Below are 113,470 nucleotides of genomic sequence, written 5' to 3'. Positions count from 1 at the left end.
GAGGACCTTGCTGACGAGCTGCGTGACGATCTGCGAGCCGTAGACCGGGTCGACGACGAGGGGGCGCTTGGGAGCGGGACCCTTGCGAGGCATTACTTCTCCTTCTTCGCGCCGTAGCGGCTGCGGGCCTGCTTGCGGTTCTTGACACCCTGGGTGTCGAGCGAGCCGCGGATGATCTTGTAGCGGACACCGGGGAGGTCCTTCACACGGCCGCCGCGGACGAGCACGATCGAGTGCTCCTGCAGGTTGTGGCCGACACCCGGGATGTACGCCGTGACCTCGACGCCGCTGCTCAGGCGCACGCGGGCGACCTTGCGGAGGGCGGAGTTCGGCTTCTTGGGGGTGGTCGTGTAGACGCGGGTGCAGACGCCGCGGCGCTGCGGGGATCCCTTCAGGGCAGGCGTCTTGTTCTTGGACACCTTGTCCTGGCGGCCCTTGCGGACCAGCTGCTGAATGGTGGGCACCGAGTGGTTCCCTTTCTTGGTCTCTCTCTCGCAACGGCAACCTGCCGGAGCGGTGAAGGTCGGGAACTGCCGCGTGATGCGGTGGTGCCCGGGCGCACGACGTGCTGTGCGCTGTCGTGGATGGCTACCCCGCGCGTCCGGAGATGGAGGCGCATGAGGGCAGGACAAACACGAGGAGTCAATCTACCGGCCGCCCCGAGGCGGGTCAAAACGCCAGCAGGCCACCTCAGTCGGCCGCGCGACCGGCCGTCGCGGGAGCACGCTGCGGCACCACGGAGATGCCCCGGGCCCGGGCGAAGAGGAGGGTCGCGAGCGCCACCCCGGCGATGGTCAGCAGCCCCCCGAGGACCAGCGTCCAGCGGGCGCCGAACGTCTCGCCGATCCAGCCGATCACCGGCGCGCCGGCGGGCGTGCCCCCCATGAAGATCATCATGTAGAGCGCCATCACCCGGCCCCGCATGCCCGGCTCGGTGTGCAGCTGCATGTAGGCGTTGGCACTGGTGATGAGGGTGAGCGCACTCAGTCCGATCAGGGGCGTCACCAGGGCGTAGGTGAGGTAGGACGGCATGAGGCCGGCGATGGTCACCACGGTGCCGAAGACCAGGCCCGCCCCGATCACGAGCCGGTGCCGCACGCGGGTGCGCCCGGCGGCGACCAGCGCCCCGGTCAGCGAGCCGACCGCCAGGAAGGTGCCGAGCAGCCCGTACTCGGTCGGCCCCTTGCCGAAGACCTCGGTGGCCATCAGCGCCGACGTCATCTGGAAGTTGAGGCCGAACGTCCCGGCGCTGAACACGATGGCCAGGATCAGCAGCAGGTCGGGCCGGGCCCGGACGTAGGCGACGCCCTCGCGGATCGCTCCGGGGCCGCGGTTGGTCGGCACCGGCGAGTCGAGGGCACTGGCGTCCATGCCGCGCAGGGCCAGGACCGGGGCGACGTACGACACGGCGTTGATGAGGATGACCCAGCCGGTGGCCACCGCTCCCCCGCCGAAGGCCGCGATGAGCACGCCGGCGACGGCCGGGCCCACGAGGCGGGCGGCGTTGAAGCTCGCGGAGTTGAGGCCGACGGCGTTGGTGAGGTCGTCGGGGTCGACGATCTCGGAGACGAAGGACTGGCGTGCGGGCGCGTCGAAGGCCGACGCGGTGCCGAGCACGAAGGCCAGCACGTAGACGTGCCAGATCTGCGCGGTGCCGGTGACGGCGAGCAGGCCGAGGACGGCGGCGGGCAGGGCCATGCCGAGGTTGGTCAGCTGGAGCAGCCGCTGCTTGGGCATCCGGTCGGCGACGAGCCCGGCGAAGGGCGCGATGAGCAGGAACGGCAGGAACTGCAGCCCGGTGGTGATGCCGAGCGCGGCGCCGCTGTTGGCGGTGAGCTGGAGGACCAGCCAGTCCTGCGCGACGCGCTGCATCCAGGTGCCGGTGTTGGACACGACACCGCCGGCGGCGTACAGGCGGTAGTTGGGGTTGGCGAGGGAGCGGAATCGGGGACTCGTGGTGACTCCTGGGTGTCAGTCGGCCTGCGAGAGGCGGTCGAGGAGGGGGGCGGCGCGGCGCAGGACGTCACGCTCGTCGGGGGTCAGGTGGGTGAGCCGGACGGCCAGCCAGGCGTCGCGACGCCTGCGGTCGGCGAGGACGACGCGGCGGCCCTGCTCGGTCAGGGAGACGATGACGACGCGGCCGTCGGTCTCGTGCGGGCGGCGTACGACGAGGCCCTCGCCCTCCAGGCAGGTCACCGTGCGCGTCATGGACGGCGGCTGCACGTGCTCGAGGCGGGCGAGCTCGCCGACCGTCTGGTCGCCGTGCCGGAACAGCAGGCCGAGCACCGCCATCTGGCCGAGGCTCAGGTCGTTGTCGGGGTGTCGCTCGCTGGCGAGCCGTCGCCGCAGGCGCATCACTCCGACACGGAGCTCGGCGGCGAGCCCCGCGTCCGTGCGGGCAACGGCTGCGGTCGTAGGCATGTCGTTAGCCTAACTCATTACCCGTGCTAACTATTCCGGCAAGGCAAGCCCCTCCCCGCTCGAGGCAGGGAGGGGCGCCAGGGATCAGGAGAGCCAGCCGTTGATGGGCGTGTAGGCGAAGTAGACGACGAACAGGGCGGCCACGACCCACATCAGCGGGTGCACGTCACGGACCTTGCCCATGACCAGCTTGATGAGGACGAAGGTCACGAAGCCCGCGCCGATGCCGACGCTGATCGAGTAGGTGAACGGCATGAGCACGACGGTGAGGAAGGCCGGGATGGCCAGCTCGGTGTCGCGCCAGTCGATCTCGGTGACCTGCTGCATCATCAGGAAGCCGACGAGGACCAGGGCGGGCACCGCCGCCTCGGACGGGATCGCCGCGACGAGCGGGGTGAAGAACGTGGCGAGCAGGAACAGCACGCCGGTGACGACGGAGGCCAGGCCCGTGCGGGCGCCCTCCCCCACCCCGGAGGCGGACTCGATGTAGGACGTGTTGGAGGAGACGCCGCCGGCGCCGCCGGCGATCGCGGCGACCGAGTCGACGACCAGGATGCGCTGCGCGTGCGGCGGCGTGCCCTCCTCGTCGTTGAGCCGGGCCTCGGCGCCGATGGCCGTCATCGTGCCCATGGTGTCGAAGAAGTCCGCCAGCAGCAGCGAGAAGACGAGCAGCAGGGCGGCGAGCACGCCGCCCTCGATCGTGGTGAAGGCGCCGAAGAGGTCGAACTCGCCGAGCGTGTCGAAGGTCGGCAGTCCCACGACGTCGCCGCTCAGGGTGGGCACGCTCAGCGACCAGCCGCCCGGGTTGTCGGCGGATGCGGGGCCGAGGTTGCCGACCGCCTCCACGATGACCGCGACGATCGTGGTGACCACGATGGAGATCAGGATCGCGCCGCGGACCCTGCGCACCCACAGCGCGACCATCAGCGCGAGGCCCAGGCAGAAGACCAGCACCGGCCAGCCCACGAGGTGGCCGTCCGCGCCGAGCTGCACGGGCACGGTGGTCTGGAAGGCGTCGGGGATGCGGGTGATGAACCGGGCGTCGACGAAGCCGATGAGGGCGATGAACAACCCGATCCCGACCGAGATCGCGACCTTCAGCTGCTGCGGCACCGCGTGGAAGACCGCCTTGCGGAAGCCGGTCAGCACCAGGACGAGGATCACGATGCCCTCGAGGACCACCAGGCCCATCGCGTCGCCCCACGTGGACTGCCGGGCGATGGAGTTGGCGACGAAGGCGTTGAGGCCGAGCCCGGTCGCCAGCGCCAGCGGGAAGTTGGCCACCCCGCCCATCAGGATCGTCAGCAGGCCCGCGATGAGCGCCGTGCCCGCGGCGATGGCAGGGATCCCGCTGCCCGGCTCGGTGCCGCCACCGAGGAACGCGCCGGTCGAGTCGGGGACGAAACCGAGGATCAGCGGGTTGAGCACGATGATGTAGGCCATGGTCAGGAACGTGACGATGCCGCCGCGCACCTCCCGGCCGACCGTCGAGCCGCGCTGGCTGATCTGGAAGTAGCCGTCGAGGCCCGACTTGGGGGACCGCTGCGCGGCCTGGGTCTTCTCACTCACGGCGGCAGTGTGGCAGAAGTGCGCCCCGGCGGTGTTCCGACGCCCGGGGACGAGCGGCTAGCGTGGCGACGTGGAGTTCAGGGACGAGCAGCCGACGCAGCACGAGATCGGCAACCGCACCTACATCGTGGCCGACGTCGAACCCCTCGACGTGGACGGCGTGCGGACCGTCGAGGTCGGCGTCGGGCTCTGGCTCCTGGCCTTCCTCGGGCTGCTGCCCTTCTACGGCACCCTGGCCGACACGGGCCGCACGTGGTGGCTCTGGACCTGCCTGGCCGGCTTCGGCCTGGGCCTGTGCGGACTGGAGTACGTACGCCGGCGCCGCAAGGCCCGCGCCATGCAGGACGAGGCGTGACCCGACCGACCCGATGGGAGCTCGCTGGGCCCGGCAACCGCGGCTACGGCGAGAAGTTCGGCCGGCTGGTCGCCGACGGCGAGGACGTCGACGGCGAGGCGCGGCTGGCCGACAGCCTGCTGGGCCGCGGCGCGCGGGTCCTGGACGTCGGGTCCGGCATGGGCCGCGTGGCCGCCGCCCTCGTGGCCCGGGGCCACGACGTCGTCGCGGTGGAGCCCGATGCCGCGCTCGTGGCACAGGCTCGCGCCACCTACCCCGACCTCGAGGTCCAGCACGCCGATGTCCTCGACGCCACGCTGGAGGGCGAGTTCGACCTGGTCGTGCTGGTCGGCAACGTGATGGTCTTCCTGGCCGAGGACACCGAGCGCGCGGTGCTGGCGCGGGTGCGGTCGATGCTGGCAGCGGGAGGACGGGTGCTGGTCGGCTTCCACCCGCTCGACGGGCCTGCCGCGGCCCGCGACTACCCGCCCGAGGAGTTCGTCGCCGACGTCGTCGCGAGCGGACTGCGCGTGGACGCCCGCTTCGGCTCCTACGAGCTGCACCCGCCGTCGCCGGCGTACGCCGTGTGGCTGCTCGCCCGGGACGACGTCTCGACCGCTGGGACGTCGTCCGGCCACCCGATGGGGCCGGGCTGAGCGAGCGCCCTCAGAGGGTCTCGAGCTCGTCGTCGGTCAGCGTGTCGAAGACGTGGTCGGGGACCGGGATCGGCTGCTGCTTGCGGGCCAGCTTGACCTCCGAGTGCGCGCCGCACCCGTGGTCGACGGACACCACGCGGCCGTCGTCATTGGCGTTGCCGTTGGCGCAGACGCCGAAGGTGCCGGCGAGGTGTCCCGACAGGCGCACCAGGAACCCGCACGACCAGCACGACTCCGGCGCGCTCTTCGCGAGGGGCGCCTCGGGGCCACCGTCACCGGCGTACCAGCGCTCGGCGGCCATGTCGATGCCCTCGGGCGAGAGGGTGCGGACCCGGCCGAGCCCGAGGTCCTGGGCGACCTGGCGCACCTGCGCCTTGGCGTCGGCGTCGAGCGGGTCGTCGCCGAAGGAGTAGGTCGGCACCAGCCGGGGGTCCTCGTCCTCGACGGGGAGCAGGTCGCCCGGAGACAGGTCGCCCGGCTGCAGCCGCTCCTTGTAGGGGACCCAGGGCGGCGCGACGATCGCCTCGGCGCCGGGGATCAGGACGACCTCGTTGACGGTGGGCTCGCTGCTGCCCTCGGCGCGGGACAGGGTGACCGACCAGCGCCAGCCGACGTACCCGGCCCGCGTGCACTCGAAGAGGTGGGTGAGGACGGGCTCTCCCTCGCTCTCGGCGCCCAGGTGCTGGCCGACGTCGCCCGGGTCGGCGAGGTCGAGGACCACGGTGCGCGCGAGGTCGCTGGCCGCGGCCAGGGTGGCGTCGGGCGAGGACTCGGCGAGGGCGATCACCGGCGCATCATGACAAACCCCCGTGGCTCCTGTCAGGTCGACCGGCCCATCGGGGTCCGTCGGGGTCCTGCTGCGCACCCGTGGAGCACCTGCAGGGCAGGATTGGCCCATGCCACACGGCAGGATGGGGACATGACCGCCGACCACGACCAGCGCAGCGACAGGACCGGTCGGGCGCGCCTGGGCAGCGCCGGTCGCGGGGTGCGCGCGGCGGGCGGCGGCGTGGGCCGAGGGATGGCCGGCGCGGGCCGGGCCACGGGCCGGGCGAGCCGCTGGACGGTGGAGCAGGCGCGGCGCGCGGCGCGCGCGGAGGGCGCGGGCGACTCCGGCCTCTCCCGCCTCATCGGGCTCCACGCCTTCAACGCCGCGGGCGACGCCGCCGTCGCGATCTCGCTGGCCGGCACGCTGTTCTTCCAGGTCCCAACGGGCGAGGCGCGCAGCCAGGTCGCGCTCTTCCTCGGCCTCACGATGCTGCCCTTCGCCATCGTCGCGCCCCTGATCGGCCCGTTCCTCGACCGGTTCAGCCACGGGCGCCGCTGGGCCATCGGCTCGACGATGGCGACCCGCGCGTTCTTGTGCTGGGTGCTGGCGACGGCGGTCGTCACGGACTCCCAGTGGCTGTTCCCCGCCGCGCTCGGCGTGCTGATCGCGTCCAAGGCGTACGGCGTGACGCGGGCCGCCGCGGTCCCCCGCCTGCTGCCGCCCGCCCTCACCCTGGTCAAGGCCAACGCCCGCGTCTCGCTCGCGGGGGTGGTCGGCGCGACCGTCTCGGCGCCGGTCGCGGTGCTGGCCTCCACGGCCGGGTCGGAGTGGTCGCTGCGCTACGCGTTCGTGCTCTTCGTGGTCGCCACGGTCCTGGCGATCCGGCTCCCCGAACGGGTCGACTCCAGCATCGGCGAGGAACAGCTCGCGCTCATGCCGGGGCCGAGCGCCGGCCCCCGGACGACGCCGGCCCGACGCCGGGTGCCTGCCGCCGTGGCGTTCGCCCTCAAGGCCAACTGCGGGCCGCGCTGGCTGAGTGGGTTCCTCATCATGTTCATGGCGTTCCTGCTCCGCGACAACCCGATCAGCGACTGGCGGCCCGAGGCGCTGCTGGGCCTGGTCATCGGGGCGGCCGGCCTCGGCAACACGCTCGGGATCGCGCTCGGCTCCCTGCTGCGACGCCTCGACCCGGCCCTCACCGTGGTGCTGGCCCTGGTGGCCGACGTCGTCGCCGTCCTGGTGGCCGCGCTGTTCTACGGCCTGCTCCCCCTGGCGGTCCTCGGCCTCACCGCGGGGCTGGCCCAGTCGCTGGCCAAGCTGTCGCTGGACTCCACCATCCAGCGCGACGTCCCCGAGCGGATCCAGGCCAGCGCCTTCGCGCGCTCCGACACCACCCTGCAGCTGGCGTGGGTGATCGGCGGCTTCGTCGGGATCGCGATGCCGCTGATGCCGCACCTCGGCCTCGGGATCGCCTGCGGCGTCCTGGTGGCGTGGGGCGTCTACGTGCTCGTCACCCGCCCGGCCCGGGAGGCCCCGGCGACCATGGCACGGGGGCGCGCTGACCGGGCGCCGGACTAGAGCTCGAGCTCGTCGGCCAGCGCCCGCAGCAGCTTGGCGGTGGGACGCGCGGTCTTGGCCTCGGGGTGGCGGCCGTGGCGGTAGGTCTCGCCGACGCCGTCGAGCAGCCGGATCAGGTCCTCGACGATGCCGACCATGACCTCGGGGTCCTTGCGCTGGGCGCTGCGCTGGTTGCGGCTGACCGAGGCCGGCGCGTCGAGCACGCGGACCTGGAGGGCCTGCTCGCCGCGGCGCCCCTGGGCGATGCCGAACTCGACGCGCGTGCCGGCCTTGAGGGTCGAGACGCCCTGCGGCAGCGCGTCGGCGTGCACGTAGACGTCCGGTCCCCCGTCCTGGGAGAGGAACCCGAAGCCCTTGTCGGCGTCGAACCACTTCACCTTGCCACTGGGCACGGTCTCGACCTCTTCATTCGTGCGGTGTCTTCGTGGGAGCAGGCCGTCGACCTGCCGCAGGGGCAGGGGGCCCGAGCGCGCAAAGACTATGTGTGCGCACGGACAACCCGCCAACGGATACCCCTATTCCGCGGCCAGCGCCTCGTTGAGCGACCCGGACCGGAACCCCCGCGGGTCCACGTCCACGTGGGCGAAGCCGGCGCCCCGCACCGCGTCCACCACCGCGGCCCGCGCCGGCGAGTCGTCGGACAGGTGGTCCCGGACGAGCGCGGCATCGAGCTCGATGCTCGCCCGCTCCCCCAGGTCGCGCACCCGCAGGTCACGGCTCTCCAGGCCGGCGGTGGCCAGCGCCGAGCGCACCGCGGCCTCCGCTCGCTCCACCCGCGCCAGCCGGTGGGGGGTCACCTCGACGCCGTAGGCCACGCGGGAGGAGAGGCAGGCGGCGGCCGGCTTGTCCCACGTGGGCAGGCCCCAACGACGCGAGGCACGGCGTACGTCGTCCTTGCTGAGGCCGGCGTCGAGCAGCGGCGTCACCGCGCCCCGCTCGGCGGCGGCCCGGATGCCGGGCCGGAAGCCCGCCACCGCGTCGTCGGCGTTGGTGCCGGTGGCGACGTGCGCGATGCCGTGCTCGTCGGCCAGGGGGCGGAGCGTCTCGACCAGCTCCGCCTTGCAGAAGTAGCAGCGCTCGCCGGAGTTGGCGCGGTAGCCCTCGCGCTCCATCTCGTGGGTCCGCGGGGTGAGCAGCCGGACGCCCAGCGACTCGACGAAGGCCCGGCCGGGGTCGCGCTCGACCGCCGGCAGCGAGTCGGAGTAGCCCGTGGCGGCCAGGACCCGCTCGGTCCCCAGCGTCCGCACCGCCGCGGCGAGGAGCAGCGCGCTGTCGGCGCCGCCGCTGAAGGCGACGACCACGGAGCCGAGCTCGCGCAGCCTCGCCTCGAGCGCCGCCAGCCGCAGGTCGAGCACGTGGTCGTCGAGCCACGCCGGGAAGTCCTCGAGCGAGTCCAGCACCACGTGGGTGCCGGCCTCGACGAGCTCCTCGCGCGTGCAGCCACCGGTGAGCACCGAGACGCTCGTCGCGCCCGCCGCCAGTGCGCCCTCGACGTCGTGCACGTGGTCGCCGACGTAGACCGAGGCACCCTGTTCGCGCAGCACGGCGGCCTTGCCCACGCCCCACACCTCGCCGGCGACGAGGTCGACGTCGAGCGCGAGGTGGTCGACGTGGCGGTGGGCGTTGGCGGTGAACTTGCCGGTGACCAGCAGGGTCCGGCCGCGGTGGCGGCGTACGGCGGCGAGGGACTCGTGCGCGCCGGCGAACGCGGGGACGGGCAGGATCGAGTGGTCGACGTACAGCTCGCGGAAGCGGGCGATCGCCGGGGCGACCGCCTCCTCCGCCAGGTGGGGGGACAGCAGGTGGTCGAGCGGAGGACCTAGGCGCTCGGTCATCTCCTCGATCGGCAGGTCGACGCCGAGCTCGCCCGCCAGGGCCGACAGGGTCGCCGCGAAGCCCGGGACGGTGTCGATGAGGGTCATGTCGAGGTCGAAGCCCACCACGAGCTCGGGGGGCGAGGACGTCATGTCGCCAGCGTACGGCGCCGTTCCCCGTCCACAGCGCGACGGTCTCCGCATTGAAACGTCCCGAACTGCCTGACACGATGGGCCGCTCGCGTCACCATGGGGCACTGCTGCTCCACCGACCACGACCATGATCCGGACCCCGCCGTGCTCCTCCACCCTCGCACCCGAGCGCCTCGCACCCGAGCGCCCCGCGGACGCCCGCGCCGCACCGCGGTCCTCGCCGTGCTCGCGAGCGTGGCCGCCGGCCTCGCCTCGACCGCCCTCGGCGGCGCCGCGAGCGCGGAGGGTGGGGGCGTCCCGGCCCTGCAGCTCATCACGCTGACCGGTCCGGGCACGTCGGGCGGTGACACCGGTCCGGGCGAGCTCCTCGCCCGCCAGGACGCCGTGCTGGCCAAGGTGGGCAACCCGACGACGACCTACCGCTGGACCACCGCCCTCAACGGCTTCGCCGTCGAGCTCACGCCCGAGCAGGTGGCGGTCGTGGAGTCCGACCCCGAGGTGGCGTCGGTCGAGGCCAACTCGGTGCGGCCCATGTCCGCCCGGCGCACGCCGGTGCCGTCGTCCGCGCAGGTCCGGCAGCCTCGGGCCACCGGAGGTGCCGGGGTGGTGATCGGGCTCGTCGACTCCGGGCTCGCGCCCGAGTCGCCCCTCTTCGCCGGTGTCCCCGGTCTCGGTCGCGGCCCGAAGGACTTCGCCGGGTCGTGCGAGGTCGGGGAGGACTGGCCGGCCACGACCTGCAACCGCAAGGTCGTCGCCTCCGGCTGGTGGGTCGCCGGTTTCGGTCCCGAGCGGATCCGCTCCTCGGAGCACCTCTCCCCCCGCGACGCGGTCGGCCACGGCACGCAGGTGGCCTCCGTCGCCGCCGGCAACGCCGGGGTGAGCGTGCGCATGCGGGGCCGCACCATCGGCGAGTTCGGTGGCATCGCACCGCAGGCCCGGATCGCCCCCTACAAGGCCTGCTGGGGCGCCCCCGACCCCCGCGACGACGGCTGCGCCACCGCCGACCTGGTCAGCGCCATCGACCGGGCGACCGCCGACGGCGTCGACGTGCTCGACCTCGCCGTCGCCGGTCCGCCCGGCACCGACACCGTCGAGCGCGCCCTGCTGGGCGCCGCGGAGGCCGACATCGTGGTCGTGGCGGCCGCCGGCAACGACGGTCGCGAGGAGTACGCCGCCCACGGCAGCCCGTGGGTCACCACCGTCGGCGCCTCGCTGGGCAGCGTCTGGCAGGGCCGGGTCTCCGTGGTCGGCGGCCCGACACTGACCGGCGCGAGCCGCTCGCGCCGCACGTCACCGCCCACGCGCCTGGTCCTGGGCGCCGACGCGGCCGCCCCTGGCGCCACCCGCCGCCACGCCGCGCAGTGCCGTCCCGGGTCCTTGGACGCCGCCGCCACCGCGGGCCGCGCCGTCTACTGCGAGCGCGGCGGCATCGGCCGCATCGACAAGTCCGAGGCCGTGGCCCTGGCCGACGGCGTGGCCATGGTGCTCGGCAACGTGCGACCGGGCCCGGTCGTCGACGACTTCCACGCCGTCCCCACGGTCCAGCTCAGCGCGCCGGACGCGCAGCGCCTCACGCGGTGGGTGCGCAGCCACGACCGCACCTCGATCCGGATGTCGGGCGTCGCCCCCTCACCCGTCGCCGGGCGCACCGCGGCCTGGTCCCCCTCGGGCGACCCGCGGTCCAGCGTGATCAAGCCCGACGTCGTCGCGGTGGGCGACGGCGTCCTCGGGGCCGTCCCCGACCAGCGGGGCTGGGCGATGTTCGGTGGCACCTCGGCGGCCGCGGCCCGGGTGGCCGGTGCCGCCGCGCTGCTGCGCTCGCGCCACGACTGGCGGGCGCCCGTGGTGCGCTCGGTGCTCGCGACCACCGCGGTCCCCCTCGGCACGGAGTCGGTGCTGCGCCAGGGCGGCGGCCGCGCCGGCGCCGACGTGCGCGGTGCGCGGCTCGCGCTGGTGGTGCGTACGCCGCGCTACCGCGAGGTCCTCGAGTCCGGCTCCTGGGGCGACCTCAACCAGTCCTCGGTCCTGGTGCGCGCCACCGGGTCGGTCACCCGCCGCGTGACCAACCTCGGCTCGCGAGCGGAGTACTTCTCCGCGCAGGCGATCGGCTTCACCCGCCACCGGGTGCGGGTCACCCCGCTGGCGGCGCGCCTGAGCCCGGGCGAGACGGCGACGTTCCGCATCACCGTCACCGGTCCCTCCACCCCGGGCCACGTGGACGACGGCTGGATCCGGTGGCGGGGCGCACGCGGGTCGGTGACCCGGGTGCCGGTGGCCATCACCCGCTGAGCCCGACCCCGGGCTAAGCCGGGTCACGCCTCCCGGCGCACCTCCATCGACCGGTCCCCGAAGGTGACCGTGTCGCCGTCGACCAGCGTGGCGGGCTTCCCCGGCGAGAGCTGCCGGGCGACGCCCTGACGGGTGAGCGTGGAGCCGTTGGTCGAGCCGCGGTCCATCACCACGAGCGCCCCGTCGGGGGCCGGGGCGAACTGGGCGTGCGTCTTGGACACCGACATGTCGGCCGAGGTGAGCGGGACCAGGTGCCACACCGCCTCGCCGGCGCGCGGCTCGGGTCGCCGACCGACGAGCACCATGCCCTCGACGACGAAGGTCTGGCCGTCGTCGAACCGCACCCGCCATCGCGGCCCGGTGTGCGTGCTCGGTCCCGGTCCGGCCGCCGCTCCGGGCCGGGGACGGACGACGGTCCGCCCCGGGTCGTCGACCGGCGGGCGGTGGATGACCGGCTGCTGGGGTGCGGGGGCCGAGGGGGGCTGCTGCTGGTGGTGCGCCACTGCCGGGGTGGCCGGGAGCTGTGGGGTCGCGGGCCGGGGCGTCGCGGGGGCCTCGGCCGTGCCGCCCGGCGCCGGGTGCGCCCGGCGGGCCGCCGGGGCGGGTGCCGGGGCGGGTGTCGGAGCCGGCGCGTGGGTCGGGGCGGGGCGGGACTCGGGTGCCGGCCGCGTCATGGGCGGCGGCGCCTGGAAGACCGGGGTCTCGACAGCGGGAGCGGGGACCAGCCGCATGGCGGTCAGGTTGACGACGTGCCGCGGGCTCTCGTCGACGGACTCGGCGACCACCTCGACCGGCCGGACGTCCACGACGACCGACGAGGCAAGGTGGTCGTGCCAGCCGCGGCGCTGCCGGCCGCGGTCCTCCACGGCGGTCCACGCGAGCGTCGCCAGGCCGATCCCGAACGTGGGCAGTGAGGCGGCCGCGACCACCAGGGAGCGGACCAGCGCGGGTCCTACGCCGATCGGCGTACCGGTGCCGTGGTGCACGACCCGCAGGCCGACGGCGGACTTGCCCGGCGTGCTGCCCGACACCCCGGTCATCACGGCCAGGACCAGCCAGCCCAGGACCATCGCGCCCGCGACGATGCCGACGACGGCCCAGGGTCGGTCACCCAGCACCAGCCAGGAGCCGACGCCCACCAGGACGTAGACACCCCAGGTGAGGAGGCGGTCTGTCGCGAAGGCGTAGAACCGTCGCTCCAGCCCGGCGATCGGGTAGGTGGTGGCCGGGGCCTCGGTCTGCTGCTGCGTCACGTGCGGTCCTGCGTCAGGGGTTGGTGGTCTGGATGGTGACGCCGTCGCCGAGGTCGAGGATCGCGCCGGGGATCAGCGACACGGCGATGCCGGCCTGGAGGTCCTCGGGCGGGAGCCCCGGCTGGACGAGCACCGTGCCGTTGGTCGACCCCAGGTCGGTGACGACGGCGCTGCCGTGGTCGGCCCCGGCCCCCGGGCGGATCTCCAGGTGGGTCGAGGAGATCTCGTGCTGGGGGCTCGCGACGGTGACCAGGCGCGGCTGGTCGCTCGACGCGAAGCGGCGGGCCTCGGGAGCCCGGCCCACGACGATCGTGCGGTCGACCTCCACGACCTCGCCGGTGGACAGCACGAGCTTGGCGACCGGCCGGGAGACCACCGGCGGGGCCAGCTCCTGGCCGGGGATGCCCGGGCGGACGAACGAGTCCGCGGGCGGGCCGACCGTGGTGTGGCCGTCGTGGTCGTCCCTGCCGTCATGGACGTCGAGGACGGCGTGGCCGTCGGCGAGCGGTTCCGCGATCGCCGGCTGCTCGCCGGTCGGGGTCGGGTCCTCGTCGGTGGGGGCGCCGAAGGTGAGGGGCTCGCCCGTCTCGGGCGCTCCCGTCGTGGGCTCCGAGGTCGCCGCCTCGATGGGTACGACGTCCGCGACCGGCTCGTACGGCGCGACCGGCTCGCTCGGCTCGGCCTGCTCGGGCTCGGGCGCCTGTGCCACCGGCTCGGCGACGGGCCGGGACTCCTCCGCCCGGTCCGGCTCCTCCTGAGGAGCGTGGGAATCGGCAGGCGGGGTCACCGCGCCGGCACCGTCGACGCCGGCCGAGTCCCCGAAGGACAGGGAGCCGACCCGCGCGATGCCGGAGACCAGCACCTGGTCGGCGGGACCGCCGCCCTCGAGGACGACCGCGCCGCCGGTGACGCCGTGGAGGGTCCGGTCGGCCCACATGCCCTCGCCGTCGCCGGAGACGACCGCGTCGCCGTCGGCGGTGGCCAGGGTGAGCGTCACGCCTCCCCGGACGAGTGCGCGGGTGCCCTCGCCGTGGCCGACGAGCACGAACCCGCCGAGCGCGCGGATCCCGCCGGCGAGCAGTCCGTCGAGCACCTCGTCGAAGTCGGCGCCGCCGTCGACGAGCTCCCAGAGGCCGGCCACGCGCGCCCGCTCCTCGCCGGGGAGCAGCAGGGTGACCCGGTGGCCGAGGACGGCGTACCAGCTCCCGGTCGACAGCTGCCGAGGATGACCAGTGGACTCACTCACGGACGGGCCCCCAACTTGTCTTCGAGACTCGCGAGCTGGCGCTCGGAGTCGTACGAGTCGTCGTGCACCAATCCCACCACATCGATGACGACGGCGGTGGCGTTGTCGCGGCCGCCGGCGTCGAGGGCCGCGCGCACGAGTGCGTCCGCCGCGTCGCGCGGGTCGTGGACCGCGTCGAGGATCGCGGCGATCTCGGAGTCGGGGATCATCCCGGAGATGCCGTCGCTGCACAGCAGCAGCCGCTCGGCCGCGGACAGCGGCAGCAGGAAGAAGTCGGGCCGGACGCCCTCGGGGCTGCCGAGGGCCCGGGTGATCACGTGCCGCTCGGGGTGGACCGCGGCCTCCTCGGCGGTGATGCTGCCCGCGTCGACGAGCTCCTGGACCACCGAGTGGTCGACGCTCACCTGGTCGAGGCGGCCGTCGTCGAAGCGGTAGATGCGGGAGTCGCCGAGGTTGGCCAGCAGCCACTTGGTGGTGCCCGCGTCGTCGACGAGGACGGCCACCACCGCGGTGGTGCCTGCGTGCCAGCGCGGGTGCTCGGCGCGCTGGCCCTCGCCGTACTCGACGATCCGGGCCTGCGCGCGGGCGATGGTGTCCGAGACGTGCTCGGCGCCGCGCCGCGGGTCGTAGCCGCGCTCGACGAGCCGGGCGAACTCCTCGACGACGATGCGGCTGGCGACGTCGCCGCCGGCGTGGCCGCCCATCCCGTCGGCGACGACGAAGACCGGCGGCGCGACCAGGAACGAGTCCTCGTTGACGGTCCGGACGTGCCCGACGTCGGTGGCGGCTCCGTGGTGCAGGTCGACCGGCTTCATGCCCTGTCCTCGCGCTCGTGGACGATGAGCCCCGGGGTGGGCTCGGCGAGTAGCGTAGAAGGGATGTCGAGCACAGAGCAGGCGGCGCCCCCACGCACGCTCGCCGACCAGCTGCGTGGCTGGCCGGACGAGCGGCTCGCCCGGCTGCTCGCGGAACGTCCCGACCTTGCCACTCCTGCACCTCACGATTCCGCACAGCTGGCCTCGCGGGCAGCCACTCGCAGCTCTGTCATCCGGGCGCTCGACAGCCTCACCCGCCTCGAGCTCTCGGTCCTTGATGCCCTCGTGGTTGCAGGTCAAACCACCTCGGACCGACTTGTCTCGATGGTCAACGCCGAGGAGGCCGCGGCCGGCGCGGCGCTCGACCGCCTCCTCGACCTCGCGCTCGTCTGGGAGTCCCCGGGCGGGCTGCGGCCCCTGAGCGGCGTGGCCGACGCGCTGCGCGGTGGCGAGAGCGCCGGGGTCAGCGGCCTGCGCCCGATGTCGCCCGAGCCGGCCGACCCGGCCACCCTGGCCGAACGGATCGAGGCCCTGTCGCCGGCGGCGCGCGCGCTGCTGGCCCACGTGGACGACCACGGCGGCGAGGGCACCACCGGGAGCGCGCGTCGTACGGTCTCGGCGGCGGACGCCGCCACCCCGGCCGAGGAGCTCATCGCCCACCGCCTGCTGCTCCCCCGCGACGGCACGACCGTGGTGCTGCCCGGCGAGGTCGGCCTGGCGCTCCGCGGCGGTCGCACGACGCGCACGCCCCGCGACGAGGTGCCCGAGGTCGCCACCACCGAGCGCGACGTCGCGCTGGTCGAGCGCAGTGCGGCCGGCGCCGCCTTCGAGGCCGTACGACGCGTGGAGCTGGTGCTGGACCACTGGGGGCTCGAGCCGCCGGGCGTCCTGCGCGGCGGCGGGCTCGCCGTGCGCGACCTCAAGGCCACCGCCCGCGACCTGCAGGTCACCGAGCCCGAGGCCGGGCTGCTCGTCGAGCTGGCCGCGATCGCCGGCCTGCTGACCGAGGGCACCGACGAGGACGGCGACGCCGTGTGGCTGCCGACGGACGCCTTCGACGCCTGGTCGGCCGGCTCCGTCGCCGAGCGGTGGACCGCACTGGTCTCGGCCTGGCTGGAGACGACCCGCATCGCGTCGCTGATCGGCACGCGCGACTCCGGCGGCCGCACGTGGAACGCCCTGGCCCCCGACCTGGCCAGCGTCCTGGCCCCCGAGGCACGCCGGCTGGCGCTGGAGGAGCTGGCGGCGCTGCCGGCCGGGGCCGCGCTCGCCACCGGCACCGGGGTGCCGTCCGTGGTGCAGCGCGTGGCGTGGCGGCGACCGCGGCGCCCGCCGGTGCACCGCGAGCTGGTGGCCGCGGCGGTCGACGAGGCGGCGGCCCTCGGCCTCACCGGCGCCGGGGCGCTGTCGGAGGCGGGACGGGCGGTGCTGACCGGCGACCACGACGCGGCCGTCGCCGCGATCACCCCACACCTGCCGCACCCCGTCGACCACGTGCTCGTCCAGGCCGACCTCACCGCCGTGGCCCCCGGGCCGCTCGAGGCCGACCTGGCCCGCACCCTGCACCTCGTCGCCGACGTGGAGTCCCGCGGCGGTGCCACGGTCTACCGCTTCACCCCCGGCTCGGTGCGTCGTGCCTTCGACGCGGGCTGGACGGCCGTCGAGGTGCACGAGTTCGTCGCGTCGGTGTCGCGCACCCCGGTCCCCCAGCCGCTCACCTACCTGGTCGACGACGTGTCGCGGACCTTCGGCACGGTGCGCGTCGGGCAGGCCGAGTCTTTCCTGCGGGCGGACGACGAGGGCGCGCTGACCGAGCTGCTGCACCACCCGCAGGCCGCCTCCCTGGGGCTGCGCAGGATCGCGCCGACCGTGCTGGTCAGCACGACGCCGGTCGACGTGCTCCTCCCCCGCCTCCGCGACCTGGGGGCCGCGCCCGTCGTGGAGGCCCCCGACGGCACGGTGCGCGTCGCCCGGCGCGACCTGCTGCGGGCCCGCCGGCCGCGAGCGGGCCGCAGCCGCGGCGCCGCGATGGCCCGCGCGCAGGCCGGCGTCGCCGCGGTCGTGTCCGCGATCCGCAGCGGCGACCGCGCCACCGCCTCCCGTCCCGCGACTCCGACCGCCGGCACGACGCCGTCGAGCGCCCTCGCCGCGCTGCGCGAGGCCATCGAGGCCGGCAGCACCGTGGTCATCGGCTACGTGGACAACCACGGCACCCGCTCGGACCGCGTCGTGGACCCGGTCCGCCTCGAGGGCGGGAGCCTCACCGCGCACGACCACCGGGCCGACGACCTCCGGGCCTTCGCCGTGCACCGCATCACGTCCGTCGCTCCGCTCCCGGCCCGTCCGTAGGCTGGCGACGTGGACTTCATCAGGTACGCCGAGGCGTCGGCCGCGCTGCTCAACGCGGACCTCGCCGACCGGGCCGGCCTGGTCGACCACCTCGCCGACCGCAGCTGGTTGCACGCCTCCGTGACGCCGGGCGACGCGGCCGAGCTGCGGGAGTTCCAGGTCGCGCTGCGCCCGGTCTTCGAGGCCTCGGAGGCGGGCGAGGTGTCCGCGGTCGTCTCGCGGCTCAACGACCTGCTGGCCCGGCACCCGATCACCCCGATGATCAGCGAGCACGACCCGGCCCACCTGCACATGCACGTGGCCAACCGGGCGGCCACCGTGGCGGAGCTGCTCATCGGCGAGTCCCTGATGGGCCTGGCCACGCTGGTCTGCGACCTCGGGGCCACGCGCCTCGGGGTGTGCCACGCCAGCCCCTGCACCCACGTCTTCGTCGACACCTCGCCCAACCAGTCGCGACGCTACTGCTCGGACCGGTGCTCCTCGCGCGCCAACGTCAAGGCCTACCGGGCCCGCCAGCGGGCCGCGGCGAGCTGACGTCGTACGCCGTCCGGGCCCCGTTGCGGGCGCTCCGTAGGCTGGGCCGGTGAACGACGGCCCCCTCATCGTGCAGAGCGACAAGACCCTGCTGCTCGAGATCGACCACGAACGAGCCGCCGACTGCCGCAAGGCGATCGCCCCGTTCGCCGAGCTCGAGCGGTCCCCCGAGCATGTGCACACCTACCGGCTCACGCCGCTCGGGCTGTGGAACGCCCGCGCGGCCGGCCACGACGCCGAGCAGGTCGTCGACGCGCTGCTGTCCTACAGCCGGTACGCCGTCCCGCACGCGCTGCTCGTCGACGTCGCCGAGACGATGGCGCGCTACGGCCGGCTGCGCCTGGAGAAGCACCCGGTGCACGGGCTCGTGCTCAGCAGCACCGACCGCCCCGTGCTCGAGGAGGTGCTGCGCGCCAAGAAGGTATCCGGGATGCTCGGCACACGACTCGACGACGACTCGGTCGCCGTGCACCCCAGCGAGCGCGGCAACCTCAAGCAGGCGCTGCTCAAGCTGGGCTGGCCGGCCGAGGACTTCGCCGGGTACGTCGACGGCGAGGCCCACGCGATCGACCTCGACGAGGACGGCTGGGAGCTGCGCGCCTACCAGCGCGAGGCGGCCGAGTCGTTCTGGCACGGCGGGTCGGGCGTCGTGGTGCTGCCCTGCGGCGCCGGCAAGACGATCGTCGGTGCCGCCGCGATGGCCCAGGCGCAGGCGACCACGCTGATCCTGGTGACCAACACGGTCAGCGCCCGGCAGTGGAAGGACGAGCTCGTCAGGCGCACGTCCCTGACCGCCGACGAGATCGGCGAGTACAGCGGGTCGGTCAAGGAGGTGCGGCCGGTCACCATCGCGACGTACCAGGTCCTCACCACCCGCCGGAAGGGCGTCTACACCCACCTCGAGCTGCTCGACGCCCGCGACTGGGGGCTCATCGTCTACGACGAGGTGCACCTGCTGCCGGCGCCGATCTTCCGGATGACCGCCGACCTCCAGGCGCGCCGCCGGATCGGCCTGACCGCCACCCTGGTCCGCGAGGACGGGCGCGAGGGCGAGGTGTTCTCGCTGATCGGCCCGAAGCGGTACGACGCCCCGTGGAAGGACATCGAGGCGCAGGGCTGGATCGCGCCCGCGGACTGCGTGGAGGTGCGCGTCACCCTGCCCGAGGGGCAGCGGCTGGCGTACGCGACCGCGGACCCCGAGGAGCGCTACCGGCTGGCGTCCTGCACGCACAAGAAGGTCGACGTCGTGCGGCAGCTGGTCGACCAGCACTCCTCGCAGCCGACGCTGGTGATCGGGCAGTACATCGACCAGCTCGACGAGCTCGGCGAGATGCTGGACGCGCCGGTGATCAAGGGCGAGACGCCGGTCAAGGAGCGGCAGCGTCTCTTCGACGCGTTCCGGTCGGGAGAGATCTCGCTGCTGGTGGTCAGCAAGGTCGCCAACTTCTCCATCGACCTGCCGTCGGCGGAGGTGGCGATCCAGGTGAGCGGGTCGTTCGGGTCGCGTCAGGAGGAGGCGCAGCGCCTCGGCCGGCTGCTGCGGCCCAAGGCCGAGGGCAAGACCGCGCACTTCTACACGATCGTCTCCCGGGACACGGTGGACGCCGACTTCGCGCAGAACCGGCAGCGGTTCCTCGCCGAGCAGGGCTACGCCTACCGGATCATCGACAGCGACGACCTCGAGGCCGACCCGGCGAGCTGACACCTCACAGGGCCGCCAGGAAGTCGGTGATGTCGGTGACGACGCCTCCCGGCTGCGCCATGTGCACCCCGTGGCCGACGCCCTCGTGGACGACGAGGCGGGCGTCGGGGATGGCGTCGAGCAGGACGCGCTGGTCGGCGCGGACGAACGGGTCCTCGTCGCCGACGACGAGGAGGGTCGGGGCCGCGATGTCGGCCAGGTGGGGGCGGACGTCGGTGTCGACCAGGCCGCGCAGCACATCCCGCCACACCCGCGCCGGCACCTGGAGGCTCTCGTCGACCCAAGCGGCGACGAGCTCATCAGGCACGGTCGCGGGCGAGGTGCTCCGGACGAACTCCTCCACGAACCCGCGGTCGATCGGGTCCTCGAGCGTCGAGACGTCGGCCAACATCGCACGGACTGCCTCCTTGTCGCCGAGGTGGGCGGGGCTGCTGACCAGGACGAGGGCCGACACCCGCTCGGGGTGGGTGCTCGCCACCAGCTGGGAGACGAGCCCACCGCTCGACGTACCGACGAGGACGGCGCGGTCGATGGCCAGCGCGTCCAGGAATGCGACGAGGTCGTCGGCGAAGTCGCCCGGGAGGTAGCCGTGCTCGGGTCGACCGGCGCCACCGTGGCCGCGCTGGGTGGGCGCGATGCCGTGGAGGTGCTGGGGCAGGTGGGCGAGCACCTCGGCGAAGTACCGCCAGGACTCGACGTAGGCGTGCACGAGGACGACGGGCTCACCCGCTGGATCGCCGGTCTCGGCGTAGGGCAGCCTCAGCCCGTTCGCCAGGACAGCGGTCCTCGTCGCGACGGGGCCCATGTCATCGCCTCGGTCCTCCTCGACACGGCACGGCGCCGGGTGGTGCGGCGGGGTCGGGTGGTCGAAGAAATGCTACGCCTCGCGCGTTGGGCGCGCCCGGGCGAAGAACTCGGCGCCCAAGAGGATCCGGCGCTGCGCCGACGTCCTCCCCGCCACCTGAACGAGGAGCCACGACCCGGCCCAGCCGGTCGCCCCGACTCCATCAGACGACCGGTCTCGTCGCAGACGAGACCTCCGGGCCGTGCCCGCCAAGTTCTCACCGCGGTACCCGAGCAGCTCGGAGGTCGATGGCCGGCTCCGTTGCCTTGCGTCGACGTGGCTGGTCCGGACGTGGCGGTTGCCCCGCCGGTGGGTGCTGGTGGCGGGGTGTGGGGCGTGGGGGCTACTGGTCGGGCGGGTGCAGGTCCGGCACGCCGGGCTGATCGTCCCCGAGAGCGTGGCCGGGGTCGGGCCAGGCGCGTCCGGTGCACCGGCTGCCGGTGTGGTCGCGTCGGTATGTCCAGCCCAGCGGGCTGGTCCAGTCGAACACACCCGGCTCGGTCATCCGGTAGCGCCAGCGGCCCTTGGTCTTGAGTCGATGGTGCCGCCTGCAGAGGGCGGCGAGGTTGTCCGTGGACGTGGGTCCGCCGCGGTCGGGATGGTCGTGGTCGTAGGGAACGATGTGGTCGATGTCGCCGTGCCGGGCGTTGCGTCCGCACCACGGGAACACGCACGTCCCATCGCGGACGACCACGAACTCGCGCATCGCCGCGGTCGGGGCGTAGCCCTTCGTCTCCAGCCGTTCGCGGAGGTCGATGACCGGCTTGACCACGACCGCGGCGTCGGGGCGGCCGCACCACGCGCGGATCTGCTCCACCGACAGCAGGCGCTGGCCGGCCTGCTCGACCCGAGCACACAGCGCCTCGCCGGTGCCGGACCCGTTCCCGAGCGGGCTGGTGATCGCGTCGGCGGACAAGTGGGCGTAGATGACGATCTGCGTCACGGGAGCGGCTGGTTTCGAGGCTCGCTGCGCGAGCTCCTCGACCGCCGATGGATCGCGGTGATCTTCGTCGGTGTCGAAGCCGATGGTCAGCTGCCGGCGGGCGAGGTCACCCAGCGCCGTGGCGCGACGCCCGTCGACGGTGTCGGTCGACCCCAACTTCGCCAAGTGCTCCGCGCCCGACGCGACGGCCTCACGCAGGGCGAGGGCGTCGGGGATCTCCAGGTCAGCCTCGAGGTGCATGGTCCCGTCGAACGAGACCTGTTGGGTGTCGAAGGTGACGTTCCGCTTGTCCGCCGACTTCTCCAACGCCTTCTCGAGCGCGTCGGGCATGTGCCGCACCCGCGCCTCGTCCACCACCCGGCCCAGCGCGGAGGGGGTGAGCCGGTTGGCGCACCAGAACACCTGCGAGTCGACGTACGTCGCGGCCTCGAGAGTGAGGTCGAGGGTGGTCTGCGCGATCACCCGGGCCCGCCACCCCGCCACCAGGCCGGCCTGGACGGCACCCCACAGCTGCGGGAGCCGGTAGGCCACCTCCACGCACTCGGTCAGGAACCGCCCCGCGCTGTCGCACGTGCGACCCAGCATGGTCGCGAACTCCGGGACGCAGAACTCATCGATCGACGGGGACCCCTCGCCTGCGAAGGTCTTCGGGGAGGTGAAGCACGCCTCCGCGTGCTCAGGGTCGGCCAGGTGCAGGTCGGCCCAGTGCACCCCGAGCCGCATCATCTCCACGTCGTTGCGATCGGCCGCCTGCTTGCGCTCACGCACCGCGCGCAGCAGCTCGGCCGGGGTGTCCGGCAGAGCGGGAGCGGTGGTGTCGGGCATGCACCCATCCCAGCAGGGACCACCGACAACGGAGCCCTGGAAACCGGCCTACCGACCACACTGTGGACACGACTTTCCGAGAGGTTTCGAGGCACGCAGCGCTCGCTCCTCAACGACCCACCGATCCAGTCCCATTAGGGTCGGAGGCGTGAGCTCGTTGGCGCAGCGGTGGCCGGTCCCGGCGCTGCACGACGTACGGGACGCGCTGCTGGCGGCGTGGGACCGCGACGGGTACCACGACCTGCGGCACCTCGAGGAGGTGCTGGACCGCATCGACGAGCTCGACCGGGCCGGCCAGCAGTTCGACCGGGTGCCGGTGGTGCTCGCGGCGTGGTTCCACGACGCGGTGTACGACGCCCTCCCGGACGCCGAGGAGCGCTCGGCGATGTGGGCCGAGCAGGCCCTCCCCGACCCGCCGGCCACCGAGGTGGCGCGCCTGGTGCGGATGACCGAGCACCACCGGCCCTTCCCCGACGACCGCAACGCGTGCGTGCTCAGCGACGCCGACCTGGCGATCCTCGCGGCCGACCACGACCGCTACGCCGACTACACCGCCGGCGTCCGCCGGGAGTACGCGAGCGTCGCGGACGCCGACTTCGCCGCGGGACGGGCGGCCGTGCTCCGGGACCTGCTCGACGGCCCGCGACTCTTCGCGACCGCTGCGGGGGCGCGGCTGTGGGAGGAGGCGGCACGTGCCAACGTGGCCGCCGAGATCGCCCGGCTCGAGGCGTGAGGGCCTAGGAGTCCCCGCCGAGCTGGACGTAGACGGTGTGCCGGTCGTGCCGGTAGACGGTGCGCGACACCTCGACGGGCTTGTCGTCGAGCAGTCCGCGGCGGGAGTGCCGCAGCACGGGCGAGCCCACCGGCACCTCGAGCAGCTGGGCCTCCTCCGCCTCGGCGGCGTCGGCGCAGATGGAGTCCTCGGCCCAGTTGGGTCGCAGCCCGCGCGCCGAGAGGGCGTCGTACAGGCTCGTCGGCATCCCGCTCTGCAGGAAGCCGGGCAGCAGCACCTCGTTGAGGTAGGCGTCCTCGATGCAGACCACCTGCTGGTCGGCGCGACGCAGCCGCTTCCAGTGGATGACGGCGTCGCCGGGCGTGATGGAGAGGGCGCGCGCGACGCCCGGGCCGGCCTGCTCGCGACGCGCGAGCAGGGTCTGCGACTCCGGCAGCATGCCGCGGCGCCGGACGTCCTCGGTGAAGGAGGTCAGCTGGCCGGTGCGGTGCCGGGGCTGGGCGACGAACGTGCCGCGACCGGGGACCCGCTCGAGCAGCCCCTCACCCACCAGCGCGTCGAGCGCCTGGCGCACGGTCATCCGGGCGACACCGAACTGGGCGACCAGCTCGCGCTCCGACGGCGCGGCCGTACCCGGCTCGGCAGCGGCGAGGAGGTCCCGGACGTACTCGCGCACTTGCACGTGCTTGAGGCTGCGCTCGGCTCGCCTCACGTCCACGGTGTCCACGACAGGAGGGTAAGTCCGTCCGGAGGGTCGTGAGGAGGTTTTCGGGAAGGGAATGGTAAAGGCTCACTCGGTGCTGATGGCCCCCAGCACGTCGAGACGGGCGGCCCGACGGGCCGGGAGCAGGGCCGCGAGGACCCCGATCACCAGCGAGACGACCAGGAACATCACCAGCTGCCCGACGGGCACGTCGATGACCTCCAGCCCCTCGTCGCGCAGCGAGTGCATGAGCGCGACGCCGAACCCGATGCCCATCACGACGCCCAGCACGGCCCCCAGCACGGCGATGACCACCGACTCCAGGGTGACCATCCGGCGCAGCTGGGGACGGCTCACGCCGATGGCGCGCAGCAGGCCCACCTCGCGGGTGCGCTCGATGATCGAGAGCGCCAGGGTGTTGACGATGCCGAGGACGGCGATCAGCAGCGCGAGCCCGAGCAGGGCGAAGATCATCAGCACGAGCTGGTCGATCGGCCCCCGCTGCTCCTCGGCGAACTCCTGCTGGTCCTTGACCGTGACGATCGGCAGCTCGGCGACCAGCGCCTCCAGGTCGGCCTGCACGGCGCTGGACCCGGTGGTGTCGACGATGAGGAAGTTGTCGGCGTCGCGGTAGCCCGCGTCGATGAGCGTCTGCGGGGTGGTCACCGCCGGGAAGATCAGGATCGGGTTCTCGGCGTAGACACCGACCACCTCGAGCCCGCGCGGCCCGTCGGCCAGGTCCACGTCGTAGGTGTCCCCGACCGACAGCCCCTCCTCGTCGGCGTACTCCTCGTCGAGGATGACCGTCCCGTCGCGCAGGTCGGCGGAGTCGCCGGCGACCATGTCGAGGTCGAGCCCCTGCTCGAACGCCGCCGGGTCCAGGGCGGCCACGCCCTGGCCGTCCGGGCCCGAGCCGGTGATGGCGAAGCGCTGCGCCCACACGTGGTCGACGCCGTCGACCTTCGCCATGTCGCGAGCGATCTGGGGCGAGAAGGGCTGGCCGAAGAGCGAGCTGACGACGTAGTCGCCGACGAAGTTCTTCTCGATCGTCTCGTCGACGCTGGCCTTGGCCGAGGCGCCGACGATGGCCATCGTGCAGGCCAGCGAGAGGCCGATCATCAGCGCCGAGGACGTGGCCGTCGTACGACGGGGGTTGCGCAGGCTGTTCTGTCCCGCCAGCCGTCCCACGGTGCCGAACATGCGGGCGTAGACCCACGCCGCCCCGGCCAGGAAGGGGTGGCTGATCACCGGGCTCGCGGCCGCGACGCCGAGCAGGATGAAGAGGATGCCGCCCCCGACGAACCACCCGGGCCGCGGCACGGCGTCCATCAGGCCGGCAGCCAGCGCACCCCCGCCCGCCAGGATCATCGCCACGCCGATCACCAGACGGCGGTGCAGGGAGGCCTCGGGCATCGCGACGTCGTCGCGCATCGCCTGGATCGGCGCGATCCGCCCGGTCCGGTGGGCGGGCAGCCAGGCGGCGGCCATGGTCACGATGATGCCGACGGCGTACGCCGCCAGGACCGTGCGCGGCCCGATGATGAGCGACTGTCCCGACAGGTCCAGGCCGAACTGGCCGAACAGGGTGCGGATGCCCATCGCGAGCAGGATCCCGAGCCCGAGGCCGATCGTGGACCCGATGGCGCCGAGCACGAAGGCCTCGACCAGCACCGAGCGGGTCACCTGCCGCTTGCTCGCCCCCAGCGCCCGGAGCAGGGCCAGCTCGCGGCTGCGCTGGGCGACCAGGATCGAGAAGGTGTTGACGATGAGGAAGCCGCCGACGACCAGGGAGATGCCGGCGAAGATCAGCAGGAAGGTGGTGAGGAAGCCGACGGCCTCCTGGATGGCGCTGGCCGCCTCGTCGGCCGCCTCGTCGCCGGTCACCGCCTCGACGCCGTCGGGCAGCCGCTGGGCCACCGCGTCGGCCAGCTCGCCCTGGCTGGTGCCGGGCTCGGCGGTCACCCAGATGTCGGTGAAGGCGTCCTTGCCGTCGAGCAGCAGCCGCTGGGCGGTGCGGGTGTCGAAGGCCGCGAAGGTGGCGCCGTTGAGCGACCCGCCCTCGGGGAAGCCGGCGATGCCCACCAGGGTCGGCCGCAGCACGGCCTGGTCGCCGCTGCTGACGAGGTGCACCTCCTCGCCGATGGTGTAGCCCGCCTCGCCGGCGGTGCTGGAGTCGAGCAGCACCTCGCCGGCCTTCTCGGGCGCGCGGCCGCCGATGATCGCGAGGCCCTCGAGGTCGTGGCCGGCCGGGGCGTCGTTCCAGTTGCCGCCGATCGCGGGCGGTCCCTGGCCGCCGACCACCTTGTTGTCCTCGTCGATGACGAAGACGCCGAAGGCGGTCACGTTGCCGTCGACCCGCGCGGCGCCCTCGACGCCCTCGAGCCGGTCGACGAGCGAGGCGTCGACGGTGCGCGCCGTCGGCTCGGTGTCCCCCGACGAACCGGCCGGGCGGACGACGACGTCGCCGACCGTGGAGGCCATCAGGGCGGTGAAGCTGCGGCTCAGGGTGTCGCTGAAGACCAGGGTGCCGACCACGAAGGCGACGCCGAGCACGATGGCGAAGGTGCTCATCAGGAGCCGGACCTTGCGGCCCAGCAGGCTCTTGAGGGCCGTGCGGAACATCAGACCTCCGCCGGGGCGCTCATCCGGGCCATCACCTCGAGCACCTTGTCGCGGTCGGGATGCCGCAGCTCGTCGACGATGCGCCCGTCGGCGAGGAAGACGACGCGGTCGGTGTACGACGCCGCCACCGGGTCGTGGGTGACCATCACGATGGTCTGGCCGTGGTCCGCCGCGCTGCGACGCAGCAGGTCGAGGACCTCGGCGCCGGACTGGGAGTCCAGGTTGCCGGTGGGCTCGTCGGCGAAGACGATGCGCGGCCGGCCGGCGAGGGCCCTGGCGACGGCGACGCGCTGCTGCTGGCCGCCGGAGAGCTGGTTGGGCCGGTGCCCGAGCCGGTCACCGATGCCGACGGTGGCGATCACCGAGTCGTACCACTCGCGGTCGGGCTTGCGGCGCGCGATGGACTGCGGGAGCAGGATGTTCTCCTCCGCGGTCAGGGTGGGCACCAGGTTGAAGCTCTGGAACACGAAGCCCACCTCGTCGCGGCGCAGCCGCGTGAGCTCCTTGTCCTTGAGCCCGGAGAGCTCCCGGTCCCCGATCCACACCTCCCCCGAGGTGGCGGTGTCGAGCGCCGCGCAGCAGTGCATCAGCGTCGACTTGCCGGACCCGCTCGGGCCCATGATGGCGGTGAACTCGCCCTCGACGAGGTCGAGGCTCACGTCGTCGAGCGCCCGCACCATGGCGTCGCCGGATCCGTAGGTCTTGGTGAGGTGGCGCACCCGCGCCGCGACGGGTCGGTCCCCGGTGGTCGTCATGGGAAAACGATCCCGCACGACTCCAAGTCGCCGCCACCGGGATTCCCCCTGAGGCGTCCCCGACGGCGACCCCGGGACCGCCGGGCCACGCCGACGCAGGTCCGAACGCGTGTTCGAAGGAGGGTGTATCGTGCGGGACGTGGACTTCCAGTCGACGCTCTTCGACACCGTGGCCGAGGCGCCCTCGGTCACGCGACTCGCTCCCGAGCGCCGCGCGCTGAGCCATGGTGCCTGGCTCGACGTGCAGCGCAACTGGCTCACCGCCTCCGACGAGGTCTTCGCCACCCTGGTCGCCGACGTGCCGTGGCGAGCCGAGCGCCGGGAGATGTACGAGCGGGTGGTCGACGTCCCGCGGCTGCTGCACACCTACGGCATCGGCGAGGTCCTGCCGCACCCCGTGCTCACCGAGGCGCGCGAGGCGCTCAGCGCGTACTACCGGCCCGAGCTGGGCGAGCCCTTCGTGACGGCGGGCTGCTGCTACTACCGCGACGGCGGGGACTCGGTGGCCTGGCACGGCGACCGCATCGGTCGCGGCCGCTCACGGGACACCATGGTCGCGATCGTGTCCTTCGGCGACCCGCGCCGGCTCGCACTGCGACCGCGCGGGGGCGGCGAGTCGCTCTCGGTGACCATGGGACACGGCGACCTCGTGGTGATGGGCGGCTCGTGCCAGCGCACGTGGGAGCACGCGGTGCCCAAGGTGGCGGCCGCCGGCCCGCGGATCTCGGTGCAGTTCCGGCCGCTCAACGTGTTCTAGGGCAGGGTCGGTCTAGGAAGGCCAGGCCTCGTCGTACAGGCGAGAGATCAGCTCGTCCTTCTCGGCGCTGAGCCCGCACAGGCTGACCTGGCCGTCGGTCGCGCTGACCAGGTAGGTGCCGCCCTCCTGGAAGTCGACGGCGAGCAGCAGGTCGACGATCTCGCGGCTCGGGGTCGAGACGCGCACCTGCTCGGTCTCCTCACCGGCGTACCACCGCTCGACGTCGAGGGTGGCCGTCCCCTCCCCGACCTCGGTCACGGTGCCCTCGAAGGCGGTGTCCTGGGTGCGCAGCAGCTCCACGCTCGGCACGGCGCACCGGGCGTCCGAGGGCGTCGCCTCGAGCGCCGTCACGCTGCCGCCGCCGTCGGCCGGGGCGACCGGGGTGACCTCCGTGGACGGGTCGGGGCCGTCGACGTCCTGGCCGCAGCCGCCGAGCAGCAGCACCACGCCGAGGGTGGTGGTGGCCAGTCCTGCGGTGCGCCCGATCGTCCTCATACCCGAAGATTCCCACACCCGGCAAGGACGCCCGGCGGTCAGCCCCCGCCCCGGCGCCGCAGCAGCCTCCACAGGACGACGAGGACGAGGAGCGTCCCCAGGGCCTGCTTCCAGTAGGTCCGCGCCAGCACGGGCAGCACGGCGCTGCCGAGGTCGAGCGCCTCCGTGGGTGGCGGCGGCGCGGCGTGGCGTGGCGACGGCGGCGGCTGGGTGGCGGGCGGCGGCGGTGGCGGCGCCTCCGCGCCCGCCGGTCCCACCGCCGCCTGCGGTGCTGCCGGCGTCACGGGCGGCGGCACGACCTCCGCGGGCGCTTCCTCCGCAGGCCCGGCGAGCCGCTGCTCGAGGCAGGCGACGAACTGCCCGAGCAGCTTGTCCGACACGTCCTGCATCACGCCCCGGCCGAACTGCGCCGGCTTGCCGGTGATGGCCAGGTCGGTCTCCACCGACACGTCGGTCGAGCCGGTGCCGGTGTCGGCCATCTGGACGGTGACGTGGGCGCCGGCGGTGCCGTTGCCGCGCTTGTCCTTGCCCTTGGCGTCGACGACGAAGCGCTTGGCCGCCTCGTCCTTCTCCACGAAGGTGCCGGAGCCGTTGTAGACGAGCGCGATCGGGCCGAGCTTGACCTTGACCGACCCGGCGAAGGAGTCGGAGTCGGCCGAGGTCACCTGGGCGCCCGGGAAGCACTCCGCCACGGAGGCGATGTCCTCGAAGTGGGCCCAGGTCTCCTCGACGCCGGTCGGCACGGTGAAGCGGTGCGTCAGCTCCATCGGCTCACGCCCCCGCGGCGGCCAGCACGGCCCGCCGGGTCAGCACCTGCGCCAGGTGGGTGCGGTAGTCGGCGGCACCGTTGAGGTCCGAGGGCGGGTTGGTGCCCTCGGCGGCCCGGGCCGCGGCCTGCGCCACGGCGTCCTCCGTCGCCGGCTGGCCGACGAGCGCCTCCTCGACGGACCGGGCGCGCAGCGGCGTCGACCCCATGTTGGTGAGCCCGACCCGGGCCTCCGCGATGGTGCCGCCGGCCACCCGGACCGCCGCGGCGACCGCGACGATCGGCCACTGGTGGGCGACCCGCACGAACTTCTCGTAGTGCGCCCCCCAGCCGGTGTGCTTGGGCACCCGGATCTCGGTGAGCAGCTCGTCCTCGCCGATCGCGGTCTCGAAGAGGTCGACGAAGAACTCGTCGGCCGGGACGGTGCGCGAGCCCGCCGAGCCCGTGATCACGAACTGCGCGCTGAGGGCCAGCGCCGGGGCGCCCAGGTCGCCCGCGGGGTCGGCGTGCGCCAGGGCGCCGCCGATCGTGCCGCGGTGCCGGATCTGGGCGTCCGCGAGCTCGTGCCCTGCCCGGGCCAGCAGCGCGGCGTGCTCGGCGACCAGCGGGTCGTTCAGCACCGTGTGGTGGGTGGTCATCGCGCCGATGACGATGGCGTCGCCGTCGTCACGGACACCGCGCAGCTCGGGGATGCCGCCGAGGTCGATGACGACCTCGGGGGCGTTGAGCCGCATCCGCAGCACCGGCAGGAGGCTCTGGCCCCCCGCGATGACCTTGGCTTCGTCGCCGTGCTCGGCGAGCGCCGTGAGTGCCTCCTGCACCGTCGCCGGGGCGACGTACTCGAACTGGGTGGGGATCATGACTGCGCTCCGTCCGTGCGGTCGACCGTGCCCTGCATGCCCGTCGACTCGTCGAAGTGGGGTGCCGCGGCCCCCTCGGTCTCGGCCCTGCCCCCGGCTCCGGCGTCGTGGATCGCCCGCCACACGCGCTCGGGCGTGCACGGCATCTGGATGTCGTGGATGCCGAGGTGCCGGACGGCGTCGACGACCGCGTTGACCACGGCCGGGGTCGAGGCGATGGTGCCCGCCTCGCCGACGCCCTTGGTGCCGAGCGTGTTGGTGGTCGAGGCCGTCGTGTTGTGGTGCACGTCGAAGCTGATGGTGTCGGCGGTGGTGGGCAACAGGTAGTCGACGAAGGAGCCGGACACCAGGGTGCCCGAGTCGTCGTACACCGCCTCCTCCCAGAGCGCCTGGGAGATGCCCTGCGCCAGCCCGCCGTGCACCTGCCCCTCGACGATCATCGGATTGATGATCGTGCCGATGTCGTCGACGCAGGTGTACTTGCGCATCAGCACGCCGCCGGTCTCGGTGTCGACCTCCATCGCGCACAGGTGGGTGCCGTGCGGGTAGTTGAAGTTGACAGGGTCGTACGTCGCCTCGCTGTCCAGGGTCGCCTCGACCCCATCGGGGAGGTTGTGGGCTGTGAACGCCGCCATGGCGATCTCGGCCATGGCCAGGCCCTGGTCGGTGCCCCGGACCCCGAAGCGACCCGCGGAGAACTCGATGTCGTCGACCGACGCCTCGAGCAGGTGCGCCGCGATGGGCTTGGCCTTCTCTATCACCTTGTCCGCCGCCCGGACGAGCGCCTCGCCCCCCACGACCAGCGAGCGCGACCCGTAGGTGTCCATGCCCTTGTGGGCGATCTGGGTGTCGCCGTGCAGGATCTCGACGTCCTCGAACGCGACGCCGAGCCGGTCTGCGACGATCTGGCTGAACGCCGTCTCGTGGCCCTGGCCGTGCGCCGAGGTGCCGGTGGTGATCTCCACCTTGCCGGTCGCGAGCATCCGCACGCCCGCGTGCTCCCAGCCGCCGGCGCCGTAGTTGAGGCTGCCGAGCACCCGGCTGGGGGCGAGGCCGCACATCTCGGTGAAGGTGGAGACGCCGATGCCCAGCTGGATCCGGTCACCGGCCTCCCGGCGCCGCCGCTGCTCGGCGCGCAGCTCGTCGTACCCGAAGCTGGCCTTGGCCTTCTCGGTCGCCGCCTCGTAGTTGCCAGAGTCGTACTCCAGGCCGGCGACCGTGGTGAACGGGAACTCCTCGTGGGTGATCCAGTTCTTCTCCCGGATCACCAGCGGGTCGACCCCGACCTCGGCAGCGAGCTCGTCCATGAGCCGCTCGATGGCGTAGGTCGCCTCCGGTCGCCCGGCGCCGCGGTACGCGTCGGTCCAGGTCTTGTTGGTGAGGACGGTCTGGCAGTTGAACTGGTACGCCGGGAACTTGTAGATCGCGTTGAACATGAACGCACCCAGTACCGGCACACCGCCGCCGAGGATGGCCACGTAGGCGCCCAGGTCGGCGGTCAGCTCGACCTTGAGCCCGGTCACCGTGCCGTCCTTCTCCGCACTCAGGGTGAGCTTCTGCCACTGGTCGCGCCCGTGGTGGCCGGCCATCAGGGACTCCGAGCGCGTCTCGGTGTACCGCACCGGCTTGCCGAGACGGCGGGCGACCGCGAACGTGATCATCTCCTCCGGCGTCTGCTGGAGCTTGCCGCCGAAGCCGCCGCCCACGTCGGGCGCGATGACGCGGATCTTCGACTCGGGCACGCCGCTCCCGGCGGCGAGGGCGAAGCGGAGGACGTGCGGGATCTGGGTGGCCGTCCACATGGTGATCTGCTCGCCGGTCGGGTCGACGACCGTCGAGCGCGGTTCCATGAACGCCGGGATGAGGCGCTGCTGGCGGTACTCGCGCTCGATGACGATGCCGTCGCCGCGGGCCTTCTCGATGGCCTGGTCGACGTTGCCGCCGGTGCCGGCCTCCTCGGAGTCGAACTTCCAGAAGGCGGACTTGTTGGTGCCGAGGTCGGGGTGCGCGAGCACCTCGTCGGCGGCCGACTTCTTGAGGTCGAGCGCCGCCGGCAGCTCGTCGTACTCCACGTCGACCAGCTCGGCGGCGTCGCGGGCGGCGGCCGCGCTGCGGGCCACGACCACCGCGACTGTCTCGCCGGCGAAGGCGACCCGGTCGGTCGGCATGGGCACGTGTGTCGGGGCCAGCTGCTCTGTGGTGATGGCCCAGGCGTTGATGCAGACACCCTGGGCATCGCCGAGGTCCGCTCCGGTCAGCACCGCCACGACGTTGTCGGCCGTCTTGGCGGCCTCGGTGTCGATCGACACGATCCTGGCGTGTGCGAAGGGACTGCGGACCATCGCGAGGTGCAGCATGCCGGGCAGCGCGATGTTGTCGGTCCAGCGGGTGCGGCCGGTGATGAGGCGCTGGTCCTCCTTGCGGCGGCGGTCGCGGCCGATCTCCTTGGCCGACTCGGTGTCGGGCCGGTCCTCGACGGCGGTCACCGGGCACCTCCCGTCGTGGTCGTGGACGACGCGTGCAGGACGCTCTTGACGATGTTGTGGTAGCCGGTGCAGCGGCAGAGGTTGCCCTCCATGCCCTCACGGACCTCCGCCTCGGTGGGGCTGGGGTTCTCGTTGAGCAGGTCGACGGCCTGCATGACCATGCCCGGCGTGCAGAAGCCGCACTGGAGGCCGTGGCACTCGCGGAAGGCCTCCTGGACCGGGTGCAGCTCGCCACCCTCGTAGGTGTCGGCCAGGCCCTCGATCGTGGTCACCTCGCGGCCGTTGGCCTGGACGGCGAGCACGTTGCAGCTCTTCACGCTGCGGCCGTCGAGATGGACCGTGCACGCGCCGCAGTTGCTGGTGTCGCACCCGATCACGGTGCCGGTCTTGCCGAGCTTCTCGCGGAGGTACTGCACCAGCAGCATCCGGGGCTCGACGTCGTCGGAGACCCTCGCTCCGTCGACGGTGAGTTCGATCCTGGTCATCGAGGTCCTGCCTTCTCGTGGGAGACGGGCTGTGATGCCCGTCACGCTAGGTCGGGCGGGTTGGCGAATGGTTGGCGGTCTCGACCGGGCGGTATCGCCGCGCTGGAAAGCGCCGACCGGCCTACTCGTTGATGGCCTCGATCCCCTGCTTCTCCAGCTCGGCGAGGTGGTCCCGCATGGCCTGGAGCACCTCAGGCGGGTGCGGCTCCCAGTCCTCGACCTCACCGAGCACCCGCAGGGGCTCACGGGTCCGGTACGACCTGGTCGGGTTGCCCGGGAACCGCTGGTCGGTCAGGTTCGGGTCGTCCTCGAAGGGGCCCGTCGGCTCCACCCGGTAGATGCGTCCGGGTCCGTCACCCCGGGCCAGCTCGGCACCCCACGTGGCCGCGTCCAGGGTGGCCGTCAGGTAGATGAACCGTGCCGTGGCGCCGGCCCCGTAGTTCGATCCCCGCCCCGGCGACAGGAGGTCCCCCGGCCGCACGACGGCCTTGGTGCCGTGGAAGAACGGCCCGTCGTCCGGCCCCCGGACCACGCCTCGGCCCGGTCCGCCCTCCGCCCCCTGCTCGTCGTCCATCGCGCCATGATGGCCCTGCCCCCGCTTGTTGTCAGGTGACCTCGCGTCTCACGGGACGGGGGACGACGCAGGTGGATGCCGGCCCGGCGACGTCAGGCACGGTGGTCGCTCCTCTCCGCGCCGGCCGAGGGAGCAGGTACGACGTCGGCGGGTGGACGTCGAGGCGGGGCGAACAGCGGCGGGTGGTGCCAGCAGTAGACGTAGGCCCAGCCGGGATGCCTGAGCGCGCGGTCGATCGTCTCTAGGATCGCGGTAGATGTCAGCACCAGGGCCTCCTCCGTTCGACGGCTCTCCGGTCGAAGGTCGCACCGGGAGCGGTCGCGTCGCGTCCGGCGAACCCCTCACCCCTGGCACCGGGTTGGTCGGGCGCGAGCGGGAGCTCGCCCGCATCGACGCCGTCCTGCGGGAGGCCGCGGATCGGGCGAGCACCGCGCTGGTCCTCGAGGGGGATCCCGGGGTCGGGAAGACGACCTTGCTCGACGCGGCACGGATCAGGGCGGCCGGCTTCACCTGCCTGTCCGCGAGGGGGACCGCGTCCGAGTCGCACCTCGCGTACGCCGGGCTGCTGGGGTTGCTCCACCCCGTCCGTGACCTGCTCCCCGAGCTCCCCTCAGCGCAGGCCGGCGCGCTGCGCGCTGCCCTCGGCTGGTCGACCAGCGCCGACCTCGCCGACCGCTTCCTCGTCGGCGCGGCGACCCTCTCCCTGCTCGCGGCGGCCGCCGAGAGAGCCCCGGTCCTGGTGCTCGTCGACGACCTGCAGTGGCTGGACGCGGAGAGCTCGGCCGCGGTCCTGTTCGCCGCGCGGCGGCTGGGTCCCGACGCCGTGGCGTTCCTGATGGCCCGTCGTCCGGACGGCGCGGGAGCGACCGCCGACGACCTGCCCGTGCTGCGCCTCGGTGGGCTCGACGTCCCTGCCGCCGCCGGGTTGCTCCCCCGCGCCACCGCCCCGGCCGTGCTGGAACGTCTCGTGACCGACACCGCGGGCAACCCGCTGGCCCTGCTGGAGGTGTCGCGGCGGCTGGACGCTGCGCAGCTGCTCGGCACCTCGCCGCTCCCGGACGCGCTGCCGGCGGGCGAGCTGCTGCGCAGCCGGCACGAGGCGGCGGTCCTGCGCCTGTCACCCGCGGCCCGGCGTGCGGTCCTGCTCCTCGCCCTGTCGGGCACGTCGTCCTCGGCGGTCGCGGCCGCCGTCGCGGCCCTGGGGGCGTCCGAGGAGCAGGCAGCGGCGGTCCTCGACGAGGCGCGCGCGCACGGGGTCCTGGTCCTCGAGGGCGGCCAGCCTTCGTTCCGGCACCCGTTGCTGCGCAGCACCGTCCTCGAGCTGGCCGCGCCGCAGGAGCAACGTGCCGCGCACGCCGCGCTGGCCGAGGCGCTGCCCTCCGAGGACCGTGCGCGCACGTGGCACCTCGCCGAGTGCACGGTCGGCACCGACGACCACGTCGCGGAGGGCCTGGCCCGGTTGGCCGACTCGGACCGCCTCAGGCTCGGGTACGCCGCGGCGTCCGCTGCCCTCGAACGGGCCGCCACGCTGACCAACGCCCCAGTCCTGGCGGCCCAGCGTCTGGCCACCGCCGCCGACGACGCCTTCCTGGCCGGCGACGTCGCCCGGGTCAGGTCCCTCATCGCCCGCGTGCTTGCCGGGGACGCCCCCGGACAGGTCCGCGGCGAGGCGTTCTTCACCCTGGGGATGCTCGAGCAGTACGCCGGGTCGGTGCCGCGGGCGATCGACCACCTCGCCGACGCGTCGCTGCTGCTCGACGGCCTGCCGCTCGCCCGGGCGCTCACGGAGCTGGCCCTGGCTCATTTCCGCCTCAACGACGTCGCGGGGATGCTGGACTGCGCCCGCCGGATCGAGGTTGCCGCCGACGCCACGGATCCCGAGCAGCAGCTCCTCGCCGCGTTCACGGGAGGGGTCGGCCTCGTGCTGACCGGTGACCCGGTGGCCGGTGCCGCCCGTCTGTCCGAGGTGCGGCGACTGGCGGGCCTGCCGTCGCTGCGCCATGACGCCCGGGCCCTGCTGCTGATGGCGCTCTCAGCCGCGTTCACCGGACAGGTGGGCGAGGTCCTGGCCGTCGGCTCCCCACGCGTCGAGGAGCTCCGCCGTCGTGGCGCGGTCGGGGTCATGGTTCCCCTGCTCGCCGTCCGGGCCGCCGGGCGGGCGTGGCTGGGCGATCACGCGGGCGCCTTCGCGGACGCCGGCGAGGCGGCCGAGCTGGCCGTCCACCTGGGGTACGCGGCCGACGCGGCCGTGGCCGAGGAGATGCTCGCCTGGCAGCAGGCCGCGCGGGGTATGCACGAGGACGCCCGCGCCTCCCTGGTCCGGGCCGGACGGCTCACCGACCGGGCCGGGACCACCGCTGCCGCGGCCCACCAGGCGCTCACCGCGGCGTTCTGCGCGCTCTGCCGGGGTGACCTCGACGCCGTGGTCACGCTGCTCGAGCAGCGCCTGGCCCTCGACGGCGGCGTGGGGGCGTCCGGCGAGCCGCTCGGCGTCGCGCCGCTGCTGGTCGAGGCCTACGCGGGACTCGGGCGCGACGACGATGCCCGGGCCCTGACGTCGCGCCTCGCCGAGGTCACGCCCACCCCTGCGCCTGCCCTCACCGTGGCGCTGCTCCACCGCTGCGAGGCACTGGGCGCCGCTGACGGCGAGGAGGCGCGGCGGGCCTTCGAGGCCGCGCTCGACTCGCACGCCGCGGCCGACGACCCGTTCGAGGAGGCCCGGACCCGGCTGCAGTACGGCGGCCGGCTGCGGCGCGATGGACAACGGGTCGCGGCCCGGGCCCAGCTGGGTGCGGCCGGTCGCGCGTTCGACTCCATGGACCTCGACCACTGGTCCGCGGTCGCCGCCCGCGAGCTGGCCGCGACCGGCGCCACCGCCCGACGGAGGCCTGCGGCCGGCGAGGCGCCGCTCACCTCCCAGGAGACGCGGGTGGCCCTCCTCGCCGCGCGAGGCCTGTCCAACCGGGAGATCGGGGCGTCGCTGTTCCTCAGCCCGAAGACGGTCGAACGGCACCTGACCAGCGTCTACCGCAAGCGGGGTTTCCGCTCCCGCACGGAGCTCGCCGCGGCGATGGCGCGCTCCTCACCGCCACCCGCCTGACGTCGGGCCGGCGGTCAGTCGGCCTCCGCTTCCTGCTCCTCCTCGACGCGCCGCTTGATGCGGCCCAGTCCGGGCAGCTTGCCGAGCATCTCGTTCAGCTCCCGCGACACGTCCAGGAGGTCGTGCAGGTCGGGGGCGACCGTTCCCAGCGTCGACAGCACCGGGAGGACGTCGGTCTCGACGCGCGTGGTCAGCTCGGGGAGGTGGTCGATGAGCTGCACCAGCGCGGCGACCTCCTCCGGGTGCGTGGTGTCGGCGAGGGTCCGCAGGGTCGGCTCCAGTGTCGTCATCGGACCCTCCACGAGCTCGAGGAGCGTGGCCAGCCGCCTGACCAGCCCGTCCGTGTCCCCGACGAGCACCTCGGCGCGGTCGACGACGCCGTCGGTGCGACCCACGAGCGCCTCGGCTCCGTCGACCGCACCGCCCGAGCGACCCACGAGCGCCTCGGCGCGGTCGACGACTGCGTTGCTGTGGACCACGACGGCGGCGGCGTCCCGGGTCACCGCCTCCACCTGGTCGATCGCGGCCGAGGCGCGCACGAGCAGCACCTCGGCCTGGTCCAGCAGGGTCAGCACCCGGGGCACGGCGCCGAGCAGGGCTTCGACCTGGTCCGCGCCCTTCTCGAGCACGGCGAGGAGGTCACGGGGTCCGGGGACGGGCAGGCGCATGGGCACTTCCTATCAGGGACAACCGCCCGGTCGGCACGATCCAGCGGCCAGGAAGCGCCCGGTCGGCACGATCCATCGGCCAGGAACTGCCCGGTCAGCGCTCCGCGACGGCGAGCCGCGCGCGGAGCAGGGGCTTCGCGGGGTGGTCGCTGTGGCCGAGCCGGGCCAGGCAGACCTCGACGACGTGGGTGTCGTACGGCGCCAGCTCGCTGTAGCGCAGCACGGCCTCGGGGTCCGGGTGCGCGAGCAGCGCCTCGCGCATGCTCACGGCCAGGAAGTCACCCGTCTCCACCAACCCCGGCGCGTTGGTGCCCGGCAGCAGGTCGCCGCCGTACGCCGCCACGGCACCGCGCACGTCCCCGCGACGCAGGAGCAGCTGGACCTCGTCGATGTCGGTCACCACCGGCAGCGTGAGCCGGTAGGGCCGCGAGGCGAGCTGGCCCCCGAGAGCGTGCCTCAGGTGCGAGACCTCGGCCTTGAGGGTCGAGGTGGTGACCGCCGAGTCGCCGTACACCAGGGAGTGCAGCTGCTCGAGGGAGAGCCCCTGCGGGTGCATGGCGAGCAGGGCGAGGATCTCGGTCTGCCGGCGGTTGAGCAGCAGCCGTCGTCCGTCGAGCCACGCCTCCGCCGTGCCGAGCACCGACAGCGTCAACCCGGGCTCGGGCGGCGGCACGTCGGGCAGCCCCGTCCGCCGGCCGGTGGGCATCGCGGTCTCGATGAGCCGCGCCATCACCCGGGCCGTGGCCAGGCCGATCGGGTGCGTGCGGTCCCACGTCGTCGACAGGTCGATGACGCCCAGCTGCTCGCCGCTGACCGGGTCGTGCACGGGCGCCGCCCAGCACACCCAGTTGTGCACGATGGAGGCGTAGTGCTCGGCGCTGAACACCATCGACGGGTCACCGGTGCGGCTGGCGATGGCGAGTGCGTTGGTGCCCACGCTGCGCTCGTCCCACCTGCCGCCCGGCACGAAGTTGACCGTCTCGGCCTTGCGGCGCATGACCCGGCCGCCGTACGTCCACAGGATCCGGGTCTGGGCGTCGGTGACCGCGATGACGAGGTCGCCGTCCTCCGCCGTACGACGCAGCTCGGCCTCGACCCGCCCGACCGCGGTCTGCAGCGGGGACTGCCGCCAGTAGTCCGCCGTGTCGGACTCGTCGGCCAGCGGCGCCTCGGTGAGGTCGGGCGTGACCGACCCGGTGGAGAGCTGCCAGCTGTCCCGGATCTCCGGCCGCACCCGGTCGCCGGCCTCGTCGCCGAGCTCGACGAACGCGGTCCAGGCCTGAACGGCCTCGATGCGCCGGTCGCGCAGGTCGCGGTGCGTGCTCATGGCCCCCCGCACTGGTCCGTGAGTGTGACAGTGGCTGTGACGGTGGTCACGGTAGCGCGAGGGGCCTGAGCACGGCGCTCAGTGGACGGGGGCAATCACCACGATGGGGGCATCACCGCGGGACGGACGGGTCCTGGTGGATGCGTCCGCTGGACGTGGCGAGGCGGTGGCCCGAGCCGCCCCACTGCCGCGCGACGATCTCGGCGGCGATGGAGACGGCCGTCTCCTCCGGCGTCCGGGCGCCGAGGTCGAGGCCGATGGGACTGCTCAGCCGGTCCAGCTCGTCGTCGGTCAGGCCCGCTTCGCGCAGGCGCTGCATTCGGTCCTCGTGGGTACGCCGCGAGCCCATCGCCCCGACGTACGCCACCTCCGGCAGGCGCAGGGCGACCTCGAGGAGCGGCACGTCGAACTTGGGGTCGTGGGTCAGGACGCACATGACGGTGCGCCGGTCGATCGCGCCGGCCTCGACCTGGGCGGTGAGGTAGCGGTGGGGCCAGTCGACGACGACCTCGTCGGCGTCGGGGAAGCGGGTCCGGGTGGCGAAGACGGGGCGGGCGTCGCAGACGGTCACGTGGTAGCCGAGGAACGAGCCGACCCGGGCGACGGCGGCCGCGAAGTCGATGGCGCCGAAGACGAGCATCCGCGGCTTGGGGGCGAAGGCCCACACGAAGACGCGCATCCCCTCGCCGCGGCGCTCCCCGTCGGGGCCGTAGGTCAGCGTGGCGTTGTGGCCGGCGGCGAGCAGGCCGAGGGCGTCGTCGTGCACGGCGTCGTCGGCGCGCGACGACCCCAGCGACCCCTCGGCGTCCCGGTCGGGGCGCACCACCATCCGCCGGCCCAGCCGTTCCGGGTCGGGATGCTCGATGACCGTGGCCAGCGCGACCGGGCGGCCCGCCTCGACGTCGGCGGCGAGGTCGCCGAGGCCGGGGAACGTCTCGCGCGACACCTTCTCGACGTACACGTCCAGGATGCCGCCACAGGTGAGCCCGACGGCGAACGCGTCGTCGTCGGAGACTCCGTACCGCTCCAGCACCGGCTCGCCGGACTCGACCACGGACTGCCCGAGCTCGTAGACCGCGCCCTCGACGCAGCCGCCGGACACCGATCCGACGGCGGTCCCGTCGGGACCGACGAGCATCGATGCACCGGCGGGACGCGGGGCGGAGCTGAACGTCGCGACCACCGTGCCGACGCCGACCGTCTCGCCGGCGTCCCACCAGGCCATCAGCTCGTCGAGCACGTCACGCACGACCGACCACCTCCACGAGCTCGGCGAAGGCAGCCAGCGAGTGTCCGGCCACCAGGTCGTCGCAGTGCGGGAGCGCGGCGGCGATGCCGCCCTGCACGGGCTCGTAGCCGGCCTTGCCGCGGTGCGGGTTGACCCACACGACGCGGTGCGCGATCCGGTGCAGCCGCGCCATCTGCTCCCCGAGCAGGGCCGCGTCGCCGCGCTCCCACCCGTCGCTGAAGACGACCACCACGGAGCCACGGGCCATCCCGCGCTGCCCCCACCGGTCGAGGAAGACACGCAGCGTCTCGCCGAGCCGGGTGCCGCCGGACCAGTCGGGCACCGCCTCGCCGGCGGCCACGATCGCGCGGTCGGCGTCGCGGTGGTGGAGCGCGCGGGTGACGTGGGTGAGCCGGGTCCCCAGGGTGAAGACCTCGACCCGGGGCTGCGTCGCCACGTAGCGGTGCGCAAGCCGCAGCAGGGCGTCGGCGTAGGCGCTCATCGAGCCGCTCACGTCGACCAGCAGCACGACGCGGCGGGGTCGCACCCGTCGCCGCCGCCAGGCCAGGTCGCCGGGCTCCCCCATCCGGCGCAGCGAGTCGCGCAGCGTCCGCGACGCGTCGAGCCGCCCGCGGTGCCAGCGCTCGTGCCGGGCCGTACGACGCGGGGGCGCGGTGGGCCGCAGGGTCGCGAACATCGCGGCGAGCCGCTGCCGTTCGGCCGCGTCCAGGGTGGCGACGTCGCGGTGGCGCAGGACGTCGGTGGTCGTGGCGGCGGCACGCAGCACCTCGTCCTCGTCGCCCTCGCCGTCACCGGGGGCGTCGATGCTGGGCAGGCCGGCGACCGCCGGCGTCGGAGGTCCGCTGTCCCGGCGGCGCGGCAGCTCGCCGCGCGGGTCGAACCACGCCTCGAAGACCTGGTCGTAGCGGGCCAGGTCGTCGGGGCTCGCGCACAGGGTGGCGCGCCCCGCCCAGTAGGTGGCGCGACGGTCGTCGAGCCCGACCAGCGCGGCGGCCTCGAGGAAGGCGTGGGACCGGTCCTGCGTCACCGGCACGCCGGCCGCCCGGAGGGCCCGGGTGAAGCCGAGCAGCGCGGGGACCGCGTCGTCGACAGCCGCCGAGCCGCTCGCGGAGGACGCAGCCGTGACGGTCACGGCGTCAGCATCCGGTCCAGCGCCTGCCGCACGCGGTCGGCGTCCTCGCGGTACTTCACGAGGGCGCCGAGCGTCGCCGCGGCCGTCGCCAGGTCGAGGTCGGAGGTGCCGAGGTGGTGCAGCGCCCGCGCCCAGTCCAGGGTCTCCGCGACGCCCGGGGGCTTGAGCAGGTCGTCGCGGTGGCGCAGCTGCTGGACGACACCGACCACCTGCCGGGCGAGGGTCTCCGACACCTCCGGGGCGCGGGACCGCACGATCTCCACCTCCCGCTCGAGTCCGGGGTGGTCGATCCAGTGGTAGAGGCAGCGTCGCTTGAGCGCGTCGTGCAGCTCGCGGGTGCGGTTGGAGGTCAGCACCACGAAGGGCGGCGTCGCCGCGCTCACCGTGCCGAGCTCGGGGATGGTCACCTGCCAGGTCGAGAGCACCTCCAGCAGGAACGCCTCGAACTCGTCGTCGGCCCGGTCCACCTCGTCGACGAGCAGCACGGCGGGAGCCCGCTGCAGCGCGGCGAGCACGGGGCGGGCGAGCAGGAACCGCTCGTCGTACAGGCTCTTCTCGGCCTCCTCCGCGCTGCTGCCGGCACCGGCCGCCTCGAGCGCGCGCAGGTGCAGGATCTGGCGCGGGAAGTCCCAGTCGTAGAGCGCCTGGGTGGCGTCGATCCCCTCGTAGCACTGGAGCCGGACGAGCGGCAGGTCGAGGGTCGCCGCCAGCGCCTCGGCCAGCGCGGTCTTGCCGGTGCCGGGCTCACCCTCGAGGAGCAGCGGGCGCTGCATCCGGTCGGCGAGGAAGACGATCGTGGCGAGCTCGTCGTCGGCGAGGTAGCCGGTGGCGCGCAGACGCGCGGCGACGTCCGCGGCGGAGCCGAGTCCGGTGTCCATGCCGTCAGGCTACGACCCCGACGTTGGTCCGACGTTGGCCTGCGCGCCGGGCCGCCCACCGAGGTCGAGGAGGTGGGCGGCGCTCTCCAGGAACGGCCGCCCGACCCGCTCGGCACCGAAGGACGTCACGTACAGCCCGGTGGAGACGCGCTCCAGGAACGCCCAGCGCCACACGCGGTCCCGGTCGGTGCCGGTGCGCTCGGCGGCCAGGTCGCACCAGCCCTCGAGACGCCGTCGCGCGTCGGGACCGGTGAGGTGGGAGCACCAGTCGCGCAGCACGACGCCCACGTCGTACGCCGGGTCGCCCCGGAAGCCGTCCGGGTCCACGAACACGTGGCCCACCGGCGCCCCCTCCCGGGGCTCCGCGACGGGCAGCGCGTTGCCCGGGTGGGCGTCCCCGTGGAGGACCACGGCCGCGGCCGGGTCGTGGCCGGCGAGCGCGTCGGCGTGGTCGAGCGCGGCCCGCAGCACGCGGCGGTCGGTGGGCCGGCCGAGCCGCTCGTCGAGGTCCACCACCAGGGCGCGCAGCGACACCGCCTTGTCCTCGCCCGCCGGCACCGACTCCAGCGGCAGGCTCCAGGCCTCACGCAGCGTGTCGGCCAGCAGGGTGATCGCGCGCTCCGGAGGCACCGGTGCCTGCGCGAGCGCGGGACCGAGCGCCTCGACGAGCACGGCGTCGTGCTGGGTGTCGTGGCCGTGCAGCAGCGCGTAGCCGCGTCCCCGCGCGGCGGCCAGGACCCGCGCCTCGGCCACCAGGTCGTGCCCCGGCACGCCGACCTTGACCACCCGGGGCTCGCCGTCGTGGGTGGTCGCGCGGCAGACGTACGACGCGCTGCCGCCCGGCAGGGGCCGTCCCGTCCGCACCCCCCACCGCTCCTCCAGCTCGGCGAGCACGCCGGGGAGCCGTCGGTGCCAGGCGGCGCCCTCCTCGCCCTGGCCGGCGACCTTGGCCCGCGTGAGCGGCTGGAGCCGCGGCCCGGTCACCGGCCGTCCGGGTGGTCCGGGGTGTCCCGGTCGGCGCCGGTGGCGAGGTCCCCGCACTCGACCGTCGTCACCTCGTGGGCGGCGAGGTAGGGCTTGGCGCCCACGTCGCCGCGCAGCGTCGCCACCAGGGGGACGAGGTGGTCGCCGCCGATCAGGACCGGGTGCCCCGGCTCCCCGTCGTACGACGCCCGCACGAGCGCCGCACGCCCGGTCCCGGCGGCCATCACGCGAGCCACGACCGGCGCGCCGACGTCGGGCAGGTCGACGAGCGAGACCAGCACCGCGTCGACGTCGCCGAGCGCGAGCAGCCCGGCCCGCAGGCTGGCTCCCATCCCGTCGGCCCAGTCCTGGGCGACGACGACCTCGACAGGCTGGTCCCCCAGCAGGGGTCGCGCGTCCTCGGCCCCGGCGCCGAGGACGACGAGGACGCGGTCGCACCCGCCGTCGACCAGCGCCCGCACCGACCGCCGCAGCCAGGAGGTGCCGTCGGCGTCGTGCACCACGGCCTTGGGCGTCCCCATGCGACGACCCGCGCCGGCCGCGAGGAGGAGGCCGGTGGTCGTCATGGCGCCACCGTAGACCGACGCCGAGTCAGGCGCGGGTGGCCACGGTCAGCAGCACGACCGCGTCGGTGTCGGCGTGCAGGTCGTGGCGGTGCTGCGGCAGCACGAGGTAGTCACCGGCGCTCCCCTCCCACGCCTCGTCGCCCGCCGTGACGCGCACCCGCCCGGCGATCACCTGCAGGCTCGCCTCCCCCGGGGGCTCGTGCTCACCCGTCGAGCGCCCGCCGGCCAGGGCCATGAGCGTCTGCCGCATGTCGTGCTCACGACCGCCGTAGACGGTGAGCGCGGAGCGGCCGCTGCTGGAGGCGCGCGCCAGGTCGAGGTGCTCCTGCGCCAGGTGGGTCAGGGAATGTCCGTGCATGAATGTGCCTCCTGGGTGATCGGGTGCCGCTCAGCCCACGCGGTCCCAGCCACGCCGCGGGGCAGCGTTGCCCAGCGGCCGCTCGTCGCGCGTGCGGTAGACGATGTAGGGCCGGGTGAGGTAGCCCACCGGCGCCGAGAACACGTGCACCAGCCGGGTGAAGGGCCACAGCGCGAAGAGCCCGAAGGCCACCAGCGCGTGCAGCTGGAAGCCGATCGGCGCGTCGGCCATCAGGTCGGCGTCGGGCTGGAAGGCCAGGAAGGAGCGGTACCAGACCGAGACGCCCTCCCGGTAGTTGTACTCACCGCCCAGGCTGAAGATCGAGCCGGCGATGGTGTTCCACATGCCCAGCACGATCGCGGCGCCGAGGAAGGCGTACATGACCTTGTCCATGACGGTGGTCGCGGAGAACACCGGGCCGACGGTGCGCCGCCGGTAGATCAGGATCGTCATGCCGACCAGGGCCATCACCCCGGCGATCAGCCCGCCGATGACCGCCACGTAGTGGTAGAGGTGGTCGTCGATGCCGACCGCCTCGGTCCACGACCGCGGGACGAGCAGCCCGATGACGTGGCCGCCGACCACGCCGAGCATGCCGAAGTGGAACAGCGGCGACCCCAGCCGGAGCAGCCGGTCCTCGTAGAGCTGGGAGGAGCGGGTGGTCCAGCCGAACTTGTCGTAGCGGTAGCGCCACAGGTGCCCGACGACGAAGACCGCCAGGCACAGGTAGGGGACGATGACCCACAGGAAGACGTTCATCTCCGGGGTCCCCGCGGACGTGCGAGCGCAGCGAGCAGTTTCGTGGGGTGGATCATCGAGGAGCTCCTACGGGGATGGTGGCGGGGGCGATCAGGGGCGGCGCGCCGGAGAGCGCGGGGTCGGCGCCGTAGCCGTCGAGGCCGACCTCCTCGGCCGGCGGACCCTGCTCGACGAGGCGTCGTACGGCGTCCGCCTCCTCGCCCCGGAGCGGCCGCAGGGTGTCCCGGAGCGCGAGCAGCGCTCCCAGCCACGGCGAGCCGGTGCTGCCGTCGTCGTTGCGCCAGCCGCTGAGCGCGAGCCGCAGCATCTCGATCCCCGCGCGGTGGTCCTCGAGGAGCCGGCGGGCGCAGTCGGCGTCGACGGTGGCGCCGAGCTGGAGCACCGCGCACAGGTGGTCGGGCAGCTCGCCGGTCTCCTCGTCCCACTCCACACCGGCGGCGCGGTAGGCCTCCTTGAAGGCCAGCAGCGCGGTCCCCCGGCGTCGGGTGTCGCCGTAGGCGAAGTAGGTCAGGTGGAGCGCGCACTTGCGGGTGTGGTCGAAGGTCGCGACGTAGTCCTCCTGCAGGCGGCGCAGGTCGCCGCGGCGCAGATGGTCGACGAGCGGGGCGAGGTGCTCGTGGTCGGGCACGAGCGCCTCGATCCGGTCGAGCGAGGCGACCAGGTCCGCCGTCGGGTAGTCGAGCAGCGCCGCGCAGGCGGCCCACACGGGGCGTGCGTCCCCGGCCCGCCGCGCGCGGGAGCGGCGCCGGGTGATCACGAGTCCCCCCGCGGCGGGAAGAGGCCCTCGGGGCTGCCCTTGCCGTCCCAGTTGAGCAGGTTGACCCGGCCCTCCTTGGTGCCGCCGCCGACCAGCTCGTCGGCGGTCTGCCGGTCCTGGAGCATCCGGAAGTTCTCGACCGCCACCGGCGTCGGGTAGCCCGACCCCTCGCCGAACGCGTCCTGCTGGCCTCCGCCGTACTCGCTCACCGGGCACTCGGTGGCCAGCTCCTCGAGGGCGTGCGCCTGCTCGGCGTGCGCGGTCGGGATGACGTAGCGCTCGTCGTACTTGGCGATGGCGAGCAGCCGGAACATCTCGTACATCTCCTCGCCGCTCATCCCGACCGCTTCGGGGATGGAGTCGTCGGGGTCGCGGCCGAGGTTGATGTCGCGCATGTAGGACCGCATCGCGGCGAGCTTCTTGAGCACCCCGTCGACGGGCTCGGTGTCACCGGCGGTGAACAGGTTGGCGAGGTACTCCACCGGGATCCGGAGGGCGTCGATCGCCGCGAACAGGTTGCCGCGGTCCTCGGCGTCGACCCCGGTGTCCCGGACGACGTCGACGACCGGCGAGAGCGGCGGGATGTACCAGACCATCGGCATGGTGCGGTACTCCGGGTGCAGCGGCAGGGCCACTTGGTACTTGTTGATCAGCGCCCACACCGGCGACCGGCGGGCCGCCTCCATCCAGTCACCGGGGATGCCGGCCCGCTCCGCGGCCCGCTGCACCTCGGGGTCGTCCGGGTCGAGGAAGACCGAGCGCTGCGCGGCGTACAGGTCGTGGTCGTCCTCGACCGAGGCGGCCTCGAGGACCTTGTCCGCGTCGTAGAGCACCAGCCCGATGTAGCGCAGCCGGCCCACGCACGTCTCGGAGCAGACGGTGGGGATGCCGACCTCGACGCGCGGGTAGCAGAAGGTGCACTTCTCGGCCTTGCCGGTCTTGTGGTTGAAGTAGACCTTCTTGTAGGGGCACCCGGACACGCACATCCGCCAGCCGCGGCACCGGTCCTGGTCGACCAGCACGATGCCGTCCTCGGCGCGCTTGTAGATCGCCCCGGACGGGCACGACGCGGCGCACGACGGGTTGAGGCAGTGCTCGCAGATGCGCGGGAGGTAGAACATGAAGGTCTCCTCGAACTCGAGGCGGACCTTGTCCTCGATGCCCTTGAGCATCACGTCGCGCGCCGCGTGCTCCTGCGACCCGCCGAGGTCGTCGTCCCAGTTGGCCGACCACTCGACGTTCATGTCCTTGCCCGAGATCAGCGACTTGGGCCGCGCGACCGGGAAGGTGTCGGTCTGCGGCGAGCTCGTCAGCGTCTCGTAGTCGTAGGTCCAGGGCTCGTAGTAGTCCTGGATCGAGGGCAGCTTGGGGTTGGAGAAGATCGTGAAGAGCTTCTTGAGGCGCCCGCCGGACCGGAGCGCCAGCCGTCCGTTGTCCTTGCGGACCCAGCCGCCCTGCCAGGTCTCCTGGTCCTCGTAGGTGCGCGGGTAGCCGAGCCCGGGTCGCGTCTCGACGTTGTTGAACCAGACGTACTCGGTGCCCGTGCGGTTGGTCCACGCCTGCTTGCACGTCACCGAGCAGGTGTGGCACCCGATGCACTTGTCGAGGTTCATCACCATCGCCATCTGCGCCATCACCTTCATGGTCGCGCTCCCTGCGGTCGCCGCTCCTGCATGTCAGTACTCCACCTTCGCGGTCCGCTTGCGGATCATCGTGACCTCGTCGCGGTTGTTGCCGATCGGTCCGATGTAGTTGAAGAAGTAGGCCAGCTGCGCGTAGCCGCCGACGATGTGGTTGGGCTTGAGCAGGATCCGCGTGAGGCTGTTGTGGATGCCGCCGCGCTTGCCGTCCCGCTCGGTGAGGGGAACGTCGATCAGCCGGTCCTGCGCGTGGTGCATGTAGACCGTGCCCTCGGGCATCCGGTGGCTGACGATGGCGCGCGCCGCGACCACCCCGTTGCGGTTGACCATCTCGATCCAGTCGTTGTCCGCGACGCCGATCTTGGCGGCGTCCCGGTCCGACATCCACACCGACTGGCCGCCCCGCGAGAGCGAGAGCATGAAGAGGTTGTCCTGGTACTCCGAGTGGATCGACCACTTGTTGTGCGGGGTCAGGTAGCGCACCGAGACGCCGAGCTCGGTCTGCTCGCCGATCGGCGTCTCCCCGAAGAGGCCCGTCATGTCCAGCGGCGGCCGGTAGACCGGCAGCATCTCGCCGGCGCCGAGGAACCAGTCGTGGTCGACGTAGAACTGCTGCCGCCCGGTGAGGGTGTGGAAGGGCTTGTGCCGCTCGATGTTGATCGTGAACGGCGAGTAGCGGCGACCGCCGGACTCCGAGCCCGACCACTCCGGCGAGGTGATCACCGGGACCGGCGCGACCTGCGTGTCGGCGAAGGTGATCTGCTTGCCCTCGTGCTCGGCGGCGAGGTCGTGCAGCAGCGTGCCGGTGCGCTTCTCCAGGAACTTGAACCCCTGGGTGGCGAGGTGCCCGTTGGAGACGCCGGCGAGGTGCAGGATCGCGTCGGCCATCTGCACGTCGGTCTCGACCCGGGGCTGGCCGTCACCTGCTCCCCCGCGGGCGACACCGTTGCGGTTGCGGAGGATGTCGACCTCGCGCTTCACGTCGTAGGCCACTCCCTTGGTGAGCATTCCGACCTTCTCCAGCAGCGGTCCAATCGACGTCATCTTCTCGAAGACCTGCGTGTAGTCGCGCTCGGCGACCGCGATCACCGGCATCGTCCGTCCCGGCACCGGCTCGCACTCGCCGAGCCGCCAGTCCTTCACCACCCCGTGCTCGGTCGCCATCGCCTCGGGGGTGTCGTGCCACAGCGGCTTGGCCACGACGTCCCTGCGCGTGCCGAGGTGGTCGACGGCCAGCTCGCTGAAGCGCTTGGCGATGGTCTTCCAGGCGTCCCAGTCGGACTTCGTCTGCCACGGCGGCGCGATCGCGGGGTTGAACGAGTGCACGAACGGGTGCATGTCGGTGGTGGACAGGTCGTGCTTCTCATACCAGGTGGCGGCGGGGAGCACGACGTCGCTGAAGATCGTGCTGCTCGTCATCCGGAAGTCGATGGTCATCAGCAGGTCGAGCTTGCCCTCGGGCGCCTCGTCGGCCCACGTGATGGTGCTGGGCCGTTGGTCGGGCGCGGCCTCCTGCGCGGTCGCCGCGCTGTCGGTGCCGAGCAGGTGGCGCAGGAAGTACTCGTTGCCCTTGGCCGAGCTGCCCAGCAGGTTGGAGCGCCACAGCGACAGCACCCGCGGGTGGTTGTCCTCGTGCTCGGGGTCCTCGACGGCGAACCGCAGGGTGCCCTCCTTGAGCTGCTGGGCGACGTACGCCGGGGCCTCCATGCCGGCCGCCTCGGCGTCGTCGGCGAGCTGCAGGCTGCTGCGGTCGAAGGTCGGGTACGACGGGGTCCAGCCCAGGCGGACCGACTGGGCCAGCAGGTCCATGACGCCCTTGCCCGCAAACGCGCCGGTGCCCGCGTCGAGGTCGTCGGCGGTGAAGGTGTCGTAGCGGTACTGCGAGGTGTTCACGTACCAGTACGCCGTCTGGTTCATGTGTCGCGGGGGCCGGTGCCAGTCCAGGGCGAACGCCAGGTGCTGGAAGCCCATGATGGGCCGGATCTTCTCCTGTCCGACGTAGTGCGCCCAGCCGCCGCCGTTGCGGCCCTGGGTGCCGGTGATCGTGGTGAGCAGCAGGATGGCGCGGTAGATCTGGTCGGAGTGGTACCAGTGGTTGACACCTGCACCGAGCAGGATCATCCCGCGGCCCTCGGTGTCGATGGCGTTCTGCGCCCACTCGCGGGCGAGCCGCGTCACCTGCGAGGCGGGCACGCCGGTGTGCTGCTCCTGCCAGGCCGGGGTCGCCGGCACGGTCGGGTCGTCGTACCCCTCGGGCCACGTGCCGGGCAGGCCCACGCGGGCGACGCCGTACTGGGCGAGGAGCAGGTCGAGCACGGTGGTGACGACCCGGTCCCCGACGCGGGCCACCGGCACGCCCCGGCGCTCGTGGCGCACCTTGCCGCCCGGGTCGTCGAAGCGAGGCAGCTCGACCTCGACCGCCTCGTGGGTGCCGCCCTCGTGGTCGCGGTACATCGAGAGCGCCGGGTCGATGTCGCCGAGCTCGAGGTTCCACCGCCCGAGGCCCTCGTCGCCGAAGCGGTGGCCGATCGAGCCCTGCGGGATGCGGACCTCGCCGGTGCCGGCGTCGATGACCGCCGGCTTCCACATGGTGTTCTCCGTGCCGCCCTCGGCGTGGTCGATGTCGCCGGCGACCAGGAACTTGCCGGGACGGTAGGAGCCGTCGGCGGTCGGCTCGAGGCAGACCAGGTGGGGCAGGTCGGTGTAGCGCTTGTTGTAGTCGGTGAAGAAGGGCACCTGCCGGTCGGCGAAGTACTCCTTGAGCACGACGTGGCCCATCGCCATGGCCAGCGCGCCGTCGGTGCCCGGAGCGGGGCTGACCCACTCGTCGGCGAACTTCACGTTCTCGGCGTAGTCGGGGGCCACCGCGACGACCTTCTGGCCGCGGTAGCGCGCCTCGGTCATCCAGTGCGCGTCCGGCGTCCGCGTCATCGGGACGTTGGAGCCCCACATGAACAGGTAGCCGGCGTCCCACCAGTCGCCGGACTCCGGCACGTCGGTCTGGTCGCCGAACATCTGCGGCGACGCGTTGGGCAGGTCGGCGTACCAGTCGTAGAAGGACAGCATCGGCGCGCCGATGAGCTCGAGGAACCGCGCCCCCGACGCGTAGGAGACCGGGGACATCGCCGGGATGGGCGAGAAGCCCGCGATGCGGTCGGGGCCCCAGCGCTTGACGGTGTAGACGTGGGCCGCCGCCACGATCTCGGCCACCTCCTCCCACGTGGCGCGGACGAGGCCTCCCTTGCCGCGCGCCCTCTTGTAGGCCCGCGCCTTCTCCTCGTCCTGCACGATCGAGCCCCACGCCACCACCGGGTCGCCGTAGCGCTGCCGCGCCTCGCGGAACATGTCCAGCAGCACGCCCCGCACGTAGGGGTAGCGGACCCGCGTGGGGCTGTAGGTGTACCAGGAGAACGCGGCGCCACGGGGGCACCCGCGGGGCTCGTACTCGGGTCGGTCGGCGCCGGCGCTGGGGTAGTCGGTCTGCTGGGCCTCCCAGGTGATGATCCCGTCCTTGACGTAGACCTTCCACGAGCACGACCCGGTGCAGTTGACCCCGTGCGTGCTGCGCACGACCTTGTCGTGGCTCCAGCGGTCCCGGTAGAACACGTCCCCCTCCCGGCCCCCGCTCCGGACCATCGAGCGGAGGTCGTCACTGACCTCCGCCTTGGTGAAGAAGCGGCGACTGCCCACCAGGGCGTCGCTGAGGGGACCGTCCGTGCCGGTGCGGCTCATGCAGTGGCTCCTTCGTGCGCCTGGGCAGTGCGTCGTACGACGGTGAGGGTGAGCGCGAGGGTCAGCGCCGCGGTGACGGCGAGCAGGCCCAGGCCGATGCCGTAGGACTCGGTCTGGCCGTAGACGTAGCCCATGAGGAGTGGCGGCACGAAGCCGCCCAGCCCGCCGGCGGCGCCGACCAGGCCGGTCACGCCGCCGACCCGCGCCGGCTCGGTCACCCGGGCGATGAGCGCGAAGACCGCCCCGCTGCCGGCACCGAGGGCCGCGGCCATCGCCAGGAAGACCACCGTCCCGATGCCCATGAGGGGCGGGGTGGTGGCGGCGACAGCGGCGCACACGGCGACGAGCGCGTAGACGCCGGCCAGCACGGGGATGGGCCCGAGCCGGTCGGACAGCGCCCCACCGACCGGGCGGCAGATGACGGCGACGACGACGAAGCCGGCCATCCGGTTGGCGGCGTCCGCCGGGGTCAGCCCGTGGGCGTTGATGAGGTAGGCGGGCAGGTAGACCGAGAACGCGACGTAGCCGCCGAACGCGACGGCGTAGAGGATGCAGGCCTGCCAGGTGATCGGCAGCCGGCTGTTGGCGTTGAGCCGCGAGAGCAGGCTCGTGGTGGGGACCACCCGGCCGGGCGCGTCGCGCAGCAGCAGCCAGGAGATGACCGCGTACGCCGTCAGCGCGACGGCCGTGAGCACGAACGGCAGCGTCTCGTTGCGCTCGAAGAGCGTGACGGTCGTCAGCGCGCTGATCGCCGTGCCGCCCATGCCCGCCCCGAAGACGCCGACCGCGAAGCCCCGGCGCTCCGGCGGGAACCACGCGTTGACGAACGGCACCCCGACGGCGAACGCCGTGCCGCCGATCCCGAGGAAGAAGCCGCCGACGAGGAGCAGGGCGTAGGAGTCGATGGCCACGAAGCCGATGAAGAGCACCGGCACCACCGTGGCGGCCGAGACGAGCGGGAACATCAGCCGCCCGCCGTACTTGTCGGTGAGGGCACCGACGACGATCCGTCCCAGCGACCCCACGATGACCGGGACCGCGACCAGCAGGGCCACGTCGGACTCGCTCAGCTCGCCCAGGGCGCCGGTCTTGCGGAACATCGGACCGAGCGGGCTGATCAGCGCCCAGGCCCAGAAGTTCACGGCGAAGCCGATGGTGGCGAGCGTCAGCATGAGCACGGGCGAGCCGCCACGCTCCTCGGCACCCGACCTGCTCTCGCCGGTCATCCCTTCTCGTGCAGATCGTTGGCTCATCGACGTCCCCCTCGGGCTCCATGCCTATCGCCCGGTGCGCGGCTTGTCCACCATCGCGGGCGGTGTGTGGCGGACACAGGGCCCAACGTCCCGCCCCCCTCGCCGGAAGGCACGTCACCCACGGCGCACCAGCAGCAGCCGCCAGGCGTCCGGCCCGCGGTCCAGGTAGTCGACGTCGAAGGCGCCGGGATCCCGTTGCTCGAGCTGTGCCAGCAGGGGCAGCGGGTCGTGCGGCGCCACCAGGACCAGGCCCGTGCCGGGTCGCACCGCGTCGAGGGCGCCGAAGATCGTCGCGTGCCGGATCGCGTGCGGCACCGTCCTGGCGTCGAGCTCGGGGTGCCCCGCGGCGTCGGCCTCGTGGCAGCCGCACGCGTGGCCGTCGCTGCCGCAGCCCGCCTCCTCCCGCACGCCGGTCGCCGCCGCCTCGCCCTCGTGGCCCTCGTGGCCCTCGTGGCCCTCGCCGCCGAGCAGCTCGTGCATGCCTCCCAGCAGCTCCGCGACCGACACGTCAGGGCTGGCGACGAGGAGCGGGAGGACCTGGTCGTTCTCCTTGGCAAGGTGCGACTCGAACAGCTCGCGCAGGGCGCGTGCGAGCGCGGCCGCCGCCACCGGTTCGGAGGTCGACCCCAATCCGTCCACCAGCCCGACGATCCGCTGGTGCTCGACCAGCATCGCCTCGACCAGCAGCCGGGCCTCACGCATCTCGCCGGCCGCCCGGTACATCGTCGACTCCTCGGCCAGCGCGTGCGGCACGAGCTCGTCACGGCACCACCGGACCAGGCCGAGGCGCGCCTCCTCGACGTCGTCGGGCCGGGCGGCCCGTGCCGCGGCGGCCAGCGACTCCGCCCGGAGTGCCAGCTCACCGGCCATCTGCGCGTGGTGCCGCTCCACCGCCTCGGCGGCTCGTGCGTCGGCCTCGCTGGTGGCGATCGTCAGGTGCTCGGTCATCGTCCCTCTCCTCGGTCGCGGGGGTCGGGGTACGACCCGCTTCGCCTTTTTACTACAATTTACTCCGTGGAAAATAATTGGCCCTCGCCGAGCTCCCTCGGACCGCGCCCCACGACGCCTCGTCGGCCGCTGTCGCCCTCGCGGTCGGCCATCCTCGAGCACCTGCGCGCCCAGCCGGAGCCCGTGACCCAGGCGGCCCTGGTGGGGATCACGGGCCTCCACACCAACACCGTGCGCGAGCACCTCGACGCCCTGGTCCGCGCGGGCCTCGCCCGTCGCCGACGCGCCGAGCCGAGCGGTCGGGGCAGGCCGGCCTGGCTCTACGACGCCACCACGGAGGAGTCCGCGAGCGAGTACGCCGGCCTCGCAGCCGCCCTGGCCGCCTCCATCGCCCGCACGAGTCGGGCTCCCGGGCAGGACGCCGCCGCGGCCGGCGAGGCCTGGGGACACGAGCTCGCCCGCGACCGTGCGGCGGAAGCCGGCGACACCGCCGTAGGGGCGGGCCGGGCCGTCCTCGCACTGCTGGACGACCTCGGCTTCGAGCCGCGCGAGGACCCCGGGACGCCGTCCCGGGTCCGCCTGACGCGCTGTCCGCTCCTCGCTGCGGCCCACCGCCACCCCGAGGTCGTGTGCGGGGTGCACCTCGGGCTCGTCCGGGGAGCGCTGCAGGAGCACGGCGCCGACCCCGCCGGCACCGAGCTCGTGCCCTTCGCGGAGCCGGGCGCCTGCCTGCTCGTCGTGCCGGCCCTCGACGAAGCCCTCGGCGAGGCCCCGTGATGGCGACCTCCGGCGCCCGCGGCTTCTGGCCCATGCGCGACCTCCCGGTCGTGGGCTGGCTGGCGGCGGCGGTCCTCGTCACCCTCGTCCACCCGTTCCTGCCGGCCCCGCGCTGGTTGCTCATCCACCTCGTGCTGCTCGGCGCGGCCACCCACGCGATCCTGGTGTGGAGCCGGTACTTCACCGACGCGCTCCTCCACGCCGCGCCCGACCCGTCCGACCGTGCCCGGCAGGACCGCCGCCTGGTCCTCCTCAACACGGGCGTCCTGGTCGTCGTCACGGGCGTCCTTGCCGCGTGGTGGCCGGCGACGCTCGCCGGAGCGGTGGCCGTGGCCGGCGCGGTCGGGTGGCACGGCGCCGCGCTGGCCCGGCGGCTGCGTTCCTCCCTGCCGTCCCGGTTCGGCCTCACCGTCCGCTACTACGTCGTCGCGGCGGCGCTCCTGCTCGCGGGGGTGGGCCTCGGCGCCGCGCTGGCCCGGGTGCAGGCCGACCCGTGGCACCTGCGCCTCGAGGTGGCGCACGCCTCGGTCAACCTCCTGGGCTGGATCGGGTTGACCGCGCTCGGGACGCTGGTCACCCTCTGGCCGACGATGCTCCGCACCCGCATCGGCCCCGGAGCCGAGCGGGCCGCCGCCCGCGCCCTGCCGGTGCTCGTCGGTGCGGTCGCGCTGGCGGCCGGCGGGAGCCTCGCCGGCCGGCTCGCCGTGGTGGCACTGGGGTACCTGCTCTACCTGGCAGGGATGGCCGTGCTGGCGCCGGCGCTGCTCTCGGCGGCGCGGGCCCGCCCGCCCCGCTCCTTCCCGGCCCTCTCGGTCGGCGCCGCCCTCGCCTGGCTGACCGGGTGCCTGGCGTCGCTGGCGGCCGGCCTCGCCTCGGCGCCGTCCTGGGAGGTCGCCGCCGACCGGTTCGCCTGGTTCACCCCCTTCCTCGCCGCCGGCTTCGGCGCACAGCTGCTGCTCGGCGCCCTGTCCTACCTCGTGCCGGTGGCGCTCGGCGGAGGTCCCGGCCCGGTGCGGACGGCCACGGCCGTCCTCGACCGCGGCGCCCCGTTCCGGGTGGTCGCCACGAACGGTGCGCTGCTGGTGTGCCTCCTGCCCGTCCCGCCGGTCGTGCGCGTCGCCGCGTCCGTCGTCGCCCTCGGGGGGTTGGCCTCGTTCCTGCCGCTCCTCGCGCTGGCGCTGCGCGCCTCGCGGGCGGTGAGGGCGGGGCGACGCGAGGCCCTCCCGGCCACCCCGGCCACGGTCCCGCGGGTCGGGCAGGGGGCTGCGGCGCTCGTGCTCGTGGTGCTCGCGACCGCCGGCGGCGCGGTCGTCGACCACGTCGGCCCGGCGTCGTTCCGCAGCGACCCGGTCGCCGCCGGGGTGACGCCGTCCGGCCGCACCACGGTGGTGGCGGTGGAGGCGCGTGACATGAGCTTCCACCCCGCCGCGGTCGACGTCCCCGCGGGCGACCGCCTCGTCATCGAGGTCACCAACACCGACGACGAGGACGTCCACGACCTGGTCCTCGACGACGGCAGCGAGACCGGCCGGCTCTCCCCCGGCGAGTCCGCGCGGCTGGACGCCGGCGTCGTCGGCCGGGACGTCTCCGGCTGGTGCTCGGTCGTCGGCCACCACCAGATGGGGATGGCCTTCGAGGTCCGGGCGGTCGGCGCCCCGGCGGAGGCGGCCCCCGTCCCTGCCGCGGACCACTCCCACCACGACGGCACCGGCGCCGACCTGACGGGCGTCCCCGGGGACGCGTTCCGCTACCACGGTCCCGCGCTGCCACCGGCTCCTCGCGGCCGCGTGCACCGACGCACGTTCCGCGTGCGCGACGTGGTGCGCGAGGTCGCCCCGGGCGTGACCCAGACGCTGTGGACGTTCGACGGCACCGCACCCGGACCCACCCTGCGCGGACGCGTGGGCGACCGGTTCGTGATCACGCTCGTCAACGACGGCACGGTGGCGCACTCGATCGACTTCCACGCCGGGGAGCGGGCTCCCGACGAGGTGATGCGCACGATCCCGCCGGGTGAGCGGCTCGTCTACCGCTTCACCGCACGCCGGGCCGGGATCTGGATGTACCACTGCTCGACGATGCCGATGTCGGCCCACATCGCCAACGGCCTGTTCGGCGCCGTGGTCATCGAGCCTCGGGACCTCGCGCCCGTCGACCGGTCCTTCCTGCTCGTGCAGTCCGAGGTGTACCTCGGTCCCGAGGGCGGCGAGGTCGACGCCGACAAGGTCGCGGCCGAGCAGCCGGACCTCGTGGTCTTCAACGGACACGCCGGTCAGTACGACCGCCGGCCGCTCCGGGTCCACCGCGGCGACCGGGTGCGGATCTGGGTGCTGGACGCGGGTCCCAACCGGGCGACGTCCTTCCACGTGGTGGGCGCACAGCTCGACGCCACGTACGCCGAGGGGGCGTGGCTGCTGCGGGGCGGCTCCGGTGGAGCCCAGAGCCTGGCCCTCGGACCGTCGCAGGGCGGGTTCGTCGAGCTGTCGCTGGACGAGCCCGGCGACTACCCGTTCGTCTCGCACGTGATGGTGGACGCCGAGCGCGGCGCCCACGGCATCCTCCGGGTCACCGACTGAGCCACGGCCGGGAGTCGCCGGGCGAGGCAGCCGGATCACTGCGTCACGGGTCGGGGTCACGGGACGGGGCCACGGGTCGGGGTCACCCGTTGCGCGGCGCGGAGCTTGTGTGTGGCTCCGGTGTCACCAGCCGACACCGAAGCCACACTCAAGCTGCCCGAGTGCCGAGCCGCCCGTGCCCAGAGACGGCAGCAGGGCCCCCACCCGGAGGTGGAGGCCCTGCTGGGAACTGCTGGTGGAGCGGGGGTGCTGGACTCAGAAGTCCATGCCGCCCATGCCGCCCATGTCGCCACCGCCGGGCATGGCCGGAGCCTTCTCCGGCTTGTCGGCCACGACGGCCTCGGTGGTGAGGAAGAGCGCCGCGATGGAGGCGGCGTTCTGCAGGGCGGAGCGGGTCACCTTGGCGGGGTCGATGATGCCCTCGGCGATCATGTCGACGTACTCGCCGGTGGCCGCGTTGAGGCCGTGGCCCGGGGTGAGGTTGCGGACCTTCTCCGAGATGACGCCACCCTCGAGACCGGCGTTGATCGCGATCTGCTTGAGCGGGGCCTCGATGGCGACCTTGACGATGTTGGCGCCGGTGGCCTCGTCGCCGGTGACGTCGAGCTTCTCGAAGGCCTGCAGGCCGGCCTGGACGAGGGCGACGCCACCGCCGGCGACGATGCCCTCCTCGACCGCGGCCTTGGCGTTGCGCACGGCGTCCTCGATGCGGTGCTTGCGCTCCTTGAGCTCGACCTCGGTGGCCGCGCCGACCTTGATCACCGCGACACCGCCGGCCAGCTTGGCCAGGCGCTCCTGCAGCTTCTCGCGGTCGTAGTCGGAGTCCGACTTCTCGATCTCGGCACGGATCTGGTTGACCCGGCCCTCGATCTGGCCCTGGTCGCCGGCACCCTCGACGATGGTGGTCTCGTCCTTGGTGATGACGACCTTGCGGGCCTGGCCGAGGAGCTCGATGCCGGCCGACTCGAGCTTGAGGCCGACCTCCTCGGAGATGACCTGGCCACCGGTGAGGATGGCGATGTCCTGGAGCATGGCCTTGCGGCGGTCACCGAAGCCGGGGGCCTTGACGGCGACCGACTTGAAGGTGCCCTTGATCTTGTTGACCACCAGGGTCGACAGCGCCTCGCCGTCGACGTCCTCGGCGATGATCAGCAGCGGCTTGCCGGACTGCATGACCTTCTCCAGCAGCGGGAGGAGGTCCTTGACCGTGGAGACCTTGGAGTTGGCGATGAGGATGTAGGGGTCCTCCAGCACCGCCTCCATGCGCTCGAGGTCGGTGGCGAAGTAGGCCGAGATGTAGCCCTTGTCGAACCGCATGCCCTCGGTCAGCTCGAGGTCGATGCCGAACGTGTTCGACTCCTCGACGGTGATGACGCCTTCCTTGCCGACCTTGTCCATCGCCTCGGCGATGGCGTCGCCGACGGTGGTGTCGCCACCGGCGGAGATGGTGGCCGTGGCCGCGATCTGCTCGCGGGTCTCGACCTCCTTGGCCATCGAGAGCAGCTGCTCGGAGACCGCGGAGACCGCGCTCTCGATGCCGCGCTTGAGGCCCATCGGGTTGGCGCCGGCCGCGACGTTGCGCAGGCCCTCGCGGACCATGGCCTGGGCCAGCACGGTGGCCGTCGTCGTGCCGTCACCGGCGACGTCGTCGGTCTTCTTGGCGACCTCCTTGACCAGCTCGGCGCCGATCTTCTCGTAGGGGTCCTCCAGCTCGATCTCCTTGGCGATCGAGACACCGTCGTTGGTGATCGTGGGGGCGCCCCACTTCTTCTCCAGGACGACGTTGCGGCCCTTCGGGCCGAGGGTCACCTTGACCGCGTCGGCGAGGGTGTTCATGCCCCGCTCGAGCCCGCGGCGGGCTTCCTCGTTGAAAGCAATCAGCTTGGCCATAACTCAGCGATTTCCTTCGTGATGAGTCTGTGGGTGGGGCGTCGGCGGGCTGCCCGCGACGGACGACCCGCACGGACCGACGGACCATTCCCGTCGGCGCACGAGCCTCAGCGTCACCGAAACCGAGTTGTCACTCTCCTGATGAGAGTGCCAGCCTCATGTTTAGCACTCGCCCCCGGAGAGTGCAAACGACTCAAGGGGCGACGAGGACGGTCGGTTGGTGGTCCACCGGGAAGTTCACCGACGCGGCGATGAAGCACGCCTCGCTCGCCTCCGCGTGGATGCGCGTGGCCACCTCGACCTGGGACCGGTCGGCGACGGTCACGACCGGGCGCAGGAGCACGCGGGTGAAGCGCCCGCCCACCCCGACCTGTGCCATGGTGCCGACGGGCGAGTCGGTGTACGCCGTCACGACGACGCCGTGCGTCACCGCCATGTGCAGGTAGGACAGCAGGTGGCACTGGGCCAGCGCGGCGACCAGCAGCTCCTCGGGGTTCCACCGCGAGGCGTCGCCGCGGAAGGTCGGGTCGGCCGATCCCTCGAGCGCGGGCTTCCCGGACGCGTGCAGCACCACGTCGCGGGCGTAGTCGCGGTAGCCGCTGGTGCCGGTGCCGCGGTTGCCGCGCCACTCCAGGTCGAGCGCGTAGGTGTGGTCCATCAGCGACCGTCCGGCGTGTCGAGCCGCGCGGCCACGAGGTCGGCGAAGGCGCCGGCGTTGGCGGGCAGCACGTCGAGGTAGAGCCCGGGCTCGGTGACCTCGAGCTCGCTCACGCACCACCGACCCTCGTGGTGCAGCAGGTCGACCCGTCCGTAGTCGAGCGGGCGACCGGTGAACCCGCCGGCCGCGACGATCGCCGCGGACGCCAGCTCGGCCAGCTCCGGGCTCAGCGCCACCGGGGCGGACTCGCCGCCGTAGTGCTCGTGCACGCGGATCTCGTCCTTCCCGGGGACCTTGTCGACCTGGGAGACCGCCACCCCGTCGAGGACGAAGACCGAGGTCTCGCCGACGGTGCGCACCGACTCGACGAGAGGTTGCGCGATCCAGGGGCCGCGGGCCGTCGGCAGCGCGGGGTGGTCCACGACGTCCTGCCCGAGGCGCTCGTCGTCCGGGTCGTCGACGACGATCACGCCGGCCCCGCCCGCGCCCACCCGCGGCTTGACGACGGTGCGGCCGAAGCGGCGTACGGCGTCCGCGAGACCGGCCCGGTCGTCCGCGGTGAGGGTGGGCACGACGGGCACCCCGGACAGGCGGGTCAGGTAGTCCTTGTCGACGTTCCAGGCGAAGACGTCGGCGCCGTTGAGGAGCCGGGACGGCTCAAGCGACCGGGCCCAGTCGAGGAACGCGGTCGGCCGTGCCATGTAGTCCCACGTGGACCGCACGGCGACGAGGTCGGCGGAGTCCCAGTCGACGGTGCCGTCGTCCCACACGGCCCACCGCGCATCGATCCCCCGCTCGGCGAGGGCGGCGTCGAGCGCCGGGGCTCCCGGCTCCCCCACAGGCCAGTCGGAGCTCGTGGCGAGGAGCACGGTCACGGCGCCTCCTCGGCGGTCTCCTCGAGGCTTGCCTCGGGGCTCGCCGCGGGGTTCGACGCCGCGGCCAGGGCGGGGTCGGGCGAGGACCCGTGGAAGTGCCCGGAGCTCGTGTCCTTGTTGGTGCCCTCGCGGTTGTCACCCTTCTCGATGACGACGAGGTTGTGGTAGCAGTGCACCGCCCGGACGTGGGTGTCGGTGTAGGTCGGCTCGTAGCCCTCGACGAGCAGCTCCTCGTGGTTGAGGCCGTCGACGAGGTCCTTGACCATGTCCATCGACGTCCCGCGGGCCCGCGGGTCGAGCTGGCCGCCCCACGCGGGCCAGTAGGACGTCTGGGTGTCCTCGATGCAGTAGATCGCACCGTCGGGCAGCAGCGGGAAGACGATGCCGAAGGTCGCGCGGACGTGCGCCGGAACGTGGCTGCCGTCGTCGACGACGACCATCGGGACGCCCTGCTCGGCGAAGATCCGGTGGAATACCTCCGGGTCGGTCTGGTCCCCCTGGTAGGTCACGATCGGGCCCTGGTCGATGAACGACTTGTCCTCGATGTCCAGGCCCACGATCCGCGCGCGGGGGAAGAACCAGCGCCACATCTTCAGCGACGCCCCGCTGCGCTTGCGCCGGGTGTAGCCGCCGACGCCGATCTCGAGCAGGGTGAACTCCCGGCGCCGCAGGTGCTCGAGGTGCCGCTCGTAGTGCGGGGTGTAGTGGTGCACGCCCCACTTGTCGGTGCCGAACTCCTCGGCGAGCTCGGTGAGGCTCATCGTCCGCAGCCGGCGCCGCCGCTCCCGACGCCGCTCCCGACGCCGCTGCTCCGGCGTCTGCTCCGGAGCGGGTACGACGACCTCGGTGGTGGCGCGGCGGCGGCGCACCGCCGAGACGACCCGGCGCGGGGAGAGGGAGACCACCCCGGCACCCTAACGACCGGATCAGCCGCCCAGGACGAGGGACAGCGCGATGGTCGCCATCACCACCGCGATCACCCCGTCGAGCACCCGCCACGCGGAGGGCCGGGCGAACAGCGGCGCGAGCCGGCGCGCGCCGTACCCGAGGCCGAAGAACCACACCACGCTGCCCGCGGTCGCCCCGAGGGCGAAGACCCAGCGGCCGTCGGGGCCGTGCTGGTTGGCGATGGAGCCGAGCAGCAGGACGGTGTCGAGGTAGACGTGCGGGTTGAGGAAGGTCAGCGCCGCCGCGGTGAGGACCACGGGCCGCAGGCCCACCGGCGCTCCGCCGGTCGCGGCGTGGAGCTCACCCGGACGCGCGGCACGGCGCAGCGCCAGCACGGCGTACCCCAGGAGGAACGCCGCGCCCGCCCAGCGCACGAGGTCGAGCACGACGGGCGCCCGCTCCACGAGCGTGCCGATGCCCGTCACCCCCGCCAGGATCAGCGCGGCGTCGGCGACCGAGCACAGCAGCGCCACCGCCATGACGTGCTCGCGCCGGATCCCCTGACGCAGCACGAAGGCGTTCTGCGCGCCGATGGCGACGATCAGGGAGAGGCCGGTGCCGAGGCCGGCCAGGGCGGTGGCGATCACGCGTCGAGGCTAGGTGTCCCACGAGATGCAATCCAGCGAAAGTAATTGCGTACTGCTTAGCATCGCTTCATGTACGACCGAGCCCAGCTGGCCGCCCTCTCCGCCGTCGTCGACACGGGGTCGTTCGAGTCCGCCGCCCGCGAGCTGCACCTGACGCCGTCGGCGGTCTCCCAACGCGTGCGGTCGCTGGAGAACGTCACGGGCGCCGTGCTCGTACGTCGTACGCGCCCGTGCGTCGCCACCAGCGCCGGGGAGCACCTCGTGCGGCTGGCCCGCCAGGTCGCCGAGCTCGAGGCCGACACCGAGGCAGTGCTGCACCAGCGCGGCACGCACGCGACCCTCCCCCTCGCCGCCAACGCCGACTCGGTCTCGACCTGGTTCGTCGAGGCGCTGCGGGTCGCGGGCGCCGAGGCCGGCACGGCGTTCGACGTCCGGGTCGACGACGAGAACCACACCGCCGCGCTGCTGCGGGCCGGCGCCGTGATGGCAGCGGTCACCACGGCCGGGGAGGCGGTGCAGGGCTGCCGGTCGGTGCCGATCGGCGCGCTGCGCTACCGCGCGGTCGCGGCGCCGGGGCTCGGCATCACCGACACCCGCAGCCTGGCCGCCGCGCCCCGGGCACGGTTCCACGCCTCCGACGAGATCCCGGCCCGGCTCGTGGCGAAGGCGACGACCCGCGCCCTGACCGGCGCCGTCCACACGGTGAGCGCCGGGGACGGCTACCTGGCCGCCATCCGGGCCGGACTGGGCTGGGGCGCGATCCCCGAGCTGCTCGCCGCCGAGCACCTGGCCAGCGGCGCGCTGGTGGAGGTCGCCGGGGGACGGCACCTCGACGTGCCGCTGCACTGGCAGCACTGGCGGATCGCCTCCGCTCCCCTCACGACCCTGACCGAGGCCGTCGTGGCCACCGCGCGCACCCACCTGGTGCGTCAGCGACGGCGCTGACGCCACGCCGGCGTTCCGGACCACGACCCCGGGTCGGTCTGGTTTAATTGTAGTAACTTGCTCGACTTTAGTGATCCGCCGCCGTCGGGCCGGCACGAACGAGACCCGGGAGGGGCCATGCAGGTCGTCGTCGTCGAGGTGCCCGAGCGGGGCAACCGTGCACACCTGGTCCACGACGGGGCGAGCGCCCTGGTCGTCGACCCGCCGCGGGACTGGCGCCCGCTCGAGCTCGCCGCCGAGGAGGCGGGCGTCCGGATCGTCGCCGTGGCCGACACCCACGTGCACAACGACTACGTCTCCGGCGCCCCGGGGCTGGCGCGGCGGCACGGCGCGGACTACTGGCTCTCCGCCGACGAGCGCGTCACGGTGGACCGCACCGGGGTCCGCGGGGGCGACATCCTCGGCGTCGGCGACCTCGTCGTGCAGGTCCTGTCCACGCCGGGCCACACCCTCCACCACCAGTCCTTCCTCGTGACCGACCCCGAGTCGGGCGCCCGCTCCGTGCTCTCGGGAGGCAGCCTCCTGCACGGCACCGTCGGCCGCACCGACCTCGTCGACCCGCTCCTGAGCCGGATGATGGGCCGCGCCCAGTGGGAGAGTGCCCGCCAGCTCGGCGCCCTCGACGACGAGGTCGCCCTGCACCCCACGCACGGCTTCGGCAGCCTCTGCGCAGCGACGTCCGCCACCGACGCCGTCCACGGCACCGTCGGCGACGAGCGCGCGGTCAACCCCGTCCTGTGGACGCCCCGCGACGCCTGGGTCGAGGCGCTGGTCGCCGGGTTCGGCCCCGTCCCGCGCTACTACCGCCACATGTCCGCCCTCAACCGGGCGGGCGCCGGGGCGACGCCCGTCCTCGCGCCGGCGGAGATCGACGAGGACGAGGTGCACGCCGCCGTGCGGGCCGGCTCCTGGGTGCTCGACCTCCGCCGCCGGCACGCGTTCGCCCGAGCCCACCTCACCGGCTCGGTGAACATCGAGGACTGCCCGCAGCTCGCGACGTACGCCGGGTGGCTGGTGCCGTGGGGCGCCGACGTCGTCCTGGTCAGCGTCTCCCCCGACGACCTGGCGGCCGGCGTCCACGACCTCGCGCAGATCGGCATTGCGGTGCGGGCCACCCACCTGCTGGGCCCGGTGGGCACGTGGGCGGACAGCACGGACTACCGCGTCGCCGACTGGGCGACGTACTCCCGGGTCGCCCGGCAGCCACATCCCCGCAGCGTGACGCTGGACGTCCGGCTGGACGCGGAGTACCACGCGTCCCACCTGCCCGACTCGCTGCACGTCCCGCTGCACGACCTGGAGGCCGCCATCCCGCGCCTGCCCGCCGGTCAGGTCTGGGTGCACTGCCGCAGCGGCTTCCGCGCCGCCATCGCGGCCAGCCTGCTGGCCCGCCGCGGTCGCGACGTCGTACTGGTCACCGACGACTGGGAGCAGATCGCCTCGACCGGCCTCGCCACGGTCGCCGGACGACCGGCGGCCTGATCACGCACGACGTACGGTGGCAGGGACGACCTGTCCACCGACTCCGCCGGAGCCCGGCCACCGGTCGAGAAGGCGGTCGCCATGACGACGCCCACTCCCTCCGCTCCCGCTGCCAACGGCGGCTCGGGGCGACCTCCGCCCCGGCTCCGGCTCGTGACCCCTGCCGGGGACGACCGGCTCGACGGGGGCTGGTGGCCACGCAGCCGTGACCTCGCCGTCGAGGTCGCCGACCTCCTCGACCACTTCCCGGCGCACCTCGGCCGGGTCACCTCAGTCCTGTGCTCCCCGCCGGACTGGGACCGAGTCGTCCACCACGTCCAGGCGACCGGCCGTCGGGTCGAGACCGGTCTCCTCCCCCACGCCGACTCGCACCGCGTCGACCTCCGGACCGCCGACGGCACCACGGTGCGCCTTCTCGTCGTGCCTCCGACCTTCGGCGACGCCGACGGCGAGGAGGCGCTCCTCGCCGCCTCCACCCCCGGCAACGCGCACTCGGCCGGCGACCTGCTGGACGCCGTCACCGATGCCGACGACGTCGACCCGAGCGGCCACTGGCGCATTGACGGGGGTGCCGGATGGGGCGCCGACCCCGCCAGCGTGCCGCGACCCGGGTGAGCGGCGCTATCCCTGCACCCGGTCCGGTGCGTGGTGCCCGAACGGCACCGCGTCCGCGTGGCCGAGCGCGGCGAGCACCGAGGGCAGCATCGCCGCCGCGGTCCGCTTGTAGCCGTGCGTGCTGGGGTGGAACCGGTCCAGGCTGAACATCTCGTCGGGGTTGGTGATGAAGAAGGGCCCCACGACGTGGGCCAGCGACACCACCCGGGCCCCGGCGGCCAGGGCGGCCTCGCGCTGGGCCGCCGCCAGCTGGCGTGAGGCGCGGGACCCGAGCGAGCGCAACGGCTGCGGCACCGGCCGCAGGGCACCGAGGTCGGGACAGGTGCCGACCACCACCGGAGTCCCCCGCTCCCCCAGAGCGGTGATCGCCTCGGTGAGGTGCCGCACGGAGTCGGCGGTCGGGACCCGGTGCGTCACGTCGTTCCCGCCCACCACGACGACCGCGACGTCCGCCCGGTAGTCCGCGGGCAGGTCCGCCACCTGGCCGGCCAGTTCCGAGCTCTCGGACCCCACCCGGGCGGCGGTGCGTAGACGGACCGCGCGGCCGGTGCGCTTGGCCACCCGGCGGGCAAGTCCGCCGCCCAGCGTGTGCTTGGCCGCGTCCGCCCCCAGCCCGGCGGCGATCGAGTCGCCGAGGACGAGCAGATCGACCGGGTCGCCGTACCGCTTCTTCCACACCTTGTCGGCGTCCGGCGGGACCTCGCCGAGCGGGTGGTGGTTGATCCGGGACCGTGCGAGCGCCGCCTGCCGGGCCAGCAGCCCCCGGGCGCCGTACGACGCTGCGCCGGCGATCGCACCCAGCGCGCCGGCGCCCACTCCCAGCCGTGCCCAGCTGCTCGCCTGCCCCCTCGGCGCTCTCGTCGACGTCATGGCCGCTTTTAACCAGACGATCCCGAACGGCCGGACAACACGCATCGAGGAGGAACCGTCGTACGGGCATCGGGTACTGGTCCGGTCGGACGACTGGACCGGGACTTCGTACTCATGCGGCAACACCGTCCCGGCGGCCATGCTGGGCCCATGACCACCTCGACCCCGCGCAGGGACCCGCACGAGGGGCTGCGGGACGCGACCGCTCCCCAGCTCGCCTGGCTGCACCGCGAGCTCGCCGACTGGCAGTCGGCCGGCATCCTCGACGCCGACCAGGCCGCCGCCATCGCCGGTCGCTACCGGACCGTCGCGCAGACCCGCCGCTTCTCGCTGGGGCGCCTGCTCCTGGCCTTGGGCGCCCTCTTCGTCGGCGTCGGCCTGATCTGGCTGGTGGCCGCCAACCTCGACCAGCTGCCCCCGCTGCTCCGCTTCGCCGTGGTGGCCGCGTTCTGGCTGGCCTTCCTCGTCGGCGGCGAGCTCGCCGAGCCGCGGCTCACCCCGGGGGTGCTGGGGGCTCTGCGGCTGCTGGCCGCCCTGACCTTCGGGGCCACGATCTTCCAGGCTGCCCAGTCGATGCAGGTGCCGGCCTACGAGCCGGTGCTGCTCGGGCTCTGGTCGGCCGGCACGCTGGTCCACGCCTACCTGACCCGATCCGCGATGCCGCTGCTCGTGGGCATCGGCACCGGACTGGTGTGGTGGATCTGGCAGCCACTCGCGGGCTCGGCCAGCGGGGCCGGTGCCGTGCTGGCGCTGGGCACCGCGGCGGTCCTGGCGGTCTCCCTCGCCGTCGTCCAGGACCGCGGCGGCATGGAGGCGTTCGCCTTCGCCTGGCGCACCATCGGGTGTGCCCTGGCGCTGGTCGCGCTGTTCGCGGCGGCGATCCCCTACACCACCACCGACGGCTTCGAGTGGAACCTGTGGCTCGTCCTCGACCTGGTCGCGGCCGGCGTCGCCGCCGCGGTCGCCCTCGCCGTTGCCCGGGGCACCGCCCGCTGGGAGCCCCTCGGCGCCCTCGCCGTGCTGGGCTTCTCCGTGCTGATGGTCCTGTGGGACACCGGGACCGACACGTCCTCGGTCGACGCCGCCGACTGGGCGCACGCGGCCATCGGCGTCGCGGCGTACGTCGTGGTCGCCGTCGGCCTCGCCGCCCTCGGCACCCTGCGCGACAACCCCGCCCTGACCGCGATCGCGATGGTCGCGCTCGTCGTGTTCACGACCTTCCAGAGCTTCGCGGTCTTCGCCGCGATCATCCAGGGCGCCTGGCTCTTCGTCGTCCTGGGCCTGGTGTTCATCGGCACGGGCGTGCTCTTCGACCGGGCCCGCCGCGAGATCTCGGCCAACCTCGAAGGGAGCTCGTCATGAACCGCGTGCTCACCGTGGGCATCGTCGTCGCCGTGCAGGCGGCCCTGGTCGTCGTCGGCGTCGCCCCGCAGGTCTCCGCGCGCCTCACCGGCGAGACCCACACCTTCCGGGTCGAGCTGGTGGACCCCATCGACCCGTTCCGCGGCGCCTACGTCACCCTGGGCTACCCCGACCTGCGCCACGACGGCTCGTCGTTCGGGCAGCCCGGGCAGGGGGCCATGGACGACGGGGAGAGCGGCGCCGTCTACATCACGCTCGCCGAGGAGGGCGGGCACAGCGTGGCCCGGGACTACCTCCGCGAGCGCCCCGACTCCGGGACCTACCTCGCCTGTGACGACTCCGGCTGGGAGATCCGCTGCGGCATCGAGAGCTGGTTCCTCCCCCAGGACGAGGCCGCCGAGATGGAGCGGGTGCTCCGGGACGGCGCGGTCGCCGAGGTGAAGATCGACTCCCGCGGCAACGCCGCGCTCATGGACGTCCGCGCCGAGTAGCGCGGCTCATCGCACGGGGACCCGCCGTACGCCTCCGGCCCGGCTCAGCCGCCGGCGACCGCCGGGATCACCGAGACCTGGGTGCCGTCGGGCGTCGCGGTGTCGAGGTGGTCGAGGAAGCGCACGTCGTCGTTGTCGACGTAGACGTTGACGAAGCGGCGCAGGCTGCCGGCCTCGTCGAGGATGCGGCCCTTGATCCCGGCGTAGTTGCTGTCGAGGTCGTCGAGGACCTCGGCGAGCGTCGCGCCGGAGGCGCTCACCTCGGACTCACCGCCGGTGTAGGTGCGCAGGATGGTGGGGATGCGGACGGAAACGCTCACGGATGTCTCTCCTGGACGAGTCAGACGGAGGGGTCAGACGATGCCGGCGGCGGTGAAGGCACCGTACGACGGGGCGATGGTCGCGCGCGGGCCGACGTGGTCGGAGACGGCGTCGAGGGTCTTGAGCCCCATCCCGGTGTTGATGACGACGGTCTCCAGGGTCGGGTCGAGCTCGCCGCTCTCGACGAGCTTCTTGAGCACGCCGACCGTGGTGCCGCCGGCGGTCTCGGTGAAGATGCCCTCCGTGCGGGCAAGCAGCAGGATGCCCTCGCGCACCTCGTCGTCGCTGATGTCCTCCACGGCCCCGCCGGTCTCGCGGCAGATGTCGAGCACATAGATGCCGTCGGCCGGGTTGCCGATCGCCAGGCTCTTGGCGATGGTGTCGGGCTTGACCGGGCGGATCGCGTCGACACCGGCCTTGTAGGCGACCGAGACGGGCGAGCAGCCGGTGGCCTGCGCGCCGTACACCTTGTAGGGCTTGTCCTCGACGAGGCCGAGGCGGATCAGCTCGCCGAACGCCTTGTGCACCTTGGTGAGCTGGGAGCCGGACGCGACCGGGATGACGATCTGGTCCGGGAGCCGCCAGCCGAGCTGCTCGGCGATCTCGTACCCCAGGGTCTTGGAGCCCTCGGCGTAGAACGGCCGCACGTTGACGTTGACGAACGCCCAGCCCTCCTCCTCGCCGGCGATCTCCGAGGCGAGCTTGTTGACGTCGTCGTAGTTGCCGTTCACCGCGACGAGGTTCTCGGTGTAGACCGCCGAGTTGACCTGCTTGGGCTTCTCGAGGTTGCTCGGGATGAAGACGACGGTCTTGATGCCGGCCCGGGCGCCGGCAGCGGCGACGGCGTTGGCCAGGTTGCCGGTCGAGGGGCAGGCGAAGACCTTGGCGTCGAGCTCGCGGGCCGCGCTCAGGGCGCAGGCGACGACGCGGTCCTTGAAGGAGTTGGTGGGGTTGGTCGAGTCGTCCTTGACCCACAGGTTGTCGATGCCGAGCTCGCGACCGAGGTTGTGGGCCTTGAGCAGCCGGGTGAAGCCGGGCTCGGTGTTGGGGCTCTGCTCGATGTCGGCGGGCACGGGCAGCAGCGCCTTGTAGCGCCAGATGTTGCGGGGCCCGGCGGCGATCTCCTCGCGGGTGACGGCCGGGAAGTCGTAGGAGACCTCGAGGGGTCCGAAGCACTCCGGACAGGCGTAGAAGGGACCGAGGTCGACCTCGTGGCCGCACTCGCGGCAGGCCAGGGCCCGGGCGTTGCCGAAGGCTCCGTCGCGAAGGGCGGTGCCGGTCGTGGCGGTGTTCTCTGCAACAGCAGTCATGACTACTCCTCCTTCTCATCTACCCCGGGCGACTTTCGCTGCGGGACGGAATTGGCACCGTTTCCACGACTTCTCGCAGGCGAGAAGGAGGTTCGTGGCGGTTGCCGGGACGTCGTCGGGCCGTTCCCTCAGTCCCTCGTGATGAGGGCTCAAGCCTAGGCAGGTCGTCTCAGCATGTGCACATCGAGTCCACATGCTGGCGACGCGGGCACGCCGGGACACCGGAGCGCCCCTTGGTGTGCCCGGGGAGCCTGCTCAGGGAAGTCTGGAAGGCCGCTCAGGAGGCGGTGGCGTCGGCGGTCAGCCCGCGCAGCAGCTCCAGGACGCCGTCCGGACCCGGTACGACGACGTCGGCCAGCGGGACCAGGGCCGTCTGCTCCTCGGAGGCGGCGGCGACGAGCAGCGTCGGCATGCCGGTCTCGCGGAGCGCGGCGACGGCCTCGAAGGCCTCGACGTCGCCCAGGTCGTCACCGGCGAAGAGGACACCGCCGGCGGACTGCTCCTCCACCAACGTGCGCACGGCGTCCCCCTTGTGCATCCCGTCCGAGCGGACCTCGATCACGTTGCGGCCCGGCTCGACGATGAGACCGTGCTGGGCGGCGAGCTCGCGCATCGCGGGGAGCAGCCGCTCGAAGGCGCCGGTAGCGTCGGCGAGGCGGCGCGTGTGCACGGCGACGGCCAGCCCCTTCTCCTCCACGTGGGCCTCCGCGGCGTCGGCACGTCGCAACAGGGCGGGGAGCTCGCGCTCGAAGGTGGAGAGTCCCTGCGGGGGACGCGGCGAGATCACCCGCCGGCTCGTGGACGACCAGCGCTCGTTGCCGTACTGGCCGAAGATGAACAGCTGCTTGCCGTGGTCGCCGATCGCGTCGCCGATCTCGTCGAGGCCGCCGAGCGCCAGCGCCTGGCGGGCCGGCCGGCCGGTGACGACCGCGATGGCACGGACGACGTCGCCGAGCGCCACGAGCACCTCGGCGGCGTCCTCGTGGATGTGGGCCTCGCTCGGCTCGTCCACGATGGGTGAGAGCACGCCGTCGAAGTCGAGCCCGACCACCACCTGGTCGGCGGCGGCGACCAGGGCGTCGTAGCGCTCGCGCGCCTCGGGAGAGGTGAACTCCATGTCGGTCAGCCAACCACGACCGGTTGAACGGTGGACAACCAGCCCGGTCCCTCCGGGTGGCTGCGGATCCCGTTCAGCGCCTCAGGCCGCGTCGGCGGTCAGGACGATCGTCAGCCGGTCCATCTTCATCGGGTCGACGGCCGGCATGGTCCGCTGGATGCCCAGGTCGAGGGCCAGCAGCTTGGCCGCGGCCCGGAGCCGGGGCGGGTAGTAGACGGTGGAGGCCGGGATGGAGCCCATCCAGTTGTCCTCGCCCACGACCTGCCAGCCCACCTGCGTGGCCTTGGCGGCGGTGCCGGCGGCCAAACCGGGGATGCCGGAGTTGTTGAAGACCTCGACGTAGACCTCACCGCGCTTGACCTGCGGCTTCGGCTTCTTGGTCGGGGCCGGGGTCGTCGGCACCACGGGCTCGGGGGTCGGCGTCTCGGTGACCGCGGGGGCGGACGCGGTGGTGATGCGCCGCTCGGTCGGCTCGTCGTCGGCGGTGGCGACGAACGCGAATCCGGCCATGGCCACGGCGATGATGCTGAGCATCACCACCGGCGAGGGGAACGCCACGCCACGCTCGTCGCGGTGCGGGCGCAGCAGGGGGTCACGGCGCCGGGAACGGAGGGACCGGAACGGGGAAGAGGCGGTCATGGGTCTCCTCAGACCTCGAAGCCGAGGCGACGGGCCGAGCGCTGGCGCTGGCGCGAGGCCCGGAGGCGGCGCAGCCGGCGGACCAGCAGCGGGTCGGCCTCCAGCGCCTCGGGACGGTCGATGAGGGCGTTGAGCACCTGGTAGTAGCGGGTCGAGGACATGTCGAACTTCTCCCGCACCGCCTGCTCCTTGGCCCCGGCGTACTTCCACCAGTGGCGCTCGAACTCGAGGATCTCGCTGTCGCGGCGGGACAGGCCCGGCGCGTCGGCCTCGTGACCCGGCTCGTGCGCACCGGAGTGCTGGACGGCGTCGGCCATGTCGGTCTCCCCTTCGAAGAACTGGTGTGGCACCACTGTAGGCGAGGAACCACAACGATGTCATTCGCCCTCGGCGAGTCGCGGAGGCTTCTCGCGAGAGGGTGCAGTAACGACCCCCCGCAGGGGTGCTGCGCGGCTCGCTAGGGTGATCCACGTGACTTCTCCCGGCCGCGCCGACCTCGTGATCGTCGCCAACAGGCTCCCCGTCGACCGCGTCACCAACCCCGACGGCAGCAACGACTGGCGACGCTCCCCCGGCGGACTGGTGTCGGCCCTCGAGCCGGTGATGCGGGCCAACGACGGCGCGTGGATCGGGTGGCCCGGCGCCCCCGACGACGACCTCGAGCCGTTCGTCGAGGACGGGCTCCAGCTCGTGCCGGTGCACCTGAGCGCGCAGGAGGTCGAGGAGTTCTACGAGGGCTTCTCCAACGGGACCCTGTGGCCGCTCTACCACGACGTCGTGGCCAAGCCGGAGTTCCACCGCGAGTGGTGGGACTCCTACGTCACGGTCAACCGCCGGTTCGCCGAGAAGAGCGCCGAGTTCGCCGCGGAGGGCGCCACCGTGTGGGTGCAGGACTACCAGCTCCAGCTGGTGCCGCAGATGCTGCGCGACCTGCGTCCCGACCTGCGCATCGGGTTCTACCTCCACATCCCCTTCCCCCCGGCCGAGCTGTTCAGCCAGCTGCCCTGGCGGCGCCAGATCCTGGAGGGCCTGCTCGGCGCCGACCTGATCGGCTTCCAGCTCGCCGGCGGCGCCGGCAACTTCGTGCGGCTCGTCCGTCACCGTGTGGGCCACAAGACGCACCGCGACCTCGTCTACCTTCCCGACGGCCGCACGGTGAAGGCCGCGGCCTTCCCGATCTCTATCGACTCCGCCGGCTTCGAGGAGCTCGCCCGCTCCGAGGGTGTCCAGGAGCGCGCCAAGGAGATCCGCGAGGCCCTCGGCAGCCCCCGCACCGTGTTCCTGGGCGTGGACCGCCTCGACTACACCAAGGGGATCTTCGCGCGGCTGCGCGCCTTCGGCGAGCTCATCGACGAGGGCGAGCTCGACGTCGAGGACGCCGTCTTCGTGCAGGTCGCCACCCCCTCGCGCGAGCGGGTGGAGCAGTACCGCATCCTTCGTGACGAGATCGACCGGCTCGTGGGCCGCATCAACGGCGACCTGGGCGAGATCGGGCGCCCGGCCATCCACTACATGCACTCCTCCTACCCCCGCGAGGAGATGGCGGCGCTCTACCGGGCCGCCGACGTCATGGTCGTCACCCCCTTCCGCGACGGCATGAACCTCGTCGCCAAGGAGTACGTCGCGTGCCGCTACGAGGACGACGGCGCCCTGGTGCTCTCGGAGTTCGCCGGGGCCGCCGACGAGCTGCGCCAGGCGTGGCTGGTCAACCCCTACGACATCAACGGCATCAAGCAGGCGCTCCTCGACGCCTCCCGGGCTGAGCCGCGCGAGACGACCCGTCGGATGCGGGCCATGCGCAAGACCGTGGTCGAGCGGAACGTCTCCGCCTGGGCCGGGAAGTTCCTCGACGAGCTCGCCACCGGGCAGCACGAGCACGACAAGACGGTGCGTCCCGCCCGCAAGAGCTGAGCGTCGTACGCCGTCCGCACCGGCCGTGCGGGCCGGTCATCGGGTGGTCGGACGCGGCTCCGGCGACTCGCCCTGCGCGGTCATGACCTCCTCGATCGCGGCCCGCAGGTCGGGCCCGAGGTCGCCCCAGTCGTCCTCGTAGCCGTAGACGTCGTGGAGCGGCTCGGTCGAGCGGTGGCCAGTGAGGATGTCGACGTCCCACGGCGTGATGAGACCGGGGTGCACGACGCCGACGGCCTCGGAGACCTTGATCAGGTCCCGCCGCACGGAGCGGATGTAGTTGGCGGCGCGGACGCTCTTGAGCTCGACGTCGAGGCCGAACGTGTAGCGCGGGTTCTGGGTCGCGATCCCCACCGGGCAGTGGTCGGTGTGGCACTTCTGGGCCTGGATGCACCCGATGGACAGCATCGCCTCGCGCCCGACGTTGATCATGTCGACACCGAGGGCGAAGGCCACCACCGCGTTCTCCGGGATGCCGAGCTTGCCGGCGCCGATGAAGGTCACGTCGTCGGTCAGCCCCGCGGCGGCGAAGCGCTTGTAGACCTCCGAGAAGCCGATGCGGAACGGGTAGGCGACCGAGTCCGCGAAGAGCATCGGCGCCGCGCCGGTACCACCCTCCCCGCCGTCGATGTTGACGAAGTCGACGCCCCGGCCACCGCCGGCCATCTCCTCGACCAGCTGGTCCCACAGCGTCATGTTGCCGACGGCGGACTTGATGCCGACCGGCAGCCCGGTGGCGTCGGCCACCGTCTCCACGAAGTCCAGCATCGAGTCCACGTCGTGGAAGACCTGGTGCCTGCTGGGCGACGCGCAGTCCTTGCCCTCGGGGATGCCGCGGATCGCCGCGATCTCGGCGTTGACCTTCTCCCCAGGCAGCATCCCGCCGAGTCCCGGCTTGGCCCCCTGGGAGAGCTTGATCTCCACGGCACGCACCGGTGCGGACTGCACCAGGTCGACGAGGCGCTGCAGGTCGAACCGGCCGTGCTCGTCGCGGCAGCCGAAGTAGGCGGTGCCGATCTGGAAGACGAGGTCGCCGCCGTTGCGGTGGTAGGGCGACAGCGCGCCCTCCCCCGTGTTCTGCAGGCACCCCGCCATCGCCGCGCCGGTGTTGAGCGCCTCGATGGCCTTGCCCGACAGGGAGCCGAAGCTCATCCCGGAGATGTTGACGACCGAGCCCGGCCGGAAGGCGTGCCGGCGACCGCGGGCCGCCCCCATCACCTTGGCGCTGGGCAGCGTGATGGCGTCGTCGGCGTGGGGCGGCGTCGCCGCACCCGGGCCCATGAACGTGCGGTGCTTGATGACCGGGTAGCCCTCCACCCGCTCCATGTCGTTGTCGGTGCCGAACCCGAAGTAGTTGTTCTCCAGCTTGGAGCTGGCGTAGATCCACCGCCGTTGGTCGCGACTGAAGGGTCTCTCCTCGTCGTTGCTGGTGACGATGTACTGCCGCAGCTCCGGGCCGAAGCGCTCCAGGAAGAAGCGCAGGTGCCCGGCCACCGGGAAGTTGCGGATGATCGCGTGCTGACGCTGCGTGACGTCGTGGGCCACCGTCCCGGCGAGGGCGGCCGCACCCAGGGCGGCGAGGTTCCACTTCATGGCTCGTGTCTAGCGTCGCGGCCGTCCGCCCACAACCTCCCCCGGGGCGGCGTACCCGCGTATCTTTCGCCCATGGACCTCCTCCCTCCGAAGCCGGACCAGCTGGTCGCGGCGGCGGGCAACGTCGCGCACAAGGTGCTGTACGGCGGCCTGGCCGACCTGCGTCCGATGCCCCGGACCCTCATCGACGACGGAGAGCTGCGCGAGGTCTACCACTACCGACCCGCCGGGACCGTCCACGAGTCCGGCGACCCGGTGCTCCTCGTGACCCCGCTCGCCGCGCCCGCGATCTGCTACGACCTGCGTCGCGGCTGCTCGCTGGTGGAGCACTTCGTCGCCCTGGGCCGGCGGACCTACCTGGTCGAGTACGGCCAGGTGTCGTTCCGCAACCGCAACCTCGGGATGGAGCACTGGGTCGACGAGGTCCTCCCCACCGCCATCCGAGAGGTGTCGGCGCACGCGGGCGGCCGGCCCGTGCACGTGGTGGGCTGGAGCCTGGGCGGGATCTTCACCATGCTCACGGCGGCCGACCGGCCCGACCTGCCGATCGCGTCGCTGACGGTCGTGGGTTCGCCGGTCGACGTCAAGAAGGTGCCGCTGGTGGCGCCGGTGCGGCCGCTCCTCAACCTCAGTGCCGGGCGGGGCCTGCTCACCCGCGGCTACCGGGCGCTGGGCGGGATCCCGCAGCCGCTGGTCAACTGGGCGTTCACCGCCGCGTCGGTCCAGAAGGTGGTCACCAAGCCGGTGGCCGTGCTCACCCACCTCGACGACACCGACTACCTCGCCCAGCTCGAGGCGGTCGACCGCTTCATGGACAACATGATCGCCTACCCCGGCCGGACGTTCGGGCAGCTCTACCACCGCTTCGTCAAGGGCAACTCGCTGGCCGCCGGGGCGATGGAGATCGGCGACCGGACCATCGAGCTGTCGGCCATCACCGCGCCGGTGCTGGTCTTCGCTGGCGCCACCGACGGCATCGCTCCGGTCGGTGCCGTCCGTCCGGTGATCGACCTCCTCACCCACGCGCGCGAGGCGCGCTTCGAGATCGTCCCCGGCGGCCACCTCGGCATGCTCACGGGTCGCGCCGCGCGCGGCAGCACCTGGCGCGTCATGGACGAGTGGATCGAGCAGTGGTCCAGCCCCGACGCTCCCCCGGCACGCGCCGCCCGGAAGAAGGCGTCGGCGAAGAAGGCGTCGGCGAAGAAGGCGACGGCCACGAAGGCGACGGCCACGAAGGCGGCGAAGAAGCCGCCCGCCGTACGCAAGACCACGACGCGGAGGCCGGCTCCGAAGGAGGCGTCCCCCTCCGCCGACACCATCGGCTCGAACCCGACCCGCCGCTACGGGTCGGGAGGGTCCCGCGCCCTCGGCGGCTGAGGGACCGTCCGGAATCACCGGCCCGCTAGCGTCGAGGCATGAGCACCCTGCAGGGACTGGTGGACCGGGGCCTCGTGGCCGACGACTGGGCCCAGGCCCTGGCCCCGGTGGAGGCCCGGATCGAGGCGATGGGCCGCTTCCTGCGCGAGGAGATCGCCGCGGGGCGCAGCTACCTGCCGCACGGCGACCACGTGCTCCGCGCGTTCCAGCGCCCGCTGGCCGACGTGCGTGTGCTGGTCGTCGGCCAGGACCCCTACCCGACGCCCGGCCACCCGATCGGGCTCTCCTTCGCCGTGGCGCCCGAGGTCCGGCCGGTGCCGCGCTCGCTGGCCAACATCTTCACCGAGCTGCAGGCCGACCTGGGCATCGCCCCCGCGTCGCACGGCGACCTGACGGCGTGGGCCGACCAGGGCGTGATGCTGCTCAACCGCGTGCTCACGGTGGCGCCCGGACAGGCCGCGTCGCACCGCGGCCGCGGCTGGGAGGAGGTCACCGAGCGGGCGATCCACGTGCTCGCCGCGCGCGGCGGACCGCTGGCCGCGATCCTGTGGGGACGCGACGCCCAGTCGCTCAAGCCGATGCTGGGGTCGGTCCCGTGGGTCGAGTCTCCCCACCCCTCACCGCTCTCGGCCTCCCGCGGCTTCTTCGGGTCGCGGCCGTTCTCCCGGGTCGACCGGCAGCTCGTGGAACAGGGTGGGTCCCCCGTCGACTGGCGACTTCCAAGTATTTGAAAGTTGAACTACTATGGCTGACATGACCACCCGGATGCCCGCGCTCTACATCGGCCACGGAGCTCCCCCGCTCCTCGACGACCCGACGTGGTCGGGCCAGCTCGCCGCCTGGGCGGCCGACCTGCCGCTGCCGAAGGCGATCCTCATCGTCAGCGCGCACTGGGAGTCGGCGCCGGTGAGCCTCAGCGCCAGCAGGGCGCCGCTGGTCTACGACTTCGGTGGCTTCGACGCGAAGTACTACCGGATGACCTACGAGACCCCCGACGCCTCGGCGCTGGCCCGGCGCGTGGCTGCGCTCATGCCCGCCAACGAGCCCGTGCACCAGCACGCCGAGCGGGGCCTCGACCACGGCGCGTGGGTGCCGCTCAAGATCATGTACCCCGAGGCCGACATCCCCGTCCTGCAGATGTCGCTGCCCACCCACGACCCCGTGCGGCTGATGCGGCTCGGCGAGCGGCTCCGGCCGCTGCGTGACGAGGGCGTGCTGGTCATCGGCTCGGGCTTCCTGACCCACGGCCTGCCGTTCCTGACCGACTGGCGGCTCGACGCCACCGCACCCGGCTGGTCGGTGGACTTCGACCTCTGGGCGGCGGACGCGCTCGCCCGTGGCGACGTCGACGAGCTCGCGGCGTACGCCTCGAGGGCGCCCGGCATGCCCTACGCCCACCCCACCGTCGAGCACTACACGCCGCTGTTCGTCACGCTGGGGGCCGCGACCACGCCCGACGAGCCCGGCGTCCAGGTGATCGACGGCTACTGGCTCGGGCTGTCCAAGCGGTCGCTCCAGGTCGCCTGACCGCCTGCGATTGCCGACCGCGGGCTCCTGCTCACTAGTCTGCGTGGGATGAAGGTCCTCTCGATCCAGTCCTCGGTCGCCTACGGCCACGTCGGCAACTCCGCCGCGGTCTTCCCGCTGCAGCGGCTCGGGCACGAGGTCTGGCCGGTCTTCACGGTGGTGTTCTCCAACCACACGGGGTACGGCGAGTGGCGCGGGCCGCTGCTGCCGCCCGGCGACGTCGCCGACGTCGTCAGCGGCATCGAGGACCGGGGCGTCCTGGGCCAGGTCGACGCGGTGCTCTCCGGCTACCAGGGCGGGGCCGGCATCGCCGACGTCGTGCTCGACGCGGTCGCGAAGGTCAAGGCGGCCAACCCCGCGGCGACGTACACCTGCGACCCGGTCATGGGCAACGCGCGCTCGGGCTGCTTCGTCGACCCCGCCATCCCCCCGATCATCCGGGAGCGGGTGGTGCCGATGGCCGACGTGATCACGCCGAACCAGTTCGAGCTCGGCTTCCTCACCGACACCGCGCCCGCCGACCTCGAGTCGACCCTCGCCTCCGCCGACCGGGCGATGGCCATGGGGCCGTCCACGGTGCTCGTCACCAGCGTCGAACGGCCCGACGCCCCCGCCGACACCATCGAGATGATGGCCGTGACCCGGGAGGGCGCCTGGATCGTGCAGACCCCGCGGCTGCCGATGAAGGCCAACGGCTCCGGCGACGTGACCGCCGCGCTCTTCACCGCGCACCTGCACACCACCGGCTCCCCCGCCGAGGCGCTGGCCGCGACGACCAGCTCGGTCTTCGACCTGCTCCAGACCACGCTCGACTCCGGCGAGCGCGAGCTCCGGCTCATCCAGTCCCAGGACGCCTTCGCGCACCCGCGGATGCAGTTCGAGGTCACCCAGGTCCGCTGAGCGTCGTACGCCGGCAGTCGTGTGCGGTCGCAGTCACCAGTGGACCGCGATCGCCCACGGCCTCCCTCGACAAGGAACGACGGGCCACCGACAGAGCCGGTGACAGGAGTCGAACCCGCGACATCCTCTTTACAAGAGAGGCGCTCTACCAACTGAGCTACACCGGCAGTGCTGCCGAGGCAGCGCGGGCCATCCTAGACGCCCGCTGATGGGACGATGTGCGCATGTCGCTGCTCGACCTGCCGCACCACGACGGCTCCCCGCTCCACCTGTCCGACGAGTCCCCGCAGCTGGGCGACGTGGTGACCGTCCGGGTCCGGACCGCCGCCTCCGACCCGGTGGACGAGGTGTGGCTGCGGACGACGTACGACGCCGAGCCCGTCTTTCACCCGATGACCGCCACGACCGAGGCCGACACCACGTGGTGGTCGGGCGAGCTCCCCGTGCACAACCCGGTGACGCACTACCGGTTCCTGCTCGTGCGCGGCGAGCAGCAGGAGTGGCTCACCGCCGCCGGGCCGGTCGCCATCGACGTGCCGGACGCGACCGACCACGTCGTCAGCGCCTACGCCGCCGCTCCGGACTGGGGACGCGACGGCGTCGTCTACCAGGTCTTCCCCGACCGCTTCGCGCGCTCGGCGGCGGCCGACGGACGACCGACCCCCGACTGGGCCGTCCCGGCCGGGTGGGACGACGAGGTGGTCTTCGAGGGGCACGACCCGCGCACCCCGCTCCAGCTCTTCGGCGGCGACCTCGACGGGGTCACCGAGCACCTCGACCACGTCGAGCAGGTCGGCGCCGACATCGTCTACACGACCCCGGTCTTCCCCGGCGAGAGCAACCACCGCTACAACGCGACCACCTTCGACAGGGTCGACCCACTCCTCGGCGGCGACGAAGCATACGAGCGGCTCTCGACCGCCGTGCACGCCCGGGGGTGGCGGATCCTCGGCGACCTCACCACCAACCACACCGGTGACACCCACGAGTGGTTCACCAAGGCGGCCGCCGACCCGACCTCGTCCACCCGCTCCTACTACTACTTCGAGCCCGACGGCACCTACGCGTGCTGGATGGGCCACACCACGCTCCCCAAGATCAACCACGGCGACCCCGACCTCCGCGCGGCGATGGTCGAGGGGCCCGACTCCGTCGTGGGGCGCTGGCTGCGGCCGCCGTACGACGTCGACGGCTGGCGCATCGACGTGGCCAACATGACCGGCCGCCTCGGGGCCCTGGACGTCGCCCGCGAGGTGGCCCGCGCCGTCCGGCACACCGCCGCGGAGCTGCGCGACGACCCGCTCGTCATCGGTGAGCACAACCACGACGCCACCGGTGACGTCGACGGCGACGGCTGGCACGGCACCATGAACTACTCCGGCTTCTCCTGGCCGGTGTGGTCGTGGCTGCGCGACCCGTCCTCGCCCGCGCGTCCCTTCGGCCGGCCGGTGCCCGTCCCGCGGCGACCCGGCGGCCAGGTGGTGGACACGTTCCGAGCCTGGCACGCGGCCTTCGGCTGGCGGGCCACGTGCCAGTCGTGGAACATCCTCGGGTCGCACGACTCCGCCCGGATCCGCACCGTGGTGGGCTCCCCGGAGGTCCACCGCGTCGCCGCCGGGCTCCAGTTCACGATGCCCGGCGTGCCGATGGTGTTCGCCGGCGACGAGATCGGGCTCGAGGGGGTCAATGGCGAGGACGCCCGCCGCACCATGCCCTGGCACCGCCGCGACGAGTGGGACACCGCGACCCTGGCGACCTACGGCGACCTCGCCCGCGTACGCCGCTCGCACGCCGCCCTGCGCCACGGGGCGCTGCGGTGGGCCCACGTCGACGACGACACCATCGCCTACGTCCGCGAGCTGGCCGACGAGCGGATCCTGGTCATGGCGCGCCGGGCGCCGGGCGCCGCCGTCGCGATCCCCGCCACGTCGGGCGCTCGGCACCTGCTCGGTACCGAGCCCGGAGGCGCCGACCTGCCCGTCGACAGCGGAGCGGGCGGTGACCGGGTCGTCGTACCCGCCGCGAGCGGCGCTCGCCTCGACGTGTGGCTCCTGCAGTGAGCCCCTTGGGGGTGGGGCGGTGCGACCGATCCGGCCCGGACCGGGCCGAAGGTGCGTATGGTGGAGGACTTGACCACCCGAGCTCCCACACCCATCCAGGACTGACCTGATGCACGCCGAGGGCCCCACGGTTGCCGGACGCCGGCAACCGGCCCGCGCGACGGGGGCTCACGACGCGGTCCTCTACGCCGACGACGGCGAGTTCGTCGTCGCGGCCGGCCGCCACCTGCGCGAGGGGGCCGAGCGTGGCGAGAAGCTGGTGCTCGCCTGCACCGGGGAGCGTGCCGACCTCCTCCTGGACTCGGTGGACGGCCTCCCCGCCGTCACCCGGCTCGGCAACGACGACACCTACCTCACGCCCTGTGGGGCGATGGACTCCTACCTCGCCGCCACCCGCCGGGCCGTCGCCTCCGGCGCCACCGGCCTCCGGGTCGTCGGCGAGCTGCCGCCCGGGACGCGTCACCACCCCCACACCTGGCCGGGCTGGTCGCGCTACGAGGCCGTCGTCAACCACGTCCTCACCACCGTCCCCTTCCACGCCCTGTGCGCCTACGACTCGCTGCAGACCGACCACGGCCTGCTCGCCGCCGTCCGGTCGACGCACGCGCGCATGTGGCGGGCCGGTGCGCCGCAGGACAACCCCGACTACCTCGACCCCGAGACCTGCCTGGCGCGCTGGTCCGACCCCCCGGTCCTGCCCGTCGAGGAGTCCCCGCCCCTCCTCGAGGTCACGGGGATCCGCGACCTCGCCGGCGCGCGTCGGGCCCGCAGCCGCGTCGGTGCCCTGCTCAACGGCCACGACACCGCCCTGGAGCCGCACGCCGAGCACCTGCCGCCGGCCGACCCGACCCTGGTCGAGGTCGCGGACTACCTCGTGGGGATCGACGAGGTCGTCGTCAACGCCCTCACCCACGGAGCCGGGACGGCGACGCTGCGGTTCTGGGCCGACCACGACAGCGTGGTCACCACGGTCACCGACGCCGGTGCCGGCTTCGACGACCCCTACCGCGGCTGGACCACCCGGTCCGTCACCGGCCCCGACGGCCGGACCCGTCGGGAGCTCGGGCTGTGGCTGGCCCGGCAGACCTGCGACGACCTCACCTTCCGCCGCGACGACGAGGGGTTCACGGTCCGCCTGCGGGCCGACCTCGACGTCCGCTTCCCCTGACCCGCCGGACCCGCCACGACGCCTGCGGCAACCCGTCCCGGCAGGAGTAGGTTGTGCGTCCATGGCCCTGCGCATCGTGGCGAGTCGCCCCGACCCGGCGATCGTGAAGCTGCCGTGGTCCACCCCCCTGGAGGAGTGGACCGACGAGTACGTCGTCCCGCTGCCTCGCGGCCTGAGCCGCCACGTCGTACGGATCGTCCGGCTCGGCACCCGCACCTACGCCGTCAAGGAGACGCAGGAGGCCATCGCGTTCCGCGAGTACCGCCTCCTGCGCGACCTCCAGCGGGAGGGGCTGCCCGCAGTCGCTCCGCAGGGAGTCGTCACCGGCCGGCTCGACCACGACGGCGAGGAGCTGCCCGCGGCGCTGATGACCGAGCACCTGCGGTTCTCCCTCCCCTACCGCAGCCTCTTCTCGCACGGGATGTCCGCCGAGAGCATCCCCAGCCTGGTCGACGCGATCGTCGTGCTGCTGGTCCGGCTGCACCTCTCCGGCTTCTACTGGGGCGACGTGTCGCTCTCCAACGTGCTGTTCCGGCGCGCGGCCGGCGACTTCGCGGCGTACCTCGTGGACGCCGAGACCGGCGAGCTGCACCACGACGTCAGCGACCGGATGCGCGACCACGACCTCACCATCGGCACGGAGAACATCTTCGCCGAGCTCATGGACCTCCAGGCCAGCGGCACGGTCCGCGAGGAGCTCGACGGCTTCGCGATCATCACCCGGCTGCGCGACCAGTACGAGCGCCTGTGGGCCGAGCTCACCAGCGAGGAGGAGTTCACCGCCGACGAGATGTGGCGGATCGAGAGCCGCATCGAGCGGCTCAACGACATGGGCTTCGACGTCGACGAGCTCGACATCGTCACCGACTTCGACGGCGACCGGGTGCGCATCCAGCCCAAGGTGGTCGAGCTCGGCCACCACCGCCGCGAGCTGCAGGCACTGACCGGCATGAACGTCGAGGACAACCAGGCCCGGCGCCTGCTCAACGACCTCGCGTCGTTCACCGCCCACTACGACCTCGGACGCGAGGACCGCCAGCTGGTCGCGGGTCGGTGGATGACCCAGATCTACGAGCCGATCATGGAGATGGTCCCCCGGGAGGCTCGCGGCAAGCTGGAGCCCGCCGAGATCTACCACGAGATCCTGGTCCACCGCTGGTACCTCTCGGAGCGGGCCGGGCACGAGGTCGGCATCTTCGACACCGCGCGCGACTACATCGACAACGTGCTCACCGAGAAGCCCGACGAGCTCATCGCCGCCGGGTCCGACGCCCAGGACGGCTCCAGCGCCCCCGGCGACGCGGAGCCCTCCGACGCGCCCAGCGGCCCCCGGTCCTCCGGCGCCCCCGGCTCCCCGGTCGCATGAGCGCCACCCGACCGATCGGCCCGGCCGACATCGCCGCGTCGGTGACGCTGAGCGCGGAGGCCTTCGGCGACCTCCCCGCCGGCTTCACTCCCCCGAGCCCCGACGCCTGGCCGCTGCCGGGTCGCCACTCGTGGGGCACGTGGGAGGGCGACCGCCTCGTGGCCCGGGTCATGGGCCGCGAGTACCACTCGTGGTGGCACGGCCGTGAGGTGCCGACCTGCGGCATCGCAGGCGTCGCCGTCGCGGCCGAGAGCCGCGGTGCGGGCCTGCTGGACGACCTCATGCGCACCGTGCTCGACGAGGGGCGGCGGGAGCGCGGCGAGGTGCTCTCGACGCTCTACCCCACCGCGCCCGGCATCTACCGGCGCTACGGCTACGAGGTCGTGACCAGCCTGCTCGAGGTCGAGCTCGCCACCGCGCAGCTCTCCCGCGTGACCCCCGACCCCGCGGTGCGGCTGCGCCGGGCCACCGTCGACGACGTGGACGACCTGCGACGCGTCTACGCCTCGTGGGCCGCCGCCCACAACGGTCCGCTCACCCGCACGGGCCCGTCGTTCCCCGCCGCCGCGGACGAGCTGCTCGGGTCCTTCACCGCCGTGACGCTCGCCGTCGTCGACGAGCCGGTCGTGGGCCACCGCCCTGGCGAGGTGGTCGGCTTCGCCTCCTGGCACCGCGGCACCGGGTACGACGAGACCTCCACCATCGTCGTCGACGACCTGGTCTCGCTCCACGCCGGCGCGACCCGCTCGCTGTGGGCGATGCTCGGCAGCCACGCGTCGGTCACCGGCCGGGTGCGGCTGAGCACCTCGGGCGAGGACCCGGTCCGCCTCGCCCTGCCCTTCGCGGAGTGGCGGACCACTCGACAGGTGCCCTACATGGTGCGCGTCCACGACGTCGCCGGCGCCCTCACCGGGCTGCGCCTGGGGCCGTTCGACGCCCGCGTCCCGTTCTCCGTGGAGGGTGACCTGCTCGGCACCACGGACGGGCACTGGCTGCTCACCACGGGAGCCGACGACACCTCGACCTGCGTGCCCGGGGACGCGGCGGACGGTGGACCGGTCCTGGCCCCGCGCGGGCTGGCGCTGCTGCTGTCGGGAGCACAGTCCTGCGCCGCCGTCCGGTTCGCCGGGCTGATGCACGGCGACGACGGCTCCGACGCCGTGCTGGACGCGCTCCTCGGCGGCCGGCAGGTGCACGTCCGCGACTACTTCTGAGGCGTCACCCGGCGACCCGGCCGCCCTGCTCGAGCCACCACCGGGCGGCCTCCCTCACGTCGACGGGCAGCTCCGGGGAGACGGCGACCTCCGCCAGCAGCGGGTGCCCGCTCAGGCCCGCGGCGCCGATCGCCCGACGCCGCGTGGCGGGGTCCATCAGCGCGCGGCGCAGGACGTCCTCGGGGAGGCGGCGCCCGGCCGAGCCGGCCACTGCGATCGCCGTACGACGCAGGGCGGGGTCGTCGTGGGACAGCCACCGGTCCAGGGAAGGCAGGTCCCTGCCGTTGACCAGCCCGGGCAGCCGCTGGACCGCCCGCTCGCGGACGTGCGGGTCGGACGTGTCCTCCGCGATCCGGGCCACGTGGGCTGCCGCCCGTCCGGCGAGCGCCGGCACCGCGGCGAGGAGCATGAAGGACGTGGCGGCCCGGGTCGCCCACGGCCCGAAGGCGATGTCGTGGACCAGCCGGGCGAGCAGCGGCTGGTCGCCGACGCCGGCCTCGGTGCCGATGGCGCGGGCCGCGTCGAGGCACTCGCGCCACCGGTGGTCGGCCTGGTCCTTGGACACCTTGGCCGCCACGGTGGCCGGCGGCAGCGGCCGCGCGGGGACGAGGCCGCTGTCCTTCCAGGTGCTCGGCGGGACGAGCCGGACGAGGTGGGCCGCTAGCTCCTCGGAGACGGTCCCCGGCTCCGTGGCGTCGAAGGCCGCGACCACGCTCGGGAGGACGTCCCTCCAGAACCGGTCGCCCCCGACCTGGCCCATGTTCTCGATCGCCAGCGCACCCAGGGTCGCCTCCCGGTCGGTCCCACCGCGGAGCAGGTCCAGGCACCAGTCGAGCCCGTCGGGGGTCGTCGACTCCCCGACCGCACTCATCAGGTCACCGAGCCCGTGCGCGTGCGGGCGAGCCAGCTCGGTCCGGGCGATCTGGAGGACGAGGTGGCCGTAGGCGCTGCACCTCATCAGCGCCAGGGCCTCGTAGCGCGTGTGGTACGCGTGGGCCACCGACCTCGCCAGCTCCGACACGAGCCGCTCGAGCAGCGGCAGGGCGTGACGCTCCGGCAGGCCGATGTTGCCGGGCGCCGACATCGTCCGGGCCCACCGCAGCCAGGCCCCGCCCGGGGCGGGCTCGGGCCGCTCCAGCCGCTCGGTGAGCCGCGAGAGGTCCGCGACCGAGTCGACGGCCCGCCCGGGGTCCGAGTCCCGCGGACTGGCCTCGGGGAACGTCCGGCACAGGATGTCGACGGGCGCGCGCAGGGACCCCTCCGGCAGGCCGAGGGCCTCCTCGTAGGCGTCGACCAGCCGGCCGTCGCGCAGCTGACCGGTCTCCATCCGGGAGAGCCGGGCGGTGCTGGTCCCCAGCCGTCGGGCGAGCTGCCGCAGCCCGGTGTCGGGGAGGTCGGCGGTGGTGCGCGCCATCCGGAGCACCCACGCGATCCGGGCCGCCACGTCCACGGCGGCGCCGTCGAGCGCCGTCGCGTCGTCCACGGTGATCATCCGGCTGCCGGCCACCGCCCCAGTATCGGTCGGTGTCCGCGCCCCTCCTCGCCGTGGTGGCTCCGCGGCGTGTTGCAGGCTTTGCCGACAGTGAAACAAGGCTGCGCCCGCGCCCGTCCCCGACGACGATGGTGTGACCGCGCGAGTCGTGCCGGCGACGCGCATGGGGGCCGTCGACCGGGACCGCGCGGGGACGCACGGAGGTGGGTGGCGCACGGGGGTCGCCACTCACCGCCGCTGCAGGTCACCCGCGGGTCACTCGTAGGTCAGCGGCGCGTACTCCCCGACGACGAAGGTGCCGTCGGTCTGCAGGCGGATCCCCTGGACGCCGACGGGGCGCCCCTCCTCGTCGTACGTCACCAGGCTCATGCCGGCGTCGCGCCGCGGCTTGCTGCCGACGGCGATCGCGTACGCCGCGCCGCCGGTCGTGCCGTTGGTGTAGGTCCAGCCGATCCGGCCCTCCTCCCCGACGACCGCCTCCGGCCCGCGCTGCACGTGGGTGTGGCCGCCGACCACCAGGTCGACGCAGCCGCGGGCGAGCGCCTCCCGGCCCAGGTTGGCGTCGTGGACGAGCATCGTGGAGATGCGGTCCTCGGACTCGCACGCCACCTCGGCGAGGCGTCCCTCGACCTCGCCGAAGCTCAGGCCCGACTCGTCGCGCCAGTCGCCGAGGCCGCTCGACCGCGGGTCGTCGACGCCGAGGATGAGACCTCCGCCGGGTCCCTCGACAGCCTCACCGTCCAGCGTCGTCCAGCCCAGGTCGGCGAGGTAGCCGATCACGAACTCGCCGTGGTCGTGGTTGCCCGCGACGACGAAGCGGTCGAGGTCGCCGAACGCGCGGTCCAGGGAGTCCAGGCTGAACGCCTCCCAGGGCTGGCCGGTGGAGGTGTCGTCGCCCGCGTCGAGGACCACGGTGGCCCCGGCGGCGTCCCCGACGGCCCGCGCGACCGGGTCCATCCCGATGTTGTCGTGCCGGTCGCTGACCAGCAGCGCCACCGTCTCGCCCTCCTCGGGCACGCGCACGTCGAGGTCCGCCGCCGTCTCGGCCGCCTCGGCGTAGAACGCCTTGCTCTTGTCGTAGGTGCTCACCGCGCTGGCGATCAGTCGCCTCGTCTGGGTCGTGGTCGGGCCGGTGCGGACCTCGATCCCGTCGGCCTCCACGGGCAGCGGCACCGCGGAGCCCAGGAACTCACCCAGCGTGATCCAGTCCTGCTCGTCCTCCTGCCTGTCCGCGTCGGCGTCCCACGGCTGCCACAGCGCCAGGGGCAGCGCGACCAGCAGCACGGCTCCGACCGCCCCGCGTCGGGTGCGCAGGCCGCGGAACAGCTCGCCGCGCCGGTGGGGTCCGAGGAGCAGCCACACGGCGAGCGGCACGAGACCGAGCCCGAGGCCGCGGACCGCCGCCGAGATCGCGATGTCCTCGACCGCCGCCTGCACCTTGTCCACCTGGGACTCGGGCTGGCTGGCGATGAACGCGTAACGGGCGATCAGCTCGTCCGCGGAGGACGCCTCGGTCTTGCCGAGCACCATGTCGACGCCCACCGGACCGTCACCCTGGCGTCGTACGTCGGGGAGCAGCGGCCCGGTGCGCACCACGACGTCCCCGTCCAGGGTCGGCCGCACGGTGGCGTCGTGGCTGGCCACCACCACCGTCCGGCTCCCGGAGAGGAACAGCGTGACGCCCGCGACCACGGCGACCACGAGCGACCCCACCGCCACGAGGGCGGTGGACGCGAGGCGGGTGCGACTCACGCGGTGGCGCGTGCCTGGGCGACCGAGTAGAGGGTCACCGAGGCCGCGACTCCGGCGTTGAGCGACTCGAGCTGGTTGGCCATCGGGATGGAGACGAGCTGGTCGCAGGTCTCGGCGACCAGCCGGCCCAGGCCCTTGCCCTCCGAGCCGACGACGACGACCAGCGGACCGTCGGCGAGGCCGAGGTCGGGCAGCGACACGTCGCCGTCCGCCGCCAGCCCGACCACCATGCAGCCGGCGTCCTGGTAGGCCCGGAGCTGGCGGACCAGGTTGACCGTCTGGGCGACGGGGATGCGCGCGGCGGCGCCGGCGCTGGTCTTCCACGCGGCCGCGGTCATGCCGGCGGCGCGGCGCTCGGGGATGAGCACCCCGTGCGCCCCGAAGCCGGCGGCCGAGCGGACGACGGCACCGAGGTTGCGGGGGTCGGTGACCGAGTCGAGGGCCACGATGAGCGGCTTCTCACCCTTCTCGGCGGCGAGGTCGAGCAGGTCGTCGGGGTGCGCGTACTCGTAGGACGGCAGCCGGGCCGCCAGGCCCTGGTGCACGGCACCGCCGGTCATCCGGTCGAGCTCGCCCCGGGTCACCTCGAGCAGGGAGTAGCCCTCCTCGGCAGCGATCTTGAAGGCCTCGCGCAGCCGGCCGTCGCGCTCGGCGCCCTCGGCGACGTAGACGCCGGTGATCGGGATGCCGGCGCGCAGCGCCTCGACGACCGAGTTGCGCCCGGCCACCCACTCGGCCTCGGTCGACTTGGTCGTACGCCGCTTGGGCCGGGTCGACTCGGAGCGCTCGGCGCGCTTCGCGTCCTTGTGGGCCTTGTGGTAGGGCCGGTCCTTCGCCTTGGGCGTCGGGCCCTTGCCCTCCAGGCCGCGCTTGACGCGACCGCCCGACCCGGCCGTCGGGCCCTTGCCCGACTTGCGGATCGCGCCCTTGCGCTGGCTGTTGCCTGCCATGTCAGATGCTCCACTTCGGCCCGGAGGGCGTGTCTTCGATCTCGATGCCGGCGGCCTTGATGCGGTCCCGGATCGCGTCCGCCCGGCCCCAGTCCTTGTCGGCCCGCGCCTGCGCGCGCTCCTCGAGCAGTGCCGTGATGAGCACGTCGACGGCCTCGCGCAGCTGCTCGGCCTCCGCGCCGCCGCCGTCGCCCCAGCCGGGGTCGGCGGGGTCCAGCCCGAGCACGTCGAGCATGGCACGTACCGCGGCGGCGTGGCGGGTGGCGTCCGCGCCCTCGGCCAGCGCGCGGTTGCCCTCGCGGACCGTGTCGTGGATGACCGCGACCGCCGCCGGGGTACCGAGGTCGTCGTCCATCGCGGCGACGAACGCCTCCGGCAGCCGCGTAGTTTGGGACGATCTCGTGGGTGAATCGGCGGATCCGCCTACGAGTTCGTCCCCAACTACCCCGGCGGTGCCCGGCACGCGGTCGAGGAACGACTCGATGCGCTGGAAGGACGTCGCCGCCTCGTCGAGCGCCTCGAAGCTGAACTCCACGTGCGAGCGGTAGTGGGCGCTGACCATGTAGAACCGCAGCTCGATGCCCCGGACGCGCTCGAGCACCGAGGGGACGAGCAGCGAGTTGCCGAGCGACTTGCTCATCTTCTCGCCGGCGGTGGTGATCCAGGCGTTGTGCAGCCAGTACGACGCGAACGGCTTGCCCGCCGCGCGTGACTGGGCGAGCTCGTTCTCGTGGTGGGGGAAGCGCAGGTCGACGCCGCCGCCGTGGATGTCGAAGGCGGGGCCGAGGTACTTGCTCGCCATCGCCGAGCACTCGATGTGCCACCCCGGGCGGCCGGGTCCCCACGGGGAGGGCCAGGAGGCCGACTCGGGCTCGGCCCCCTTCTTCCACCCCTTCCACAGGGCGAAGTCGCGCGGGTCGCGCTTGCCGCGCGGGTCGGCGTCGCCGGCGGGCTCCATGTCGTCGACCCGCTGCCGGGTCAGCTCGCCGTACGACGGCCACGAGCGCACGTCGAAGTAGACGTCGCCGGACCCGTCCTCGGCCGCGTAGGCGTGCCCGCGGGCGATGAGCGTCTCGATGAGCTCGACCATCTCCGGGACGGTGCCGGTGGCGCCGGGCTCGTAGGTCGGCGGCAGCACGTTGATGCTGGCCAGCGCCTTGGTGAGCTCGGCGTGCATCGCGTAGGCGAGGTTGTACCAGGGCCGGCCCTGCTCGGCGGCCTTGGCGAGGATCTTGTCGTCGATGTCGGTGACGTTGCGGATGAAGTGCACGTCGTAGCCGCTCGCGGTCAGCCAGCGCCGCAGCACGTCGAAGTTGACGGCCGAGCGGACGTGGCCGACGTGCGGCTCGGACTGCACGGTGAGCCCACAGACGTAGATCCCCGCCTTCCCCTCCTCGAGGGGGACGAAGTCTCGGACCTCGCGGGTCGCGGTGTCGTGGAGGCGCAGATTCACCCGGCAAGTCTAGGGGCGCAGGGCCCACGCACCGATTCGTCCGGGCCGTGTGACTCGTGGGACAGGTGGGTCGTGTGCGGGTTAGCGTGGCCCCGTGGCCCCCTCGCGCGTACGACGCCCGCTCCTCGCCCTGCCCGTCCTCGCCCTCGTGGCGGGGGCCCTCGCCCCCGGTGCGCTGGCGCCCGCCGCCGGCGCCGACCCGGGCACGTCCGCGGCGGCCGAGCGCCGGGCGGCCTCGAGCATCCAGCACACGTCGTGGAGCAAGGGGCGCGACTGGCGTGCGGGGACGATGCGCGGGGTCCGCACGGCCAAGGGCTCCCTGCTGCTCAAGAAGCCGCGTCCCGGCAAGCTGCGGGGACGCAGCTACCAGACGGGCAGCTGGACGTCCCCGTGGGCGGCCCCCGGGTTCGGCGCCACCGAGCTCATCCCCTCGTGGGAGGCGGTGACGACCGGCGACAGCGTCGTCAAGGTCGCCGTCCGCGCCCGCACCGCCGACGGCCGCACCTCGAGCTGGGACTCGATGGCCGAGTGGACGCTGGACAACCCGGCGGTCCAGCGCCGGTCGCTGGCCTCCCAGGCCGACGACCTCGGCCGGGTCAACGTCGACACGTGGGTCGCCGCCGCGCCCGTCACCCAGTGGCAGGTGCGCGTGAAGCTCTACCGCAGCCCGACCGCCCGTCCGCTGGTGCGCGTGGACCGCGTCGGTGCGGTCGCCAGCGCGATCGCCCCGCGGGGCAGCACCCCGACCTCGACGCCCGGCCCGGCGGCCGGCACGGTCCTCGACGTCCCGGCGTACTCCCAGATGACCCACCGCGGCCACTACCCCCAGTGGGGCAACGGCGGCGAGGCCTGGTGCTCCCCCACGTCGGTGGCGATGGTGCTCGGCCACTACGGGCTGCAGCCCGGACCGTTCCCCGCCGTCGCGGCCGGGCACGCCGACCCGCAGGTCGACCACACCGCGCGGCTGGTCTACGACCACGCCTACCGCGGGACGGGCAACTGGGCCTTCAACACGGCGTACGCCTCGACGCTGACCACCGGCGACGCCTACGTCACCCGGCTGCGCAACCTGCGCGAGGCCGAGGACTACATCGTCGCCGGCGTGCCGCTGGTGATCTCGGTGGCCTTCGGCACCCGGCAGCTCACCGGCGCCCCGATCTCGGCCAGCAACGGCCACCTGCTCGTGGTGGTCGGCTTCGAGGCCGACGGCGACGTGGTCGTCAACGACCCGGCCGGAGCGTCCAACGGCGCCGTGCGCCGCGTCTACGACCGCGACGAGCTCGAGGACGTCTGGATCAACGCCAGCGGCGGCACGGCCTACGTCATCAACCGCTGAGCCTCACGCGTCGCGCACCCTGAAGTCGACGGAGTGCCACCCCGTGGCCCCGTCCGGTACGACGTCCGCGATCGCGCCCGTCTGCACGTCGCCGTCGCGGCCGATCGCCCGCACCCGCAGCGTGTGGTCGCCGGGCTCGACGTCGATCGTGCCCGTCCACTGCACCCACGTGTCCTCGCTGGGGACCTCGGCGAGCTCGACCCGCTGCCAGGCACCGCCGTCGAGCGCGACCTCGACGGCCTCGATGCCGGTGTGCTGCTTCCACGCCAGGCCGCCGATCCGGAGCGACCCGGGGTCGACGTCGGCGCCGGAGCGGGGCACGTCGATGCGTGAGGCGATCTTGACCGGGCCGAGCTCGGACCAGCCGCGCTGGGTCCAGAAGGCCGACACGTCCGCGAACCGGGTCACCTCGTAGTCCACGACCCACTTGGTCGCCGACACGTAGCCGTAGAGCCCCGGGACGATCGAGCGGACCGGGAAGCCGTGCTCGATGGGCAGCGGCCGCCCGTTCATGGCGACCGCGAGCAGGGCGCCGCGGTCGTCGGTCATGGCGCTGAGCGGGGTGGCGCAGTCCCAGCCGTCCTCGGAGGTCTGGAGGACGCAGTCGGCGTCGCCCCGGACACCGGCCTCGGCGAGCAGGTCCGCGATGCGCACGCCGCTCCACCAGGCGTTGCCGATGAGGCCGCCGCCCACCTCGTTGCTGACGCAGCCGAGGGTGATCCACGACTCGGTCAGACCGCGCGCGATGAGGTCGTCGTAGGTCAGCACGAGCTCGCGGTCCACCATCCCGTGGATGCGCAGCCGCCAGTCCTTGGGCTCGATGGCGGGCACCGAGATGGCGGTGTGGATCAGGTAGAAGTCGTCGTTGGGCGTCTGCCACGGGCTGACCCCCTCGACGCCGGTCGAGACGCCGCGCGGCGGGTTCGGGAGCGTCACGTCGTCCAGGCGCAGCAGCCGCCGGCTCTCGACGACGTGGCGGCGGCCCGCCCCCACGACGCGGCCGGCGACCCCGACGCCGATCGCGGCCAGCCCCAGGACGCCCGCCACCATCAGGAACACCCGGCGCTCGCGCGACTCCAGCTCGGGGTGCGCCTCCGCCATCCGCAACGGCGCCGTCAGCGCCGGGAGCAGCGCCACCCAGGTGGCGAGGCCGACCAGGACGGGGATCACGTCGACCGCTCCGGCCCCCCGCTGCACCAGCACCGCCACGGTGCCGACCGCCGCGAGCCCGAGCCACACGAGCTGGGGACGCACCCACGACGTGCGCGCCATGATCCCGGCCCAGGCCGACAGCGCGAGCAGCACGAGCAGGGTGCCCAGGACGAGCAGCGGCTTGTCGAGCTGGCCGACGAGGTCGATGGCCTGCTCGGCCAGCGCGCCCGGCGTGAGCCGGATGACCAGCTCGGCCACGGCCACGACCGGCGACTCCCGGATGGTCAGCACCATCGCCACCGCGTAGCTCGTCGCCACGCCTGCGGCACCGGTGACGATGCCCGCGAGCGCCCAGGGCAGGCGCGACGAGGGATGCATGGGTCCATTGTGACCGACGGGACGAGCCGTCAGCGCGCCGGTCGCCGCGGCATGATGGGCCGGTGACCAGCCCCGAGACCCCGACCGTGACCCTCCCGCGCACCGGCATCGGCACCGACGTCCACCGCCTCGTCGAGGGGGCGCCCCTGCACCTGGCCGGGCTCGCGTGGCCCGACGAGCCGCGCGGCCTCGAGGGCCACTCCGACGCCGACGTCGCCGCCCACGCGGCGTGCGACGCGCTCTTCTCCGCGGCCGGGATCGGTGACCTCGGCTCGCACTTCGGCACCTCCCAGCCCGAGTGGGCCGGGGCATCGGGGGCCACGCTGCTCGCGGAGGCGGCCCGTCGGGTGCGCGAGGCCGGTTACGAGATCGGCAACGTCGCGATCCAGGTCATCGGCAACGCACCGCGTCTCGGGCCGCGGCGCGCGGAGGCCGAGGCCGCCCTCGCCGCGGCCGCCGGCGCGCCGGTCTCCGTGTCGGCGACCACCACCGACGGGCTGGGGCTCACCGGACGGGGCGAGGGCGTGGCCGCGATCGCCACCGCGCTCGTCGTCGCGCGGGGCTGACGGCCCGGGGAACGAGACCGGGCGCGAGCGGCCGTCGTACGCCGATCCGGTTCCCCACCCGCCGCGCGACCGGCTCAGGCAACGGCCAGGCGGTAGCCCCGCTTGACCACCGTCTGCACGACCCGCGTGCCCAGCGCCGCCCGCAGCCGGGCGACGGCCATCTCGACGGCGTGCTCCGACCCGGCCGTGCCGCTCGGCAGCGCCGCGAGCAGGTCGGCACGGGAGACCACGTGGCCGGGGTTGACCACCAGGGCCTGCAGGACCGCGAGCGGGGCGGGCGAGAGCCTGACCTCCACGCTGTCGAGCAGCACCAGGTCGCCGTGCATCAGCAGGGTGTGGCCGGCGACCTCGATCGACAGCCCGTCCTTGCGGGAGGGCAGCTCGGTCTCGAGGAGCTTGACCATGGCCGCCAGCCGGGAGCGGTCGGGGGTGATGGAGGGGACGCCCCACATCTCGAACGCCGCGGCGGTCACCGGTCCCACGCACGCGGCGACGACGTCGGCCTGGCAGGCGGCGATGACCTCGTCGCGACGGCCGGTCACGCCGGCGGCCTCCATCAGCGCGGCGACCGCAGGCGCGGAGGTGAAGGTCACCGCGTCGAGCTCGCGGTCGGCGATCAGGTCGACCATCCGGAACATCGGCTCGGGATCCTCGGCGCTCTGCACGCGGTAGACCGTGACCACCTCGACGCGGGCGCCGTGGCGCTGCAGCGCGTGGGCCACCATCGACAGCGACTGGCCGTGCTCCTGCACGACGATGCGCCGGCCGGCGAGGTCACGCCCGCGCAGGTGCGCGAGCACGTCCTCGAAGCACTCCGAGTCCGGTGACCACAGCTCCCGGATGCCGCGCCGGCGCAGCGCGCCGACGCTCTTGGGCCCGCGGGCCAGCACCTCGGCGGCCCCGATCGCCTCGACGAGGGCGTCGTGCAGCCCCCACGCCTCGGCGGCGTCGAACCACGTCCTCATGCCGATCCCGGTGGTGGCGACGAAGATGTCGATCGGCTCCGCCAGCAGCCGCTCGGTGGCCGCCCTCAGCTCGGCGTCGTCGACCCGGTTGGGGTCCTGGGACAGCGACGGCGCCCACTCGACGCTCGCGCCCCGGCGCTCGAGCAGCGCGACCTGCTCCTCGACCTTGCGGGCGGCGGTCACCCCGATCCGGTAGCCCTCGAGCGGGCGGCCGGCACCCTCCACAGCATCCTCGGCCACGCCGGTGGCGAGCCTCACGCCACGGCCTGCTTGCGGCGCCCCACGAGGACGACGCCGTCCTCGACCGCGACGTCGTACACGGGGACGCTGTGCGTCTCGTCGTCGAGGCAGCGCCCGGTCCGCAGGTCGAAGGCGTGCTTGTGCATCGGGCTGGCGACGAACGGCACGCCGCCCCGCGTGCCGACGATGCCGCGGGCGAGCACCGACGCGCGGGCGAACGGGTCGTAGTTGCCCAGCGCGTGGACCTCGCCGTCGTGGGTGCGGAAGATCGCGATCGCCTGCCCGTGCACGAGCGCCGTCACGCCACGCTCGACCTCGAGGTCGTCGAGGAGGCAGACCCGCTCCCACTCGGCGCTCATCGGACCGCGCCCTCTGCGGGGGCGCCGACGGGGATCAGGGCGCCGAGCTCGACGGGTCCCTCGCTGTCGGCCGGCCTGATCTGCCCGCGCTCCTCGGTGAAGGAGATCGCGGGGTCGGGGGTGTCCGGCGCGTTGACGAAGGACACGAACCGGGACAGCTTGTCGGGGTCCTCCAGGGTCGCCTGCCACTCGTCGAAGTAGGACCCGACGTGCCGGGCCATCTCCGCCTCGAGCTCGGCGCCGAGGCCGAGCGCGTCGTCGACGACCACCTCGCGGACCCGGTCGAGCCCGCCCTCGAGCGAGTCGATCCAGCCCGCGGTCCGCTGCAGCCGGTCGGCGGTGCGGATGTAGTACATGAGGTAGCGGTCGAGGTAGGAGATGAGGGTCTCGGTGTCGAGGTCGCCGGCCAGGAGCCGGGCATGGGCCGGTACGGCGCCGCCGTTGCCGCCGACGTACAGGTTCCAGCCCTTCTCGGTCGCGATGATCCCGAAGTCCTTGCTGCGCGCCTCGGCACACTCGCGGGCGCAGCCGCTCACGCCGCCCTTGAGCTTGTGCGGGCTGCGCAGGCCGCGGTACCTCAGCTCGAGCGCGATCGCGAGCCCGACGCTGTCCTGCACGCCGAAGCGGCACCACGTCGACCCCACGCAGGACTTCACCGTGCGCAGCGACTTGCCGTAGGCGTGCCCGGACTCGAAGCCGGCGTCGACGAGCCGGCGCCAGATCGCGGGCAGCTCCTCCATCCGGGCGCCGAACAGGTCGATCCGCTGACCGCCGGTGATCTTGGTGTAGAGGTTGAAGTCGCGGGCGACCTCGCCGATCACGATCAGCTTCTCGGGGGTGATCTCCCCGCCGGGGATCCGCGGGACGACCGAATAGGTGCCGTTGCGCTGGATGTTGGCGAGGTAGGCGTCGTTGGTGTCCTGGAGCCTGCGGGTGTCGGAGTCGAGCACGTGGCCGTTGAACTGGCTGGCCAGGATGCTGGCGATCGCGGGCTTGCAGACGTCGCAGCCGCGGCCGGTGCCGTGGGCCTCGACGATGTCGTCGAAGCGGCGGTAGCCGTGCACCGCCACGACGTCGAAGAGCTCCTGGCGGGTGAGCCGGAAGTGCTCGCACAGGCCCTTGTCGACGACCTTGCCAACCGAGGCGAAGTGCTCCTCGATGATGTTCTTGACCAGCGGCACACAGCTGCCGCAGGTGCTGCCGGCGCGGGTGCACGTCTTGACCGCGGCGACGTCCTCGCACCCCTCCTCCGCGACCGCGTGCACGACCTGCGCCTTGGTGACGTCGTTGCAGGAGCAGACCTGCGCCTCGTCGGGCATGCCGAGCTCGATGCTCCCGCGGCTCGCGGGGAGGATCAGCTCCTCGGGGTTGGCCGGCAGCGCGATGCCGCTGGCGACGAGCGGACGCAGGGTGCCGTACGCCGACGCGTCGCCGACCAGGATGCCGCCGAGCAGCCGGAACGACCCGTCCTCCGACTCGGCCACCACCAACTTCTTGTAGACGCCCGCGACGGCGTCGGAGTAGACGAGCTCGAGCGAGTCGGGAGTGGTCGCGAAGGCGTCGCCGAAGCTCGCCACGTCGACGCCGAGCAGCTTGAGCTTGGTCGACATGTCCGCACCGGTGAAGGTGCCCGGCCCCTCGCGCAGCGCGTCGACGACGACCTCGGCCATCGCGTAGCCCGGAGCCACCAGGCCGTACATCCGCCCCGCCGGGGCGGCGCACTCGCCGATCGCGAAGACGTGCGGGTCCGAGGTGCGGCACTGCTCGTCGACGAGCACGCCGCCGCGCTCGGCGAGGTCGAGGCCGCACTCGCGGGCGAGGGCGTCGCGCGGCCGGATGCCGGCGGAGAACACGACGACCTGGGCCTCCACGGTCGAGGTCTCGGCGCCCTCCTCCGTGCCGGCGGGACGCATCCGCAGGCCGGCGACGGAGTCCTCGCCCGTGATCGCCTCGGTCAGCACGCCGGCGTGGACGGTGACCCCGAGCTTCTCGATGTGCCGCACCAGGGTGGCGCCGCCCGAGCCGTCGAGCTGGACCGGCATCAGCCTCGGCGCCATCTCCACGACGTGCGTCTCGAGCCCCAGCTGCACGAGTGCGTTGGCCGCCTCGAGACCCAGCAGGCCGCCGCCGATGACGATGCCGCTGGTGGCCGTCGCGCTGGCCACCCGGATCGCCTCGAGGTCCTCGATCGTGCGGTAGACGAAGCATCCGTCCTTGTCCCGGCCCTCGACGAGCGGGACGAACGGTGCGGCGCCCGTGGCGAGCACGAGGGCGTCGTACGCGATGGTCTCGACGCGGCCGGGGTTGCTCAGCGGCTCGGCGACGTCGCCGGGAGCGGGCGAGACGTAGGTGACGACGCGGCCGGCGCGGTCGACCTCGGTCACCTCGGCGTCGAGGACCAGCGTCACCCGCGGGTCGTCGTACTCCCCCTCGGGCAGCAGCGACAGCTCGTCGGCGCTCTCGGCGGCGAAGAAGCTGGTGAGCGCGACGCGGTCGTACGCCGGGCGGCGTTCGGCGCCGATGACCACGATGTCGTGGGTCTCGGTGAGTCCGCGCTCGATGGCCGCCTGGACGAAGCGGTGGCCGACCATGCCGTGGCCGACGACGACGAGGGTGGATCGCTGGTGCGTCATGCCGCGACGCTAGGAGCGGCATGTCAAAGGCACGGTCACGTCATGTTTCGGGGAGGAAAACCCTCACTCACTCCCCTCACAGCCCCGCTCGGTCCTCTCCCAGCTCCGCGGCCCGGCGGCGGGCGGTGGCGATCGCGTCGTGGACCACGAGGACCTCGTCCGGAGGCGGATCGGTGTGGTGCTGGTGGGTGTAGAAGCGCACCTCGTGACCGTCGGGGTCGTGGAGCAGAGGCAGGATCCAGCCGAGCGTCGCGACGTGCACGCCGGCGTGGGACTCGCCCAGCTCGTCGAGACGTGCGGCCAGGGTCTTGATCGACTCCTTGTCCGGGACGCCGATGGCGAAGTAGTCGAAGCCGGCTGCCGCCTCTGCCCGTGCCGGGTCGAGGACGAAGGCGATCGCCGGGCCACCGTCGGGGTGCTCCATCCCGATGCCGGCGAGCCGGCCGTCGCCGTGGAACTCCTCGGTCAGGCAGTAACCGAGCCGCGACTCGTACCAGTGCTGGGACCGGCGCAGGTCGGACACCGGCAGCTTGAGGTGGTGCACGCCCGCGAGGACCGGCGCTCGTGTCATGAGGACCTCCGGAGAGTTGTTGCAGTGTGACTGCACAATGGCTGATGCAGTTAGACTGCAACTCATGCCTCCGGATGTCAATGCCCCCAGCACTCGGGCCGCCAGGACCGAGCAGCGCATCGTCGACGCCGCCCGAGACCTCTTCGTCGAGCGCGGCTGGCGCGGCACGACGCTCACCGACGTCGCGAAGGCGGCCGGGGTCGCCGACCGCACGATCTACGTCCGGTTCGCCACCAAGGCCGACCTGCTCAGGCGGGTCGTGGACGTCGCCGTGGTGGGTGACCTCGAGCCCGAGCGCCTCGCCGACCGCGACTGGGTGTCGGCCACCCTGGAGGCCCCGACCCTGGACGAACGCCTGACCACCGAGGCGACGCACGCCGCCGACCTGCTGGCCCGGACCGCGCCGGTCCTCGCCGTCGCCATGCAGGCCGAGGGCGAGGAGCCCGTGATCGCGCGCGCGGCCCAGGATGCCCGCGAGAGCACGCTGCGCCAGGTGCGCACCTTCTGGGAGAGGCTGTTCGCCGACGGCCTGATGCACGCCCGGGCCGACCTCGACTGGGTGGTCCCCACCGCGGCACTGCTCGGCAACGCGGAGACCTACGTGCACATGACCCGCACCCTGGGCTGGGACACCGAGACCTACCGCCGGTGGCGCCTGCGCACCTGGCGGCACCTCGCGACAGCGCCGTCGCCGGCTCCGATCGAGTGAGGCGCTCGACCGTGGTCAGCGAGGGAGCAGGAGCGCCGCGTCCCCGAACTCGTGCCACAGGTAGCCGTGCGCGACCGCCGCGTCGTACGCCGCCTGGGTGAGCGCGCGCCCGGCCACCGCCTCGACGAGCAGCAAGTGAGAGGCGTGCGGGTCGTGCCAGCCGGTGACGAGCCCGTCGACCACGCGCGGTGGGTCCGCGGGCGTCACCACCCGGGAGGTCCAGCCGTGTGCGGCGACGACCGACCCGTCCACGACTGCCGACTCGAGCGCCCGGGTGGCGGTGGTGCCGACCGCGACGACGCGACCACCACCGGCCCGGACGGACTCCACCAGCCGCGCCGTCGACGCGGGCACCTCGAACCACTCGGGTCCGGGCGCCTCCCCGGCCTCCTGGGAGGAGACGCCGGTGTGGAGGGTGACCGGGGCGAGGAGCACGCCGGACGAGACCAGCCGGGTGACCAGCGCCTCGGTGAACGGACGGCCGGCCGACGCCATCTCGGCGCTGCCCGGCCGGATGCCGAAGACGGTCTGGTAGGCCGCCAGCGGGTAGCGGCGGTCGAGGTAGCCGTAGGCGATGGGCCGCCCCCGCCGGGCCAGGACCGCGTCCAGGTCGCCGCGCACGCGGGCCCGCCACAGGCGGTTGCCGGTCCCCGTCGGCGAGGAGGACTCCCCCGTCGGCCACGGGGCGTCCAGCTCGAGCCGGACGCCGTCGACCTGCACCACCTCGCCGGACCTGGCGTCGAGCACCGCCCGGGCGGCGTCGGGGGCGGAGCGGAGCTCGACGACGCGGTCACCGTCCTCGAGCCGGGCGGCCACGTGCAGGACGACCGCCCGGCCGCGGTGCGTCGCGTCCACCTCGCCCGCCACCGTGGCCGAGTCGTTGACGACCAGCAGGTCGCCCGCCCGCAGGTGGTCGGGCAGGTCGCGGAACCTGGCGTGCCGGACGCCCTCGGCGGTCCCGACCAGGAGGCGCACCTCGTCGCGGACGAGCCCGCGCGCCTCGGCCGGGCGAGGTGCGAAGTCTGCCGCGGCGAAGCTGACGGTCGGGGTCTCGGAGAGCAGCGTCACGAGAAGTCACCCGCCCGGTAGCGGCCGGGCGCGGGACGCTTCTCCAGCAGCCGGAGCAGGCTCGGCACCACCGTCTCGGGCAGCGGCCGGTCCGAGATGTCCTCGCCGGGGAAGGCGTCCTGGTGCATCCCGGTGCGCATGTCCCCGGGGTCCACGGCGTAGGCCGTCAGGCCGGTCTCGGCGCCGTAGGTCAGGGTCACGTGGTCGAGGGCGGCCTTGCTGGCGCCGTAGAGGCCCCACGTCTCGTAGTGGTTCACCGCGGCGTCCGAGCTGAGGGAGAGGACCACGCCGTCGGCCTCGCGCAGCCAGGGCAGCAGCTCGCCGGTGAGCACGAGGGGCGCGCCGATGTTGGTGCGCCACACCTGCTGGAGGTCGGCGATCGACGCCTCGGCCAGCGGCCGCATCGGCAGCGGGCCGAGCGTGCTGGCGTTGTGCACGAGGAGGTCGAGCCGGCCGGCCGCCGCCACGGCGGCGACGAGCGCGGCGCGGTGGTCCGCGTCGGTGACGTCGCCCGCGACGACCTCGACCGACTCCGGGAGCGCGGCCGCGGCGATCCGCTCCGCGCTCCTCCCGTCGGTGATCACGTGCCAGCCCTCCACGGCCAGCGCCCTGGTCAGGGCGAGGCCGAGCCCTGCCGTTCCCCCGGTGACGAGCGCCACCGATGCCTGTTCGTTGATGTCCATGGCACGATGGTTCAAGTTGAAGTGAACTTGAGTTCAAGGGGACCTGACGAGATGGACGCTCGCGACCTGTTGCCGATGGGTGAGATCACGCGGCGCAGCGGCTTCGCCGCGTCCGCGATCCGCTTCTACGAGGCGGAGGGGCTGATCGAGGCCGACCGCTCCTCCGGCGGACAGCGACGGTTCGAGCGCAGCGTGCTGCGCCGGCTCGCCTTCATCCGGGCGGCCTCCAACGTGGGCCTGACGATCGGCGAGATCCGCGACGAGCTGTCCCGGCTCCCGGACGGCCGGACGCCCACCAAGGCCGACTGGCACCGCATCTCCCGTCACTGGCGGCAGCGGCTCGACGACCAGATCGCCGCGCTGGAGCGGCTCAAGACCGGCCTGGACGGGTGCATCGGCTGCGGGTGCCTGAGCCTGCGCAGCTGCGCGTTCTCCAACCCCGGCGACGTCCTCGACGAGCGCGGCCCCGGCGCCGGGCTGCTGCCGGACACGCTCCGCCGGCCGCACCCGACCCGGCGCTAGGGCGCGGGACGGCGCACGCCGCGGGCAGTTGGCGTCACCTCGCCCTCGCCCCACGCTCAGCGTGGCCGCCCGACCGGCCAACTGCCCGAAGCGTGCTGCATCTCAGCCGACCGGGACCGCGAGGTCCTCGCCGAGCAGCCGTCGTACGACGGACTCGCACCCGCCGCACCCGGTGGTCGCCCGCGTGTCCTCCCGGCACGAGGCGAACGACGAGCACGCGCGGACCGCCCCGGCGCTGACCCCGGCGCACGCGCAGACCTCCGCGTCGTCGGGCAGCCTGACCGGTGCCTCCGCCGGCTCGCCGAGCAGCAGCTGCCCCGGCTCGTCGGGTCCGAGCACGGTGCCGCGGTCGTAGAGCTGGGTGATTAACCCGACGCGCGACAGGTCGCCCACCAGGGCGGCCGCGACGATCCGGCCGCCGTGGACGACGAGCGTCCGGTGCGACCCCGCGATCGGGTTGGTCATCTCGACCACCTCCCCCACCGCGTGCTCGGGGTCGCCGAGGACGGCGACGTCGAGGCCGGTCGCGCGCAGCCGGGCGACGCTGCGGGAGCCGTCGTAGGCCGCGTCCTCACCGGTCAGCACGCCGGCGAGCACCCCGGCCTGCTCCCAGGCCGGCGGCACGAACCCGGTGGTGCGGTTGCGGTGCTCGGCGCAGTCGCCGATCGCGTGCACCCGATCGTCGGTGACCGAACGGAGGGAACCGTCGACGACCACGCCGCGGCGCACCATCAGGCCGGCCCGGCGGGCCAGCGCGGTCGACGGTCGCCCACCGGCCGTGAGCACGACGAGGTCGGCGCTCAGCTCGTAGCCGGTGTCGAGCCGCAGCCCCGCGTCGGTCATCCGGACCGCTCGGGCGCCGGTGTAGACCTCGGTCCCGAGCCGGCGCAGGTCGCGGGCCAGCACCCGTCCCCCGGCGGGGCCCAGCTGCGAGGCCAGCAGGTGGGGTGCGCCCTCGACCACCTCGGTCGCCACTCCGCGCACGGTGAGCGCGCGGGCGACCTGCAGCCCGAGCAGGCCACCGCCCACGACGACCGCCCGCTGACCGGGGGTCACGGCGTCGTCGAGCCGCCGGCAGTCGGCGAGCGAGCGGAACGCGTGGACCTTGGGGTGCAGCGAGCCGTCGAGGCGCACCAGCCCCCGGACCGGCGGCAGCGTGGGGATCGAGCCGGTCGCGAGCACCAGCCGGTCCCAGCCGATCCGCTCGCCGTCGACCAGCATGACCTCGCCGGCCTCGCGGTCGACCTCCAGCACCCGGGCACCCAGGCGCAGGCCGACGCCACGGTCGGCGAACCACTGCTCCGAGCGCAACGTGAGCGCGTCCGGGCCGTGCGTCCCCTCGAGCACGGCCGACAGCAGGATCCGGTTGTACGGCGCGTGGTCCTCGTCGGCGAGGACCGTCACCGCGCCGTCGTACCCGCGAGCGCCCAGCACCTCGACCAGCCGCACCGCCGCCATGCCGCCGCCGACCACCACGAGCCGCTCGCTCATGCGCTCACCGCCGCAGCGCAGACCTTGAACTCCGGCATCCGCGACGCCGGGTCCAGCGCGTCGTTGGTGAGCCGGTTGGCGCCGACCCAGTGGAAGGGCACGAACACGGTGTCGGGACGGATGGTGGCCACGACGCGCGCCGGGGCGGTCATCGTGCCGCGGCGGGTGGCCACCGTGACCGGCTCGCCGTCGGTGGCGCCGATGCGGCCGGCGAGCATCGGGTGCAGCTCGACGAAGGGCCCGGTGTCGGGCAGGTCGCGGACGCGACGGGTCTGGGCGCCGGACTGGTACTGCGCGAGCACCCGCCCCGTCGTGAGGTGCACCGGGTAGTCGTCGCACGGCACCTCGGCCGGGCCCCGGTGGTCGACGACGTGGAAGCGCGCCCGGCCGTCCGGGTGGGCGAAGGAGTCGAGGAACATCCGCGGGGTGCCCGGGTGCTCGGGGCCGGGGCACGGCCAGAAGACGCCGTGCTCGGCACGGATCCGGTCGTAGGTGATGCCGGCGTAGTCCGCCTTCCCGCCCGCCGACGCCCGTCCGAGCTCCTCGAAGACGGTCTCCGGGTCGGTCGCGAACTCCACCGGCGACCCCAGTCGCGAGGCCAGGCCGGCGATGACGTCGAGGTCCGAACGGACGCCCGCCGGCGGGGTGATCGCCCGTTGGCGCAGGATGACGCGCCCCTCGAGGTTGGTCATGGTGCCGGTCTCCTCGGCCCACTGGGTGACGGGGAGCACCACGTCGGCCAGCGCCGCCGTCTCCGAGAGCACCATGTCGGCGACCACGAGCAGGTCGAGCGACTCCAGGCGCTGCCTGACGTGCGTGGCCCGCGGGGCCGAGACGACGATGTTGGAGCCGAGGACGAGCAGGGCGGAGGGGCCGTCCGGCTGCCCGAGCGCGTCGAGGAGCTCGTACGCCGAGCGCCCCTTGCCGGGCAGCGAGTCCGGGTCCACGCCCCACACGCCCGCCACGTGGGCCCGCGCGGCCGGGTCGTCGATCATCCGGTAGCCGGGCAGCTGGTCGGCCTTCTGGCCGTGCTCGCGCCCGCCCTGGCCGTTGCCCTGGCCGGTCAGGCAGCCGTAGCCGGCACCCGGGGTGCCCGGCATCCCCAGCGCGAGGGCGACGTTGATCCAGGCCAGCACGGTGTCGGAGCCGGTGCTGTGCTGCTCGGCTCCACGGGCGGTCAGCACCATCACCGTGGCCGCCCCGCCGAGCAGGTCGGCCAGCGACCGCACCTCGTCGGCCGGGACGCCGGTGACCCGCTCGACCCGCTCGGGCCACCAGCCGGCCACCGACTCGCGCACCTCGTCCCAGCCGGTGGTGCGGGCGGCGACGTACTCCTCGTCGACCTTGCCGCCGGCCACCAGCAGGTGCAGGACGCCCAGCGCGAGCGCTAGGTCGGACCCCGGCACCGGCTGCACGACGACGTCGGCGCGGTTCGCGGTCGGCGTACGACGCGGGTCGACGACCACGACCTTGCCGCCGCGGGCGCGCAGGGCGTCGAGGTGCCGCGCCGCGGGCGGCATCGTCTCGGCGAGGTTGGAGCCGACCAGGACGACCACGTCCGCCTGCTCCACGTCGGCCAGGGGGAACGGCAGCCCCCGGTCGATCCCGAAGGCCCGGGTGCCGGCCGACGCCGCCGAGGACATGCACCAGCGCCCGTTGTAGTCGATCTGCGAGGTGCCGAGCGCGACCCGGGCCAGCTTGCCGAGCTGGTAGGCCTTCTCGTTGGTGAGCCCGCCCCCGCCGAAGACCGCGACGGAGTCGGGGCCCCGCTCGGCCCGCAGCGCCGCCAGCCGGCCGGCGACCAGGTCGAGGGCCTCGTCCCAGGTGACCGGGCTCAGCTCGCCGGTGGCCCGGTCGCGGACGAGCGGCGTGGTGAGCCGCTCGCGGCCGCCGTACAGCCCGGCAGCGCTCCACCCCTTGCGGCACAGCGCGCCGCGGTTGACGGGGAACTCCGGCCACTCGCCGACCTCGGGCGCGCGTCGACCGGTCAGCCGCATGCCGCACTGCAGCGAGCAGTAGGGGCAGTGGGTGTCGGTCACGGTGTCTCCACGAGGTCTGCGAGTGGCTGCGGGGGGTCGGCGAGGGGGTGCGAGCGGCGGGGGTCAGACGTTGGCGGTCGCCAGCGCCGGTGCGCGGCCGGCGACGGTCACCCGGCGGGTGTAGAAGAACCACGTCGTCGCCAGGCAGACGACGTAGAAGCCGGCGAAGACCATGAACGCCACCTTGACCGCCTCGACCGGGTCGGTCACCCACGGCGACCCGAAGGTCAGCGGGATCAGGAAGCCGCCCACGGCGCCCACGGCACCGGCGATGCCGATGACGGCCGAGGACTCCTTGGTCGCGCGCGCCATGTCGGCCTCGCGCGTCTCGTCGGTGGTGGCCTGCTCGGCCTGCTTCTGCAGGATGAGCGGGATCATCCGGTACGTCGACCCGTTGCCGATCCCGGAGGCGGCGAAGACGAAGAGGAACGCCAGCAGGAACCACGGGAAGATCGCCGTGTTGGCCTCGACCGCGGCGCGGGTCGCCTCGGAGTACACGAAGGCGGACGGGTCGGCCGGCACCGGCGAGGCCGGGACGGGCGTGAGCAGGGTGAGCGTGTAGACCACCGCGAGGGTGCCGGCGATCATGGCGACGAAGGTCCACAGCGTCACCCGGGCGCCGCCGTACGTGTCGGCCAGCCAGCCGCCGAAGGGCCGCGCCACCGAGCCGACCAGGGCGCCGAGGAAGGCGTAGTAGGCGAAGTTGATGCCGATCCCGGCGACGTCGGGCACGGGCTGGTTCCAGAAGTTGATCCGGATGAGCAGCGGCATCGCCGCGGAGTAGCCGATGAACGACCCGAAGGTGCCGATGTAGAGGAACGACATCACCCACGTGTGCTGGTAGCGCACCACGGCCAGCTGCTCGCGCGGGGACGACTTGGCGCCGGTCAGGTTGTTCATGAACAACCACGCCGCGAGGGCGCCGACGACCGCGAGCCCCGCGTACAGGTAGCCGGCCCGCTCCAGGTGCAGCGCGTCGCCGGCGGCGACCAGCCCGAAGGCGCCGGCTCCGCCCACGATGATCGGCAGGAAGAACTGGATGACCGCGACACCGACGTTGCCGCCGGCCGCGTTGAGGCCGAGCGCCGTGCCCTTCTTGCGGATCGGGTAGAAGAAGTTGATGTTGGCCATCGAGCTGGCGAAGTTGCCGCCGCCCAGGCCGGCGGTCGCCGCGATCAGGCAGAAGACCCAGTACGGCGTGCCCGGCGACTGCACCGCCCAGGCGAACAGCAGCGTCGGCACCAGCAGCAACGACGCGCTGATGACCGTCCACGTGCGGCCGCCGAACCTCGGCACCGCGAAGGTGTAGGGCAGCCGGATCAGCGAGCCGACCAGGTTGGGGATCGCCACCAGGACGAAGAGCTGCGAGACGGTGAAGTCGAAGCCGACCTTGGGCAGCATCGCCGCGCTGACCGACCACAGGAGCCACACCGAGAAGCCGAGGTGCTCGGAGAAGATCGACCAGACCAGGTTGCGGCGGGCGACGGGCCGGCCGACGCTCTCCCAGAACTCCTCGTCCTCGGGACGCCAGTCGTCGATGGTCGTGCCACCCCGCGGGATGGCGGCGGGCGCCGTGCTGGGCGCGGTCTCGGTGGATGTGGACACGGGTGCTCCTCGGGGGGGTGTCGAGCGGATGCCGCGACGCTAGGCAGCCCACGTTTCGCGTCCTCGCCGGTTTGTTTCACCGACGTGTCAACTTGTCCTCACGACCTCACGGACCGCACGATCTCCCCTGTGCCTGCCGCTGTCGTGATCCTCGCCGCGGGCTCCGGCTCGCGCGTCGGGGCCGAGCTCAACAAGGTCCTGCTCCCCCTCGCCGGCGTCCCGGTGCTGGCCTGGTCGGTGCGCGACGCGCTGGCCCTCGACGACGTACGACGCGTGGTCGTGGTCGTGCGGGACGGCGAGCAGGAGGCGGTGGGCGAGGCCCTGACCCCCCACCTCGACGCCGACCAGGAGGTGGCCGTCGTCGCCGGCGGCGCGACCCGCCACCGCTCCGAGCAGGCGGCCCTGCGGGTGCTGGCCACCGAGATCGGTAGCGGCGAGATCGACGTGGTCGCCATCCACGACGGCGCCCGGCCGCTGGCGGGCGGCGCCCTGTTCGACGCGACCCTCGCGGCCGCGCGGGAGCACGGCGGCGCCATCCCCGTCGTGCCCGTCGAGGGCCTCCTCTCCACCGCCCTCGACCCGGTCGCCGGGCGGCTCGGTGCCGTGCAGACCCCGCAGGCCTTCCGCGCGGCTCCCCTGCTCGCGGCCTACGACGCGGCGGCCCGGGAGGGCTTCGAGGGCACGGACACCGCTGCCTGCTACTCCCGCTACGACGGCGGCGAGGTCGCCGCCGTGCCGAGCACCTCGCTCAACCTCAAGATCACCTTCCCCGAGGACGTGACCCTCGCCGCGCGGCTGGCAGCGATCCGACCCTAGGGCTGGTGCGGTGCCTCGCCGGTGAGTGCCTCGAGGAGCCGGACGTCCTCCGCGGAGGCGACCCGGCGGGCCTCGGGCGGGGCCTCGACGAGCTCGACCGCGTGGTCGCCGCGGAGGCGGGCGACGAGGGCGGCCAGGTCGTGCCCGGGGAAGTCGTCCAGCGCGCGCACCACCGACGGCGGCAGCACGACCGGCGATGACGGGGCCAGCAGGCCGTCGCGGTCCACCGTGTCCCCGACCAGGCCGTCGTCGACGCGCTTGACCGTGTCGGTGACGGGCCGCACCGCCACCACGACCGCGTCGTGGTCGAGCGCCAGCTGCACGCAGTGGGCGAGGAAGCCGGCGGGCGTCATGGGGCACAGCGAGTCGTGGAGGACCAGGGGCTCGTCGGCACCCTGCACGCTCGACCAGGCCACCCCGACGTCCACGGGGGTGATGCCGGCGTCACCGAGGGCCCAGGCGGCACAGGCCACCAGGGCCTCGCCGTGGATCAGGGAGTAGGGCAGCGCGCCGCGCCCCTCGTCGAGCACCAGTCCCAGGGCCGGGGCAGGCTCGTCCGGGACGTCGTACGTGGGGGCAGCCATGGCGCTTGCGATCGTATGACGTCCCGGCCCCCGGACGCGACGAGGCCCCCGGCACTCGGTGCCGGGGGCCTCGTCGTGGCTGCTGGGGCGACTGGTCAGGAGGCGAGGACCTCGTCGAGCATCGCCTCGGCCTTGTCCTCGTTGGTCTTCTCGGCGAGCGCGAGCTCGGAGACCAGGATCTGGCGGGCCTTGGCGAGCATCCGCTTCTCGCCGGCCGACAGGCCACGGTCCCGCTCGCGGCGCCACAGGTCGCGCACGACCTCGGCGACCTTCATGACGTCGCCGGAGTGCAGCTTCTCCAGGTTGGCCTTGTAACGACGGGACCAGTTGGTGGGCTCCTCCACGTGCGCGGCCCGGAGGACGTCGAACACGCGGTCGAGGCCCTCCTTGTCCACGACGTCGCGGACCCCGACCAGGTCGAGGTTGCAGGCCGGGACGCGCACGACCAGGTCCTGCTGGGCCACGATGCGCAGGACGAGGTACTGACGGTCCTCACCCTTGATCTTCCGCATCTCGATGTCCTCGATGACAGCGGCCCCGTGGTTCGGGTAGACAACCGTTTCGCCGACGGTGAAAGTCATGTACTTGTACCCCTCTTTCTAGGTGACCAGTCTAACACGCGTCCCGAGCGCGCCCGACATCGTTTGTGCAGGTCAGGGGCACAGTGTGGGCTTGACAGACGTTCGATCGTGTGGTGCGCCGGGGCGCCGGGACCACCCCTGGAGGCGTCGACGCCGCCGGCCGCGTGCCCGCCCGGCGCCCGCCCGTCGCCGCGCCGGGTCCCCCACCGGGACCGCCCCATGACCGATACTCCGCACATGTCGACCCAGGCCGACCCCACCCGCCGGACCACCTCCCTCACCCACAGCCTCCCCGTGCTGCTGGTGCGCGCCGCCCACCCCCGCCAGGCGGTGCTGACGGCGCTCGGGATGGCCGTCGCGGCCGGTCTCGCGGGCCGCCCGGTGCGGGAGGTCGGACTGGTGGCGGCCACCGTGCTGGTCGGCCAGGCGATCCAGGGCTGGGACAACGACCTCGTCGACCGCGAGCGCGACGCGCGGCACGGGACGCCGGGCAAGCCGGTCGCCCAGGGCCTGCTCGACCCGGGCACCGTGTGGTTCACGCTGGGCTGCGCCGTGCTGCTCGTCGTACCCCTCGCGGTCTCCGCCGGCACCCTCGCCGGCTGCTCCTACCTGGCCGCCGTCGCGGTCGGCCTCGTCGGCAACCGGGTGCTGCGCGGCAGCGTGCTGTCGTGGCTGCCCTGGGCCGTGCAGTTCGCCCTCTACCCGGCCTATCTCGCGTACGGCGGGTGGAACGGGCAGGGCGCCGACACTCCACCGACGGTCGTGGTCACGGTCCTGGCGGCCGTCCTCGGCGTGCTGGTGCACGTGCTGCGGGCGCTGCCGGGACTGGTCGCCGACAACCAGGACGGGCTCCGGCACCTCCCGCTGCGGATCGCGCTGCGCACCGGCGCCCCCCGGCTGCTGCTCCTCGCGAGCGTGCTCACCGGTCTCGTGGTGGTCGGGCTCCTCGTTGCCGGGCAGGCCGTCGGGCTGACCTGAGTCGACGCTAGGCTGTGCGCCATGCAGCTCCGACGCTCCTTCGCGCTCACCGCCGCCGCGCTGGCCCTGACCGCGCCGGCCCTGACCGCGTGCGGGTTCGACTACGCCACCGACCGCTACTACACGCCCGCCAACGGTGCCAACAACCGTGACGGCGCCGTCGACGTGCTGGGCGCGGTCGTGGTCTCCACCGAGCCCGGCTCGGGCACCTTCATCGCGTCGCTCTCCAACAACTCGACGACCGAGCCCGCGACGTTCTCCGAGCTCACCGGCACCGAGGGCAGCGACGTGACCGCGACCGGCTTCGAGCCCGTCGAGATCGCACCGGGCAGCCTGGTCAACCTCGCCGAGCCGCCCGCCGAGATCGAGGTCACCGGCGACTTCGAGGCCGGCGACTTCGTCGAGGTCTCGCTCGGCTTCGACAACGGCGAGGACACCGTGGTCGAGGTGCCCGTCGTGGACAACCACGGCTACTTCGAGGGCCTCGACGGGGAGCCGCTGCCGGTCGAGGAGACCGAAGGCTCCGAGTCCGAGTCCTCGCACTGACCCCGACCCCGCCGGAGGAGACCCACCCATGACGTACACCCTGGTCCTGCTCCGCCACGGCGAGAGCGACTGGAACGCCAAGAACCTGTTCACCGGCTGGGTCGACGTCGACCTGACCGAGAAGGGCCGCGCCGAGGCCGTGCGCGGCGGCGAGCTGATGGTCGAGGCCGGCCTCCTCCCCGACATCGTCCACACGTCGCTGCAGCGCCGCGCCATCACGACGGCGCACCTCTCCCTCGACGTCGCCGACCGGCACTGGATCCCGGTCAAGCGGTCGTGGCGCCTCAACGAGCGCCACTACGGCGCCCTCCAGGGCAAGGACAAGAAGCAGACCCTCGAGCAGTACGGCGAGGAGCAGTTCATGCTCTGGCGCCGGTCCTTCGACACCCCGCCCCCGCCGATCGAGGACGACGACGAGTTCTCGCAGGCGGGTGACCCGCGCTACGCCGACCTCGGCGACGAGATGCCGCGCACCGAGTGCCTCAAGGACGTCATCGCGCGCTTCCTGCCCTACTGGGAGGCCGAGATCGTCCCCGACCTGCGGGCCGGGAAGGTCGTGCTCGTCGCGGCCCACGGCAACAGCCTCCGTGCGCTGGTCAAGCACCTCGACGGCATCTCCGACGAGGACATCGCCGGGCTCAACATCCCCACCGGGATGCCCCTGGTCTACCGCCTCGACGAGTCGCTGGCGCCCACCGTCTGCGGCGGTGAGTACCTCGACCCCGAGGCCGCTGCCGAGGCCGCCGCGGCCGTCGCCAACCAGGGTCGCTGAGCCCGCCCGGAATCACCGGGCGCCCGGTGGTTCCGTGGGTTGGCGCGCGCTGCAGCGTGGCCGAACCCTCCGGATCACCGGGCAGCCGGTGATCCGGCGACGACCGCCCGCCGTACGACGCTCAGGCGTCGACGCGCTGGACCTGCTGGCCGGTGACGACGAAGACCACCCGGTTGGCCACCGACACCGCGTGGTCGGCGATGCGCTCGTAGTAGCGGCCGAGCAGGGCGATGTCCACGGCCGCCTCGACCCCGTGGTTCCAGTCGTCGCTGAGCAGCTCGGCGAAGGAGCGGCGGCGGAGCTGGTCCATGATCTCGTCGTCGCGGCCGAGCTCGATGGCCGCGTCGACGTCGCGCTCGGTGATGATCGCGTGCACCCGGCGGACCATGTCCTCGGCGACGGCGGCCATCTGCTCCAGGGTCGGGCGCACCTCGTCGGGGACGGCGACGTTGGGCACGCGCAGGCGCGCGATCTTGGCGACGTGGACGGACAGGTCGCCCATCCGCTCGAGCTCGCTGACCATCCGCAGCGCGGAGACGATGATCCGCAGGTCGCCGGCCACCGGCTGCTGGAGGGACAGCAGCGCGAACGCGTTGTCCTCGATCCGCTCCCGGTTGGCGTCGACCGCGTCGTCGGCACTGATCACCTGCTCGGCGATCGCCGCGTCACCGGTCAGCAGGGCCCGGGTCGCCTGTCGGACAGCCACCTCCACCTGGCCGCACATGTCGGCGAGATCGGTGAAGACGGCATCGAGCTGGTCATGGAAGGCCTCACGCATGGGGCGCAGCCTAGGTGGCCCGAGGTGTCCTCCCGGCCGCCTGCGGTGAACGCGTGGTGAACTCTGGGCACAGGACTGGCGGACGGGTGTCCAGCGGCGGATCGTGGGTGTGCCGGATGCGTACGATCACCACGTGGACCCGACGACCCAGGCAGCGCTCGCTGCCGTCATCGGGGCGATCGTCGCCGGCGGCGCCGTACTCGCCTGGCACGTCAGCGACCGCCAGCAGTCGCGCCTGCCCCAGGTCGACGAGCCGCTCGTGCCGCCCGGCGTGGCCGCCGTCCTGTCGGTGCTGCGCTCCTCGGCCGTGGTCGTGGACGCCGAGGACCACGTCCTCAAGGCGTCCGCGCCGGCGTACGCCTTCGGGCTGGTGCGCGGCAACGAGATCCTCGTCGAGGACCTGCGGCAGCTCATCCACGTCGTACGCCGCGACGGCCAGATCCGTGAGTCGGAGATGCAGCTGGGCGAGGGCCCCTCCGCCCGCACGGTGATCGCGCGGGTGGCGCCGCTGGGCTCCCGCCTGGTGCTGGCGCTGGTCGAGGACCGCACCCGGGAGCGGCGCGTCGAGGCGGTGCGCCGCGACTTCGTGGCCAACGTCAGCCACGAGCTCAAGACCCCCGTCGGCGCCATCCGGCTGCTCGCCGAGGCCGTCGACGAGGCCGCCGACGACCCCGAGGCGGTGCAGCGGTTCGCCCGCCGCATGCAGCACGAGAGCGACCGGCTCTCGACCCTGGTCCAGCAGATCATCGAGCTGTCGCGGCTGCAGGGCAACGACCCGCTCGAGATGCCCGTGCAGGTGAAGATCGACGACGTGGTGGCCGCCGCCGTCGACGCGAGCGCCATCGACGCCGCCGCCAAGGACATCACCCTGGTCACCCGGGGTGACCACGACCTCGAGGTCTTCGGCTCCGAGGAGCAGATCAGCGCCGCCGTGAGCAACCTGGTCGCCAATGCGGTGCACTACTCGGGCGGCGGCTCGCGGGTGCTCGTGACCACCAAGTCGGTGGGCGACACCGCCCAGATCTCGGTGGTCGACCAGGGCATCGGCATCCCCGCCCGCGAGATCGACCGGATCTTCGAGCGGTTCTACCGCGTCGACCCCGCCCGCCACCGCTCCACTGGCGGCACCGGCCTCGGGCTCTCCATCGTCAAGCACGTCGCGGCCACGCACGGCGGCGACGTGAGCGTGTGGTCCGTCGAGGGCCAGGGCTCGACGTTCACCCTCACCCTCCCCCTCAGCTCGCAGTCGAGCACCCGGCTCGCCGGACCGACCGCGCCGGTCACCGTCGTCGCACCGCGCGGCACCTCCGGTCGCCGCTCCACGAACCAGTCCCCCCACCGTCCCGGCCCCGCCGGGGAACCCAGCCAGGAGGTACGTCCGTGACCCGGGTACTCGTCGTCGAGGACGAAGAGAGCTACAGCGACGCGCTCGCCTACATGCTCCGCAAGGAGGGCTACGAGGTGGCCATCGCCGCGGACGGCAACACCGCCCTCACCGAGTTCGAGCGCAACGGGGCCGACATCGTGCTCCTCGACCTGATGCTCCCGGGCCTGCCCGGCACCGAGGTCTGCCGGGCGATCCGCCAGACCTCGAGCGTGCCGGTGATCATGGTGAGCGCCAAGGACGACGAGGTCGACAAGGTCGTGGGGCTCGAGCTCGGGGCCGACGACTACGTCACCAAGCCCTACTCCCCCCGGGAGCTCGTCGCCCGGATCCGCGCCGTCCTGCGCCGCGGCCACGAGCCCGAGCTCGCCCCCGACACCCTCGAGGCGGGTCCCGTCCGGATGGACGTCGAGCGCCACGTCGTGACCGTCGAGGGCGAGGAGCAGCGGCTGCCGCTCAAGGAGTTCGAGCTGCTCGAGATGTTCCTGCGCAACCCCGGCCGGGTGCTGACCCGCGGCCAGCTCATCGACCGCGTGTGGGGCTCGGACTACGTCGGCGACACCAAGACCCTCGACGTCCACGTCAAGCGGCTGCGCGCCAAGCTCGAGCCCGACCCGAGCGAGCCCAAGTACCTCGTCACCGTTCGCGGGCTGGGCTACAAGCTCGACCTGTGAGGTGTCGGCTCGGCGGGATCTCGTCGTACGACGTCCGAAATCCGCGTGTGCTCAGTCATGGGCGTCCCTAGGCTTGACCCGTGACGATGACCCGCGTGACCCCTGCTCCGGCACCCACCCGCACCTGGCTCCCGCTGGCCGCGGTCGCGACCACGCTGGTGCTCTGGGCGAGCGCGTTCGTCGGCATCCGCCACCTCGGCGAGACCGTGCCGCCGGGCAGCCTGAGCCTGGCCCGGCTGCTGGTGATGGTGCTGGCCCTGGTGGCGCTGATGAAGGGTCGCCTCCCCCGCCTGCCCACGCGCCGGGAGTGGCCGCTGATCGTGGCGGGCGGGGCGACGTGGTTCGGGATCTACAACGTCGCCCTCAACGAGTCCGAGCGTCGCATCGACGCCGCCACAGCGGCGCTGCTCATCCAGATCGGGCCGATCCTGGTGGCCCTGCTCGCCACCGTCGTCCTCGGCGAGCGACTGACACGCTGGCTGGTGACGGGCATGGCGGTCGGCTTCGGCGGCGTGGTGCTGATCGGGTACTCGACCTCGAGCGGTGGCAGCGGTGACCTGGTCGGCGTCCTGCTGGCGCTGGTCGCGGCGGTCACGTTCGCGGTGGGCGTGCTCACGCAGAAGAAGCTCCTCCCCACGATCCGGCCGCTCGACCTGACGTTCTGGTACGCCGTCGTGGGCGCGGCGGTCTGCCTGCCGTGGAGCGGCGAGCTGGTCGGGGTCGTGTCCGACGCCAGCGCCGACACCCTGTGGTGGATCGTCTACCTCGGCGTCTTCCCGAGTGCGATCGCGTTCACCACCTGGGCCTACGCGCTCTCGCACGCGGACGCGGGCAAGTTCGCCCAGTCGACCTTCCTGGTGCCGTTCATCACCGCGCTGATGGCCTGGCTGCTGCTCGACGAGGTGCCCCCGCTGCTGTCCTTCGTGGGTGGGGCGCTGTGCATCGCCGGCGTGCTCCTCGCGCGGCGTACGGCGCGGGGTTGAGCCGTCGAGGCAGGGTCTTGCTGGCCGATTCGTCCGCTTGCTGGCCGTTGCACCGGGGCAAGGTCGTTCGGTCTAAGCAACGGTTCATGCTGCTGCCGGGTTGGCGAGCAGTCTGGCCAGTCTGTCGGCTGGGGTGTCCATGTCCAAGGT

At 73.3% G+C, this 113,470-nt stretch carries 101 protein-coding genes, 1 tRNA gene, 2 pseudogenes and 1 riboswitch (1 of these 105 cut by a window edge); of the genes and pseudogenes, 37 read left to right on the top strand and 67 right to left on the bottom strand.

Annotation, left to right across the window (positions count from 1 at the left end):
* The 5 genes and pseudogenes from rpsG to DAI17_RS05315 all read right to left on the bottom strand — a co-directional run.
* Window positions 1-93, bottom strand: partial view of a 30S ribosomal protein S7 gene (rpsG, locus tag DAI17_RS05335; protein ID WP_107771885.1) — the 5' portion only. The gene continues 378 nt to the left of window position 1, outside the view; 93 of the gene's 471 nt are visible here — the first part of the coding sequence; its start codon is at window positions 91-93; its stop codon lies off the left edge, out of view.
* Complete coding sequence (rpsL, locus tag DAI17_RS05330) at window positions 93-464, bottom strand: 30S ribosomal protein S12 (RefSeq protein ID WP_107771884.1); 372 nt, start codon at window positions 462-464, stop codon at window positions 93-95. The genes rpsG and rpsL overlap by 1 nt, the downstream gene beginning before the upstream one ends.
* 226 nt (window positions 465-690) lie before the next feature.
* Window positions 691-1,923, bottom strand: a pseudogene (locus tag DAI17_RS05325) (MFS transporter); the annotation flags it as partial.
* Between the two features lie 48 nt (window positions 1,924-1,971).
* Window positions 1,972-2,421, bottom strand: coding sequence for a MarR family winged helix-turn-helix transcriptional regulator (locus DAI17_RS05320; RefSeq protein ID WP_199904958.1), 450 nt, complete (start codon window positions 2,419-2,421; stop codon window positions 1,972-1,974).
* Window positions 2,422-2,505: 84 nt separating this feature from the next.
* Window positions 2,506-3,990, bottom strand: coding sequence for an NCS2 family permease (locus DAI17_RS05315; RefSeq protein WP_107771882.1), 1,485 nt, complete (start codon window positions 3,988-3,990; stop codon window positions 2,506-2,508).
* Between the two features lie 70 nt (window positions 3,991-4,060).
* Here DAI17_RS05315 and DAI17_RS05310 point away from each other — a divergent pair, with 70 nt between their 5' ends.
* Together DAI17_RS05310 and DAI17_RS05305 are read left to right on the top strand one after the other, a co-directional pair.
* Window positions 4,061-4,345 (top strand): DUF2530 domain-containing protein, encoded by a 285-nt coding sequence (locus DAI17_RS05310; protein ID WP_234412253.1) that lies wholly within the window; start codon window positions 4,061-4,063, stop codon window positions 4,343-4,345.
* Window positions 4,342-4,980, top strand: coding sequence for a class I SAM-dependent methyltransferase (locus DAI17_RS05305; RefSeq protein WP_107771881.1), 639 nt, complete (start codon window positions 4,342-4,344; stop codon window positions 4,978-4,980). Before DAI17_RS05310 ends, DAI17_RS05305 begins: the two co-directional genes overlap by 4 nt.
* Window positions 4,981-4,990: 10 nt before the next feature.
* Here DAI17_RS05305 and DAI17_RS05300 read toward each other — a convergent pair whose 3' ends face one another.
* The gene (locus DAI17_RS05300) at window positions 4,991-5,767 is read right to left on the bottom strand and encodes a DUF3027 domain-containing protein (protein ID WP_234412251.1); all 777 of its coding nucleotides are present in this window, start codon (window positions 5,765-5,767) and stop codon (window positions 4,991-4,993) included.
* 132 nt (window positions 5,768-5,899) lie between these two features.
* Here DAI17_RS05300 and DAI17_RS05295 point away from each other — a divergent pair, with 132 nt between their 5' ends.
* On the top strand, window positions 5,900-7,327 hold the full coding sequence (locus DAI17_RS05295; protein WP_234412249.1) for an MFS transporter: 1,428 nt from the start codon (window positions 5,900-5,902) through the stop codon (window positions 7,325-7,327).
* On the opposite strand, the gene DAI17_RS05290 is transcribed toward DAI17_RS05295, so the two are convergent.
* Together DAI17_RS05290 and larE are read right to left on the bottom strand one after the other, a co-directional pair.
* Window positions 7,324-7,719 (bottom strand): cold-shock protein, encoded by a 396-nt coding sequence (locus DAI17_RS05290; RefSeq protein WP_107771879.1) that lies wholly within the window; start codon window positions 7,717-7,719, stop codon window positions 7,324-7,326. The two genes, DAI17_RS05295 and DAI17_RS05290, sit on opposite strands and share 4 nt — an antisense overlap.
* A 123-nt stretch (window positions 7,720-7,842) precedes the next feature.
* Window positions 7,843-9,294 (bottom strand): ATP-dependent sacrificial sulfur transferase LarE, encoded by a 1,452-nt coding sequence (gene larE / locus DAI17_RS05285; protein WP_107771878.1) that lies wholly within the window; start codon window positions 9,292-9,294, stop codon window positions 7,843-7,845.
* 222 nt (window positions 9,295-9,516) lie between these two features.
* Between larE and DAI17_RS05280 the strand changes: the two genes are divergently transcribed.
* Window positions 9,517-11,583 (top strand): S8 family serine peptidase, encoded by a 2,067-nt coding sequence (locus tag DAI17_RS05280; RefSeq protein ID WP_159081363.1) that lies wholly within the window; start codon window positions 9,517-9,519, stop codon window positions 11,581-11,583.
* A gap of 23 nt (window positions 11,584-11,606) precedes the next feature.
* Here DAI17_RS05280 and DAI17_RS05275 read toward each other — a convergent pair whose 3' ends face one another.
* Genes DAI17_RS05275 through DAI17_RS05265 form a run of 3 tightly spaced genes read right to left on the bottom strand, consistent with a single transcriptional unit; the run spans window position 11,607 to window position 14,897 of the window.
* Complete coding sequence (locus tag DAI17_RS05275; RefSeq protein ID WP_107771876.1) at window positions 11,607-12,836, bottom strand: RDD family protein; 1,230 nt, start codon at window positions 12,834-12,836, stop codon at window positions 11,607-11,609.
* Between the two features lie 13 nt (window positions 12,837-12,849).
* Window positions 12,850-14,082: an FHA domain-containing protein gene (locus DAI17_RS05270; protein WP_107771875.1), complete on the bottom strand. Its 1,233-nt coding sequence runs from the start codon at window positions 14,080-14,082 to the stop codon at window positions 12,850-12,852.
* Complete coding sequence (locus tag DAI17_RS05265) at window positions 14,079-14,897, bottom strand: PP2C family protein-serine/threonine phosphatase (RefSeq protein ID WP_107771874.1); 819 nt, start codon at window positions 14,895-14,897, stop codon at window positions 14,079-14,081. Before DAI17_RS05265 ends, DAI17_RS05270 begins: the two co-directional genes overlap by 4 nt.
* Window positions 14,898-14,960: 63 nt before the next feature.
* Between DAI17_RS05265 and DAI17_RS05260 the strand changes: the two genes are divergently transcribed.
* From DAI17_RS05260 to DAI17_RS05250, 3 genes are read left to right on the top strand one after another with little or no spacing between them, the layout of a single operon-like run.
* Window positions 14,961-17,246 (top strand): helicase C-terminal domain-containing protein, encoded by a 2,286-nt coding sequence (locus DAI17_RS05260; RefSeq protein WP_107771873.1) that lies wholly within the window; start codon window positions 14,961-14,963, stop codon window positions 17,244-17,246.
* Between the two features lie 9 nt (window positions 17,247-17,255).
* The gene (locus DAI17_RS05255) at window positions 17,256-17,780 is read left to right on the top strand and encodes a CGNR zinc finger domain-containing protein (RefSeq protein ID WP_107771872.1); all 525 of its coding nucleotides are present in this window, start codon (window positions 17,256-17,258) and stop codon (window positions 17,778-17,780) included.
* A gap of 49 nt (window positions 17,781-17,829) precedes the next feature.
* The gene (locus tag DAI17_RS05250) at window positions 17,830-19,482 is read left to right on the top strand and encodes a DNA repair helicase XPB (protein WP_107771871.1); all 1,653 of its coding nucleotides are present in this window, start codon (window positions 17,830-17,832) and stop codon (window positions 19,480-19,482) included.
* 4 nt (window positions 19,483-19,486) lie between these two features.
* On the opposite strand, the gene DAI17_RS05245 is transcribed toward DAI17_RS05250, so the two are convergent.
* Both DAI17_RS05245 and DAI17_RS05240 read right to left on the bottom strand, forming a co-directional pair.
* The gene (locus tag DAI17_RS05245) at window positions 19,487-20,287 is read right to left on the bottom strand and encodes an alpha/beta fold hydrolase (RefSeq protein WP_107771870.1); all 801 of its coding nucleotides are present in this window, start codon (window positions 20,285-20,287) and stop codon (window positions 19,487-19,489) included.
* A gap of 382 nt (window positions 20,288-20,669) precedes the next feature.
* A complete protein-coding gene (locus DAI17_RS05240; RefSeq protein ID WP_107771869.1) occupies window positions 20,670-22,094 on the bottom strand; it encodes an HNH endonuclease in 1,425 nt (474 codons plus the stop codon).
* 148 nt (window positions 22,095-22,242) lie between these two features.
* On the opposite strand from DAI17_RS05240, the gene DAI17_RS05235 reads away from it, so the two are divergent.
* The gene (locus DAI17_RS05235; protein ID WP_234412247.1) at window positions 22,243-22,827 is read left to right on the top strand and encodes an HD domain-containing protein; all 585 of its coding nucleotides are present in this window, start codon (window positions 22,243-22,245) and stop codon (window positions 22,825-22,827) included.
* 4 nt (window positions 22,828-22,831) lie between these two features.
* Here the strand turns inward: DAI17_RS05235 and DAI17_RS05230 are convergent, their stop codons facing one another.
* The 3 genes from DAI17_RS05230 to DAI17_RS05220 all read right to left on the bottom strand — a co-directional run bounded on the left by DAI17_RS05230 (window position 22,832) and on the right by DAI17_RS05220 (window position 26,907).
* A complete protein-coding gene (locus DAI17_RS05230; protein ID WP_234412246.1) occupies window positions 22,832-23,554 on the bottom strand; it encodes a GntR family transcriptional regulator in 723 nt (240 codons plus the stop codon).
* A 63-nt stretch (window positions 23,555-23,617) separates the two neighbouring features.
* Entirely contained in the window at window positions 23,618-26,152 is a 2,535-nt protein-coding gene (locus tag DAI17_RS05225) for an ABC transporter permease (RefSeq protein WP_107771868.1), read from the bottom strand.
* On the bottom strand, window positions 26,152-26,907 hold the full coding sequence (locus DAI17_RS05220) for an ABC transporter ATP-binding protein (protein WP_107771867.1): 756 nt from the start codon (window positions 26,905-26,907) through the stop codon (window positions 26,152-26,154). The genes DAI17_RS05225 and DAI17_RS05220 overlap by 1 nt, the downstream gene beginning before the upstream one ends.
* Window positions 26,908-27,046: 139 nt before the next feature.
* On the opposite strand from DAI17_RS05220, the gene DAI17_RS05215 reads away from it, so the two are divergent.
* The gene (locus tag DAI17_RS05215) at window positions 27,047-27,664 is read left to right on the top strand and encodes an alpha-ketoglutarate-dependent dioxygenase AlkB (RefSeq protein ID WP_107772502.1); all 618 of its coding nucleotides are present in this window, start codon (window positions 27,047-27,049) and stop codon (window positions 27,662-27,664) included.
* A 12-nt stretch (window positions 27,665-27,676) separates the two neighbouring features.
* On the opposite strand, the gene DAI17_RS05210 is transcribed toward DAI17_RS05215, so the two are convergent.
* The 6 genes from DAI17_RS05210 to arr all read right to left on the bottom strand — a co-directional run bounded on the left by DAI17_RS05210 (window position 27,677) and on the right by arr (window position 33,330).
* Entirely contained in the window at window positions 27,677-28,159 is a 483-nt protein-coding gene (locus DAI17_RS05210) for a hypothetical protein (protein WP_107771866.1), read from the bottom strand.
* Window positions 28,160-28,197: 38 nt separating this feature from the next.
* Window positions 28,198-28,926: an SRPBCC family protein gene (locus DAI17_RS05205; RefSeq protein ID WP_107771865.1), complete on the bottom strand. Its 729-nt coding sequence runs from the start codon at window positions 28,924-28,926 to the stop codon at window positions 28,198-28,200.
* Between the two features lie 4 nt (window positions 28,927-28,930).
* On the bottom strand, window positions 28,931-29,785 hold the full coding sequence (locus tag DAI17_RS05200) for an FAD binding domain-containing protein (RefSeq protein WP_107771864.1): 855 nt from the start codon (window positions 29,783-29,785) through the stop codon (window positions 28,931-28,933).
* Entirely contained in the window at window positions 29,782-32,271 is a 2,490-nt protein-coding gene (locus DAI17_RS05195; protein WP_107771863.1) for a xanthine dehydrogenase family protein molybdopterin-binding subunit, read from the bottom strand. Before DAI17_RS05195 ends, DAI17_RS05200 begins: the two co-directional genes overlap by 4 nt.
* The gene (locus tag DAI17_RS05190) at window positions 32,268-32,756 is read right to left on the bottom strand and encodes a (2Fe-2S)-binding protein (RefSeq protein ID WP_107771862.1); all 489 of its coding nucleotides are present in this window, start codon (window positions 32,754-32,756) and stop codon (window positions 32,268-32,270) included. The genes DAI17_RS05195 and DAI17_RS05190 overlap by 4 nt, the downstream gene beginning before the upstream one ends.
* Before the next feature lie 121 nt (window positions 32,757-32,877).
* Window positions 32,878-33,330, bottom strand: a complete 453-nt coding sequence (arr, locus tag DAI17_RS05185) for an NAD(+)--rifampin ADP-ribosyltransferase (RefSeq protein WP_107771861.1) — start codon at window positions 33,328-33,330, stop codon at window positions 32,878-32,880.
* A gap of 256 nt (window positions 33,331-33,586) precedes the next feature.
* Between arr and DAI17_RS05180 the strand changes: the two genes are divergently transcribed.
* The gene (locus DAI17_RS05180) at window positions 33,587-36,430 is read left to right on the top strand and encodes a helix-turn-helix transcriptional regulator (protein WP_107771860.1); all 2,844 of its coding nucleotides are present in this window, start codon (window positions 33,587-33,589) and stop codon (window positions 36,428-36,430) included.
* Between the two features lie 14 nt (window positions 36,431-36,444).
* Here the strand turns inward: DAI17_RS05180 and DAI17_RS05175 are convergent, their stop codons facing one another.
* From DAI17_RS05175 to DAI17_RS21710, 15 genes and pseudogenes are all read right to left on the bottom strand, one after another.
* On the bottom strand, window positions 36,445-37,098 hold the full coding sequence (locus DAI17_RS05175) for a hypothetical protein (protein ID WP_107771859.1): 654 nt from the start codon (window positions 37,096-37,098) through the stop codon (window positions 36,445-36,447).
* 94 nt (window positions 37,099-37,192) lie between these two features.
* Window positions 37,193-38,425 carry a helix-turn-helix domain-containing protein gene (locus DAI17_RS05170; protein ID WP_107771858.1) on the bottom strand — a complete coding sequence of 411 codons (1,233 nt, stop codon included), beginning with the start codon at window positions 38,423-38,425 and terminating at the stop codon, window positions 37,193-37,195.
* A gap of 112 nt (window positions 38,426-38,537) precedes the next feature.
* Window positions 38,538-39,674: an XdhC family protein gene (locus DAI17_RS05165; RefSeq protein ID WP_199904957.1), complete on the bottom strand. Its 1,137-nt coding sequence runs from the start codon at window positions 39,672-39,674 to the stop codon at window positions 38,538-38,540.
* Window positions 39,667-40,806 carry a vWA domain-containing protein gene (locus DAI17_RS05160; RefSeq protein ID WP_107771857.1) on the bottom strand — a complete coding sequence of 380 codons (1,140 nt, stop codon included), beginning with the start codon at window positions 40,804-40,806 and terminating at the stop codon, window positions 39,667-39,669. Before DAI17_RS05160 ends, DAI17_RS05165 begins: the two co-directional genes overlap by 8 nt.
* Window positions 40,803-41,684 carry an AAA family ATPase gene (locus tag DAI17_RS05155; protein ID WP_107771856.1) on the bottom strand — a complete coding sequence of 294 codons (882 nt, stop codon included), beginning with the start codon at window positions 41,682-41,684 and terminating at the stop codon, window positions 40,803-40,805. Before DAI17_RS05155 ends, DAI17_RS05160 begins: the two co-directional genes overlap by 4 nt.
* Before the next feature lie 9 nt (window positions 41,685-41,693).
* On the bottom strand, window positions 41,694-42,668 hold the full coding sequence (locus tag DAI17_RS05150; protein WP_107771855.1) for an aminoglycoside phosphotransferase family protein: 975 nt from the start codon (window positions 42,666-42,668) through the stop codon (window positions 41,694-41,696).
* Entirely contained in the window at window positions 42,665-43,234 is a 570-nt protein-coding gene (locus DAI17_RS05145) for a nucleotidyltransferase family protein (protein ID WP_107771854.1), read from the bottom strand. The genes DAI17_RS05150 and DAI17_RS05145 overlap by 4 nt, the downstream gene beginning before the upstream one ends.
* Before the next feature lie 25 nt (window positions 43,235-43,259).
* Window positions 43,260-43,592: a cupin domain-containing protein gene (locus DAI17_RS05140; protein ID WP_107771853.1), complete on the bottom strand. Its 333-nt coding sequence runs from the start codon at window positions 43,590-43,592 to the stop codon at window positions 43,260-43,262.
* Between the two features lie 30 nt (window positions 43,593-43,622).
* A complete protein-coding gene (gene narI, locus DAI17_RS05135; RefSeq protein ID WP_107771852.1) occupies window positions 43,623-44,351 on the bottom strand; it encodes a respiratory nitrate reductase subunit gamma in 729 nt (242 codons plus the stop codon).
* A gap of 52 nt (window positions 44,352-44,403) precedes the next feature.
* Window positions 44,404-45,108, bottom strand: a complete 705-nt coding sequence (narJ, locus tag DAI17_RS05130; RefSeq protein WP_107771851.1) for a nitrate reductase molybdenum cofactor assembly chaperone — start codon at window positions 45,106-45,108, stop codon at window positions 44,404-44,406.
* Window positions 45,105-46,751 carry a nitrate reductase subunit beta gene (narH, locus tag DAI17_RS05125; protein WP_107771850.1) on the bottom strand — a complete coding sequence of 549 codons (1,647 nt, stop codon included), beginning with the start codon at window positions 46,749-46,751 and terminating at the stop codon, window positions 45,105-45,107. Before narH ends, narJ begins: the two co-directional genes overlap by 4 nt.
* A 33-nt stretch (window positions 46,752-46,784) precedes the next feature.
* On the bottom strand, window positions 46,785-50,480 hold the full coding sequence (locus tag DAI17_RS05120) for a nitrate reductase subunit alpha (RefSeq protein WP_107771849.1): 3,696 nt from the start codon (window positions 50,478-50,480) through the stop codon (window positions 46,785-46,787).
* The gene (locus tag DAI17_RS05115; protein ID WP_234412244.1) at window positions 50,477-51,733 is read right to left on the bottom strand and encodes an MFS transporter; all 1,257 of its coding nucleotides are present in this window, start codon (window positions 51,731-51,733) and stop codon (window positions 50,477-50,479) included. The genes DAI17_RS05120 and DAI17_RS05115 overlap by 4 nt, the downstream gene beginning before the upstream one ends.
* Window positions 51,734-51,847: 114 nt before the next feature.
* Window positions 51,848-52,141 carry a DUF2249 domain-containing protein gene (locus tag DAI17_RS21715; RefSeq protein WP_325049862.1) on the bottom strand — a complete coding sequence of 98 codons (294 nt, stop codon included), beginning with the start codon at window positions 52,139-52,141 and terminating at the stop codon, window positions 51,848-51,850.
* 126 nt (window positions 52,142-52,267) lie between these two features.
* Window positions 52,268-52,681: pseudogene (locus DAI17_RS21710) on the bottom strand (hemerythrin domain-containing protein); the annotation flags it as partial.
* Between the two features lie 66 nt (window positions 52,682-52,747).
* Here DAI17_RS21710 and DAI17_RS05105 point away from each other — a divergent pair.
* Both DAI17_RS05105 and DAI17_RS05100 read left to right on the top strand, forming a co-directional pair.
* Window positions 52,748-53,458 (top strand): helix-turn-helix transcriptional regulator, encoded by a 711-nt coding sequence (locus DAI17_RS05105; RefSeq protein ID WP_234412242.1) that lies wholly within the window; start codon window positions 52,748-52,750, stop codon window positions 53,456-53,458.
* The gene (locus DAI17_RS05100; protein ID WP_199904956.1) at window positions 53,458-56,034 is read left to right on the top strand and encodes a multicopper oxidase domain-containing protein; all 2,577 of its coding nucleotides are present in this window, start codon (window positions 53,458-53,460) and stop codon (window positions 56,032-56,034) included. Before DAI17_RS05105 ends, DAI17_RS05100 begins: the two co-directional genes overlap by 1 nt.
* Window positions 56,035-56,289: 255 nt before the next feature.
* On the opposite strand, the gene groL is transcribed toward DAI17_RS05100, so the two are convergent.
* From groL to DAI17_RS05075, 5 genes are all read right to left on the bottom strand, one after another.
* Window positions 56,290-57,924, bottom strand: coding sequence for a chaperonin GroEL (gene groL / locus DAI17_RS05095; RefSeq protein WP_107771846.1), 1,635 nt, complete (start codon window positions 57,922-57,924; stop codon window positions 56,290-56,292).
* 193 nt (window positions 57,925-58,117) lie between these two features.
* Window positions 58,118-58,582, bottom strand: coding sequence for an OsmC family protein (locus tag DAI17_RS05090; protein WP_107771845.1), 465 nt, complete (start codon window positions 58,580-58,582; stop codon window positions 58,118-58,120).
* On the bottom strand, window positions 58,582-59,457 hold the full coding sequence (locus tag DAI17_RS05085; RefSeq protein ID WP_107771844.1) for an ATP-grasp domain-containing protein: 876 nt from the start codon (window positions 59,455-59,457) through the stop codon (window positions 58,582-58,584). The genes DAI17_RS05090 and DAI17_RS05085 overlap by 1 nt, the downstream gene beginning before the upstream one ends.
* The gene (locus DAI17_RS05080; protein WP_107771843.1) at window positions 59,454-60,362 is read right to left on the bottom strand and encodes a methyltransferase; all 909 of its coding nucleotides are present in this window, start codon (window positions 60,360-60,362) and stop codon (window positions 59,454-59,456) included. Before DAI17_RS05080 ends, DAI17_RS05085 begins: the two co-directional genes overlap by 4 nt.
* Before the next feature lie 21 nt (window positions 60,363-60,383).
* Complete coding sequence (locus tag DAI17_RS05075; protein ID WP_107771842.1) at window positions 60,384-60,992, bottom strand: LysE/ArgO family amino acid transporter; 609 nt, start codon at window positions 60,990-60,992, stop codon at window positions 60,384-60,386.
* 69 nt (window positions 60,993-61,061) lie between these two features.
* On the opposite strand from DAI17_RS05075, the gene DAI17_RS05070 reads away from it, so the two are divergent.
* From DAI17_RS05070 to DAI17_RS05060, 3 genes are all read left to right on the top strand, one after another.
* Entirely contained in the window at window positions 61,062-61,937 is an 876-nt protein-coding gene (locus tag DAI17_RS05070; RefSeq protein ID WP_107771841.1) for an ArgP/LysG family DNA-binding transcriptional regulator, read from the top strand.
* Between the two features lie 117 nt (window positions 61,938-62,054).
* The gene (locus DAI17_RS05065) at window positions 62,055-63,419 is read left to right on the top strand and encodes a rhodanese-like domain-containing protein (protein WP_107771840.1); all 1,365 of its coding nucleotides are present in this window, start codon (window positions 62,055-62,057) and stop codon (window positions 63,417-63,419) included.
* Window positions 63,420-63,500: 81 nt separating this feature from the next.
* Window positions 63,501-64,034, top strand: a complete 534-nt coding sequence (locus DAI17_RS05060) for a DUF5994 family protein (RefSeq protein ID WP_159081362.1) — start codon at window positions 63,501-63,503, stop codon at window positions 64,032-64,034.
* A 6-nt stretch (window positions 64,035-64,040) separates the two neighbouring features.
* On the opposite strand, the gene DAI17_RS05055 is transcribed toward DAI17_RS05060, so the two are convergent.
* Entirely contained in the window at window positions 64,041-64,904 is an 864-nt protein-coding gene (locus DAI17_RS05055; RefSeq protein WP_107771838.1) for an SGNH/GDSL hydrolase family protein, read from the bottom strand.
* 150 nt (window positions 64,905-65,054) lie between these two features.
* Here DAI17_RS05055 and DAI17_RS05050 point away from each other — a divergent pair, with 150 nt between their 5' ends.
* Together DAI17_RS05050 and DAI17_RS05045 are read left to right on the top strand one after the other, a co-directional pair.
* The gene (locus DAI17_RS05050) at window positions 65,055-66,266 is read left to right on the top strand and encodes a DUF2157 domain-containing protein (protein WP_159081361.1); all 1,212 of its coding nucleotides are present in this window, start codon (window positions 65,055-65,057) and stop codon (window positions 66,264-66,266) included.
* Entirely contained in the window at window positions 66,263-66,757 is a 495-nt protein-coding gene (locus DAI17_RS05045) for a GDYXXLXY domain-containing protein (RefSeq protein WP_107771836.1), read from the top strand. Before DAI17_RS05050 ends, DAI17_RS05045 begins: the two co-directional genes overlap by 4 nt.
* Before the next feature lie 44 nt (window positions 66,758-66,801).
* Here the strand turns inward: DAI17_RS05045 and DAI17_RS05040 are convergent, their stop codons facing one another.
* The 5 genes from DAI17_RS05040 to DAI17_RS05020 all read right to left on the bottom strand — a co-directional run bounded on the left by DAI17_RS05040 (window position 66,802) and on the right by DAI17_RS05020 (window position 70,461).
* Entirely contained in the window at window positions 66,802-67,077 is a 276-nt protein-coding gene (locus tag DAI17_RS05040) for a MoaD/ThiS family protein (RefSeq protein WP_107771835.1), read from the bottom strand.
* A gap of 33 nt (window positions 67,078-67,110) precedes the next feature.
* The gene (gene thrC / locus DAI17_RS05035; protein ID WP_107771834.1) at window positions 67,111-68,388 is read right to left on the bottom strand and encodes a threonine synthase; all 1,278 of its coding nucleotides are present in this window, start codon (window positions 68,386-68,388) and stop codon (window positions 67,111-67,113) included.
* A 12-nt stretch (window positions 68,389-68,400) separates the two neighbouring features.
* Window positions 68,401-68,536: riboswitch (SAM riboswitch) on the bottom strand.
* Between the two features lie 129 nt (window positions 68,537-68,665).
* Complete coding sequence (gene otsB, locus DAI17_RS05030; RefSeq protein WP_107771833.1) at window positions 68,666-69,505, bottom strand: trehalose-phosphatase; 840 nt, start codon at window positions 69,503-69,505, stop codon at window positions 68,666-68,668.
* 81 nt (window positions 69,506-69,586) lie between these two features.
* A complete protein-coding gene (locus DAI17_RS05025; RefSeq protein WP_107771832.1) occupies window positions 69,587-70,144 on the bottom strand; it encodes a LytR C-terminal domain-containing protein in 558 nt (185 codons plus the stop codon).
* A gap of 8 nt (window positions 70,145-70,152) precedes the next feature.
* A complete protein-coding gene (locus DAI17_RS05020) occupies window positions 70,153-70,461 on the bottom strand; it encodes a DUF3263 domain-containing protein (RefSeq protein ID WP_107771831.1) in 309 nt (102 codons plus the stop codon).
* Window positions 70,462-70,609: 148 nt separating this feature from the next.
* Here DAI17_RS05020 and DAI17_RS05015 point away from each other — a divergent pair, with 148 nt between their 5' ends.
* Entirely contained in the window at window positions 70,610-72,055 is a 1,446-nt protein-coding gene (locus tag DAI17_RS05015) for an alpha,alpha-trehalose-phosphate synthase (UDP-forming) (protein ID WP_407669702.1), read from the top strand.
* A 36-nt stretch (window positions 72,056-72,091) separates the two neighbouring features.
* Here DAI17_RS05015 and DAI17_RS05010 read toward each other — a convergent pair whose 3' ends face one another.
* Entirely contained in the window at window positions 72,092-73,648 is a 1,557-nt protein-coding gene (locus tag DAI17_RS05010) for an FMN-binding glutamate synthase family protein (RefSeq protein ID WP_107771829.1), read from the bottom strand.
* Between the two features lie 72 nt (window positions 73,649-73,720).
* On the opposite strand from DAI17_RS05010, the gene DAI17_RS05005 reads away from it, so the two are divergent.
* The 4 genes from DAI17_RS05005 to pdxY are packed head-to-tail and all read left to right on the top strand — an operon-like array spanning window position 73,721 to window position 77,452.
* Complete coding sequence (locus DAI17_RS05005) at window positions 73,721-75,025, top strand: alpha/beta fold hydrolase (RefSeq protein ID WP_107771828.1); 1,305 nt, start codon at window positions 73,721-73,723, stop codon at window positions 75,023-75,025.
* A 38-nt stretch (window positions 75,026-75,063) separates the two neighbouring features.
* On the top strand, window positions 75,064-75,756 hold the full coding sequence (locus tag DAI17_RS05000; protein ID WP_107771827.1) for a uracil-DNA glycosylase: 693 nt from the start codon (window positions 75,064-75,066) through the stop codon (window positions 75,754-75,756).
* 22 nt (window positions 75,757-75,778) lie between these two features.
* A complete protein-coding gene (locus DAI17_RS04995; protein WP_199904955.1) occupies window positions 75,779-76,552 on the top strand; it encodes a dioxygenase family protein in 774 nt (257 codons plus the stop codon).
* 48 nt (window positions 76,553-76,600) lie between these two features.
* Window positions 76,601-77,452, top strand: a complete 852-nt coding sequence (gene pdxY / locus DAI17_RS04990) for a pyridoxal kinase PdxY (RefSeq protein ID WP_107771826.1) — start codon at window positions 76,601-76,603, stop codon at window positions 77,450-77,452.
* A 94-nt stretch (window positions 77,453-77,546) separates the two neighbouring features.
* Here pdxY and DAI17_RS04985 read toward each other — a convergent pair.
* Window positions 77,547-77,619, bottom strand: a tRNA-Thr gene (locus DAI17_RS04985).
* A 57-nt stretch (window positions 77,620-77,676) separates the two neighbouring features.
* Here DAI17_RS04985 and DAI17_RS04980 point away from each other — a divergent pair.
* From DAI17_RS04980 to DAI17_RS04965, 4 genes are all read left to right on the top strand, one after another.
* On the top strand, window positions 77,677-79,512 hold the full coding sequence (locus DAI17_RS04980) for a glycoside hydrolase family 13 protein (RefSeq protein WP_107771825.1): 1,836 nt from the start codon (window positions 77,677-77,679) through the stop codon (window positions 79,510-79,512).
* A 109-nt stretch (window positions 79,513-79,621) separates the two neighbouring features.
* A complete protein-coding gene (locus DAI17_RS04975) occupies window positions 79,622-80,680 on the top strand; it encodes a sensor histidine kinase (RefSeq protein ID WP_107771824.1) in 1,059 nt (352 codons plus the stop codon).
* A 61-nt stretch (window positions 80,681-80,741) separates the two neighbouring features.
* Entirely contained in the window at window positions 80,742-82,046 is a 1,305-nt protein-coding gene (locus DAI17_RS04970; RefSeq protein WP_107771823.1) for a DUF4032 domain-containing protein, read from the top strand.
* A complete protein-coding gene (locus DAI17_RS04965; protein WP_107771822.1) occupies window positions 82,043-83,260 on the top strand; it encodes a GNAT family N-acetyltransferase in 1,218 nt (405 codons plus the stop codon). Before DAI17_RS04970 ends, DAI17_RS04965 begins: the two co-directional genes overlap by 4 nt.
* Before the next feature lie 4 nt (window positions 83,261-83,264).
* On the opposite strand, the gene DAI17_RS04960 is transcribed toward DAI17_RS04965, so the two are convergent.
* The 4 genes from DAI17_RS04960 to cysS form a co-directional block, all read right to left on the bottom strand.
* On the bottom strand, window positions 83,265-84,767 hold the full coding sequence (locus DAI17_RS04960) for a hypothetical protein (RefSeq protein ID WP_107771821.1): 1,503 nt from the start codon (window positions 84,765-84,767) through the stop codon (window positions 83,265-83,267).
* 240 nt (window positions 84,768-85,007) lie between these two features.
* A complete protein-coding gene (locus DAI17_RS04955; protein WP_234412238.1) occupies window positions 85,008-86,504 on the bottom strand; it encodes a metallophosphoesterase family protein in 1,497 nt (498 codons plus the stop codon).
* Window positions 86,501-87,454: a 23S rRNA (guanosine(2251)-2'-O)-methyltransferase RlmB gene (gene rlmB / locus DAI17_RS04950; RefSeq protein ID WP_107771820.1), complete on the bottom strand. Its 954-nt coding sequence runs from the start codon at window positions 87,452-87,454 to the stop codon at window positions 86,501-86,503. Before rlmB ends, DAI17_RS04955 begins: the two co-directional genes overlap by 4 nt.
* A gap of 1 nt (window position 87,455) precedes the next feature.
* A complete protein-coding gene (cysS, locus tag DAI17_RS04945; RefSeq protein WP_107771819.1) occupies window positions 87,456-88,907 on the bottom strand; it encodes a cysteine--tRNA ligase in 1,452 nt (483 codons plus the stop codon).
* A 94-nt stretch (window positions 88,908-89,001) separates the two neighbouring features.
* On the opposite strand from cysS, the gene DAI17_RS04940 reads away from it, so the two are divergent.
* Window positions 89,002-90,243 carry a C39 family peptidase gene (locus DAI17_RS04940; protein ID WP_107771818.1) on the top strand — a complete coding sequence of 414 codons (1,242 nt, stop codon included), beginning with the start codon at window positions 89,002-89,004 and terminating at the stop codon, window positions 90,241-90,243.
* A gap of 3 nt (window positions 90,244-90,246) precedes the next feature.
* Here DAI17_RS04940 and DAI17_RS04935 read toward each other — a convergent pair whose 3' ends face one another.
* Window positions 90,247-91,773 (bottom strand): molybdopterin-dependent oxidoreductase, encoded by a 1,527-nt coding sequence (locus DAI17_RS04935; protein WP_107771817.1) that lies wholly within the window; start codon window positions 91,771-91,773, stop codon window positions 90,247-90,249.
* Window positions 91,774-91,835: 62 nt separating this feature from the next.
* Here DAI17_RS04935 and ispF point away from each other — a divergent pair, with 62 nt between their 5' ends.
* Window positions 91,836-92,339 (top strand): 2-C-methyl-D-erythritol 2,4-cyclodiphosphate synthase, encoded by a 504-nt coding sequence (gene ispF, locus DAI17_RS04930; RefSeq protein WP_234412235.1) that lies wholly within the window; start codon window positions 91,836-91,838, stop codon window positions 92,337-92,339.
* 74 nt (window positions 92,340-92,413) lie between these two features.
* On the opposite strand, the gene DAI17_RS04925 is transcribed toward ispF, so the two are convergent.
* From DAI17_RS04925 to DAI17_RS04910, 4 genes are all read right to left on the bottom strand, one after another.
* Window positions 92,414-93,562, bottom strand: a complete 1,149-nt coding sequence (locus DAI17_RS04925; RefSeq protein ID WP_234412233.1) for a uroporphyrinogen-III synthase — start codon at window positions 93,560-93,562, stop codon at window positions 92,414-92,416.
* The gene (gene nirD, locus DAI17_RS04920) at window positions 93,559-93,903 is read right to left on the bottom strand and encodes a nitrite reductase small subunit NirD (RefSeq protein WP_107771815.1); all 345 of its coding nucleotides are present in this window, start codon (window positions 93,901-93,903) and stop codon (window positions 93,559-93,561) included. The genes DAI17_RS04925 and nirD overlap by 4 nt, the downstream gene beginning before the upstream one ends.
* Window positions 93,900-96,536, bottom strand: a complete 2,637-nt coding sequence (nirB, locus tag DAI17_RS04915) for a nitrite reductase large subunit NirB (RefSeq protein ID WP_107771814.1) — start codon at window positions 96,534-96,536, stop codon at window positions 93,900-93,902. The genes nirD and nirB overlap by 4 nt, the downstream gene beginning before the upstream one ends.
* 76 nt (window positions 96,537-96,612) lie before the next feature.
* Window positions 96,613-97,107, bottom strand: coding sequence for a VOC family protein (locus tag DAI17_RS04910; protein ID WP_107771813.1), 495 nt, complete (start codon window positions 97,105-97,107; stop codon window positions 96,613-96,615).
* A gap of 64 nt (window positions 97,108-97,171) precedes the next feature.
* Here DAI17_RS04910 and DAI17_RS04905 point away from each other — a divergent pair, with 64 nt between their 5' ends.
* On the top strand, window positions 97,172-97,816 hold the full coding sequence (locus DAI17_RS04905) for a TetR/AcrR family transcriptional regulator (protein ID WP_159081360.1): 645 nt from the start codon (window positions 97,172-97,174) through the stop codon (window positions 97,814-97,816).
* Between the two features lie 15 nt (window positions 97,817-97,831).
* Here DAI17_RS04905 and DAI17_RS04900 read toward each other — a convergent pair whose 3' ends face one another.
* Window positions 97,832-98,884 carry an S-adenosylmethionine:tRNA ribosyltransferase-isomerase gene (locus DAI17_RS04900; RefSeq protein WP_107771811.1) on the bottom strand — a complete coding sequence of 351 codons (1,053 nt, stop codon included), beginning with the start codon at window positions 98,882-98,884 and terminating at the stop codon, window positions 97,832-97,834.
* Complete coding sequence (locus tag DAI17_RS04895) at window positions 98,881-99,567, bottom strand: SDR family NAD(P)-dependent oxidoreductase (RefSeq protein WP_107771810.1); 687 nt, start codon at window positions 99,565-99,567, stop codon at window positions 98,881-98,883. The genes DAI17_RS04900 and DAI17_RS04895 overlap by 4 nt, the downstream gene beginning before the upstream one ends.
* A gap of 51 nt (window positions 99,568-99,618) precedes the next feature.
* On the opposite strand from DAI17_RS04895, the gene soxR reads away from it, so the two are divergent.
* On the top strand, window positions 99,619-100,089 hold the full coding sequence (gene soxR / locus DAI17_RS04890) for a redox-sensitive transcriptional activator SoxR (RefSeq protein WP_107771809.1): 471 nt from the start codon (window positions 99,619-99,621) through the stop codon (window positions 100,087-100,089).
* Window positions 100,090-100,191: 102 nt separating this feature from the next.
* Here the strand turns inward: soxR and DAI17_RS04885 are convergent, their stop codons facing one another.
* The 3 genes from DAI17_RS04885 to DAI17_RS04875 form a co-directional block, all read right to left on the bottom strand.
* Complete coding sequence (locus DAI17_RS04885; RefSeq protein WP_107771808.1) at window positions 100,192-101,580, bottom strand: FAD-dependent oxidoreductase; 1,389 nt, start codon at window positions 101,578-101,580, stop codon at window positions 100,192-100,194.
* Window positions 101,577-103,619, bottom strand: a complete 2,043-nt coding sequence (locus tag DAI17_RS04880; protein ID WP_107771807.1) for a molybdopterin oxidoreductase family protein — start codon at window positions 103,617-103,619, stop codon at window positions 101,577-101,579. Before DAI17_RS04880 ends, DAI17_RS04885 begins: the two co-directional genes overlap by 4 nt.
* A gap of 63 nt (window positions 103,620-103,682) precedes the next feature.
* Window positions 103,683-105,224, bottom strand: coding sequence for an MFS transporter (locus DAI17_RS04875; RefSeq protein WP_107771806.1), 1,542 nt, complete (start codon window positions 105,222-105,224; stop codon window positions 103,683-103,685).
* 129 nt (window positions 105,225-105,353) lie between these two features.
* Between DAI17_RS04875 and DAI17_RS04870 the strand changes: the two genes are divergently transcribed.
* A complete protein-coding gene (locus DAI17_RS04870) occupies window positions 105,354-106,040 on the top strand; it encodes an IspD/TarI family cytidylyltransferase (RefSeq protein WP_107771805.1) in 687 nt (228 codons plus the stop codon).
* Here DAI17_RS04870 and DAI17_RS04865 read toward each other — a convergent pair.
* Window positions 106,037-106,624: a 2-C-methyl-D-erythritol 4-phosphate cytidylyltransferase gene (locus DAI17_RS04865; protein WP_107771804.1), complete on the bottom strand. Its 588-nt coding sequence runs from the start codon at window positions 106,622-106,624 to the stop codon at window positions 106,037-106,039. The two genes, DAI17_RS04870 and DAI17_RS04865, sit on opposite strands and share 4 nt — an antisense overlap.
* Before the next feature lie 95 nt (window positions 106,625-106,719).
* The gene (locus DAI17_RS04860; protein WP_107771803.1) at window positions 106,720-107,205 is read right to left on the bottom strand and encodes a CarD family transcriptional regulator; all 486 of its coding nucleotides are present in this window, start codon (window positions 107,203-107,205) and stop codon (window positions 106,720-106,722) included.
* A 237-nt stretch (window positions 107,206-107,442) separates the two neighbouring features.
* On the opposite strand from DAI17_RS04860, the gene DAI17_RS04855 reads away from it, so the two are divergent.
* From DAI17_RS04855 to DAI17_RS04845, 3 genes are read left to right on the top strand one after another with little or no spacing between them, the layout of a single operon-like run.
* A complete protein-coding gene (locus tag DAI17_RS04855; RefSeq protein WP_234412232.1) occupies window positions 107,443-108,183 on the top strand; it encodes a UbiA family prenyltransferase in 741 nt (246 codons plus the stop codon).
* A 21-nt stretch (window positions 108,184-108,204) separates the two neighbouring features.
* Window positions 108,205-108,729 (top strand): copper chaperone PCu(A)C, encoded by a 525-nt coding sequence (locus DAI17_RS04850; protein ID WP_107771801.1) that lies wholly within the window; start codon window positions 108,205-108,207, stop codon window positions 108,727-108,729.
* A 28-nt stretch (window positions 108,730-108,757) separates the two neighbouring features.
* Window positions 108,758-109,501 (top strand): phosphoglyceromutase, encoded by a 744-nt coding sequence (locus DAI17_RS04845; RefSeq protein WP_107771800.1) that lies wholly within the window; start codon window positions 108,758-108,760, stop codon window positions 109,499-109,501.
* Between the two features lie 121 nt (window positions 109,502-109,622).
* Here the strand turns inward: DAI17_RS04845 and phoU are convergent, their stop codons facing one another.
* Window positions 109,623-110,279, bottom strand: coding sequence for a phosphate signaling complex protein PhoU (phoU, locus tag DAI17_RS04840; RefSeq protein WP_107771799.1), 657 nt, complete (start codon window positions 110,277-110,279; stop codon window positions 109,623-109,625).
* Window positions 110,280-110,412: 133 nt separating this feature from the next.
* Here phoU and DAI17_RS04835 point away from each other — a divergent pair, with 133 nt between their 5' ends.
* The 3 genes from DAI17_RS04835 (at window position 110,413) to DAI17_RS04825 (ending at window position 113,320) form a co-directional block, all read left to right on the top strand.
* Window positions 110,413-111,663, top strand: a complete 1,251-nt coding sequence (locus tag DAI17_RS04835; RefSeq protein WP_107771798.1) for a sensor histidine kinase — start codon at window positions 110,413-110,415, stop codon at window positions 111,661-111,663.
* Window positions 111,660-112,337, top strand: a complete 678-nt coding sequence (locus DAI17_RS04830) for a response regulator transcription factor (RefSeq protein WP_107771797.1) — start codon at window positions 111,660-111,662, stop codon at window positions 112,335-112,337. The genes DAI17_RS04835 and DAI17_RS04830 overlap by 4 nt, the downstream gene beginning before the upstream one ends.
* A gap of 86 nt (window positions 112,338-112,423) precedes the next feature.
* On the top strand, window positions 112,424-113,320 hold the full coding sequence (locus tag DAI17_RS04825; protein ID WP_107771796.1) for a DMT family transporter: 897 nt from the start codon (window positions 112,424-112,426) through the stop codon (window positions 113,318-113,320).
* Window positions 113,321-113,470: the final 150 nt, after the last annotated feature.

The organism is Nocardioides sediminis (assembly GCF_003047295.1).
GTDB classification, from domain to species: domain Bacteria; phylum Actinomycetota; class Actinomycetes; order Propionibacteriales; family Nocardioidaceae; genus Nocardioides; species Nocardioides sediminis.
The sequence above is the reverse complement of the archived record's forward strand: the minus strand, read 5'-3'. Positions and strand labels throughout refer to the sequence as shown.

Bases quoted from the DNA above. Each gene is read 5' to 3' on its own strand.
- DAI17_RS05320 (WP_199904958.1), bottom strand. From the start codon at position 2,421: ATGCCTACGACCGCAGCCGTTGCCCGCACGGACGCGGGGCTCGCCGCC.
- DAI17_RS05295 (WP_234412249.1), top strand. From the start codon at position 5,900: ATGACCGCCGACCACGACCAGCGCAGCGACAGGACCGGTCGGGCGCGC.
- larE (WP_107771878.1), bottom strand. From the start codon at position 9,294: ATGACGTCCTCGCCCCCCGAGCTCGTGGTGGGCTTCGACCTCGACATG.
- DAI17_RS05265 (WP_107771874.1), bottom strand. From the start codon at position 14,897: ATGAAGCCGGTCGACCTGCACCACGGAGCCGCCACCGACGTCGGGCAC.
- DAI17_RS05260 (WP_107771873.1), top strand. From the start codon at position 14,961: ATGTCGAGCACAGAGCAGGCGGCGCCCCCACGCACGCTCGCCGACCAG.
- DAI17_RS05245 (WP_107771870.1), bottom strand. From the start codon at position 20,287: ATGGGCCCCGTCGCGACGAGGACCGCTGTCCTGGCGAACGGGCTGAGG.
- DAI17_RS05240 (WP_107771869.1), bottom strand. From the start codon at position 22,094: ATGCCCGACACCACCGCTCCCGCTCTGCCGGACACCCCGGCCGAGCTG.
- DAI17_RS05225 (WP_107771868.1), bottom strand. From the start codon at position 26,152: ATGTTCCGCACGGCCCTCAAGAGCCTGCTGGGCCGCAAGGTCCGGCTC.
- DAI17_RS05220 (WP_107771867.1), bottom strand. From the start codon at position 26,907: ATGACGACCACCGGGGACCGACCCGTCGCGGCGCGGGTGCGCCACCTC.
- DAI17_RS05210 (WP_107771866.1), bottom strand. From the start codon at position 28,159: ATGAGGACGATCGGGCGCACCGCAGGACTGGCCACCACCACCCTCGGC.
- DAI17_RS05205 (WP_107771865.1), bottom strand. From the start codon at position 28,926: ATGGAGCTGACGCACCGCTTCACCGTGCCGACCGGCGTCGAGGAGACC.
- DAI17_RS05200 (WP_107771864.1), bottom strand. From the start codon at position 29,785: ATGATCCCCACCCAGTTCGAGTACGTCGCCCCGGCGACGGTGCAGGAG.
- DAI17_RS05190 (WP_107771862.1), bottom strand. From the start codon at position 32,756: ATGACCAGGATCGAACTCACCGTCGACGGAGCGAGGGTCTCCGACGAC.
- arr (WP_107771861.1), bottom strand. From the start codon at position 33,330: ATGGACGACGAGCAGGGGGCGGAGGGCGGACCGGGCCGAGGCGTGGTC.
- DAI17_RS05180 (WP_107771860.1), top strand. From the start codon at position 33,587: ATGTCAGCACCAGGGCCTCCTCCGTTCGACGGCTCTCCGGTCGAAGGT.
- DAI17_RS05175 (WP_107771859.1), bottom strand. From the start codon at position 37,098: ATGCGCCTGCCCGTCCCCGGACCCCGTGACCTCCTCGCCGTGCTCGAG.
- DAI17_RS05170 (WP_107771858.1), bottom strand. From the start codon at position 38,425: ATGAGCACGCACCGCGACCTGCGCGACCGGCGCATCGAGGCCGTTCAG.
- DAI17_RS05155 (WP_107771856.1), bottom strand. From the start codon at position 41,684: ATGGACACCGGACTCGGCTCCGCCGCGGACGTCGCCGCGCGTCTGCGC.
- DAI17_RS05145 (WP_107771854.1), bottom strand. From the start codon at position 43,234: ATGACGACCACCGGCCTCCTCCTCGCGGCCGGCGCGGGTCGTCGCATG.
- DAI17_RS05140 (WP_107771853.1), bottom strand. From the start codon at position 43,592: ATGCACGGACATTCCCTGACCCACCTGGCGCAGGAGCACCTCGACCTG.
- narI (WP_107771852.1), bottom strand. From the start codon at position 44,351: ATGAACGTCTTCCTGTGGGTCATCGTCCCCTACCTGTGCCTGGCGGTC.
- narH (WP_107771850.1), bottom strand. From the start codon at position 46,751: ATGAAGGTGATGGCGCAGATGGCGATGGTGATGAACCTCGACAAGTGC.
- DAI17_RS05120 (WP_107771849.1), bottom strand. From the start codon at position 50,480: ATGAGCCGCACCGGCACGGACGGTCCCCTCAGCGACGCCCTGGTGGGC.
- DAI17_RS05115 (WP_234412244.1), bottom strand. From the start codon at position 51,733: ATGAGCCAACGATCTGCACGAGAAGGGATGACCGGCGAGAGCAGGTCG.
- DAI17_RS05100 (WP_199904956.1), top strand. From the start codon at position 53,458: ATGGCGACCTCCGGCGCCCGCGGCTTCTGGCCCATGCGCGACCTCCCG.
- groL (WP_107771846.1), bottom strand. From the start codon at position 57,924: ATGGCCAAGCTGATTGCTTTCAACGAGGAAGCCCGCCGCGGGCTCGAG.
- DAI17_RS05090 (WP_107771845.1), bottom strand. From the start codon at position 58,582: ATGGACCACACCTACGCGCTCGACCTGGAGTGGCGCGGCAACCGCGGC.
- DAI17_RS05070 (WP_107771841.1), top strand. From the start codon at position 61,062: ATGTACGACCGAGCCCAGCTGGCCGCCCTCTCCGCCGTCGTCGACACG.
- DAI17_RS05065 (WP_107771840.1), top strand. From the start codon at position 62,055: ATGCAGGTCGTCGTCGTCGAGGTGCCCGAGCGGGGCAACCGTGCACAC.
- DAI17_RS05060 (WP_159081362.1), top strand. From the start codon at position 63,501: ATGACGACGCCCACTCCCTCCGCTCCCGCTGCCAACGGCGGCTCGGGG.
- DAI17_RS05055 (WP_107771838.1), bottom strand. From the start codon at position 64,904: ATGACGTCGACGAGAGCGCCGAGGGGGCAGGCGAGCAGCTGGGCACGG.
- DAI17_RS05050 (WP_159081361.1), top strand. From the start codon at position 65,055: ATGACCACCTCGACCCCGCGCAGGGACCCGCACGAGGGGCTGCGGGAC.
- DAI17_RS05045 (WP_107771836.1), top strand. From the start codon at position 66,263: ATGAACCGCGTGCTCACCGTGGGCATCGTCGTCGCCGTGCAGGCGGCC.
- thrC (WP_107771834.1), bottom strand. From the start codon at position 68,388: ATGACTGCTGTTGCAGAGAACACCGCCACGACCGGCACCGCCCTTCGC.
- otsB (WP_107771833.1), bottom strand. From the start codon at position 69,505: ATGGAGTTCACCTCTCCCGAGGCGCGCGAGCGCTACGACGCCCTGGTC.
- DAI17_RS05025 (WP_107771832.1), bottom strand. From the start codon at position 70,144: ATGACCGCCTCTTCCCCGTTCCGGTCCCTCCGTTCCCGGCGCCGTGAC.
- DAI17_RS05020 (WP_107771831.1), bottom strand. From the start codon at position 70,461: ATGGCCGACGCCGTCCAGCACTCCGGTGCGCACGAGCCGGGTCACGAG.
- DAI17_RS05010 (WP_107771829.1), bottom strand. From the start codon at position 73,648: ATGAAGTGGAACCTCGCCGCCCTGGGTGCGGCCGCCCTCGCCGGGACG.
- DAI17_RS05005 (WP_107771828.1), top strand. From the start codon at position 73,721: ATGGACCTCCTCCCTCCGAAGCCGGACCAGCTGGTCGCGGCGGCGGGC.
- DAI17_RS05000 (WP_107771827.1), top strand. From the start codon at position 75,064: ATGAGCACCCTGCAGGGACTGGTGGACCGGGGCCTCGTGGCCGACGAC.
- DAI17_RS04995 (WP_199904955.1), top strand. From the start codon at position 75,779: ATGACCACCCGGATGCCCGCGCTCTACATCGGCCACGGAGCTCCCCCG.
- pdxY (WP_107771826.1), top strand. From the start codon at position 76,601: ATGAAGGTCCTCTCGATCCAGTCCTCGGTCGCCTACGGCCACGTCGGC.
- DAI17_RS04980 (WP_107771825.1), top strand. From the start codon at position 77,677: ATGTCGCTGCTCGACCTGCCGCACCACGACGGCTCCCCGCTCCACCTG.
- DAI17_RS04975 (WP_107771824.1), top strand. From the start codon at position 79,622: ATGCACGCCGAGGGCCCCACGGTTGCCGGACGCCGGCAACCGGCCCGC.
- DAI17_RS04970 (WP_107771823.1), top strand. From the start codon at position 80,742: ATGGCCCTGCGCATCGTGGCGAGTCGCCCCGACCCGGCGATCGTGAAG.
- DAI17_RS04965 (WP_107771822.1), top strand. From the start codon at position 82,043: ATGAGCGCCACCCGACCGATCGGCCCGGCCGACATCGCCGCGTCGGTG.
- rlmB (WP_107771820.1), bottom strand. From the start codon at position 87,454: ATGGCAGGCAACAGCCAGCGCAAGGGCGCGATCCGCAAGTCGGGCAAG.
- DAI17_RS04935 (WP_107771817.1), bottom strand. From the start codon at position 91,773: ATGCATCCCTCGTCGCGCCTGCCCTGGGCGCTCGCGGGCATCGTCACC.
- nirD (WP_107771815.1), bottom strand. From the start codon at position 93,903: ATGAGCGCCGAGTGGGAGCGGGTCTGCCTCCTCGACGACCTCGAGGTC.
- nirB (WP_107771814.1), bottom strand. From the start codon at position 96,536: ATGACGCACCAGCGATCCACCCTCGTCGTCGTCGGCCACGGCATGGTC.
- DAI17_RS04910 (WP_107771813.1), bottom strand. From the start codon at position 97,107: ATGACACGAGCGCCGGTCCTCGCGGGCGTGCACCACCTCAAGCTGCCG.
- DAI17_RS04905 (WP_159081360.1), top strand. From the start codon at position 97,172: ATGCCTCCGGATGTCAATGCCCCCAGCACTCGGGCCGCCAGGACCGAG.
- DAI17_RS04895 (WP_107771810.1), bottom strand. From the start codon at position 99,567: ATGGACATCAACGAACAGGCATCGGTGGCGCTCGTCACCGGGGGAACG.
- soxR (WP_107771809.1), top strand. From the start codon at position 99,619: ATGGACGCTCGCGACCTGTTGCCGATGGGTGAGATCACGCGGCGCAGC.
- DAI17_RS04885 (WP_107771808.1), bottom strand. From the start codon at position 101,580: ATGAGCGAGCGGCTCGTGGTGGTCGGCGGCGGCATGGCGGCGGTGCGG.
- DAI17_RS04865 (WP_107771804.1), bottom strand. From the start codon at position 106,624: ATGGCTGCCCCCACGTACGACGTCCCGGACGAGCCTGCCCCGGCCCTG.
- DAI17_RS04860 (WP_107771803.1), bottom strand. From the start codon at position 107,205: ATGACTTTCACCGTCGGCGAAACGGTTGTCTACCCGAACCACGGGGCC.
- DAI17_RS04855 (WP_234412232.1), top strand. From the start codon at position 107,443: ATGTCGACCCAGGCCGACCCCACCCGCCGGACCACCTCCCTCACCCAC.
- DAI17_RS04850 (WP_107771801.1), top strand. From the start codon at position 108,205: ATGCAGCTCCGACGCTCCTTCGCGCTCACCGCCGCCGCGCTGGCCCTG.
- DAI17_RS04845 (WP_107771800.1), top strand. From the start codon at position 108,758: ATGACGTACACCCTGGTCCTGCTCCGCCACGGCGAGAGCGACTGGAAC.
- phoU (WP_107771799.1), bottom strand. From the start codon at position 110,279: ATGCGTGAGGCCTTCCATGACCAGCTCGATGCCGTCTTCACCGATCTC.
- DAI17_RS04825 (WP_107771796.1), top strand. From the start codon at position 112,424: ATGACCCGCGTGACCCCTGCTCCGGCACCCACCCGCACCTGGCTCCCG.